The sequence below is a fragment of the Devosia equisanguinis genome, assembly GCF_900631955.1.
GTDB classification, from domain to species: Bacteria; Pseudomonadota; Alphaproteobacteria; order Rhizobiales; family Devosiaceae; genus Devosia; species Devosia equisanguinis.
This window is the reverse complement of the sequence record NZ_UZWD01000040.1, coordinates 1-88170: the sequence shown is the minus strand read 5'-3', so window position 1 is coordinate 88170 and position 88170 is coordinate 1. Positions and strand designations below refer to the sequence as shown.

The window sequence follows — 88170 nt, the reverse complement described above, 5'->3', positions numbered from 1 at the left end:
GGGCAGGGGCGAGGCGACAAATTGGGGGAGATGACATTTTCTTTTGGGGTTCATGCTCTTGGGTGTTGACACTCTTGCGACAGCCCACCATAAACCGCCCGACGAAACGCACAGCGCTTCGTTTCCTGCCCGGAAATGTGGAGGGGTGGGAGAGTGGTTAAATCCATCAGACTGTAAATCTGACGCCTTAGGCTACACTGGTTCGAATCCAGTCCCCTCCACCACCCGCCCCGGGGCATGCGTCAAACAAGGCGCCAAGGCATGAGCCGCAACAAGTTCCCCCCAAAGCCGAAATACGATCCCGATACCGGGCCGGTCTATCTCTATGGCCTGCACACGGTGCGCGCCGCGCTGGATAATCCATTGCGCATCAAGAAGGCGCTGCTGGCCACGCCCAACGGGCTCAATCGCCTCAAGGAAGGCGGCGAGATCGGCAAGGTCAAGGTCACCGAAACCACCCCCAAGGAGCTTGATCGCCTGCTTGGCGGCGAAGCCGTGCATCAGGGCGTGGCGCTGGAGGTTGATCCGGTCAGCCGCTTCGGCCTCGACGATATCGCCCAGCCCAAGCTCGTGGTGGTGCTCGACCAGCTCACCGATCCGCACAATGTCGGCGCCATCCTGCGCACCGCCTGTGCCTTCGGCGCCGATGCGGTGATCACCACAGCCCGCCATTCGCCGCGCGAGACCGGCGTCATGGCCAAGGCCGCCTCCGGCGCGCTCGATCTTGTGCCGATGATCGAGGTGCGCAATCTGGGCAATGCGCTCGAGACACTCAAGGCCCGCGGCATGACCGTGCTCGGCTTTGATTCCGAGGCCAGCGAGCAGTTGCGTCCGCGCACCGATGACCGGCCGATGGTGGTGGTGATGGGGGCCGAGGGCAAAGGCCTGCGCCAGCGCACGCGTGAGCTTTGCGACGAAATGGTGCGGCTCGACATGCCGGGCCCAATCAAGTCGCTCAATGTTTCCAATGCGGCTGCCATTGCGCTCTTCGCCGCCACAGCGGGACGCGTCTCATGAGCCAGTTCGAGCCCTTCGCCATTGCCCTGCGCCTGTCCGGCGTTACCGTCGACCAGCATGCCCTCGATACCGCCCTCAAGCAATTGAGCGTGCGTTATGAGCCCGAGGATGCCGACAACAGCTTCTATGCCCAGGTCGACGTGCCGGTGAACAATCCCGTCCGCGCCATTCTCGAGCTCGCCGATCGCTCCGGCCCGGCGCTGGCCGCCATGCTCGAGGATCGCCGCATCGGCCGCGCCGTGCTCGATATCGCCTTCGACTATCCCAGCGAAGGCGAATCCATGTCCGCCCGCCTCCCGGCCCACGCCGCCGCCGCCATAGCCACGCTCGGTGTCGATATCGAATTCTCGGTCTATCTGGTCGATGTCGAGGATGACGACGACGACGCCTGAGCGTGCCGCGGGCCGTTTCGCCCGCTGCCGAGACTCATCTCGAATATGGTATTGGTCAGGGCGCGTTGGCGCCCTGAGTTTTTATGAGGCCAGCAGGTCCAGAGCCGACCGCGCATAGGCAGCCCGCGCCGTCCGGGCGATAGCCAGCCGCGCCTCGAGTTCGGCGATTTCCTGGTCCGTTGCCTGCAGCGATGCCTTGAGCTCCATGATTCTGGCATCGTGCGGTTGCGCTTTCGGAGCTCCCGTCTGGATCGGCTTCAGCCGCGTGGCCTCGGCAATCCATTTGAGAGATATGGTCTCGTTGGCATACCAGCGCTTGGCGCGGTATTTGCGGCATTTCTCGATGCCCGCGCGTCGTCCGGCCTCGATGCTGGCCGCCGGCGCGCAGTTCTGCGCCGCCAGCCCGGCGGCGAGCAAGCGGAACAGCGGTTCGGGCATGGCCGGCTCCGCCAGGATCGCTTGGGCCGAGGCGAAGCGGTCGCCGCGGGTCATGGCCACCATGTAGTCGGTGGGCTCGCGGACCGAGGCTATGCCGAACTCGTTGATGTGAATCACCGGGCAATAGGGGGCGAGCTCGGGCAGCAGATGGTTGGGATAGGTCCTCCCGCCCCAATAGAGCTGCACGATTTCCCGGAAATGGCCGAAATCGCGGATGGCGTTGAGGTCGGCCTCCGCAAAGGGCAGGATTTCCACCTTGGGCTTGGTCGGGGTCACCGTGTCGTTGGAAACGTCGACATAGAGCGTGCCGAGCTGAAAGGCGTTCTGGAAGAACTTGCCGCGCAGATCCCCCCAGACACGCCGGAACACGCCGCCGGCGGCCATATAGTTCACATAGGCGCGGCGGCCCTCGCCGGCCAGGCCGTCGAAATGCGGCTGGCTTCTGTCGCGCACTGCGTGTTCGGCAGCGCGGGCGATTTCAAGGCATTGGCCGAGCGGGTAGGGCTTGCCCAGCTTACTCGGTTGCCGCGCCTCCATGATCGGGTCCAGCGACAGGCGAACAGCCAGGAAATAGGCTACGAGGGCAGGCAAGGCCGGCTCCAGGAAGCGCTGCGACAACTCGATCTGTAAGGGTGAGGTTACCGGTCTTGGTTCGCTGGGATAAAGCGGACGGCGCGGCGCTGGACGATCCATGACCGCCGCGGCGCCCGAACGTGCTGGAGAGAGCATTTAGTTGGTCACGTCGCCCTGTGTCGGTGTCGCTTGTGCCATGGAGTCCTGCAGGGCCCGGGCATAGGCGGCGCGCGCCGTCTGTGCAATGGCCAGGCGCATCTGCAGTCGGGCGATTTCCTGGTCGGTCACCTGCACATTGTTGATCTGTTCGCGTGCGGCAGCCGGCAGATCGGCAAGCGCGTAGCTACGGCCGTCGATAGTGATTGTTTCAGTCATGGTCCTCTTCTTTTCGCTGGGGCTTTTGGGGCCGAACTTAGGGGGATGCTGGGTCCTTGGCCATGCAAAGCCCGGTGAAAGCTGAGGAAAACACGGCGCGCGTGCCGGCGGCCGCTCATCTTCAACCGGTTTTGCGCAGATCGGTTGACGGAGCCTCTTGCATCAATCCGGCTTTGCCAGTAGACACGGCCTCGCCTGAAGGGGTTTAGCTCAGTTGGTAGAGCATCGGTCTCCAAAACCGAGGGTCGTGGGTTCGAGTCCCCCAGCCCCTGCCAGGCAATTTTCCAGACATCTGTGGTCTTGATGTGACGTCTATCTGCGCAGAACTTGGCGTGGACAGTCGCTGCTGAACTTGCCAGCTTTATGCCCTGGGTCGAATCAGGGGGGGGCGCCGGTGCAGGCCATATTGTCTTTGCCATTCGTGGCTTATCTGGCCGTCTTGTTTGCATTCGCGCTGATCTGCCTCGGCCTTGGCCTGCTGGTGATCCGCGGCATCCGCACCTATTCGCCCAACGTCACAGAGCAGGTGCCTATCGCCGCCTTTCTGGGCATGGTCTCCACCGCATGGGCACTATCGCTGGGTTTTGCAGCCTCCGATATCTGGGCCCTCAATGCCCGCGCCGACCATGTGGCCCTGTCAGAGCGCTCGGCGATCACCAGGCTGATGGGTGTGTCGGAACCCGGGGCGCTGGACCTGCCGGAGATTTATCAATCCGCGAAGGACTATGCGCACGCGGCGATGCAGTTGGAATGGATCGATGGGCATAACCGCGCCGCCAATCCAACCGTGGACAAGGCAGTGCAGTCCATCCGCCTGGCCATCATCCAGATGACGCGGGACGGCGCCAACAGTGCCTTGATCGCCAAGATCGTGCGGGACTTCGACGAGTTACAGGACGCCCGCAATGAGCGCTTGGCCATCGGGCAAAGCGTCGTTGACGAGACGAAGTGGTATCTGGTCATCAGCCTCACCATCCTCGCCACCATCAATATCGCGCTTACTCATGCCGCGGTGCCCAAGGCCGGGCGCAATGCGTTGATGCTGTTCTCGGTGGTGGTGTTCGTGAGCCTCGCCATATTGGGTCTGCATTCCGACCCGTTCCTGGGGGTCAAATTGCAGCTGAGCTCCTCCATCATCGGGGAGACGCCGATCTAGGGTTTTCAGGTTTTTGGCGGGACAGGCGCCACGATCCCCATTCCGCCCTCGGGCTCGACCCGAGTGCCCGTCGGCGAGCCACCGCTGTATTCGCGCGCATGGAGCATGGCCCTGGGGCAAGCCCGAGGGCGGCACGGTGCGGGGGAGGCAGTGTGCTGACTGGCGGCCCCCACGCGCGCGCTGCCTTAAGGGGGAGGCGCAACAGAGCCGCATCAGCCACAGCGTGAACTTATCGAGCGGATATGAAGCACGGGGAAGCTCCGCTCATGATCGAGCAGGGTTCCCTAAGCCATCGCCTGTTGAGGCCGCCTATTCGGCTGCGACCGGGACCTTGTCCTGGTGACGGGCCTTGAGCCTATTGAGCTGGTGGGCGGCGTGGGAGAGCAGGGCGGTGCGCACCTGGTCGGAGGTGACACGGCCGCAATCGGCCTTGACCTTGAGATCGAGCGCGTATTCCATGCGATTGCCCATGAAGGTTTCGCGGATTCGCACGCGAACCAGACCGCGCACCCGGTTCGGCAATGCCGCATCCGGGCCGTAGTGCATGAGCTGGCAGCCGATGACCTCAAACGACATGGCGTCCTCCGTGCCACGATTTCGTCGCATTTCAATCCAAATGCAACGCGGTCCGACACGCAAGGACTTTCCACATACTTTTGCACTTATCGTTAAGGGCGGTGGAAAAGCCTCACGCGGCGCGGCGCGCAGAATCTGGGCGAGGGCTGTTGCATTGTGCGGTCAAAGTCTCTAGATACGCCCCAATCTCCAGCCGTGCGGGATTCCTGCGCGGCCTTTGGTTTTGCACCAAAACACCCAAGAGTTGATTTGCCCATGGCCCGTCCGAACCCAGTCCAGTTTCTTCAACAGGTTCGCTCGGAAGTCAGCAAGGTCACCTGGCCGGGCCGCAGCGAAGTCGTGATCTCGACGATCATGGTTCTCGTTCTGGTTGCCTTTGCCAGCCTGTTCTTCCTGGCGGCTGACCAGATCATCTCCTGGCTTGTGTCTTTGATGCTGTCGATCCGCTAGTCGGGTCTTTTTCAGGTTTTTTGGGAGCGGCGACCCTTTCATGGCCAAGCGCTGGTATATCGTTCAGGCGTATTCGAACTTCGAGCGCAAGGTGGCGGAAGACATCCGTCAGAAGGTTGCGCAGAAGAAGCTCGACCACCTGTTTGAAGATGTGATCGTGCCGACCGAAAAGGTCGTCGAGATCCGTCGCGGCCGCAAGGTCGACACGGAGCGCAAGTTCTTTCCCGGCTATGTGCTGGTGAAGATGGACATGACCGACGAGGCGTTCCATCTGATCAAGAACACGCCCAAGGTCACCGGCTTCCTCGGTGCCGACAACAAGCCCATGCCGATTTCCGAGCGTGAGGCGATGTCGATCCTGCAGCAGGTGCAGGAGGGCGTGGATCACCCCAAGCCGTCCGTCAGCTTCGAGGTCGGCGAGAATGTCCGCGTGTCGGATGGCCCCTTCGCCAGCTTCAACGGCGTCGTCGAAGAGGTGGACGAGGAGCGTTCGCGCCTCAAGGTCGAGGTGTCGATCTTCGGTCGCCCCACTCCGGTGGAGCTCGAATACGGTCAGGTCGAAAAGATCTGATCCCAGCGTTTTTGGCGTCAGCCAAAAATCGCACCCGGCCTTTTGGTGCAAGCCAAAATGGTCCAGCGGTTTTGGCGTTAGCCTGAAATCGCAACAGAATTCCGGCGTGAGCCGGAGACTGTCGGGTTCGCCCGGCAAAACCCGTGGAAGGGGATGGCGGTCGCCAAGCCGCCTATGCACTCCGAACCACGGCCTTATCGGTCGCTTGTGACCACTGAGAGGATAAAATGGCAAAGAAAATCACTGGCTATGTCAAGCTGCAGGTGCCGGCCGGTTCGGCCACACCGTCCCCGCCGATCGGCCCCGCGCTGGGTCAGCGCGGTCTGAACATCATGGAATTCTGCAAGGCCTTCAACGCGGCTACGCAGGAAATGGAAAAGGGTTCGCCCATTCCGGTGGTGATCACCGCCTATGCGGACAAGAGCTTCACGTTCGAGATGAAGCAGCCGCCCGTCACCTACTTCATCAAGAAGGCCGTCAACCTCAAGTCCGGTTCGAAGAACCCGGGCAAGGAATCGGCCGGCACCATCACGACGGCTCAGCTGCGTGACATTGCCGAGAAGAAGATGAAGGATCTCAATGCCGACAATATCGACGCCGCCGTGTCGATGATTGCCGGTTCCGCCCGTTCCATGGGCATCCAGGTCGAGGGCTGATAACAATGGCAAAGATCGCAAAGAAGGTCGCCGCCGGCCGTGAAGGCATCGACCGCACCAAGCTCTATTCGCTTCAGGACGCCGTCAAGCTGGTGAAGTCCAAGGCTTCCGCCAAGTTCGACGAGACCGTCGAGATCGCGATGAATCTGGGCGTCGACCCGCGTCACGCCGACCAGATGGTCCGTGGCGTCGTCAACCTGCCCAACGGCACTGGCAAGACCGTCCGCGTCGCCGTGTTCGCCCGTGGCGCCAAGGCTGACGAAGCGAAGGCCGCTGGTGCTGACATCGTCGGCGCCGAAGACCTGCTCGAGACCATCCAGGGCGGCAAGCTCGATTTCGATCGCTGCATTGCCACGCCGGACATGATGCCGCTGGTTGGCCGTCTCGGTAAGATCCTGGGCCCGCGCAACCTGATGCCGAACCCCAAGGTCGGCACCGTGACCATGGACGTCAAGGGTGCTGTCGGTGCTGCCAAGGGTGGCGCTGTCGAGTACCGCGTCGAGAAGGCTGGTATCATCCATGCCGGTATCGGCAAGGTCTCGTTCTCCGAAGACGCACTGCTGGAAAACATCAAGGCGTTCACCGACGCCGTCGTGAAGTCCAAGCCGGCTGGCGCCAAGGGCACCTATGTCAAGAAGGTCGCCGTTTCCTCGACCATGGGCCCAGGCGTCCATGTCGAACCCGGCACGGCCATCTAAGCCGCATTGCTCTGAACGCAGCATGAGCCGCCCTCGGGCTTGACCCGGGGGCAATTCATGGCTAAGTGCCGCGCTCAGACTTGCCCTTGGATGCAATCCGGGGCCGCATGGTGGGTGACATCATCTCACGCACCACAAAATTCCGGGCGGTTCGCCGTCCGGTGTTTCAGCCGCGGGCTTCGGCCCAGAGTTGAAAAGTCCTGTCCGAGACTGCCGGTCGGCGTCATGCCGTTAATTCCAGATGGAGCCAGCAATAGACGGGGTGAGCACCGATCTCAGGCCGCAAGGCCCTTTCGGTTCGAACCTAAGCCAGTTGCCCCCTGGGGCACTCGGTTGGCAGGCACCTAACCGTTGTTCCCCGGTCCGATGAGGGCAGGGGGCAGCAATTGGCAATGGTCCCTGCATGCTCTCGGGCATTCTGGGCCTAGTCTAGTGGAGACTAGCATGGAAAAAGCGGAAAAGCGCGAAGTCGTAGCGTCGCTCCAGGAAGCCCTCGCGGGCGCTGGATCGATCGTCGTCGCGCAGAACGTTGGTCTTTCCGTTGCTGCGTTCACTGATCTGCGCGTGCAGGTCAAGAAGGCAGGCGGCAAGGTCAAAGTCGCCAAGAACCGCCTTGCCAAGCTCGCTCTTAAGGAAGTCGATGTCGCGGACATCTCGGGCCTGTTTACCGGCCCGACCGTGATTGCCTACGCAGAAGATCCGATCGTTGCGCCGAAAATCGCAGCGGCATTCGCCGATAAGAACCAAAAGTTCGTTATCCTCGGCGGTGCAATGGGTCCGACGGTTCTCGACGCTGCTGGCGTCAAGACCCTGGCCACTCTGCCCTCGCTCGACGAACTGCGCGCGAAGCTCGCAGGTCTGGTCAAGCAGCCGGCAACCAACATCGCTTCCATTCTCGTGCAGCCGGGCGCGGGCATTGCTCGCGTTCTCAAGGCTCACGCCGAAAAGAGCGAAGCGGCATAAGCCGTTCCGACCAAACAACCCTGTTCGAACTGAACTCAAATCTGAAAAGAGTATAAAATGGCCGATCTCGCCAAGCTCGTTGATGACCTCTCTGCCCTGACCGTTCTGGAAGCTTCCGAACTGTCCAAGATGCTCGAAGAAAAGTGGGGCGTTTCCGCCGCTGCTCCGGTTGCTGTTGCTGCCGCTGCTGGTCCGGCTGCTGCCGCCGCTGAAGAAAAGACCGAATTTGACGTGATCCTCGCCTCCTTCGGCGACAACAAGATCAACGTCATCAAGGAAGTCCGCGCCATCACCGGCCTGGGTCTCGGCGAAGCCAAGGCCCTGGTTGAAGGTGCTCCGAAGGCTGTCAAGGAAGGTGTCACCAAGGCTGAAGCCGAAGACATCAAGAAGAAGCTGGAAGACGCTGGCGCCAAGGTCGAACTCAAGTAAGTTCGTCTTTTGCCTTGAAAAATGCGAAATGGCGCTTTATGTGCCATTTCGCTTCTTCGTTTCTACGGAAGCGATTCGTCGGGCCGATTGGATGGGTCTGACGCCAATTTGCGGAAATATATGACGATTTTTGATGTCACGGGCACGTGCAAGCCTCTGATGCCTCGCTGTGGGACTGTCCTGCTGCGGGGAGTTAGCTGCTGATCACGTCGTTGTGATCTCACTCCCCGGGCTCGGGGTGGGATTTTTTGTGCCATCGGATTGAGCCCGACGACGAATAGACCGGGCATATAACCCGATATCCGACGGCTGATTGTCGGGTCTTTGGTTATCTGCCTCCGAGACAAGCGTATTGGGCCATCCTTGTGCTGCGAGCCGTGAGGTTCGGGGCAGGGGTGGTTCGAGCAATTTCAAGCAGGAGCTTTCATGGCTACCACGTTCAACGGCCGCCGCAAGGTTCGCAAGTCCTTCGGGTCCATCCGCGAAGTCACGGACATGCCCAACCTGATCGAAGTCCAAAAGGCTTCCTATGATCAGTTTCTGATGGTCAACGAGCCCAAGGGCGGTCGTTCCGATGAGGGACTGCAGTCCGTGTTCCGCTCGGTGTTCCCCATCACCGACTTCTCGAACACTGCCAGCCTCGAATTCGTGCGTTACGAATTCGAACAGCCTAAATATGACATCGAAGAGTGCCGTGCGCGCGACATCACGTTTGCTGCCCCGCTCAAGGTGACGCTGCGGCTGATCGTGTTCGAAGTGGACGAGGAAACCGGCGCCCGTTCGGTCAAGGACATCAAGGAGCAGGACGTCTATATGGGCGACATGCCCTTCATGACGTCGAATGGCACCTTCATCGTCAATGGCACCGAGCGCGTCATCGTTTCGCAGATGCACCGTTCGCCTGGCGTGTTCTTTGACCACGACAAGGGCAAGACCCATTCCTCGGGCAAGCTGCTGTTCGCTGGCCGCATCATTCCCTATCGCGGTTCCTGGCTCGATATCGAATTCGACGCCAAGGACATCGTCTATGCGCGTATCGACCGTCGCCGCAAGATTCCGGTCACCTCGCTGCTCAAGGCGCTTGGCATGGACGCCGAGGAAATCCTCGCGACCTATTACAACACCCTGCAGTACGAAAAGACCGAGAAGGGCTGGCGCGTTCCCTACGATGCCGAGAAGTGGAAGGGCGCCAAGCCGACCCACGACCTGATCGACGCCACCACTGGCGACGTCGTGCATGAGGGTGGCAAGAAGCTCTCCGCTCGCCAGGCCAAGAAGTTGGCCGAGAACGGCCTTACCCACCTCTTGGCCGTCGATGCCGACCTCTTCGGCATGTATCTGGCCGAAGACCTGGTCAACCTCAAGACCGGTGAGATCTACGCCGAAGCCGGCGACGAGATCGACGAGAAGCTGCTTACCAAGCTGGTCGATATGGGCTTTGACGAGCTGCCGCTGCTCGACATCGACCACATCACCATTGGCGCCTATATCCGCAACACGCTGGCCGTGGACAAGAATGAGAGCCGCGAAGACGCTCTGTTCGACATCTACCGCGTCATGCGTCCGGGTGAGCCGCCGACCGTCGAAACTGCCGAAGCCATGTTCCAGTCGCTGTTCTTCGACAGCGAGCGCTATGACCTGTCTGCGGTCGGCCGCGTCAAGATGAACATGCGCCTTGAGCTCGACGCTCCGGACACCATGCGCACGCTGCGCAAGGAAGACATTGTCGAAGTCGTCCGTACCTTGGTCGACCTCCGCGATGGGCGTGGCGAAATCGACGACATTGACAATCTCGGCAACCGCCGCGTTCGTTCGGTCGGCGAACTCATGGAAAACTCCTATCGCCTTGGCCTGCTCCGCATGGAGCGCGCCATCAAGGAGCGCATGAGTTCGGTCGAAATCGACACGGTGATGCCGCAGGACCTGATCAACGCCAAGCCGGCTGCTGCCGCCGTGCGCGAGTTCTTCGGCTCCTCGCAGCTGTCGCAGTTCATGGACCAGACCAATCCGCTCTCGGAAATCACCCATAAGCGTCGTCTTTCGGCGCTTGGACCTGGTGGTCTCACCCGTGAGCGTGCGGGCTTTGAAGTCCGCGACGTGCATCCGACCCATTACGGCCGTATCTGCCCGATCGAGACGCCGGAAGGCCCGAATATCGGCCTGATCAACTCGCTCTCGACCTTTGCCCGCGTCAACAAGTACGGTTTCATCGAGACTCCGTACCGCAAGATCGTCGACGGCAAGCTGACCGAGGATGTGGTCTATCTCTCCGCCATGGAAGAGGCCAAGCACTACGTCGCCCAGGCCAACGTGCAGTTCAACGCTGACGGCACGCTGAAGGACGACCTGGTCGTGGCGCGCCATGCTGGTGACAACGGCCTGACGCCCAAGGAAAATGTCGACCTGATGGACGTTTCTCCCAAGCAGATGGTGTCGGTTGCCGCCTCGCTGATCCCGTTCCTTGAAAACGACGACGCCAACCGCGCTCTGATGGGCTCGAACATGCAGCGTCAGGCCGTGCCGCTGCTGCGCGCCGAAGCTCCGTTCGTGGGCACCGGCATGGAGCCCGTCGTGGCCCGTGACTCCGGCGCCGCTATCGTGGCCAAGCGGACCGGTATCGTGGACCAGGTGGACGCGACCCGTATCGTTATTCGTGCAACGGAAGAAACCGATGCATCGAAGTCGGGCGTCGACATCTACAACCTGATGAAGTTCCAGCGTTCGAACCAGTCGACCTGTATCAACCAGCGTCCGCTGGTTGTGGTGGGTGACCACATCAATGCCGGCGACATCATTGCCGACGGCCCGTCGACGGAACTGGGCGATCTCGCTCTGGGCCGCAACGTGCTCGTCGCCTTCATGCCCTGGAACGGCTACAACTTCGAAGACTCCATCCTGCTTTCCGAGAAGATCGCGATGCAGGACGTCTTCACCTCGATCCATATCGAGGAATATGAAGTCATGGCCCGCGACACCAAGCTTGGTCCGGAAGAAATCACGCGCGACATTCCGAACGTCTCGGAAGAAGCTCTGAAGAACCTCGACGAAGCCGGTATCGTCCATATCGGTGCCGAGGTCATGCCGGGCGACATTCTGGTCGGCAAGATCACCCCCAAGGGTGAATCGCCGATGACGCCGGAAGAAAAGCTCCTCCGCGCCATCTTCGGCGAAAAGGCTTCCGACGTTCGCGACACCTCACTCCGCGTGCCCCCGGGCGATGCTGGTACTGTCGTTGAAGTGCGCGTGTTCAATCGCCACGGCATCGACAAGGACGAGCGCGCCATGGCCATCGAGCGCGAGGAAATCGAACGCCTCGCCAAGGACCGTGACGACGAACAGTCGATCCTCGACCGTAACGTCTATGCACGTCTGAAGGAAATGCTGTTCGGCAAGGCCGCGACCGCAGGCCCGAAGGGCTATGTCGTCGGCACCAAGCTCAATGACTCCATCTTCGAAGCGCAGCCGCGGTCGAAGTGGTGGCAGTTCGCGGTCGATGACGACAAGGTCATGACCGAGATGGAAGCCCTTCATGCTCAGTATGAAGAGAGCCGTCGTCTGCTCGAACAGCGTTTCATCGACAAGGTCGACAAGCTGCAGCGCGGTGACGAACTTCCGCCGGGCGTGATGAAGATGGTCAAGGTCTTCATCGCCACCAAGCGCAAGATCCAGCCGGGCGACAAGATGGCCGGCCGTCACGGCAACAAGGGCGTTGTTTCGCGTATCGTGCCGGTGGAAGACATGCCGTACCTGGAAGACGGTACGTCGGTTGACATCGTGCTCAACCCGCTGGGCGTGCCGTCGCGCATGAATGTGGGTCAGATCCTCGAGACACATCTGGGCTGGGCTTGCGCCGGCATGGGCAAGAAGATCGACCAGATGGTTCGCGCCTATCACGCTAAGGGCGATCTCAAGCCGCTGCGCGCCGAGATCAAGGAGCTGTTTGCCAATGACGAGGCCATTACCGACCTCGACGATGACGGCATGCTGCGCCTGGGCGAACACCTCTCCAAGGGTGTGCCGATCGCGACGCCTGTGTTCGATGGGGCCAAGGAAGCCGACATCGTGGTCATGCTCGAGCGGGCAGGGCTGAAGCCGTCGGGTCAGTCGACTGTCTTCGACGGCCGTACTGGTGAGCAGTTCGACCGTCAGGTGACGGTGGGCTACATCTACATGCTCAAGCTCGACCACCTGGTGGACAACAAGATCCACGCCCGTTCCATCGGTCCTTACTCGCTCGTTACCCAGCAGCCGCTGGGCGGCAAGGCGCAGTTCGGTGGCCAGCGCTTCGGCGAGATGGAGGTGTGGGCCCTCGAAGCATATGGCGCCGCCTATACGCTGCAGGAAATGCTCACCATCAAGTCAGACGACGTGGCCGGCCGTACCAAGGTCTACGAAGCCATCGTGCGTGGCGACGACACCTTCGAGGCGGGTATCCCCGAGAGCTTCAACGTTCTCGTCAAGGAAATCCGCTCGCTGGGTCTCAATGTCGAGCTGGACAATCGGGAGCTTGCGGCTCCGCAGAGCGAGGCCGAAGGCGAACTCGCTCCTCCTCAGGAAGCGGCGGAATAATCCGGCACTTCCAACCCCATTCACCTTCCGTTCAGAATGCGGTCATACTCGCGTTCTGGGCGGATAGAGGAGAGAACTGATGAATCATCATTCCCACGTCATGGACCCGTTCAACCCGGCCGTCCCCGTCCAGACTTTCGATCAGATGAAGATCTCGATCGCCAGCCCGGAAAAGATCCTTTCCTGGTCCTATGGCGAGATCAAGAAGCCCGAGACCATCAACTATCGTACGTTCAAGCCTGAGCGCGATGGTCTGTTCTGCGCGCGCATCTTTGGCCCCGTGAAGGACTACGAATGCTTGTGCGGCAAGTACAAGCGCATGAAGTTCAAGGGTGTCATCTGCGAAAAGTGCGGCGTCGAAGTCACGCTGAGCCGCGTTCGTCGTGAGCGCATGGGCCATATTGAGCTCGCCGCTCCGGTTGCTCACATCTGGTTCCTGAAGTCTTTGCCGAGCCGCATTGCCCTGCTGCTCGACATGACGCTTAAGGATATCGAGCGTATCCTTTACTTCGAAAACTATGTCGTTCTCGATCCAGGTCTTACCCCGTTCACCCAGAACGAGCTCCTGACCGAAGAGCAGTTCCTCGACGCCCAGGACGAATACGGTGCCGACACCTTCACCGCCAAGATCGGCGCTGAAGCCATTCGCGACATCCTGCTCGGGCTCGACCTCGAAAAGATCGCCGCCGATCTGCGCGTCGAAATTGCCGAGGCCACGACTGAACTTAAGCCCAAGAAGCTCGCCAAGCGCCTGAAGATCGTCGAACAGTTCATCGTATCGGGCAACAAGCCCGAATGGATGATCATGACCGTCATTCCGGTCATTCCGCCCGAGCTGCGCCCGCTGGTGCCGCTGGATGGTGGCCGCTTTGCCACGTCCGATCTCAACGACCTCTATCGTCGCGTCATCAACCGCAACAACCGCCTGAAGCGCCTGATCGAGCTCCGCGCCCCGGACATCATCATCCGCAACGAAAAGCGCATGCTGCAGGAAGCCGTTGACGCTCTGTTCGACAACGGCCGCCGTGGCCGCACCATCACCGGTGCCAACAAGCGTCCGCTGAAGTCGCTCTCCGACATGCTCAAGGGCAAGCAGGGCCGCTTCCGCCAGAACCTGCTCGGTAAGCGCGTCGACTATTCCGGTCGTTCGGTCATCACTGTGGGTCCCTACCTCAAGCTGCACCAGTGCGGCCTGCCCAAGAAGATGGCGCTCGAGCTGTTCAAGCCGTTCATCTACTCGCGCCTCGAGGCCAAGGGCTTCTCCTCAACGGTGAAGCAGGCCAAGAAGCTGGTGGAAAAGGAAAAGCCGGAAGTCTGGGATATCCTGGACGAGGTCATCCGCGAGCACCCGGTGCTGCTGAACCGCGCCCCGACGCTGCACCGTCTGGGCATCCAGGCGTTCGAGCCGATCCTGATCGAAGGCAAGGCCATCCGCCTGCACCCGCTCGTCTGCTCGGCCTTCAATGCCGACTTCGACGGTGATCAGATGGCTGTCCACGTCCCGCTGTCGCTCGAGGCGCAGCTGGAAGCCCGCGTGCTGATGATGTCGACCAACAACATCCTGCACCCGGCCAACGGCCAGCCGATCATCGTCCCCAGCCAGGACATCGTTCTGGGTCTCTACTACCTGTCGTTGATGAGCGAAGGTGAGCCGGGTGAAGGCATGGCGTTCGCGTCCTATGCCGAGCTCGAGCACGCGCTCGACAACAAGGTCGTGACCCTGCACACCAAGATCAAGGCACGCGTGCCGGCCTGGGACAAGGACGGCAACGAGATCACCGAGATCGTGGAAACGACCCCGGGCCGTATGCTCATCGGGCAGATCCTGCCCAAGAGCCCGACGGTGCCGTTCGCAACGGCGAACCAGCTGATGACCAAGAAGATGATCTCCAAGATGATCGACACGGTTTACCGTGGCTGCGGTCAGAAGGAGACCGTGATCTTCTGCGACCGCGTCATGCAGCTCGGTTTCAAGAATGCTTGTGATGCCGGCATTTCGTTCGGCAAGGACGACATGGTTATCCCGGCGTCCAAGTACACCATTGTCGAAGACACCCGTAAGCTGGTCGAGGAATTCGAGCAGCAGTACAATGACGGCCTGATCACCCAGGGCGAAAAGTACAACAAGGTCGTCGACGCCTGGGCCAAGTGCGGTGACAAGATCGCCGAAGAAATGATGAAGGGCATCGCTGCCGTTCAGTTCGACAAGGAAACGGGTCGTCAGAAGCCGATCAACTCGGTCTATATGATGAGCCATTCCGGTGCTCGTGGTTCACCGGCACAGATGAAGCAGCTCGCCGGCATGCGCGGTCTCATGGCCAAGCCGGACGGCTCGATCATCGAAACGCCGATCACCGCGAACTTCAAGGAAGGCCTCAACGTTCTCGAGTACTTCAACTCGACCCACGGTGCCCGCAAGGGTCTGGCCGATACCGCTCTGAAGACCGCAAACTCGGGTTACCTGACCCGCCGTCTCGTTGACGTGGCGCAGGACGCCATCATCATCGAGGTGGATTGCGGTACCGAACGCGGCCTCACCATGGAGCCGATCGTGGACGCAGGCCAGATCGTGGCCTCGCTCGGTCAGCGCGTTCTCGGCCGTACGACTGCCGACGACGTGTTCCACCCCTTGACGGGTGACCTGATCGCGCCGAAGGGCACTCTGCTCGAAGAAAAGCATGTCGACGTCATCGAAGAGGCTCGCATCCAGTCGATCCGCATTCGCTCGCCGCTGACCTGCGATCTCCGCCAGGGCTGCTGCGCGGCTTGCTATGGTCGCGACCTGGCTCGTGGTACCCCGGTCAATATCGGTGAAGCTGTCGGCGTTATCGCCGCGCAGTCCATCGGTGAACCCGGCACCCAGCTCACCATGCGTACCTTCCATATCGGTGGTACCGCTCAGGTGGTCGACTCCTCGTTCCTCGAAGCTGGCGCTGAAGGCACGATCGAAGTTCGCAACCCGAACCTCGCCAATGTCGAAGGTGGCAAGCAGGTCGTCATGGCCCGTAACGTTGCTCTCGTCATCCTGGATGGCGAAGGCAAGGAACGTGCGACCCACAAGGTGACCTACGGCTCCAAGCTCCTCGTCAAGGCTGGCGACACCGTTCGTCGCGGCCAGCGTCTGGCTGAATGGGATCCGTACACCCGTCCGATCCTGGCCGAAGTCGAAGGCGAGGTCCTGTTCGAGGATCTGGTCGACGGTGCTTCGGTTGCGGAAAACACCGACGAGGCCACTGGCTTCACAAAGCGCGTGGTCATCGACTGGCGCGGCAACCAGCGTGGTGAGGGCCTCAAGCCCGCACTCGCCATTGCCCGCGGCGGTGCGGTTGCCAAGGTCGAACGTGGTGGCGATGCCCGTTACCTGCTCTCCGTCGACGCGGTTATCAACGTCGAGCCGGGCGAGAAGGTCGCTCCGGGTGATATTCTCGCTCGTATCCCGCTCGAAAGCGCCAAGACCAAGGACATCACCGGCGGTCTGCCGCGTGTGGCCGAGCTGTTCGAAGCCCGTCGTCCGAAGGATCACGCCATCATCGCCGAGATCGATGGCACCATCCGCTTCGGTCGCGACTACAAGAACAAGCGCCGTGTCATCATCGAGCCGACCGAAGAGGGTGCCGATCCGGTCGAGTACTTGATCCCGAAGGGCAAGCCGTTCCACCTCCAGGAAGGCGACACCATCGAGAAGGGCGAATACATCCTGGACGGCAATCCCGCTCCGCATGACATCCTTGCCATCAAGGGCGTTGAGGAACTGGCGCGCTACCTCGTCAACGAGATCCAGGAAGTCTATCGCCTGCAGGGCGTGTTGATTAACGACAAGCACATCGAGGTGATCGTTCGCCAGATGCTGCAGAAGGTCGAGATCGTGGATCCAGGTGAGTCTGGCCTGCTCAAGGACGAGCAGCTCGACAAGCTGGACTTCGACGAGCTCAACGATGCTCTGGTGGCCGAAGGCAAGAAGCCGGCGACTGCCAACCCGGTGCTGCTCGGCATCACCAAGGCGTCGCTGCAGACCCGCTCGTTCGTGTCCGCCGCGTCGTTCCAGGAAACCACCCGCGTGCTCACCGAAGCTGCCGTTTCCGGCAAGGCCGACCTGCTCGAAGGCCTCAAGGAAAACGTCATCGTCGGCCGCCTGATCCCGGCGGGTACCGGTGCCGGCCAGACCAAGGCCAAGCAGATCGCGTCCAAGCGCGATGACCTGATCCTGGAAGAGCGCCGTCGTCAGGCCGAGACCGCCGCTATCCCGGCGCCGGCCGCCGAGTAAGCGATCTACTGATCGAGATTGGAAAAGGGGCCTCCGGGCCCCTTTTCTTTGGCGTCGATTCTGCGTTCACTCATTCATCGCTCTGGCGACAACAGTGGGAGGCGGAGCATGAAGTTCACAACAATGGTGGTTCTGGACGGCAATAATACCGGCATCGAAGTTCCATCCGAGGTGCTTGACGCGCTTGGGGGCGGCAAGCGTCCGGCGGTGGTGCTGACGGCGGGTGCGCTCACCTATCGGTCGACGGTCGGGTCAATGGGTGGTCGGGCTCTGATCCCTTTGAGTGCGGCGCGTCGAGTCGAGGCTGGGCTCGTCGGTGGTGAAACCATCGAAGTCGAGATCGCGCTCGATACAGCGCCGCGCGAGGTGCAGGTGCCTGAAGACCTTGCCCGCGAGCTGGCAATGGATGAGGGCGCGCTGGCCTTCTTCCAAAGTCTCTCCTATAGCAACCAAAACAGGCATGTGCTTTCGGTGACCGATGCGAAATCGGAGGAGACCCGCGCCAGGCGCATCGCCAAGGTGGTGGATGCTATGAAGGCACGGCAGAAGTAGCTGCGAGGGCAGGGGGCTTCCGAACGGATTTGCAAAACTCCGTCCAGTTGCAGCCGGGGGCGCTAAAATGGCCTTAGCGTCCAAACGCATGGCTGTGCCTCGGTTTTTCCACGAAAGAATCCTTGACGGAACGAGTCATCGGTTCTAAACAGCGCCTACCTAAGCGGTCGGTCGTGATTGTCACACCGGGTCCCTGCCATCTTGAGCGGGAATCCAGGACGATCAAACACACTGTCGGGTAACTAGACGACGCAAATCCTTGTGCGCATGACTGCTGCCGAAAGGCGGGTGGTCCGCTGCAACTGAGGCGCCGCCGTATCCTTGTCGGGTGCGGGCGAGCGCCGCTTTGGTTTGCTTGTGTAGACCACCGTAGCGCTCCCTGGGGCGTGAGATTGAAGTACTGGGGCTTCTCGCCAGCGAGCGGCTTCGAATTTTGGACAATGGAAAGAGCGCAATGCCCACCATTAATCAGCTGATCCGCAAGCCACGCGCCAGCAAGCCAAAGCGGAACAAAGTTCCGGCCATGGAAGCCAATCCGCAGAAGCGCGGCGTTTGTTCCCGTGTGTACACGACGACCCCGAAGAAGCCGAACTCGGCTCTGCGCAAGGTGGCCAAGGTTCGCCTGACCAACCAGCGCGAAGTGATTTCGTACATCCCGGGCGAAGGTCACAACCTTCAGGAGCACTCCGTTGTGCTCATCCGCGGCGGCCGCGTTCGCGACCTGCCGGGTGTTCGCTATCACGTGCTCCGCGGCGTCCTCGACACGCAGAGCGTGAAGGATCGCAAGCAGCGTCGTTCGAAGTACGGCGCGAAGCGTCCGAAGTAAGGAGATCGAGATATGTCCCGTCGTCACCGCGCAGAAAAACGCGACGTTATTCCTGATCCCAAGTTCGGCGATCTGGTTGTCACCAAGTTCATGAATTCCCTGATGAAGGACGGCAAGAAGTCGGCCGCTGAAGGTATCGTCTATGGCGCTTTCGACATCGTCGAAGCCAAGACCAAGCAGGACCCGATCACCGTGTTCCACGGCGCCCTGGACAATATCCGTCCGGCCGTCGAAGTGCGTTCGCGCCGCGTTGGTGGTGCAACCTACCAGGTTCCGGTCGAAGTCCGTGCTGACCGTCAGCAGGCCCTCGCCATCCGTTGGCTCATCGATTCCGCCCGCAAGCGCGGCGAGAACACCATGCGTGAACGCCTCTCCGGCGAGCTCATGGATGCGATGAATGGCCGCGGCCAGGCCGTCAAGAAACGCGAAGACACGCACCGTATGGCTGATGCCAACCGTGCCTTCTCGCACTACCGCTGGTAGTAGGAGCGCCCAATGGCACGCGAATACCCGATTAATCTCTATCGTAACTTCGGCATCATGGCCCACATCGATGCTGGCAAGACCACGACGACAGAGCGCATCCTCTACTACACCGGCAAGTCCCATAAGATCGGCGAAGTCCATGACGGCGCCGCGACCATGGACTGGATGGAGCAGGAGCAGGAACGCGGCATCACCATCACTTCGGCTGCGACCACCACCTTCTGGAAGTCGCGCGAAGGCGTGATGCACCGCTTCAACATCATCGACACTCCCGGCCACGTGGACTTCACCATCGAAGTCGAACGTTCGCTGCGCGTGCTCGACGGTGCCGTTGCGCTGCTCGACGCCAATGCGGGCGTTGAGCCGCAGACGGAGACTGTCTGGCGCCAGGCCGACAAGTACCACGTTCCGCGTCTGATCTTTGTCAACAAGATGGACAAGATCGGTGCCGACTTCTACCGCTGCGTGGAGATGGTTGGTTCGCGTCTGGGCGCCAAGGGCGTCCCGGTCCAGCTGCCGATCGGCGCTGAGAACGAGTTCAAGGGCGTCGTCGACCTGATCGAGATGAACGCTCTGGTCTGGCGCAACGAAGAGCTCGGTGCGCAGTGGGATGTCGTCGAGATTCCGGCCGACCTCAAGGAAAAGGCCGAGAAGTATCGCGAAGCCATGATCGAAGCTGCCGTCGAAATGGACGATGCAGCCATGGAAGCTTATCTTGAAGGCAACCTGCCGAACAACGACACCATTCGTCGTCTGCTCCGCAAGGGCGTCATCGAGACCAAGTTCTTCCTGATCTTCGCTGGCTCGGCCTTCAAGAACAAGGGCGTGCAGCCCCTGCTGAACGGCGTCATCGACTTCCTGCCGTCGCCCATCGACGTCCCTGCCATCCAGGGTATCGATGCCAAGACCGAAGAGCCGATTGAGCGTCATGCCGACGACAACGAGCCACTCTCGATGCTGGCCTTCAAGATCGCCAACGACCCGCATATGGGTTCGCTGACCTTCTGCCGCATCTATTCGGGTCACCTCGAAGCCGGCATCAGCCTGGAAAACACCGTGAAGGGCAAGCGCGAGCGTGTTGGCCGCATGTTCCAGATGCATGCCAATTCCCGCGAGCAGATCACGGAAGCCTTCGCAGGCGACATCGTGGCTATCGTTGGTCTCAAGGACACCACCACTGGTGACACCCTGGCGCCGACCAACTCGCAGGTTATCCTCGAGCGCATGATCTTCCCGGATCCGGTTATCGACATCTCCGTCGAGCCGAAGTCCAAGGCCGACCAGGAAAAGATGGGCCTCGCCCTCAACCGCCTGGCCGCCGAAGATCCGTCCTTCCGCGTCAAGACCGACGAAGAATCCGGCCAGACCATCATCTCGGGCATGGGTGAACTTCACCTCGACATTCTCGTCGACCGCATGCGTCGTGAGTTCAAGGTCGAAGCCAATATCGGTCAGCCGCAGGTGGCCTATCGCGAAACCATCACGCGCAAGACCGACAAGGACTACACGCACAAGAAGCAGTCCGGTGGTTCGGGTCAGTTCGCCCGTATCAAGATCACGGTCGAGCCGGGTGAAGTCGGCAAGGGTCTGCAGTTCGTCAACGCCATCGTTGGTGGCGCTGTGCCGAAGGAATACGTCCCGGGCGTTCTCAAGGGTGTCGAATCGGTCATGGGCGCAGGCCCGCTGATCGGCTTCCCGGTTGTGGACGTTAAGGTCACCCTCACCGACGGCGCCTACCACGACGTCGACTCCTCGGTCCTGGCCTTCGAAATCGCTGGTCGTGCAGGCTTCCGCGAAGCCCTGCGTGAAGCGGGCCCGAAGATCCTCGAGCCGATCATGAAGGTTGAAGTTGTCACGCCGGAAGATTACATGGGCGACGTCATCGGCGACCTCAACTCGCGTCGTGGGCAGATCCAGGGCACTGAAAGCCGTGGTGTGGTCCAGGTCGTGAATGCGTTCGTGCCGCTTGCAAACATGTTCGGTTACGTGAACTCGCTGCGCTCCATGAGCCAGGGTCGTGCACAGTACACCATGGTGTTCGATCACTACGAACAGGTTCCGCAGGCTGTCGCCGACGAAGTCCAGGCCAAATACGCCTAACAACAGCGCAAGCTACTAAACTCAACTGAATGTCGGCGATTGCGCTGACGAATTTGGAGAAAAGCGATGGCGAAGGAAAAGTTTTCCCGCAGCAAGCCGCACGTTAACATCGGCACCATCGGTCACGTTGACCATGGCAAGACCTCGCTGACCGCAGCGATCACCAAGGTTCTGGCTGAGACCGGCGGCGCCACCTTCAAGGCGTATGACCAGATCGACGCTGCTCCGGAAGAGAAGGCCCGCGGCATCACCATCAACACTGCCCACGTCGAGTACGAGACGGCCAACCGTCACTACGCTCACGTGGACTGCCCCGGCCACGCCGACTATGTGAAGAACATGATCACCGGCGCTGCCCAGATGGACGGCGGTATCCTCGTGGTGTCCGCTGCTGACGGCCCGATGCCCCAGACCCGTGAGCACATCCTGCTCGCCCGTCAGGTCGGCGTGCCGGCTCTGGTCGTGTTCCTGAACAAGGTCGACCTGGTCGACGATCCGGAACTGCTCGAGCTCGTCGAACTCGAAGTTCGCGAACTGCTGTCCTCGTACGACTTCCCTGGCGATGACATCCCGGTCGTCAAGGGTTCGGCTCTCGCCGCCCTCGAAGATCGCGATCCGAAGATCGGCCACGACGCCGTTCTCGAGCTGATGCGCAATGTCGACGAATACATCCCGCAGCCGGAACGTCCGGTCGACCAGCCCTTCCTGCTGCCGATCGAAGACGTGTTCTCGATCTCGGGTCGTGGTACCGTGGTGACCGGTCGCGTTGAGCGCGGCATCGTCAAGGTCGGCGAAGAAGTCGAAATCGTCGGCATCAAGGCCACCCAGAAGACCACCGTCACCGGCGTGGAAATGTTCCGCAAGCTGCTCGACTCGGGTGAGGCTGGCGACAACATCGGCGCTCTGATCCGTGGTATCGACCGCACCCAGGTGGAGCGCGGCCAGGTTCTCTGCAAGCCCGGTTCCGTGACCCCGCACACCGACTTCACGGCTGAGGTTTACATCCTCACCAAGGAAGAAGGTGGCCGTCACACCCCGTTTTTTGCGAACTACCGTCCGCAGTTCTACTTCCGCACCACCGACGTGACCGGTATCGTGACGCTGCCGGAAGGCACCGAAATGGTGATGCCGGGCGACAACCTGAACATCAACGTTCAGCTGATCGTGCCGATCGCTATGGAAGAAAAGCTCCGCTTCGCTATCCGTGAAGGCGGCCGTACCGTGGGTTCGGGCGTCGTCGCCAAGATCCTGAAGTAATCAATCTAAAGATATTCGCGGCGCGCGATTGAGCGCGCCGCGAACCTTTTATGTCAGGATTGTGAAGATGAACGGTCAGAATATCCGCATCCGCCTCAAGGCGTTTGACCATCGCGTACTCGACACCTCGACCCGCGAGATCGTCAATACCGCCAAGCGTACGGGTGCACAGGTTCGCGGTCCTATCCCGCTGCCGACCCGCATCGACAAATTCACCGTGAACCGCTCGCCGCATATCGATAAGAAGGCACGTGAGCAGTTCGAGATTCGGACCCACAAGCGTTTGCTTGACATTGTGGACCCGACTCCCCAAACGGTCGATGCGCTGATGAAGCTCGATCTCGCCGCCGGCGTCGACGTCGAAATCAAGCTGTAAGACGAACAAAAGTTTCCGCGCCTGCCGCAAAAAGGGTCCTCTGAAACCATGACCCGGCAGAGCGCCAAAGAGAAGGTAAAACCGATGCGTTCTGGATTGATCGCACAGAAGCTGGGTATGACCCGCATCTTCGCCGAGGACGGCTCGCACGTCCCCGTGACGGTGCTTAGCCTGCAGAATTGCCAGGTGGTGGGCCAGCGGACCGTTGACAAGGACGGTTATACAGCGCTGCAGCTCGGCGCTGGCCAGGCAAAGGCCAAGAATGTTTCCAAGGCCGAGCGTGGGCAGTATGCCGTCGCCAAGGTCGAACCCAAGCGTCACGTCGCAGAATTCCGCGTCGATGCCGAGAACCTGATCGAAGTTGGCGCCACTCTGAAGGCCGACCACTTCTCCGAAGGTCAGCTGGTCGACGTGACCGGAACATCCATCGGTAAGGGTTTTGCCGGCGGTATGAAGCGTTGGAACTTCGGTGGTCTGCGCGCCTCGCACGGTGTGTCCGTCTCCCACCGCTCGATCGGTTCGACCGGTCAGCGTCAGGATCCGGGCAAGACCTTCAAGAACAAGAAGATGCCGGGCCACATGGGCGATCGTCGCATCACCACGCAGAACGTCAAGGTCGTCAAGACCGACGTCGAGCGCGGCCTGATCCTGATCCAGGGTTCGGTTCCGGGCGCCAAGGGCGCGTGGATTATGGTCAAGGACGCCGTCAAGAAGCCGGCTCCCGCGAACGCTGCCCTGCCGGGTTCGTTCGAGGCCGCAGCTGCGGGAGAAGCGAAGTAAATGGAACTCAAGGTAACCACTCTCGACGGCAAGGCCGCCGGTACGGTCGATCTCAAGGACGATGTGTTCGGCCTTGAAGTCCGCCCGGATATCCTCCACCGCATGGTTCGCTACCAGCAGCTCAAGGCCATGGCCGGCACGCATGACGTGAAGAACCGGTCGGAAGGCGTGCGCACGGGCAAGAAGTTCGTGAAGCAGAAGGGTTCTGGCGGCGCTCGTCACGGCGATCGCAAGGCTCCGCAGTTCCGTGGTGGTGGCCGTGCATTCGGTCCGACCCCGCGCAGCCACGCCATCGACCTTCCCAAGAAGGTTCGCGTCCTGGCTCTGAAGCATGCTCTGTCGTCCAAGGCCCAGGCTGGCTCGCTGATCGTCATCGACAGCGTCGCCCAGAAGGAAGCCAAGACTGCAGCTCTGCGGACGGCATTCGGCAAGCTCGACTGGGCAAACGTGCTGATCATCGACGGCGCTGATGTCGACCAGAACTTTGCTCTGGCCGCCCGCAACATCCCGAATATCGACGTGCTGCCGATCCAGGGGATCAACGTTGTGTCGATCCTGAAGCGCGACAAGCTCGTCCTCACCAAGGCAGCGCTCGAAGCGCTCGAAGCGAGGTTCGCATGAACAAGCTTGACGCATACGACATCATTCGTAACCCCGTCGTGACGGAAAAGTCGACCATGGCTTCTGAAGCCAACCAGGTTGTCTTCGACGTTGCCATCGACGCCAACAAGACCGACATCAAGGCCGCCGTCGAGCAGCTGTTTTCGGTCAAGGTCAAGGCAGTGAACACCCTCGTCCGCAAGGGCAAGGTGAAGCGCTTCCGTGGTCGCGTCGGTGTTCGCAACGACGTCAAGAAGGCGATCGTGACCCTCGTCGACGGCCAGTCGATCGATATTTCGACCGGCCTCTAAGGGAAGAGACAGAACAAAATGGCTCTAAAGACTTACAATCCCACCTCCGAAGGCCGTCGTACCCTGATCACGACCGACCGTTCGGAACTGTGGAAGGGCGCCCCGGTCAAGGCTTTGACCGAAGGCCTCAACAAGACCGGTGGTCGTAACAACCGTGGCCGCATCACTGCCTATCACCGTGGTGGTGGTCACAAGCGCAGCTACCGCACCATCGACTTCAAGCGCGTGAAGTTCGACGCAGTCGGGACCGTAGAACGTCTCGAATACGATCCGAACCGCACCGCCTGGATCGCGCTGATCAAGTACGAAGATGGCGAGCTCGCCTATATCGTTGCGCCCCAGCGCCTGACTGCCGGCGACAAGGTCATCTCTTCGATGAACACTGTCGACGTGAAGCCGGGCAATGCCATGCCGCTCGAGCGCATGCCGGTCGGTACCATCGTGCACAACATCGAGCTCAAGCCCCGCAAGGGCGGCCAGGTCGCTCGCTCTGCCGGTGCCTATGCCCAGTATGTGGGTCGCGACCATGGTTGGGCCATTCTGCGCCTCAACTCCGGTGAGCAGCGCCGCGTGCATGGCACGTGTCTGGCGACCGTTGGTGCCGTGTCCAACCAGGACCATGCCAACACCTCGCTCGGCAAGGCCGGTCGCAACCGCTGGCTCGGCAAGAAGCCGGTCAACCGCGGCGTGACCATGAACCCGGTCGACCACCCGCATGGTGGTGGTGAAGGCCGTACCTCGGGTGGCCGTCACCCGGTGAGCCCGTGGGGCAAGCCGACCAAGGGCAAGCGTACCCGCAGCAACAAGGCAACGGACCAGTTCATCGTTCGCAGCCGTCACGTGAAGAAGGGCAGGTAAGACATGACCCGTTCGATTTGGAAGGGGCCGTTCGTCGACGGCTATCTGCTCAAGAAGGCCGAGAAGGCCCAGTCCTCTGGCCGCAGCGATGTGGTCAAGATCTGGTCCCGTCGTTCGACCATCCTGCCGCAGTTCGTCGGCATCACGTTCGGCGTGCACAATGGTCAGAAGCATGTTCCGGTGAACGTCACCGAAGACATGATCGGCCACAAGTTTGGTGAGTTCGCTCCGACCCGTACCTATTACGGGCACGCGGCCGACAAGAAGGCCAAGAGGAAGTAAGATGGGCAAGCCAAAGACTGAGCGCGCTCTCAAGGATAACGAGGCCAAGGCTGTGCTGCGCATGCTGCGCATCAGCCCTCAGAAGCTGAACCTCGTCGCGCAGTTGATCCGTGGCAAGAAGGTCGAACGTGCTCTGGCCGATCTCGAATTCAGCCACAAGCGTATCTCCGGCCAGGTGAAGAAGGTGTTGGAAAGCGCCATCGCCAACGCCGAGAACAACCATGGCCTGGACACCGACGCTCTCGTCGTCGCCGAAGCCTTCGTTGGTAATTCGCTTGTCATGAAGCGTTTCACCGCCCGCGGTCGCGGCAAGTCGGCACGTATCGAGAAGCCGTTCTCGCATCTGACGATCGTCGTCCGGCAAGTTGAGGAGGCCGCATAATGGGCCAGAAAATCAATCCGATCGGCTTCCGCCTCGGCATCAACCGCACCTGGGACAGCCGCTGGTACGCCAATAAGGGCGAATACGGCACGCTGCTGCAGGAAGACCTGAAGATCCGTACGGCTCTGATGGAAGACCTGAAGGCCGCTGCGGTTTCCAAGATCGTCATCGAGCGTCCGCACCGCAAGTGCCGCGTGTCGATCCACACTGCCCGTCCGGGCATCGTGATCGGCAAGAAGGGCGCTGACATCGACAAGATCCGCGCCAAGGTGAAGAAGTTCACCGACAGCGAAGTGCACATCAACATCGTTGAAGTGCGCAAGCCGGAAACCGATGCGACGCTGGTTGCCCAGGGCATTGCCCAGCAGCTGGAACGTCGTGTGGCATTCCGTCGCGCCATGAAGCGCGCCGTGCAGACCGCAATCCGCATGGGCGCCGGTGGTATCCGCGTCAATGTCGGTGGTCGTCTCGGTGGTGCCGACATCGCTCGTACCGAATGGTACCGCGAAGGCCGCGTGCCGCTGCACACCCTGCGTGCTGACATCGACTATGGTACCGCCGAAGCCGAAACCACTTACGGCATCATCGGTATCAAGGTCTGGATCTTCAAGGGCGAAGTCCTCGAGCATGATCCGTCGGCCCATGAACGTCGCGCTACCGAAGGTAGTGAAGGTGGTCAGCGTAGCGAGCGCGAACCGCGCCGTGAACGCGGCGACCGCGACCGCGAACGCGCATAAGAAGGTTAGTTCATTATGCTGCAACCGAAGAGAACTAAGTTCCGCAAGGCCCATAAGGGTCGCATCCATGGCCTGGCCAAGGGTGGTACCGATCTGGCTTTCGGCCAGTACGCACTCAAGGCCACCGAGCCGGAACGCGTGACTGCCCGCCAGATCGAAGCTGCCCGCCGCGCGATCACTCGCGAAATGAAGCGTCAGGGCCGCGTGTGGATCCGGATTTTCCCGGATCTGCCGGTTTCCAAGAAGCCTACCGAAGTCCGTATGGGTAAGGGTAAGGGTTCCGTCGAGTACTGGGCCGCACGCGTAAAACCGGGTCGTATCGTTTTTGAGATTGACGGGGTGCCCGAAGACGTTGCAAAGGAGGCGCTTCGCCTCGGTGCAATGAAGTTGCCGATCACCACGCGTATCATTACGCGTATTGCTGACTAAGGAACACGAGCATGAAAGCCAGTGATGTGCGGGCCAAGACCGCAGACGAACTGAAAGATCAGCTCGTCGACCTGAAGAAAGAACAGTTCAACCTGCGTTTCCAGCGCGCTACCCAGCAGTTGGAAAAGCCGGCCCGGGTCAAGGAAGTCCGTCGCGATATCGCGCGGATCAAGACGATCCTGACCCAGAAGAACGCAGCTAAGTAAGGAATAAAACCCATGCCAAAGCGCGTTTTGCAGGGGACTGTGGTCTCCGACGCCAATGACAAGACCATCGTGGTTCGCGTCGAGCGCCGTTTCACTCATCCGCTTCTGAAGAAGACCGTGCGTCGTTCCAAGAAGTACCACGCCCATGATGAAAATAATGTGGCAAAGGTCGGTCAGACCGTGTGGATCGAGGAAACCGCGCCGATCAGTAAGAACAAGCGCTGGGCGCTTGTTCCGTCTGCGTAAGAGAAACAATTCAGGTCGGCGCGCCGGATGACGGTGCAGCCGGTCCAACTAGAAGGCATCCAGTCATGATCCAGATGCAGTCCAATCTCGACGTCGCCGATAATTCCGGCGCCAAGCGAGTCATGTGCATCAAGGTGCTGGGCGGTTCGCATCGTAAATACGCCTCGGTCGGCGACATTATCGTCGTTTCGGTCAAGGACGCTATTCCGCGCGGCCGCGTTAAGAAGGGCCAGGTGATGAAGGCTGTTGTGGTTCGCACCGCAACCGACATCCGCCGGGCCGATGGCACCGTCATTCGTTTCGACAAGAACGCCGCCGTTCTTCTGAACAATCAGAAGGAGCCGATCGGCACCCGTATCTTCGGACCGGTTCCGCGCGAACTCCGCGCCAAGAACCACATGAAGATCATCTCGCTTGCCCCAGAGGTGCTGTAATGGCCGCCAAGATTAAGAAGGGCGACAAGGTCGTCGTCCTGGCCGGCAAGGACAAGGGCAAGACCGGTCAGGTCCTGTCCGTCATCCCGACCGAAACCCGCGCGATCGTCCAGGGTATCAACCTGGTCCGTCGTCACCAGAAGCAGACTGCATCACAGGACGCCGGCATCTTCACCAAGGAAGCGCCGATCCACCTGTCGAACCTGGCAGTTGCCGACGCTCAGGGCAAGCCGACCCGCGTCGGTTTCCAGATCAAGGACGGCGTGAAGTCCCGCGTCGCCAAGACCACCGGAGATCAGATCGATGGCTGAGACCGCTTACGTTCCGCGTCTCCGGACCGAATACGACCAGACGATCAAGGCGGCCCTGCGTGAGCAGTTTGCCTACAAGAACGTCATGGAATTGCCGCGCCTGGACAAGATCGTCCTGAACATCGGCGTTGGTGAAGCTGTCAACGACACCAAGAAGGTGAAGTCGGCTGCTGACGAGCTGCAGAAGATTGCGGGCCAGAAGCCCGTTATCACCCATGCGCGCAAGTCCATCGCAGGCTTCAAGGTTCGCGAGAACATGCCGCTGGGTGTCAAGGTGACCCTGCGCAAGGCCCGTATGTATGAATTCCTGGACCGCCTGGTGAACATCGCCCTGCCGCGCGTCCGCGACTTCCGTGGCCTCAACCCGAACGCCTTTGACGGCCGTGGCAACTATGCCTTCGGCATCAAGGAACACATCATCTTCCCCGAAATCAACTACGATCAGATCGATCAGGTTTGGGGCATGGACATCGTGGTTGCCACGACGGCCAAGAACGATGATGAGGCGCGTGCGCTTCTCAAGGCTTTCAACTTCCCCTTCCGCCAGTAAGCGGATAGGGAAGGGATAAAGGATCAGGATATGGCAAAGACCAGCTCCATCGAAAAGAACAAGAAGCGTGCCGCCCTGGCGAAGCAGTTTGGCGACAAGCGCGCTGCTCTCAAGGCCACCATCAAGAACCAGGAAGCGCCGATCGAAGAGCGCTTCAAGGCCAGCCTCAAGCTGGCTGAGCTGCCGCGCAACTCGGCCAAGGTCCGCATTCGCAACCGTTGCGAAGTGTCGGGTCGTCCGCGTGGTTACTATCGCAAGCTCAAGATGAGCCGTATTGCCCTGCGTCAGCTGGGCAACCTGGGTTTGATCCCGGGTCTGGTGAAGTCGAGCTGGTAAGGAGAAACTAGAGATGAGCTTTTCCGATCCCATCGGCGATATGCTGACTCGCATCCGCAACGCTCAGGAGCGTCGCAAGAATTCCGTTACGACGCCGGCGTCGACCCTTCGTGGTCGTGTGCTGGATGTTCTCCAGTCCGAGGGTTTCATCCGCGGCTATTCGGAGACCAAGTTCGAGAACGGTGCTGCCGAGTACGAAATCGAACTTAAGTATTCGGAAAATGAAGGCGTGATCCGCACCATCGAGCGCGTTTCCCGTCCCGGCCGCCGCGTCTATGCGTCGGTGAAGAATATTCCACAGGTTGCCAATGGTCTGGGTGTGTCGATCCTGTCTACGCCGAAGGGCGTGATGGCCGACCACGAAGCCAAGGCTGCCAATGTGGGTGGCGAGGTACTCTGCCGCGTCTTCTAAGCCACCCGGCTTAGAAGATCGGCAAGACGATTACTCAAGGAATCAATATGTCACGTACTGGCAAGAAACCGGTGGCCCCGGTAAATGGCGTTACGGTCACGATCAATGGTCGTGTCGTGAGCGCCAAGGGCCCGAAGGGCGAACTGAGCCTCACGCTCATGGATATCGTCAATGTAGAGCAGGGCGCCGATGGCATCGTCATCACCCCTGCCAACGACACCCGTGAGGCTCGCGCTGCCTGGGGCACCACCCGCGCGCTGATCCAGAATCTGGTCACCGGGGTGAGCGCCGGCTTCGAGAAGAAGCTCGCCATCCAGGGCGTCGGTTACCGCGCTGCAATGCAGGGCAAGGACGTCAAGCTGTCGCTGGGCTTCAGCCATGAAGTGATCTATCAGGCTCCTCAGGGTATCACCCTCGCTGTGCCCGTGCCGACTGAGATCGTCGTTACCGGCACCGATAAGCAGCAGGTCGGTCAGGTTGCGGCCGAGATCCGCAGCTGGCGTCCCCCCGAGCCCTACAAGGGCAAGGGCGTGCGTTACGCGGGCGAGCAGGTCTTCCGCAAAGAAGGCAAGAAGAAGTAAGGAGCGCCGGAAATGGCAATTTCTGCAAAGGGCGCGGAGCGCCGCAAGGCCCGTGTCCGCAAGGCGCTCAAGGCTCGTGCCTTTGGTCGTCCCCGTCTGTCGGTTTTCCGTTCGGACAAGAATATTTACGCCCAGATCATCGACGACGCATCCGGCCGTACGCTGGCTGCCGCTTCGACCCTGGACAAGGATCTGCGCACCGCTCTCAAGAGTGGTTCGAACGCCGAGGCCGCCAGTGCCGTTGGCAAGTTGATTGCCGAGCGCGGCGTCAAGGCCGGCGTGGGTGAAGTGGTCTTCGACCGTGGCGCCTATATCTATCATGGCCGTGTCAAGGCCCTTGCAGATGCTGCCCGCGAGGGCGGTCTGCAGTTCTAACCACGGCGAGGAAGAAGAATTATGAGCAGAGACGTTCAAGAGCGCGAAAGCGAGTTCGTCGATCGCCTGGTCCACATCAATCGTGTGGCCAAGGTTGTGAAGGGCGGCCGTCGCTTTGGTTTTGCCGCCCTCGTCGTTGTCGGTGACCAGAAGGGTCGCGTCGGTTTCGGTCACGGCAAGGCCCGTGAAGTTCCTGAGGCTATCCGCAAGGCAACCGAGCAGGCCAAGCGCCAGATGATCCGCGTGCCGCTTCGCGATGCCCGCACCCTTCACCACGACGTGGCCGGTCGCCACGGCGCCGGTAAGGTGATCCTGCGTGCCGCCGTTCCGGGTACCGGTATCATCGCCGGTGGTCCGATGCGCGCCGTCTTCGAGACGCTGGGCATCAACGACATCGTCGCCAAGTCCCAGGGCACGGCAAATCCCTACAACATGGTTCGCGCCACCTTCGATGCGCTCAAGCGCGTTGACAGCCCCCGTTCGGTGGCTGCCCGTCGCGGCCTCAAGGTTTCCGAACTGCAGGCTCGCCGCGGCGAGGCTGCCGTCGAAGCCTGATAGCAGGCTCGGAGAAGCATTATGGCAAAGAACAAGACGATCGTCGTCAAGCAGATCGGTTCGCCGATCCGCCGCGAAAAGAGCCAGCGCGCGACCCTTATCGGTCTCGGGCTGAACAAGATGAACAAAGAGCGCGAGCTCGTTGATACGCCGGAAGTTCGCGGCATGATCAACAAGATCCCGCACCTCGTCCGCGTCGTCGGCGAGTAAGGGAGCCAGACCAATGACCCGTTTGAACGAACTTCGTGACAATCCCGGCGCCAACAAGGTCCGCGTCCGCATCGGCCGTGGCATTGGTTCGGGTGTCGGCAAGACCGGTGGTCGCGGCGGCAAGGGCCAGACGGCCCGTGCCGGTGTCGCCATCAACGGCTTCGAAGGCGGCCAGATGCCCCTTCACATGCGTATGCCGAAGCGTGGCTTCAATGCTTGGAACCCCAAGGATTGGAACCAGGTCCGCATCGACCGCGTCCAGGCCTATATCGACAGCGGCAAGCTGGATGCCAAGGGCGTCATCGACGCTGCGGCTCTGGTTGCAGCTGGCGTGATCCGTCGTCCCAAGGACGGCGTGCGCCTGATCGGTTCGGAAGGCTTCTCGGCCAAGAAGGTTACCTTCAAGGTCGACTACGTGACCAAGGGCGCTGCCGCTGCCATCGAGGCTGCCGGCGGTAAGGTCGATCTCATCCCGGTCAAAGAGACCTGGAAGAAGACCCCCTACGCCAAGTAATTGACTCGGCAGGGCGCACGCGGTCATCCCGACCGGGTGCGCTCTTTTGGTTTGTTGCGTCTGGGTGGCACATATCCCATATATGCTCCTCCGGCGCTCCGAGCGCACCTGGCATCCTGGCCATAGGAGCGATGTAAATGGCGTCCGCAGCCGAACAGCTCGCACGTAATCTTTCTTTCTCGACCTTTTCGAAGGCGAAAGCCCTGCAGCAGCGCATCTGGTTCACACTGGGCGCGCTGCTTATTTATCGTTTGGGCACATATATCCCGCTGCCAGGCATCGATCCGGACGCGTTCCGCGCGACGTTCGAGCAGAGCCAGCAGGGTATTCTGGGCATGTTCAACATGTTCGCCGGCGGTGCCGTCGAGCGTATGGCCATTTTTGCCCTCAACCTCATTCCCTACATTACCGCGTCCATCGTGGTGCAGGTGATCGCGACGGCGTCGCCCAAGCTGGAAGCCCTCAAGAAAGAGGGTGAAGCCGGTCGTCGCAAGATGAACCAATACACCCGCTACCTGGCCGTGGTGTTCTGTGCCGTTCAGGCCTATGGCATCGCTGTCGGTCTAGAGGCGAGCCAGGGCGTGGTGCTCAATCCGGGCTGGTTCTTCCGCATTTCGACCGTGATCACCCTGGTTGGTGGCACGATGTTCCTGATGTGGCTGGGTGAGCAGATCACCGCCCGTGGTGTTGGCAACGGCATTTCGCTGATTATTTTCGCCGGTATCGTGGCAAACCTGCCGGCGACGATTGCGCAGACCCTCGAATTGGCCCGTACTGGCGCCATTCCGGGCTTTGCCGGCATCGGCATGATTGTGCTGGCACTGGTGGTGATCGCGGTGATCGTGTTCTTCGAACGCGCTCAGCGCCGCTTGCTGATCCAGTACCCGAAGCGTCAGGTCGGCAACAAGATGTTCCAGGGTGACACCTCGCATCTGCCGCTCAAGCTCAACACCTCGGGCGTGATCCCGGTGATCTTTGGCTCGTCGCTGCTGCTGCTGCCGGCAACCATCGCGCAGTTTGCGGCGCAGGGTAATGCTCCGGCATGGCTGACCACGATCACGGCCCTGCTGGGTCGCGGACAGCCGCTCTATCTGGCGCTGTTTGCCTTCTTCATCATCTTCTTCGCGTTCTTCTATACGGCCATCGTGTTCAATCCGCAGGAAACGGCGGACAATCTGAAGCGGTCTGGTGGTTTCATTCCGGGCATTCGTCCGGGTGAGCGGACGGCGCAGCACATCGATTACGTGTTGACCCGTATTACCGTGATCGGCGCGATTTACCTGACCGTGGTGGCCCTGATCCCGGAAGTGATGTTCAGCCAGCTGGCCGTGAGCCAGTTCATCGGCGGCACGTCGCTCCTGATCATGGTGACCGTGACCCTGGATACTGTCACGCAGATCCAGAGCCATCTGGTGGCCCAGCAATATGAAGGGCTGCTGAAGAAATCCCGTCTTGGAGGAGGCAAGCGTCGATGAGGTTGATCCTGTTGGGCCCGCCGGGGGCGGGGAAGGGTACACAGGCAAAAATCTTGGTGGAGGCCTATGGCATCCCCCAATTGTCCACCGGTGACATCCTTCGTGCGGCCATTGCAGCCAAGACGCCGCTGGGCGTCGAGGCCAAGGCTATCGTCGACAGGGGTGACCTGGTTTCGGACGTGATTGTCAACGGCATCGTGTCGGAGCGTCTGGACGCAGAGGATTGCAAGCCGGGTTTCATCCTGGACGGCTTTCCGCGCACCATTGCCCAGGCCGAAGCGCTTGATCGCATGCTGGCGGACAAGGGCATTGCCCTCGATGCCGTCATCGAGATCAAGGCCGAGGCTGACGAGCTGGTCAAGCGCGTCATCAATCGGGCCAAGGAATCGGGTGGGGCCCGCGCCGATGACAACGAGGAAGTGCTGCGCAAGCGCCTCGGTGTCTATTCGGAGCAGACGGCTCCCCTGGTCGCCTACTACACGACCAAGGGCCTGCTGAAGCCCGTCGACGGCATGGCGCCGGTCGGCGAGGTGACGGGCGCGATCAAGAGCGCGCTTGCAGGCTAAGTCGAGCCGGGCAGGGCTGTTGACTCTGCTTGGTCGAGTCTTTAAGGAACCGCACCAGTCTCATGGATCATTGGGCTGGATTCGGTTCCCCAATTCGTTGGGGTCGAATTCGGTCCCTTGTTGTTTAAGGGCACCCGCCGGGATGGCGCGTGCTGAATGAAGGAGAGCAGACGTGGCTCGTATTGCTGGCGTCAATATCCCGACGAACAAGCGCGTGGTTATCGCGCTGCAGTATATTCACGGGATCGGCGACAAGTTCGCTGAGGATATCTGCACCAAGGTTGGCATTCCGGCCGAACGTCGCGTGAACGAGCTGACTGACGCTGAAGTCATTCAGATCCGCGAGACCATCGACCGTGACTATGTCGTGGAAGGTGATCTTCGCCGCAATGTGGCGATGAACATCAAGCGCCTGATGGACCTTGGTAACTATCGCGGTCTTCGTCACCGCCGTGGTCTGCCGGTTCGCGGTCAGCGTACCCACACCAATGCTCGTACCCGCAAGGGTCCGGCAAAGCCGATCGCTGGCAAGAAGAAGTAATTCTGTTCCCGCCTGGCGCGGGACAGGTTTTTGACTGGATTTGGCGGGGCAGGGCTTTTCGGTGGCTCGACAGAGTTGCTGAAGGGGCTTGAACCGCTAAATCCGTGGTGGAGCTGCTGGTATTACGGCAGCGCCGATATCCTAGAGGATAAGAATGGCTAAGGCTGAAGTCGCACGCGTTCGTCGTAAAGAGCGCAAGAATATCACTTCCGGCGTCGCACATGTGAACGCCTCCTTCAACAACACCATGATCACCATCGCCGACATGCAGGGCAACACGATCTCCTGGTCGTCCTCGGGCGTGATGGGTTTCAAGGGCTCGCGTAAGTCGACCCCTTATGCCGCTCAGGTTGCGGCCGAAGATGCTGCCAAGAAGGCGCAGGAACACGGCATGAAGACCCTTGAGGTCGAAGTGCGCGGTCCTGGTTCGGGCCGTGAGTCCGCGCTGCGTGCCCTGCAGGCCGCTGGCTTCAACGTCACCTCGATCCGTGACGTCACGTCGATTCCGCACAATGGCTGCCGTCCGCGCAAGCGGCGCCGCGTCTAACAAGACCATTATACGCTCCCGGCCGATTGAATGGGTCGGGAGTCCTATTGTGTTTGCGGCGGGCGGCCTGCTTGGGGCCGCGATTTTGAAAGGACAATACCGTGACGATCCAGAGGAACTGGCAGGAACTTATCAAGCCGACCAAACTGGAGATTGTTTCGGGCAGCGACGACGCGCGAGTGGCTTCGGTTATCGCCGAGCCGCTGGAGCGCGGCTATGGTCTTACCCTGGGCAATGCCCTGCGTCGCGTGCTGCTGTCGTCGCTTCAGGGCGCGGCAGTCACCGCAATCCAGATTGACGGCATTCTGCACGAATTCTCGTCGCTTCCGGGCGTGCGCGAAGACATCACCGACCTGGTGCTGAACGTCAAGGAAATCGCCATCAAGACGGGTGGCGAAGGCCCGAAGCGTCTGACTCTGACCCGTCAGGGTCCGGGTGCCGTTACTGCCGGCGACATCAAGGTTTCCGGTGACATCGAAGTGCTCAATCCCGAGTTGGTGATCTGCCACCTCGACGATGGCGCCGAGATCAATATCGAGTTCACCGTCAATACCGGCAAGGGCTATGTCCCGGCTGACAAGAACCGTCCTGAAGACGCCCCGATCGGCTATATTCCGGTCGATGCGCTGTTCTCGCCGGTTCGCCGCGTGAGCTACAAGGTCGATGCGACCCGTGCGGGCGAAAGCCTCGACAAGGACAAGCTGACCCTGCAGGTCGAAACCAACGGCGCGATCTCGCCTGAGGATGCCGTGGCCTATGCCGCGCGCATTCTGCAGGACCAGCTGTCGGTGTTCGTGAACTTCGAAGAGCCCAGCAAGGAAAAGGCACAGGATTCCGTGCCCGAGCTGGCCTTCAACCCGGCCCTGCTCAAGAAGGTCGACGAACTGGAGCTTTCCGTCCGTTCGGCCAACTGCCTCAAGAACGACAACATCGTCTATATCGGCGACCTTATCCAGAAGACGGAAGCCGAGATGCTGCGGACCCCGAATTTTGGCCGCAAGTCGCTCAACGAAATCAAGGAAGTCCTGGCACAGATGGGGCTTCATCTCGGGATGGACGTCAACAATTGGCCGCCCGAGAATATCGATGACCTCGCCAAGCGCTACGAAGATCACTACTGATCCCGCGCTGCCAAGATTTTAGGAGACTACCATGCGCCACGCCAATCGCGGCCGCAAGTTCAGCCGAACCGCTTCTCACCGTAAGGCTATGTTTGCCAACATGTCCGCCGCGCTGATCAAGCACGAGCAGATCGTTACCACGCTTCCCAAGGCCAAGGACCTGCGTCCGATCGTCGAGAAGCTCATCACCCTGGGCAAGCGCGGGGACCTGCACGCTCGCCGCCAGGCCATCGCACAGATCCGTGACGAGGCCCAGGTTGCCAAGCTCTTCGCCGTGCTCGGCCCGCGTTATGCCGAACGGCAGGGCGGTTACATCCGCATCCTGAAGGCCGGCTTCCGCTATGGCGACAATGCCCCGCTGGCCGTGATCGAGTTCGTTGATCGTGACGTCAATGCCAAGGGCCAGGATTCGGGTCCGGTGCAGTACACCGAAGACGAAGCCGAAGCGGCGTAAGTCGACACTATCTGCGAATTTTTCAACGGCTCCGGTTTCCGGGGCCGTTTCTTTTTGTCGAGAAATATTCAGCGTTCGTTTGCGCTCTGTGGCTAATCTGTGCACGGCAGATTGTGGGGTCGCGATGTTGGGATATTGGTTATTCGGCTCTCCGAGCATTTTATCCAATTTTCGGATTGACCAGATATTGTTGGGTTTTGGGGCCTTGTTCATGGTCGTGGGGGCTGGGTTGTTTTACTTCGGCACCATCGGTGAGGACTGGCCGACGGTAAATGCCCGAATTATGTCCGTTGAAAAGAAGTGTGAGCTGACGAGCGGTGGCGGTTATCGTCAGGCCTTGAGGCGGATTACGATACCCTGTGATCATGTGGATCAGTTCTTTTCCGACAATGGATCTGATCGTTGGTCGTTGTCGGAGCGGTGCCGGGGCAAGGTGCAGCTGCTTGGGGACAAGCAAACCACTCTTGTCATATTGGATTTGCCTGGCGGAAGTTCGGGTGCTGTTGTCGGAGGAGAATTCTCGATTTTGCAAAACCCCGAGAACCCGGCTCAGACGAGACGCATCGGTGACGGCATGACGTTTAAGGTCTCTGGTGGGCTACTCATGGCGCTTGGGGCGTTTTTGCTCGCCAATGTCTTTCTATGGCTTTAGGCGATCCCGAATAGGCAGGGGGTGTGATTGAAGCGCATTCTGGTCACCGGTGCTTCGGGGTTCGTCGCAAAGCATCTCATCGGACAGCTGCTTGCCGCCGGCTATTCGGTGCGTGGTACGGTGCGGGGGCAGGGTAAGGTGCCTGGGATTTGGTCCTCGGTCGCCGATCTCGCGCCTGGCCACGGTGGGCAGCTGGAGCTGGTCGACGCCGATCTTCTTTCCGAGGCGGGTTGGTCCGCAGCCATGGCAGACGTCGATGCGGTCATGCATGTCGCCGCGACAATCGTCGCTGAGGAGCCGCGTGACCCGGCCGTGGTGGTCCGGCCTGCGGTTGAGGGGACCGAGCGAGTGCTGCGTTTTGCTCATGCCGCCGGTATCACGCGCGTCATCATGACGTCGCCGATCGCTACCGTGGGTTATGGACACGGTCACGATCGTGGCATTCGGACCTATAGCGAAGCCGATTTCACCGATCTCGATGGCATGAAACGCTCCTGGGCCTATTGCATCGGCAAGACCCGCGCCGAGCGCGCTGCCTGGGCCTTTGCCGAGGCAAATGCGATGGCGCTGACCACGATCCATCCCGGCGCCATTCTCGGGCCCGCTACCGACGCCGACACCTCCATTTCCTTGGGCATGGTCACGGGCCTGCTCGATGGTTCGACGCCGGCCATGCCCAATATTGGCTTTGCCGTCAGCGATGTGCGCGATGTGGCGGCGATGCATGTGGCGGCGCTGCAAAAGCCGGAGAGCATCGGCCAGCGCTATCTGTGCACCTCGCCTTACACGCACTTCAAAGAGGTCGCGGTCATTTTGCGGCGGGCCTATCCCGACTACCCCGTGACGCTGAAGACGGTGCCCGATTGGATCGTTCGGCTTTTAGCCTTGTCCGGCGGTCCGGTCCGTCAAATCATCAATGATGTCGGCAACGAGAAGCACTATGACGGGCGCAAGGGCGCGGCGCTGCTTGGCCGATCCTATCGCAGTCCGGAAGAGGCCATTCTTGCCGCCGCGGAAAGCGCTATCCGGCTGGGCCTGGTCAAGCGAAAGGGTGCTTGAGACTCCAGGTGTCGTAGAGTGCGTTCAGTTCGCGCGTGCTACTGGCAAATACGGTGGGTTTTCCCGAGGCTGTGGCCATGTCACGATATTTGGCCACCGAATTGCGGGTGTGCCAGAGCCAGTGCAGCATTTTCCAGTTTACGCGGTCCTCGCCACCTTCGAGCCCGCCGGCGCGTTGCCGCTGGATCAATGTGCGGATGAAATAGCGGCGATAGCGGGTGAGGAGGGTGTCGGTGACGACGATAATTCCCGTGGCGCGTTCAATGCGCTGTGGCATGAGGCGGGTATAGTTGCCGTCCATGACCCAACCATCTCCCGTGATGGCCGCGTCATGCAGGGCCTGGAAATCCGCATCCGACCGCTCCTGCCAATTGGTGTTGGGCAAATGCTTGAGCTGGTCGAGATGGATGGCTGGCACGCCGAGTTTGTCGGATAGCGCCAGGGCGAGCGTCGACTTGCCGGCATTGGTCAGGCCCAGGATCATGATCCGGTGGCCGAGCGTTGCGAGGGGAGGAATGGTCTGCATTGTAGGCTCCCGCGCTTTGAGGTGGGCGGCGTTCATAGCGCCGTATTGTCTCGGTTGGAAGACGGGGCAGGGGGTGGCACATTGCGCCGCCTTGACGCTGGCCGCGGCGCCGTCCAAGGATGCGGCATGACGGCAAGGCCAGCAACCTACAGATGACAGCTTCGCAAAGTGACTGGCTCGACCAGCCTGCGGCGCCCGCAGCCGATGAGATCCTGCTTGTCGATGTCGGAGGCTATGAAGGTCCGCTGGACCTGCTGCTCGACCTGGCGCGGCGGCAGAAGGTCGATCTCGCCTCCATCTCCGTGCTCGCCCTGGCCGAGCAATATCTGCGCTTCATCGAAACAGTGCGTGAGCGACGAATCGAGGTGGCCGCCGACTATCTGGTAATGGCTGCCTGGCTGGCCTATCTCAAGAGCCGGCTGATGGTGCCGCAGGCCCCCAGCGACGACGAGCCGAGCGGCGAGATGCTCGCCGCCATGCTGCAATTCCGCCTCAAGCGCCTCGAGGCCATGCGCGATGCTGCCGCGCAATTGGTCAACCTGCCGCGCCTTGGTCGCGACGTGCATGCGAGGGGCGCCCCCGAAGGGATCAGCATTGCCCGCCGTGCCGTGTGGGAGGCCAGCCTCTATGACCTGCTCAAGGCCTATTCCAGCCAGCGCGAGCGCGGCATTGTCGCCGAATACACGCCTTTCGTGCGCAATGTCTGGTCCCTGCAGGAGGCGCGCGACCTGCTGCAACGGCTGATCGGCGACAGCCTCGAATGGGTTTCTCTGGACACGTATCTCATTCAATATCTCGCCAAGCCCAGCGAGCGCGCCACAGTCCGGGCTTCAACCTTCGCTTCCAGCCTCGAACTGGTGCGCCAGGGGGAGATCGACATCCGCCAGACCGAAACATTTGGGCCTATCCTGATGCGCCGACGCAGAAGCGAAGCGCCATGAGCCGGATGGATGACGACGAGGGTTGCTCGGTCCGCATGCGGCAATTGCGCATTGTCGAGGCACTGCTTTTTGCGTCGGCCGAGCCGATCTCCATTTCCGATATTGCCCCCTATCTTGGGGACGGTGCGGATGTGCGGGGTATTCTGGCCGAACTCGCTGAGCATTATGCCGGGCGCGGCGTCAATCTGGTGCGCCGGGGTGATGGCTGGGCGTTCCGAACGGCACAGGACCTCGGTTTCATCCTGCGCCGCGAAGAGCAGGAGACGCGGCCACTGTCCCGCGCCGCGCTCGAAACCCTGGCGATCATCGCCTATCACCAGCCCACCACCCGCGCCGAAATCGAAGAGGTGCGCGGGGTCAGTACGGGCAAGGGTACGCTCGACCTGTTGATGGAAGCCGGCTGGGTGCGCATGCGCGGCCGCCGTCGCACGCCGGGCCGACCGGTCACCTACGGCACGACAGAGGCCTTTCTCGACCACTTCGGGCTCGAGCGGCTGGGTGATCTGCCGGGGTTGGAAGATTTGAAGGGGGCAGGGCTGTTGTCCGGACGCCTGCCGCCCGATCTGCAGATACCCTTGCCCTTCGAAGGGGCGCTGCGCGAGGATGAAGACCCGCTCGATCCTGCCGATATCGGCGATATCGAGGATGAAGACGACGAAGAAGAACAGGAAGAGCACGAGTGAGCGCACAATCGTCCATGGTGGGGGAACTGCAGAGCTGGGGCACACGCGGTACGGCGGGCGTTTCCTTCGCGGCCACACTGGCCTTCGAGAATGTCTCGGTCGATCTCGGTGAGCGGCGCGTACTCGATGGCTTCGACCTCACGCTGCGGCCCGGCGAAATCGTCTGCCTCCTGGGAGAATCGGGTTCAGGCAAATCCACCGCCTTGCGCGTCGCCGCCGGCATCCAGCCGATTTCGAGCGGCGCGGTGCGCATCAATGGCGAGGTGATGTCGGTTCCCGGTCGCACCCTGCCGCCCAATCGGCGCGGCATCGGCCTGATGTTCCAGGATTTTGCGCTGTTTCCGCATCTGACGCTGCTGCAGAACGTGTTGTTCGGCCTGCGCCGGCTCGGCAAGGATGCAGCAGTGGCTCAAGCGCGACAGGCCCTGCGTCGCGTGGGCCTCGACGGGCGGGAAAGCGACTATCCACACCAGCTTTCCGGTGGCCAGCAGCAGCGCCTTGCCTTGGCGCGCAGCGTCGCCCCGCGACCCGGCGTGCTGCTGCTCGATGAACCCTTTTCCAGCCTCGATGCAAGGCTGCGTGAAACGGTCCGCGACGAAACCCTGGCGGTTCTGCGCGAGACTCGCGCCACGAGTCTCGTCGTTACGCACGACCCCGAAGAGGCCATGGTGATGGGCGACCGTGTGGCCCTCTTGCGCAAGGGCCGCATCGTGCAGATCGGCACCGCTGCTGAAATTTATCGTCATCCTGTCGATCTGGGCGCGGCACGCTTCTTCTCCCCCCTGGGTGAAATTGACGCAGAGGTGCGGAGCGGCGCTGCGCTCACCCCGCTGGGGCCGGTGACCACCGAGGGTTATGCCGATGGCGCCAGAGTCACCGTCGCCATCCGGCCCGCAGGCGGCGCCGATATCCGAGCCTCAGGGCCCGGAACGCCGGGGCGTATCGTCAGCAAGCGGGATGCCATCGGCATCGATATCTGTGAGGTCAAGGTTGCGGGCCTCGACGTGCCGATCGGGGTGCGTCAGCCGGCGGACAGTACTTTGGCTGTGGGCCAAGACGTGTTCGTGAGCTTGAATCGGGAACACGTTCTTGTGTTTGGACGAGATTAAACCTATTTCTCGGTCTATCTATCGCGTGTAACGCGTACCAAGAGTTTCAGGGAGATCACCATGCACGCGCCATCGATTTGGGGCATCCTCGTCGTTGCAGTCGTAGTCATTCTGCTTTTCGGCCGGGGCAAGATTTCCGGCATGATGGGTGAAGTGGCGTCTGGCATCAAAGCCTTCCAGAAGGGCATGCGCGACGACGACAAGCCGGCCGAGCGGGTCACCACCACTGCCGATATCGACGCGCGCGAAGTGGACAAGAGCAAGGACGCCTGAGCGCGCCCTTCTTCGTAACCTGAACTAACGGGCGGTTCGTCGCCCATCGGAGACCACTGCGATGCTCGGCCTAGGCTGGACAGAGATGCTGGTGATCGGCGTCGTCGCGCTGATCTTCATTGGCCCCAAGGACCTGCCCGTGGTCATGGGACGCATCGGCAAGGTCATGGGGCAGATCCGGCGCATGGGCAATGAGTTCCAGCGCGAGATCAACCGCACGACAGGGCTCGATGAAGTGCGCAATCTGCGCTCGTCCATTACCGATCCGCTGAAGAAAACCGCCGACGAGATCCGGCGCGAGTTCAACGCCATGACCCCGCAGGGCCCCAAGCCCACCGGCGTGTTGAAACAATCCGATCCCGAGGTCGAAAGCGTCGTGGATGATATCCTCGACAAGGCCGGTATGCCGCCGGCCAAGAAGACCAATGACGAGATCGCCGCCGAAGCCGGTTTCAAGCCGACCAAGGTTGCTGCCGAGCCGGTAAAGGCCGCGCGCACTACGCCACCGACCTTCCAGGATACTGCAACCGCCAAGGCTGCCAGCCCGAAGCCGGCAAAGCCTGCCGATGCGCCCAAGCCCGCCCGGAGGAAAGCGGCGCCCAAGGCCGTTACCGCCGAGGCCAAGCTGGTTGAGGCAAAGTCAGTAGCCGAAAAGCCTGCTGCTGCTGTCAAGGCTGAACCCAAGCGCGCTGCGCCACGCAAGAAGGCTGTTGCTGCTGACGTGCCGCCCGCCGAGACTGTCGCCACTCCGGCCAAGACGCCGCGCGCGCCGCGCAAGAAGCCCGCTGACGCGGCCGAAAAGAGCTGATCATGGCCGACATCACGCCCAAGCTTGAAGACAAGAGCAAGATCGATTCGGAAGACGAGCTGGCCGGCAGCGAAGCGCCGCTGCTCGAGCATTTGATCGAGCTGCGCAAGCGGTTGATCAACAGCGCCATCGCTATCGTGGTGCTGATGGTGATCTGCTTCCTGCTGGCTGGAAACATCTTTGATATCCTGCTCAACCCCTATCGTTCCATCTATGCGAATCCGGGCGACATGGAGCTGATCTACACGGCTCCGCAGGAATTCTTCTTCACCCAGCTGAACCTGGCCTTCTTTGGCGCCATTTTCCTCGGCTTTCCCTATATCGCCACGCAGATCTACGGCTTCGTTGCGCCCGGCCTTTACAAGCATGAGCGCAAGGCCCTGGTGCCTTACCTGATCGCGACCCCGATCTTCTTCCTGCTCGGCGCCGCGATGGTCTATTTCGTCGTGCTGCCCATGGCGCTCAATTTCTTCGCCGGCATGCAGACTGATGAGATCAAGCTTCTGGCCAAGGTGTCAGAATATCTCGGGTTGGCCATGACGCTGATCCTGGCCTTTGGCATCTGTTTCCAGTTGCCGGTGGTGCTGACCCTGCTGGCCCAGATCGATCTCGTCAATGTCGATCAGCTCAAGAAGGGCCGCCGCTACGCTATTGTCGGCATCTTGATTGTCGCCGCCTTCATCACCCCGCCCGACCCGATCTCCCAGATCGGCCTTGCCTTGCCGATGTATGGCCTCTACGAACTGTCCATTATTTCGGTGCGCTGGGTCCAGCGGCGGCGGGAAAAGGCGCTTGCCGCCGAAGCTGCTGCGTCTGGTACATCTTCCGAATAAGAGTGTGTCACGCTGCGGCGGGGCACAGTCCATGTGCTCGCGGCGCTGGCAGGCGTGCCCCGGGCATTATCCGAAGAGCCTGCGTCCAACCAGAGGCGGGCAGGGGCCCGTGACACACAATGTTCGATATCAAGTGGATCAGAGCTAACGCCGATGCTTTCGACGCTGCCATGGGGCGGCGCAAGAATGTGTCCGTCCGGTCCTCCGATCTCTTGGCTATCGATGATCGTCGCCGGGAAATCATTTCGCGGCTGAACGAGGCGCAGGAAAAGCGGAACACGCTCTCCAAGCAGGTTGGGCAGGCCAAGGCGCAGAAGGATGAGGCCAAGGCCGCCGAGCTGATGGCCGAAGTCGCGCGCCTCAAGGAATTCATTCCATCGGGCGAAGCCGAGGAACGCGCTGTCGAAAAAGAGTTGCGCGATGTGCTCTCGGCTATTCCCAACATGGCCTTTGAGGATGTGCCGGTCGGCGACGACGAAAGCGGCAATGTCGAATATTTCGGCCCCAATGGCTCGCCGGCGACGGCTGCACAGCAGCGTCCGGCCAAGCCGAGCTTCAGCTTCGCGCCCAAGGAGCATTTCGATATCGGCGTCGCCGAAAAGAACATGGACTTCGAGGCTGCCGCAAAGCTTTCGGGCAGCCGTTTCGTGGTGCTCAAGGGTCAGATCGCCCGGCTGGAACGCGCGCTTGGCCAGTTCATGCTCGACCTGCACACCACCGAATTCGGCTTCACCGAGGTGCAGCCCCCGGTGCTGGTGCGCGACGAGGCCATGTATGGCACCGGCCAGTTGCCCAAGTTCGATGGCGACTTCTTCTTTACCGAGCATGGCGACAGCCGGCTGGCGCTGATCCCCACTGCCGAAGTGCCGATGACCAATCTGGTGCGCGAATCCATTCTCGCCGAAGAAGAACTGCCGCTGCGCTTCACCGCGCTGACCCCGTGCTTCCGTTCGGAGGCCGGTTCTGCCGGGCGCGACACCCGCGGCATGCTGCGCCAGCATCAGTTCAACAAGGTCGAGCTTGTCGCCATCACCACGCCCGAGGAAGCGGTCAACGAGCATGAGCGCATGTTGCTGGCCGCCGAGACCGTGTTGCAGCGGCTGGGTCTGCATTACCGCGTCATGACCCTGTGCACCGGGGATCTCGGCTTCGGCGCCCGCAAGACCTATGACATCGAGGTCTGGCTGCCGGGGCAGGACACCTATCGCGAGATCTCCTCGGTTTCGGTTTGTGGGGATTTCCAGGCTCGTCGCATGGAGGCACGCTATCGCCCGTCCGGCGAAAAGCAGGCGCCGCGTTATGTGCACACGCTCAACGGTTCCGGCACCGCAGTCGGCCGCTGCCTGATCGCAGTGCTTGAAAACTACCAGCAGGAAGATGGCTCGGTGGTGATACCCGAGGCGCTGCGTCCCTATATGGGTGGCCTGACTTCCATCGGCGGTCGCTGACATGTCCCTGCGCATCCTCCTCACCAATGACGATGGCGTGGATGCGCCCGGTCTTGCCGTCATGCTCGAGATCGCCCGGGCGCTCTCAGACGATGTGTGGATCGTTGCTCCGGACGGCAATCAGTCCGGGGCAGGGCATCGCTTTACTTTTGGGCGCGAATTGTCGCTCGATGAGCGCGGGCCGCGTCGCTTTGCCGTGGTCGGTGGTTCTCCCGCCGACTGCGTTGTTGCCGGCATGACCCATGTTCTGGGCGACCGGCCCGCTGATCTCGTGCTCTCCGGGGTCAATGCCGGGCAGAATCTGGGCGATATCGTCAATTGCTCTGGAACGGCGGCCGGCGCGCGCGAAGGCGTGTTGCAGGGGGCCATCGGCATCGCCATGAGCCAGTCGATGGATTTCGAGGTCAGCCACACGCCGAACTGGTCGAATGCGCGGCGCTTTGGGGCTGAGGTGGTGCAAGCCATTCTCGCGGCCAAGCTCGAGGACGACGTGTTCTTCAACGTCAATTTCCCCTTCTGCGCCGAGACCGAGGTCACCGGCCTTGCCGCCGTAGCGCATCAGCGCTTTTCGCGGTCGCCGATCCGGCATTATCCCAGCGACAATGCGGGAAAATTCTTCATGGCGATTCCCGAGACCCCAATGCCGCTCGATCCGGCCGCCGATTTCGAAGTCTTGCGTCGCGGCAATGCCATCACGGTGACACCTTTTGCCTTGCAGCAAACCCACCAGGCCGCCTTGGCGCGCCTCGGCACGATCGCTCTCAAGGGCCAGTAAAGCGGCCTTGCATGGGGAAGGGCGGCGACCGGTGAATTTTTAACCTTACCTGCCGGTGAATCTACCCCTCGCGAATTTGCTCAAATCGCATCGGCTTTAAACTCGTCTTTACCTTACCGGCCTACTCTCACAATCAGTTGTTGAGTACCTGCGTACGAGTAAGCCGATGAGTATTCGCGCGTCCCTTAGGACATCCAGAAATGCTGTCGCGATGGCGGGTCTTGTCGTCGCTGCTGTTGGACTTTCGGGCTGTACCAGCCTGGGCAGTCGCACCTTCGGCGATAGTACGGTCACCAATTCGGTGGGCCAGTCGGCGCCGGCCACGCTCAATCAGCCCATGCCGCCCAGTCTGGGGGCACAGAATTCCACCCAGGTCGCTGAGCAGCGCTTCCTGCCTCCCGCCAGTGTTGGCGGCGGTTGGAACTCTCCGCCCATGCAGACAATGGCTCCGGCTCAGCCGGGCTTTGCGCAGCCCGTTGGGGCCGCGTCTCCGATCGCGCTGGGGGCGACCACGCCCTCCGTCCAGTCCCAGGATCTTCCTGTATTGAGTCCGTCCTCCTCGGGAACCCAAGCCATGCCCGCACAGCAGACCTTTGCCCCCTCCGCCCCCGCCCCGGCGATTGCAGCGCTGGGCGCCAATGCCGCCAGTTCGTCCCTGCCGGTCAACAGCAGCGTGCCGGTGGCCGCGATGCCGAATGCCGCCACGGCGGCCGGCTACACGCACACCATCGCCGGTGGCGAGTCGCTCTACACCATCGCCCGCAAATATGATGTGACCACTCAGTCCATTGTGCAGGCCAATGGCCTGAGTTCGCCCGACAAGATCGTGGTAGGTCAGCAGATCATCATTCCGGGCCGTTCGGACCTGATCCGCACGCCCGACAAGCCGGCCGCCGCCCCTGTCACCCAGGTTGCCAACGCCGGCACGCTTGCGGCGCCGACGCCGCTGGCAAAGCCGCAGAACAATGGCGCTTCCGCGCTGCAGACCGCCGCGACACCGGCGCCGGCCACGGTGCCTGTGGCGACGCCGCAGCCCACCGCTGCTCCGACCCAGGTTGCCAATACGCCGGCTGCCGAACCGGCCATGTCGGGGAATGACAAGTTCCGCTGGCCCGCCAGCGGCCGTGTGATCGTGGATTTTGCAGCCTCGCGTGGCACCGGTATCAATATCGATGTGCCGGAAGGGTCGACCGTCAAGGCGGCTGAGAATGGCACCGTCATCTATGTCGGCTCGGGCGTCGAGGGTTACGGCAACCTCATCCTCATCCGCCACCCGAACGGCTATGTCTCTGCCTATGCCCACCTCAAGGCGATGAGTGTCGCCAAGGGCGCGGTGGTCAATCGCGGCGATGCTATCGGCACGGTCGGCATGACCGGCTCGGTCTCCAAGCCGCAGCTCCACTTCGAACTGCGCAAGGGCGCCACTCCCGTCGACCCAATGCCGCTGCTCGCCAGCTGACCTTACGACCTCCAGAATGCAAAAAGGCCGGGCGTGGTGCCCCGGCCTTTTTTGTTTTTGGTGCGTGCGAAAGAATACCCCAACCTAACCTCCCCCTGCAGAAGGGGGAGAGACTGATCGAGTGCGCTGTACTCTAAATGAAACGCCTCTGCTCCTCCCCCTCCTATAGGGGGGAGGCCGCGTGGGGGCTTCTTGCAGCGCGTTAATTTGCCCTCGCCTAGACCACTTTTCCCTCTTCGCCCGCCAGCGTCCGCACCAGCTGAATAGCCACGCGACCCGAGCGCGAGCCGCGTGTCGCCGCCCATTCGATGGCGCGGGCGCGTAGCGTTTCGGCGTCGATGGCAAGCTCATAGAAGTCGGCATAGCCGGAGACCATCTCGAGATAGGTGTCCTGGCTCGAATTGTGGAAACCCAGCCACAGCCCGAAACGGTCGGAGAGCGATACCTTTTCCTCCACCGCCTCGCCGGGATTGATCGCCGTCGATTTCTCGTTCTCGATCATGTCGCGCGGCATCAGATGACGCCGATTTGATGTGGCGTAGAACAGCACATTGTCCGGCCGCCCTTCGAGCCCACCATCGAGAATGGTCTTGAGCGATTTGTAGCTGGTTTCGCCGGCATCGAAGCTGAGATCGTCGCAGAAGATGACGAAGCGCGCCGGCAGTCCCGCGATGATGCGCATCAATGCGGGGAGCGTCTCGAGGTCCTCGCGGGCGATCTCGATCAGCACCAGCCGTTCGAACCCCTCGCGCTGCTCGATGTCGGCATGGATGGCCTTGACCAGCGAACTCTTGCCCATGCCCCGGGCGCCCCAGAGCAAGGCGTTGTTGGCGCCATGGCCGCGCGCGAACTGCTCGGTATTCTTGAGCAGGATGTCTCGCACCGACTCAATTCCGCGCAGCATGTTGAGCGGCACGCGGCTGACTTTGGGGACCGGAAGCAGGGTGCCGCTTTCGCCTTGCCAGTGATAGGCATTGGCTTCCGCCAATGAAAACCTCTCGTTCTCTTGTTCCGACAACGCCAATGTAGCGGCGATTTCCTCAAGCGCATCGGCGATCCTGGCGAGGTAATCCTTGGTCTTCACCTGTGTCGTTCTCCCGTCTGGCGCGACATTTTCGCTGTCCCGATTGGCTTTGCAATCAGCAATGCCCAACTGTATAGTCCGCGCGATTTTGGCCGGGGTGCAAGTGCACGAGACCCTAATTGCGTCCAGTGCGCTTTGACGACGATGCCCACCGGCGCGTCAATTCTCCACATGTAAGAAGAACCGATAAGGAGTCCGCCTGATGTTTGTAACGCCCGCTTTTGCGCAGGATGGTGCCGCAGCTCCGGGAGGTATGGCGGATATTTTCATCCAGCTGATGCCGATCGCGCTGCTCGTGCTGATTTTCTGGCTGCTGATTTTCCGTCCGCAGCAGAAGCGCCTCAAGGCACAGCAGGCCATGCTCGGCGCCATCCGTCGCGGCGACACCGTGGTGACCACCGGCGGCATCGTCGGCAAGGTGACCAAGGCAGTCGATGGTGAAGATCTTGAAGTCGAGGTCTCCCAGGGCGTCAAGGTCAAGGTGGTGCGCGGCATGATTGCCGATGTGCGCTCCAAGTCCGAGCCGGTCAACGATAACAAGCCGGCTTGATCCCGCTTCGGCCGGGGCCCATACCGGGCTCCGGCTTTCTGCCTTTTAGGACGCCTTTTCGATGCATCAGTCGCCGTTCCGCGTATTCATCATCCTGTTTGTCGCGATCGCGGGTATTCTCCTTGCCGCTCCAAACTTCCTGCCCAAATCGGTTCAGGATGCCCTTCCTGGCTGGCTGCCCAAGCCGGGTCTGGTGCTCGGTCTCGATTTGCAGGGCGGTTCGCACTTGCTGCTCGAAGTCAACCGGCAGGGGATCGTTACCCAGCGGCTGAGCGATGTGCGTCGTGATGCGCGCAATGTCCTGGCGACGCAGAATGGCATCGGCAACATCATCACCACCGATGTCGCCAGCAATACCATCACCATCGAGCTGACCGATCCGAACCAGAAGGCTCAGGCCGAGACCGCCATTCGCGGTCTCCAGAACACGCTGAGCAATAACATCTTCGGTGCCGGCACCGGCGTTGACGAACTGAGCTTCGGTGAAACGCCCGATGGCAAGCTGACCGTTACCCTTACGCCCGAAGGCATCACCCAGCGCATGAGCTCGCTGGTGGCGCAGTCGATGGAAGTCATCCGTTCCCGCATCGACGAACTGGGCACCACCGAACCCACCATCCAGCGCCAGGGCGATACCCGCGTCATGGTGCAGGTGCCGGGCTTTGGCGACAGCGAGCGCCTCAAGAACATCATTTCCCAGACCGCGCGCCTGACCTTCCATATGGTCTATCCCGGTCTCTCTGCCGCACAGGCCGAGGCCCAGGGCCTGCCGGTCGGCACCATGATCCTGCCTAGCCAGGATGGTGGCCGCGAACTGCTTTACGAAGATGTCGCCATCGGCGGCGAATCCCTGGTCGATGCGCAGCCGGCCTATGACCAGCAGCGCGGCATTCCCGTCGTCAGCTTCAAGTTCGACACGCGTGGCGCCATCACCTTCGGCGAGCTGACCTCGAAAAATGTCGGTCAGCGCTTCGCCATCGTCCTCGACGACACCGTCATCACCGCGCCCGTCATCCAGCAGCCGATTACCGGTGGTTCCGGCCAGATCAGCGGCAGCTTTACCACTGCCTCGGCCAATGACCTTGCCGTGCTGTTGCGTGCCGGTGCACTGCCGGCCAGCCTTGACGTGATCGAGGAACGCACGGTCGATGCCAGCCTCGGTGCCGACTCCATCCAGGCCGGCTTCACCGCCGGTGTCGTCGCCGCGGTGCTCGTTCTCGCCTTCATGGTCGCCGCCTATGGCGTCTGGGGCGTGTTCGCCAATGTCTCGCTGATCCTCAACATCATCCTGATCTTCGCCGCGCTGTCGACCCTCGGGGCGACGCTGACCCTGCCGGGTATTGCCGGTATCGTTCTGACCATCGGCATGGCGGTGGACGCCAACGTGCTGATTTACGAACGCATGCGAGAGGAACAGGCATCCGGAAAGTCGCCGCTGCAGGCGATCAATGCCGGTTTCGAGCGTGCCTGGGGCACCATCATCGACTCGCACCTGACGCAGCTTGTTGCCGCCGTGGTGCTCTATTTCATGGGCTCCGGCCCGATCCAGGGCTTTGCGGTCACACTGGGCCTCGGCATCCTGACCTCGCTCTTTACCTCCTACACGGTTACCTCCTACCAGGTGAACCTCTGGTACAAGCGCGTTCGTCCCAAGAAGCTCAAGATCCAGCATTTCCGCTTCATTCCCGACGGCACCAAGATCCCGTTCATGAAGATTTCGCGCGTCGTCATCGCGCTGTCGATCATCATGACGCTGGTTTCCCTCGGCTCCGCCTTCACCAAGGGCTTCAATCTGGGCATCGACTTTGTCGGTGGCACCGCCATCGAAGTGCAGCATGTTGGCGGTCCGGCCGATGTCGGCCAGGTCCGCGAGCGGCTGAGCGGGTTGTCGCTGGGCGAAATCCAGGTGCAGGGCTTTGGAACGCCGCAAGACGTTCTTGTTCGCGTGCAGGCGCAGGAGGGCGGCCAGTCGGCTGACCAGGCAGCGGTGCAGCAGGTGCAGCAAGCCTTGGCCTCGGACAATTACGAGGTGCGCCGCGTCGAGGCTGTGAGCGGTACCGTGTCGGGTGAACTCGCCTGGACCGGCACCATCGCCGTGATCATCGCGCTGGTCTGTATCCTCATCTACATCTGGTTCCGCTTCGAGTGGCAGTTCGCGCTGGCCGCCGTGACGACGACCTCGCACGACTTGATCATGACGATCGGCCTGTTCTCGTTGACTGGAATGGAGTTCAACCTCAGTTCCATCGCTGCGGTGCTGACGCTGGTCGGTATCTCGCTCAACGAAACCGTGGTGGTCTCCGACCGTATTCGTGAAAATCTGCGCAAACACCGCAAGATGCCACTGCCTGATCTGATCGATCTTTCGATCAACCAGACGATCGTGCGTACGTCCTTGACGCAGTTCACACTGCTTCTGGCGCTGCTGCCGCTGGTGTTCTTCGGCGGCGAGGCGCTCCGCAGCTTCACCATCGCCATGACCTTCGGTTCGCTGGTCGGCATGTATTCGTCGGTCATCATCAACGGTCCCATCCTCATCAATTTCGGCCTCAAGCAGAAATCTGAAGAGGAAGAGCAGGCCCAAACCGACAAGAAGAAAAAGCCCATGGATGGCGCCTCGGTCTAGCGCCGAGCCGTCCTGTCTGGACGGCTGCTGTCGTCTCCCCCGCTGCTCGTCGCTCCCGGGTCTGAACTGAGAGCGCTTGCGATGCCAACCGCGAAAACAGAACCCTCGGGCCAGGCCCGGGGGTGACGCGCGGCGTGAGTTTGCTTACGAGGTGAAGTCAAATGCACGTTGATCCTGACCAATCCCCGTCCTTCGGCAAATTTCCCCAACAGGTGGGCATTGACGCCTATGGCAATGGCGGCTTTCGCTTTGCCGACATGTCGCACAAGGGCTCGCTGCTCTGCCTGCCGACCGGCATGATCGCCTGGCCTGTGCATTCCGCCGCCGCGTTGACGCTGGACGCGTTGCAGCCGGTTCTCGATCAGGCCGATGACATCAACGTGCTGCTGATTGGTCTCGGAACCGACATCGTCGCCATCGACCCCACCATTCGAGCTGCTTTGCGCGAGCGCGGCATTATTGTTGAAGCCACCCAGACCGGTGGCGCCATTCGCACCTATAATGTGCTGCTGGCGGAAGACCGCGCGGTGGCCGCCGCTTTGATCGCGGTCGAAAAGGCGCGCTGATGCCCACCAGCCACGATTTCGCGCTGGATGCCCTGCGTCAGTCCGACCACGACCGCTATCTCGCCGCGCTCGTTCTGCCCGCCGAGGCGCGGCCGCATGTCGCCGCCATCCTGGCTTTCGCTGCTGATGTCGCCGCCATTCGTGAACGGGTGTCCGGCCCGCAGCCAGGCGAAATCCGGCTGCAATGGTGGAATGATGCGCTGAGCGGGCAGGGGCATGGCGAAGTCAGGCAAAATCCGCTCGCCGATGCGCTGCTCGATACCATGGCGCGCTACAAATTGCCCGCAGGCACACTGCAGCGCCTGATCGGCGCACGTCGGTTCGATCTTTATGACGACCCCATGCCCGACCTCGAGAGTTTCGAGGGCTATGCCGGTGAAACCGCTTCGACCCTGTTGCAGCTTTCCGCCATGATCCTCAATGGCGGCGAGCCGGTGGAGCCGGGCGATGCGGCTGGCCATCTCGGCGTCGCTCAGGCCATGGTCGGTCATCTGCGTGCCTTCGGCTATATCGCGGCCCAAGGGCGCATCATGCTGCCCTGGTCCATTCTCGCCGCCAATGGCGTGCAGGAAGGCGAAGTATTCTCCGGCCTGGAGAGCGAGGGCCTGCATGCCGCCCTGAGCCAGATTGCCGAACTGGCCGAAGAGCATCTGCAGAAGGCCCGGATCGCCATTGCGGCGCTATCGCCCAAATTGCGGCCTGCCTTTGCCGGGATCGTCATTACCGAGCGGCAGCTGGCCCGCTGGAAGGCGGAGGGCAGGGCCTTCATGCCGCCGCCGGGCGATGCCGACTGGCGCAAGATCGCCGGCCTGTTCTGGTGGACTTTGCGCCAGCGCTGAGGCTGCTGACACATCCTGTCGGTAGCCTTGCTTATCCCGGCTTGACCGAATCCTTATCGTTCTGGTTATGTTCCTGAACCTGTCTCCAGCGGTGAGTTGACTTGCAGCATGGGGGTGGGGAGCATATCTGTGTGACTTCGCCAGCCGTCTGTCCCGCGGCGCGAGCAATTGGACCAAATATGACCGAAAAGCCGAGCCTCAACCGCGAAATCGTCGTGCGCGGTGCCCGTGAGCACAATCTCAAAGGCATCGACGTCAGATTGCCGCGCGACAGCCTGATCGTGATGACGGGGCTTTCCGGCTCGGGCAAGTCTTCGCTCGCCTTCGACACCATCTATGCCGAGGGTCAGCGCCGCTATGTGGAGTCGCTCTCTGCCTATGCGCGCCAGTTTCTCGAAATGATGCAGAAGCCTGATGTCGAGCACATCGAAGGCCTCTCGCCCGCCATTTCCATCGAGCAGAAGACGACCAGCCGCAATCCGCGCTCCACCGTGGGTACTGTCACCGAAATCTACGACTATCTGCGCCTGCTTTATGCGCGCGTCGGCATTCCCTATTCGCCGGCCACCGGCCTGCCGATCGAAAGCCAGACCGTGTCGCAAATGGTGGATCGCACCCTGGGGCTGCCGGAGGGCACACGGCTCTATCTGCTGGCCCCCATCGCGCGCGGCCGCAAGGGCGAGTTCAAGAAGGAACTGGCCGACCTGATGCGCAAGGGCTTCCAGCGCGTCAAGATCGATGGCGAATATCACGAGATCGAAGACGCTCCGGCGCTCGACAAGAAGTACAAGCATGACATTGAGGTGGTGGTCGACCGCCTCGTCGTGTCTCCCGACATTTCCGGTCGCCTCGCCGAAAGCTTCGAAACCGCGCTGAAGCTTGCCGAGGGTATCGCCCTGGTCGAATTTGCCGATGAACAGAACGAGGATGGCACGCCGCGCCAGATCACCTTCTCGGAAAAGTTCGCCTGTCCGGTCTCCGGCTTCACCATTGCCGAAATCGAACCGCGGCTGTTCTCGTTCAACAATCCGTTCGGCGCCTGCCCGGTCTGTGATGGTCTCGGCACCGAGCAGAAGATCGACCCTGACCAGATCGTGCCCGATCCTACGCTCTCGCTGCGTGACGGCGCCATCCTGCCCTGGTCCAAGACCAGCGCTCCATACTACCAGCAGACCCTCTCGGCTGTGGTGAAGTATTACGGTGCTTCGACCGGCACCGCCTGGAACCAGCTACCCTTCGAGGTGCAACACGCCGTGCTCTACGGCACCGACAAGACCAAGATCGACTTCGTCTATGACGATGGCCTGCGCCAGTACAAGACCTCAAAGGTCTTTGAAGGCGTCATCGGCAACCTTGAGCGCCGCTACAAGGAAACCGAAAGCGCCGGCATGCGCGAAGAGATCGAAAAATACATGTCGGCCAAACCCTGCGTGGCCTGCGGTGGCTATCGCCTCAAGCCGGAATCGCTCGCAGTCAAGATCGATGGTCTCCATATCGGCCAGGTCACCGAGATGTCGATCCGCAATGCCAGTACGTGGTTCAACGAGCTCTCGGCCAAGCTCAACGCCACCCAGAGCCAGATCGGCGAGCGCATCCTCAAGGAAATCCGCGAGCGGCTGAAGTTCCTCAACGACGTGGGCCTTGAATACCTGTCCATGTCGCGCAATTCCGGCACGCTCTCGGGTGGCGAAAGCCAGCGCATTCGCTTGGCCAGCCAGATCGGTTCGGGCCTCACCGGCGTGCTTTATGTGCTCGACGAGCCTTCCATCGGCCTGCATCAGCGCGACAATTCCCGCCTGCTCGAAACGCTGCAGCGCCTGCGTGACCTCGGCAATACTGTCATCGTCGTCGAGCACGACGAGGACGCGATCCTCACCGCCGATTATGTGCTCGATATCGGCCCGGGCGCCGGCGTCAATGGCGGTAATATCGTTGCCGAGGGCACGCCGCAGGATATTCTCAATCACCCGGACTCGCTCACCGGCAAATATCTCTCCGGTCGCATGGGTATTCCGGTGCCGGCCGAACGGCGCGAAGGCAAGAAGGGCAAGGCGCTCTCCATCAAGGGCGCGACGGGTAACAATCTGAAAAATGTCTCGGTCGATGTGCCGCTCGGCCTGTTCGTCGCTATTACCGGCGTCAGCGGCGGCGGCAAGTCGACGCTGATGATCGACACCATGTACCAGGCCATCGCCCGCCGTCTGAACGGCGCGCGCGTCGTGCCGGCGCCACATGAATCGCTCACCGGCCTCGAATTCCTCGACAAGGTCATCGATATCGACCAGTCGCCGATTGGCCGCACGCCGCGCTCCAATCCGGCCACCTATACCGGCGCCTTCACCCCGCTACGCGAGTGGTTTGCCGGCCTGCCGGAAGCCAAGACGCGCGGCTATGGGCCGGGTCGCTTCTCCTTCAACGTCAAGGGCGGCCGCTGCGAAAAATGCGAGGGCGATGGCGTCCTCAAGATCGAAATGCACTTCCTGCCCGACGTTTACGTCACCTGCGATGTCTGCAAGGGCAAGCGCTACAATCGCGAGACGCTGGAAGTCCAGTTCAAGGGCAAGTCGATCTCCGACGTGCTCGACATGACCATCGACGAAGGCGTCGAGTTCTTCTCGGCCGTGCCGGTCATCCGCGACAAGTTCGCCACGCTGCAGCGCGTCGGCCTTGGCTATGTCAAGGTCGGGCAACCGGCCACCACCCTATCGGGCGGCGAGGCGCAGCGCGTCAAACTCTCCAAGGAACTCAGCAAACGGGCTACCGGGCGCACGCTCTACATGCTGGACGAGCCGACCACGGGCCTGCATTTCCACGACGTGGCCAAGCTGCTCGAGGTGCTGCATGAGTTGGTCGAGGGCGGCAATACCGTGGTCGTCATCGAGCACAATCTCGAAGTCATCAAGACCGCCGATTGGATCATCGATCTCGGTCCCGAAGGCGGCGATGGCGGCGGCGAGATCGTGGCGATCGGCACGCCCGAAGAGGTCGCCGCTAATCCGCGCTCGCATACCGGCACCTATCTCAAGGAAGTCATGGACCGCCGCCCGCACTTTGCGACCCGCGCGGCGGAGTAGGGGTGTCCGCCGAGGCCTGAACTTGCTTCGGCAATAGCGGGGCCTTCCCTCACGAACGCCTTTCGTCACCCTCGGGCTTGACCCGAGGGGTCTGCACTTGTGCGCAGCCTGGACATTCAACCTGACCTTTCGCTCACCTCGGCCAAACCACCACCGTTTGCGTCACTCTGATGAAAACTGCCATGCGCAGAACGCATGTTGCGCTTGACGTATACGGCATAGCGCCGCTGGCCAAATCGGCTCATCTTGCCATCGTGCTGCAATAGCCATCAGGGAATAGACCCATGTTTGTACGTGCTGTCTGGCGGATCAAGCGTCTCGTCGACATCAAGCAGACGTTGCGGGAAATGGACGTTCCCTCGACGCGAGACGCCGATATGCTTGGCATTTCGGGCCCGGACTTCTCCAGAATGACCCGGTCTCTGTTCGATCGCTGATCGCTAAACTTTCCAAACGAGCCAATGGCCGCTGGATCGCCATCCAGCGGCCATTGCTTTGCCACGAGCCTTAACCGAAGCTGAACGGCCATCCTTAATGGCCTGCATTTCATGCATGGCTCGATTGACCAATCTCCATCTGCTCAGTTTCTGCGGCTCGGCCTATATCTCTTCTCGTAAACGAAAGGAGACTTCCAATGGACATCCGCAAGACTTTCAAGAAGTGGGCCGCTTATCAGCAGACCGTGCGTGAACTTGCTGCCCTCGACAACCGTCAGCTGAACGATCTGGGCATCTCGCGCACCGATATCAATCGCATCGCCCGCGATCATGCCAACACCCTCTAATATTGTTGGCTGCACTTCACTGATCCGAACGCTCGCCTCTCTCTGAGACGCGGGCGTTTTTCTTTTTGGGCGACGACGGTTCGCCGCCACCGATCTTCGTTGCGCTGCGACGTGGCCCTTGGTATCTCGCTGGCCATGTCGAACGAACCCATTCATATCATCGGCGGCGGGCTGGCCGGCTCGGAAGCCGCCTGGCAGGCCGCGGAAGCTGGCGCCACCGTCATTGTCCACGAGATGCGCGGCGTCAAAGGCACGGACGCACACCAGACCGACGATTTCGCCGAACTCGTCTGCTCCAACAGTTTCCGCTCGGACGATCACGAGCAGAACGCCGTGGGCCTGCTGCACGAGGAAATGCGGCGCTGCAATTCCCTGATCATGCGCGCAGCAGACCAGCACAAGCTGCCCGCCGGCGGCGCGCTGGCGGTAGATCGCCACGGCTTCTCCGCCGCCGTGACCGCAGCTATCGCGGCCCATCCCAACATCACTATCGTGCGCGAAGAGATCGCCGGCTGGCCGCCAGAGGCCTGGAAGCACGTGATCATCGCCACCGGTCCGCTGACGTCTCCAGCGCTGGCCGAGGCCGTGCTGGAAAAGACCGGCGAGGATTCGTTGGCCTTCTTCGACGCTATTGCGCCCATTGTCCATTATGACAGCATCGATCACGACATCGCCTGGAAGCAGTCGCGATACGACAAGGTCGGCCCCGGGGGTACCGGCGCCGATTATCTCAACCTGCCGATGGACAAGGACCAGTACTATGCCTTCGTCGAGGCGCTGAAGACGGCGCCGCTGCACGAGTTCAAGGACTGGGAAAAGGTGCCCTATTTCGATGGCTGCCTGCCCATCGAGGTCATGGCCGAGCGCGGCCCCGAAACCCTCCGCCACGGACCGATGAAGCCGGTTGGGCTCACCAATCCGCGTAATCCCACGGTAAAGCCCTATGCCATCGTGCAACTACGGCAGGACAATGCGCTGGGCACCTTGTGGAACATGGTCGGCTTCCAGACCAAGATGCGCTACGGCATCCAGGCCGAGATCTTCCGCATGATCCCCGGGCTCGAAAACGCGCAATTCGCGCGGCTGGGCGGCTTGCACCGCAACACGTTCATCAACTCTCCCAAGGTCTTGTCCGCCGATCTTCGCCTCAAGATCGATCCGCGCATTCGCTTTGCCGGACAGGTGACCGGGGTCGAGGGTTATGTGGAGAGCGCCGCCTGCGGGTTGATCACCGGCCGGCTGACCGCCTCCGATGCGCTGGGGGCCACCATGGCGCTGCCGCCCGTCACCACGGCACTGGGCGCGCTCATCGGCCATATTACCGGTGGGCATCTCGAGGCCGAAAGCTATAGCGGCGCCCGCAGCTTCCAGCCGATGAACGTCAATTTCGGCCTCTTCCCGGAAGTGACCATCACCAAGCCGGAAGGCGTCAAGCGCTGGCGCGGCCCGGAAAAGACCATTGCCAAGCGTCGCGCCATCACCAGCCGCGCACTGGACGATCTCAAGGCCTGGGCATGAGCGCCGCGGCGCTCGAAGCCTATCTGCATGCCAATATCCCGCTGACACGCGCCATGGCCGTGTCGGCGGTCTCAGCCCACGCCGAGAGCGTGACGCTTTCGGCGCCGCTCGATCCCAATATCAATGTCCATGGCACCGCCTTTGGTGGCAGCGTCTCGACGCTGGGCGTGCTCGCCGCCTGGTCGGTGGTGCATCTGCGGCTCGAAGCCGAAGCCGTGGATGCGCAATTGGTGATCCACAGGAACGAAACCGAGTTTCTGGCGCCGATCACCGGCCGCTTCGAGGCCTTTGCCCGTATCGAGCCTCAGGCCTGGACCGATTTCCGCACCGTGTTCGACCGGCGCGGCAAGGCCCGGTTGAGCGTCGTGGCTGAATTGCTGTTCGAGGGTAGGGTGGCCGCCCGCATGATCGGCGAATTCGTCGCCCTCCGCGACCGCAGCTAGGCTCCGGATTCTTTCCACGCACCGTCCGCTGTCGGATTTGTTCCGAGGGTGCGCTAGAGTGTTTCACGTTCTGGTTGATGCGGCCCCATCGCCCCCTCCCCCTTGCGGGCTTTGACCTGTCCCGAAGGGCAAATCTCTCCAGCGGAGAGATTTGAAGTGAAGAGGCCGGGGTGGGGGGCGTTTAGCGAGCCCCTGATGGACCCCCTCAATCCCTCCCCTCAAGGGGGAGGGAGGCGAAGGTGCCCAGAGTCCATCTCAGTATGAAATGATCTAGCGCCCATCCCAAACACCAATGACGCCACAAACATCGTTGCGGCGCCAAATTTTTCAGCAATTTCAGGGAGAAAGAAAATGGCTCCGCGAGCTGGACTCGAACCAGCGACCATTCGATTAACAGTCGAACGCTCTACCAACTGAGCTATCGCGGAACACTTTCGTGCGCCTTCTTGTCGAAGGCGAGGTCCGTGTACCTAATCTGATCCGGCTTGCCAAGCCCCCAATGTGCAAGCCTGTGAATAACTTGTCATTTTGCGGCGTCGCGGGCGCGTCGACCGAGGAAAATCAGCTCCTCCAGCGTGTTGCAATTGGCAAAGGGATTTTCGCCGCTGCTGTCGCTCCACTCGACCGGGGCGGCGCCAAGGGCAGCCAGCAGGCTTTTGGGGCCATTTGGTCGCGAATCCATGGGCAGCGCTCTGAGATGATTCCGCACTTCTGCAATTCGGAAGGCGGCATTGGTCGGGTAATCGGTGCCATTCCAGCGCGCGAAGGCGGCCGTGTGTCCAGCGGCGAGCGGTTCTGTCAGGCGCGCGACGTAGTTTTCCGGCAGGAAGGGGGTGTCCACAGCCGCCACGATCAACACAGATTGCTCGTCGACCTCCTCGCCGAGATAATCCAGCGCTGCGTAAATCCCCGCCATCGGGCCGGAGCGGGTCGGTAGCGCATCTGGCAAGGGGATGGCGCCATCAAGTGCGAGATGCTGCTCCTGGGCGATGGACACCAGAATAGGTGTCTCCAGCGCAGAGAAGCGAGCAGCGACGCGCTCGATCAGCCTGATGCCACCGATCCTGAGATCGGCCTTGCGGACATGGCCCAGCCGTTCGCCCTGGCCACCGGCCAGAATCAGGCCGTATCGCCTCACGGCCGGGGTGCCCAGCGCAGCATCAGCAGCAGCACGATGCCGCCCACCAGCCCCCAGAACGGGGCGCCGATGCCCATAATGGTGATGCCCGAAGCCGTGGCGACAAAGGTCAGGATCGCTGGCAGGCGCTGCTCTTCATTGGCCAAGGCGGCCGCTAGCGACGACGCAAGGCTGGAGAGCAAAGCAAGGCCGGCCACCGCCTGGATCAGGATTGGCGGTGCGGCGGCGACGAAGGCGGCGGCAAGGCTCGCAGCCGGCGCCAGTATGCCATAGGCCACACCAGCAGCAATCGGAGCGGGCCAGCGCTTGTTGCGGTCCGGATGCGCCTCGGGGCCGGCGCAGATGGCGGCAGTGATGGCGGCCAGATTGGCGGGAATGCCGCCGAAAAAGCCGATAATACCGCTGGCCATGCCGGTGATAACGAAAATCGGCGCCGGCTGGATGGGAAAATCATTGGCCTTCATCACCGCGATTCCAGGCAGGTTTTGCGAGGCCATGGTGACGACGTAAAGCGGCAGCGAGATGCGAATGATGGCGTCGAGACTGAATGTCGGCATGACCGGCACGAGGCTGGGCCAGGCGCCGTCCAGCGCGCCCGGTGGCAAATGTGTGGTCGTGGCGAGCACCACAATGGTCACCAGCACCGCGATCGGCACGGCATAGCGGCGGGCGAAGGCGAAGCCCAGCATCCAGGCGACGAGAATCGGTAGCGCCAGGGTCGGCACTTCCGACACCGCCTTGATCGGCGCCAGGCATAGCGTCAGCAGGATGCCTGCGAGCATGGCATTGGCCAGTGCCTGGGGAATGGCGGCCACGGCGCGGGCCAGTGGCTTGATCAGCCCGGTGAGCACGATAAGCAGCGCCGTGACCAGGAACGCCCCAGCAACGGCCGCGAAGCCGCCCTCGGGCGGCGCGGCCAAAGTCAGCAAGAATGCCGCGCCCGGCGTCGACCAAGCGAAGCTGATTGGTACGCGGACCCGCGCCGCCACCACGATATTGAGCACCGCCATGGCCAGGCATACGGCGAACAGGCCCGACCCCGCCTGTTGCGGTGTGGCGCCGGCCGCGCTCAGTGCCGCCAGCACCAGCGTGAAGGTGCTGGCATAGCCGACAGCCGCCGCCAGTGTGCCGGCCACGATAGGCTGGACCAGATCGCGCTTTTCCATAGCGGCCTGCGGCTCGGTCATGGCGATTCCCCCGTTTGAACCTCGGCCAAGCTAGTCGCTTGGACTATTCCGGCAAAGTGTCGATCTGGACCTGCACCCGATTGGCGGAAAATCGCGTCACGCCATATTCCACCGGTCGTCCCGCGAGATCGACATTGATGGCATCGAGGCACAGCACAGGCGTCATGCGGGCGAGGCGCAGGTGATGCATTTCATGCGCGTCGGGCAAGCGAGCGGTAATGCTGGTTGATTTGCGCTGATAGTCGGCGACGCCCAGGCGTTCGAGCATCTGGGTGATGCGGCCTGTTGCGGTATGAACCTCGAACAGGGTTGGGAAGCGCAGCAGCGAAAAATGATGCGCACCCAGGCTGATCGGCTGGCCGTCGGCCATGCCCAGAGATTCGATCAGCGCGACGGGCGATCCCGGTTCCACTGCCAGCGCCTCGGCCATGGCGCTATCGGCCGGAATGGTGGCCGTTCGGATCAATGTTCCGGATGGGGTCTTGGCCTGGCGCGCCACGATTTCGGAAAAACGGGTGCGGGCCGACAGCGGATAGTCGACGATATCCTCCTGCACGAAAGTGCCGCGTCCCTGTTCGATGCGCACCAGCCCGCGGTCCTGCAAGGAGGCGATGGCGCGCCGGATCGTGTGGCGATTTACCGCGAAGCGCTCCGCCAGCTGCAACTCGGTCGGCAGTTGCGCGCCGGCTGGCATTATGCCGGTTTCGATCTCCTGGGCGACGCTGTCGGCGATCCCTTGCCATAGCGATGTGCCGGGACGATGCATGCTCATGGGTGTTTGCTGGCTCTTATTCTAGGGTTGTGTGTCATCGCTGCGTCATGCTTTCTTGCCATAAGCGACGGGAAAGCGGGTCGACCCTAACCTGTCGACATTGAAACGTCTAGACGTATAGATGAATAGGTCTATGGATGACGACGACAGCTCACGACATAGCCGATCGGCAGCGCTGGATGGCCATACTTGCCCGCGCCAGCAGCGCCGAGCTTGAGGCCGCCTGGGACAGCCTGGCCGCTCCACCCGCCTATCAGGTGCTGCGCAAGCCCGAGATTGGCCTCGCCATGGTGCGGGGGCGGGCAGGGGGCACTGGCAATCCCTTCAACCTGGGTGAAATGACCGTCACCCGCTGCGCTATTCGCCTCGACAGCGGCGTCACCGGCCATTGCTATGCCGCAGGCCGCGACCGGAAAAAGGTCGAACTGGCCGCCGTCTTCGATGCGCTGCTGCAAGCCGATCCGGCCGCACCATTCCTCAACGAGCTTATCGATACCCTTGCCGCCCGACAGGCGGCCGACCGCGACCGCACCAGCCGCAAGGCTGCCGCGACCAAGGTCGAGTTCTTCACCATGGTGCGCGGAGAGAACCCGAAATGAGCGTGACCGATCTGCCGGCGCTGCAGCCGGGATTTGCCGATGCCGTGTTCGAAGGGCAGGCCAGTTTCCGCGCCTTGCTTGATGCCATGTCCTATCCCGGCCGAATTCAGGCTCTGGGCGTCGCTCTCAACCCGCCCACGCCGCTCGATCCGGCCATGGCGGCTCTGGCGCTCACAGTGCTCGATTTCGACACCCCGGTCTGGCTCGATCCGCTGGCCGCCGCCACCACCGACTGGCTGCGCTTTCATGCCGGCAGCCCGGTGGTCACAGACCCCGGCCGCGCCCAATTCGCGTTGATTGCTGACGCCGCCAACATGCCCCCGCTCGATGCCTTCGCCATCGGCGAGGATCAGTATCCGGATCGCTCGGCCACCCTGTTTATCCAGGTGTCGGCGCTGGGCAGCGGCCAGCGCACGCGCTGGACCGGGCCGGGCATCAATGGCGCCATCGAGGTATGGATCGACGGCCTGCCCGCAGCCTTCTGGCAGCAATTCCAGCTCAATGCCGAACTCTTCCCGCTCGGCGTCGATGTCGTCTTCGTCTCAGGCCGCGACATTGTCGGCCTGCCGCGCAGCATCAGGGTGGAGGTCTAGCCATGTATGTCGCCGTAAAGGGTGGCGAACGCGCCATTCTCAACTCGCACGAGCTGATCGCCGAGACCCGCCGCGGTGATCCCGCCGTGCCCGAACTCACCACCGACCAGATCGCCAACCAGCTTGGTCTCGCGGTGGACCGCGTCATGGCCGAAGGGTCGATCTGTGATCGCGACCTCGCGGCGCTGGCCATCAAGCAGGCACAGGGCGATCTGGTCGAAGCCATTTTCCTGCTCCGCGCCTACCGCACCACATTGCCGCGCCTCGCCGTCACCCAGCCCATCGACACCGCCGACATGCTGGTGCGCCGCCGTGTCTCCGCTGCCTATAAGGACATTCCGGGTGGTCAGGTGCTGGGCCCGACCTATGACTATACCCATCGCCTGCTCGACTTCGCGCTGATGGCCGAAGGGAATGTGCCTGAGGCGCCGATGGGTGAAACGGCACTGGATGCGGGCATGCCGCATGTCGCCGACATCCTCGATCATGAAGGCCTGATCGAACAGGAAATCCCGGACGATGACGCCCCCGAGCCCTTCGATCTCACTCGCGAACCCATGAGCTTTCCCGCCGGCCGCGACCAGCGCCTGCAGAACCTGGCGCGGGGTGATGAGGGCTATGTGCTGGCGCTTGCCTATTCGACCCAGCGCGGTTTCGGCAACAACCACCCCTTTGCCGGGGAGATCCGCATGGGCGATGTCCGTGTCGAGATCGTGCCTGAGGAATTGGGTTTTGCCCTCGATATCGGCGATATCACCGTGTCCGAGTGCCACATGATCAACCAGTTCCAGGGCTCGGCCGAAAAGGCGCCGCAGTTCACTCGCGGCTATGGCCTGTCCTTCGGCCATAACGAGCGCAAGGTCATGGCCATGTCCATGGTCGACCGCGCCCTACGCGCCAAGGAGTTGGGCGAGATCGTCCGCTATCCGGCCCAGGATGAGGAATTCGTCCTCTACCATGCCGACAATGTCGAGGCGGCCGGCTTCGTCTCGCACCTCAAGCTGCCGCACTATGTCGATTTCCAGGGCGAACTGGGCCTGTTGCGCAAGCTGCGCGACGAGCATGACCAGCGCCAGCTCAAGGAGGCTGCCGAATGAGCGCCGCCATGCACCAGCCGCCCCAATGGAACACGGCCTACAATTTTGCCTATCTCGACGAACAGACCAAGCGGATGATCCGCCGCGCCATCCTGAAAGCCATCGCCGTACCCGGCTATCAGGTGCCCTTTGGCGGCCGCGAAATGCCACTGGCCTATGGATGGGGTACGGGCGGCATCCAGGTCACGGCCAGCATTCTGGGGCCCGATGACACGCTGAAGGTCATCGACCAGGGCGCTGACGACACCACCAATGCCGTCTCCATCCGTCGCTTTTTCGAGCGCGTGGCCGGTATTGCCACCACCGAGGCGACCGAAGACGCCGATATCATCCAGACCCGCCACCGCGTTCCCGAGCGCGGTCTCCAGGAAGGCCAGGTCATCGTCTACCAGGTGCCCTTGCCCGAGCCCTTGCGCAAGCTCGAGCCGCGCGAAACCGAAACGCGGAAAATGCACGGCTATGCCGAATATGGCATCAAGCATGTGCAGCTCTACGAGGACATTGCCCGCTACGGCCACATCGCCACCACCTATGACTACCCGGTGCTGGTCAACGAGCGCTATCTCATGGCCCCGTCGCCCATTCCCAAATTCGACAATCCCAAGATGCACCATATGAAGGCGCTGCAATTGTTCGGCGCCGGGCGCGAAAAGCGCATTTATGCCGTGCCGCCCTATACAAATGTGCGCAGCCTCGATTTCGAGGATCACCCCTTTACCGTGCAGAGCTGGGACCAGTGCTGCGCCCTTTGCGGTGCCGAAAACTCCTATCTCGACGAGGTCATTCTCGATGACCGCGGTGGCAAGATGTTCGTCTGCTCGGACACCCACTATTGCGGTGAGCGCCGCGTCGCCGGCCATGTCGGGCCCCTGGGCGTCGCCAATGCGGAGGCGGAACAATGAGCGCGGCAATGTCCCTTTCGTCCTTCAATGAGCGCCGCCCGCTGCTGCGCGTCGAAAATGTCGGCAAAAGCTACGGCAAGACCATTGGCTGCCGCGATGTCAGCTTTACCCTCTATCCCGGCGAGGTCATCGGCATTGTCGGGGAATCCGGCTCCGGCAAATCGACGCTGCTCAACCTGCTCTCGGCGCAGCTGACGCCCGATAGCGGCCGCGTCGATTACGACATGGAAGGGCAGGGGCTGCGCAATATCTATGATCTGTCCGAGCCCGAACGCCGTCGCCTCGTGCGCACCGATTGGGGCATCGTGCATCAGAACCCGCGCGATGGGCTACGCATGGACGTTTCTGCCGGCGGCAATGTCGGCGAGCGGCTGATGGCGGTGGGCCAGCGCCACTATGGCAATATCCGCGCCGAGGGGCTCGATTGGCTGTCCAAGGTCGAGCTCGATGCCTCTCGAGTCGATCATCTGCCCAAGACTTTCTCCGGCGGCATGCAGCAGCGCCTGCAGATCGCCCGCAATCTGGTCACCCGGCCGCGCCTCGTCTTCATGGACGAACCCACCGGCGGTCTCGACGTCTCGGTGCAGGCGCGCCTGCTCGATCTATTGCGCGGCCTGGTGCGCGAGCTGGGCATTGCCGCCATCGTCGTCACCCATGACCTGGCCGTGGTACGGCTCCTCGCCGACCGGTTGATGGTGATGTGGAAGGGCAATGTGGTTGAGGAAGGTCTAACCGACCAGGTGCTGGACGATCCGCATCACCCCTACACGCAGCTGCTTGTTTCTTCCGTCCTGCAGGTTTGACCCGGCACTGCCCCGAACACCCTTCTCCCCTTGCGGGAGAAGGTGCCCCAAGGGGGACGGATGAAGGGGCCACCTTCCAGACTTCCGTCAAGGAAACCTAAAATGACCATGATGATTTCCGTTTCCGGCCTCAGCAAGGATTTCGTGCTGCACACCCAGGGCGGCGTGCGCATTCCGGTATTTGCCGGGCTCGATCTCGATGTCCATGCCGGCGAGTGCGTGTGCCTGCATGGTCCCTCCGGCGCCGGCAAGTCGACGCTGCTGCGCTCGCTCTATGCCAATTACAAGCCCAGCGCCGGCCATGTGCGGGTGCTGCATGACGGCGGCATGGTGGATCTCACCAGCGCTGAACCCTGGCAGGTGGTCGAGGTGCGCCGCCGCTCGGTGGGCTATGTCAGCCAGTTCCTCAGCGTCATTCCGCGCGTTCCGGCATTGGAGGTGGTGGCCGAGCCGGCCCGCCTCCTGGGTGCCGATGCCGAAACTGCCCGCGACCGCGCGCGTGAGCTGCTGCGCCGCCTCAACATCCCCGAACGCCTCTGGGCCGTGGCCCCGGCCACCTTTTCCGGCGGCGAACAGCAGCGCGTCAACATCGCCCGCGGCTTCATCGCCAACTATCCGATCATGCTGCTCGACGAGCCTACGGCCTCGCTCGATGCCGGCAATCGGCAGGTTGTGGTCGAGCTGATCGGTGAGGCCAAGGCACGCGGCGCCGCCATTGTCGGCATATTCCACGATGCCGAAGTGCGCGCTGCCGTCGCCGACCGTCTGTTCGAAGTCAATTCTTTCCAGAGGAGCGCCGCATGAGCCGCTTCAGCATCGCCAATGCCCGCATCGTCACCCGCGACGCCGTCGTCGATGGCACACTTGCGATAGAGGGTTCCGACATTACCCGGCTGGACGAGGGCCAGGCAGCGCCTGCCGATGCGCTGGATTTCGAAGGCGATTTCCTCTTGCCCGGTTTTGTCGAGCTGCACACCGACAATCTCGAAAAACACCTGCAGCCGCGTCCCGGCGTCATGTGGCCATCCAGCATGGCGGCCGTGCTCTCCCACGATGTGCAGGTGGTCGGCGCTGGGATCACCACCGTGTTCGACGCCGTTTCGGTGGGCGAATATTCCGCCGCCAGCGCCAGGCGGAAGATGATCGCCTCGACTGTAGAAACCCTCTCGGACACCTCCGTCCGTGCCGTCATGCGCGCCGAGCATTTCCTGCATCTGCGCTGCGAACTGGCCGATCCGGCGGTCCTCGATATCTATCAGCCGCTTGCCGGCAATGAATATGTGCGGCTGGTCTCGCTCATGGACCACACACCCGGCCAGCGCCAATGGCACGACCTCGACAAGTGGCGCCAGTTCAACCGCGACAAGAAATGGACCGATGACGAGTTCAACGCCATGGTCAGCGAGCGCCGGGAGTCGCAGGCGCGCCATGCCGCGTTCCACCGCCGCTCGGTGGTGGCGCTGGCCCAGCATCATGGCACCGTGCTGGCCAGCCATGATGACACGACGCGCGAACATGTCGAAGAAGCCGCCGAGATCGGCATCGCCATCTCCGAATTCCCCACCACGCTCGGCGCTGCCGGCCACGCCCACAAGCGAGGCATGAAAGTGGTCATGGGGGCGCCCAATGTGGTGCGCAACGGCTCCCATTCGGGCAATGTCTCGGCCCAGGAGCTGGCGCGCCACGGCTTTCTCGACGCGCTCTCCTCGGATTATGTGCCGGCCAGCCTCATGCAAGCCATTTTCCACCTCAACGCCCACGACCAGATCGCGCTGCCCGAAGCCGTGGCCATGGTCTCCGCCACCCCCGCCGCCATGGTTGGGCTCGATGACCGCGGCAGCATAGCTCCAGGCAAACGCGCCGACTTCAGCCGCGTACGCCTGGTCAACGACACCCCAGTCGTCCTCGGCGTCTGGCGCGCCGGCCAACGCGTGAGCTGATTCCGGGTTTAACTAAGATGGGTGGCCAATATTTTGCAGATAATTTCGAAGTAGGTGTGTCCAGTCGCGCCCTAAGTCTTGTCTGCTATACCGCTCCTGCTGCGTCAGCCTGGGCAGATAACTCCGCCGCTCTGCGTCCAATCCGGGTGGTTGTTTTTTTCATAAGGCTCAGCAAGCCCCTTCATCTGACTGCTATCAAATGAAGGGCGAGCAGTAGGCATGCTTGGGGGCCTTGCTTGCTACTTAGGTGGCAGCGGTTTCACGATGAACACCGCGTTAACGCGGCAGTGCAAACACTCGCAAATTCAATAATTTGCGCTAAATGCGTCGTGGTTATGTTCGCCTCTGGCTGCAGAATGCAGTTTTTGAGGGATTTGAGTATGCTCACTATTAAGACGTTCAATGGCTTCGCGCTGGATTTCGACAATCCGAATGCCATGGAGCCCGGCCGGCCGATGTACAATGTGGTCGTCACTGGAACGTCGGCCATTGTGCCCATGAGTTCAGGCGGACGTTTTGAACTGTACGGGACCGATTTCACTTATGACCCGATCGCCATGCACGCGACCGGCAATGTCAACAAGATCCTGTATTTCCGCAACGACGTGCTGATGGCAGAAGCCAGCAACGCCAATATCGATGCTGCAACTGTCTTCAATCTGGCCAAAATGCCTTATGGTGGTGGTCAAGTGTTGAACTACCTGTTGCAGGGGTCCGACCGTTTCGAGCTGGGATCCGGCAACGACAATGTCTGGAACAGTGCTGGCGCCGATTATATCGATGGCGGCGAGGGTTATGACAGCGTCCGCTATTTCGACAGCAAGTCCGGCTACACGCTGACGCGCGACAGCGACGGCATCGTTTATGTCAAGAACGCCGCTGGTGTAGTCGATACGCTGAAGAATATCGAGCGCATCGATTTTGGCGACGGCAGCATCACGACCGACCAGATTGCCCAGCCAGCCAATCCCGGCGGCCTCTTGCTTGGCGGCGATGGCTCCACCATCGAGGGCAAGGGCACCCTTGATACGGTGACTTATAGCGCTGCCAAGGGGAACTATTCATTCGCCCGCAATGGCGACAGCATCACGGTCTCCGACAGCAATGGCGTCGCCAACGTCCTGGTCAATGTCGAGCGCCTGAGCTTTTCCGATGGCGTTCTGGCCCTCGATATCGATGGCAATGCCGGCATGGCCTATCGCCTTTACCAGGCTGCTCTCGAGCGTACTCCCGACAATGACGGCCTCAAATATTGGATCGGTCGTCTCGATTCCGGCGACACGAATCTTGCCGCCCTGGCCGACAGCTTCATCAACTCGCCCGAGTTCAAGTCGACCTATGGCGACGAGCGAAGCGTCTCCAACAGCAAGTTCGTCGAACTGCTCTACACCCATACGCTCGGCCGCAACTATGACCAGGACGGCTACAATTATTGGGTTAGCAAGCTCAACGGCAACGAAACCAACCGCCGCGATCTCCTGGCTTTCTTTTCGGAGAGCAATGAGAACAAGGCGCAGGTTCATGACGCCATCAGCGACGGCATCTGGCTCACCTAATTTTTGATAGACCGAGCGCCTCGCGGCGCCATTGGCGCCCCGGACAGGATCCGGGGCGCTTTCAGTTTGGTCTTCAGCCTGAATATTTACCGACGAATGCCTCAGCGCTCAGCCGGCGCATATCCGGCAGCCTTTCGCCTAAAGTGTCATGATCCCAATCCCACCAGGCCAGTGCATCCATGCGTGCTGCCAGGTCTTCGGGAAAACGGCGTTTGATCGGCCGGGCAGGGACCCCGACGACGATGGTATAGGGCGCCACGTCTTTGGTCACCACAGCCGATGAGCCGACCACGGCGCCGTTGCCGATGCTCACGCCTGGCATGATCACCGCACCATGGCCGATCCACACATCGTGCCCGATGCGCACCGCATTGCTGCGCCGCCAGTCGAAGAACGCCGCATCATCGCCGAGGTCAAAGCCATATAGCGCCGAGCGCTAGGTGAAATGGTGCTGGCTGGCGCGCCAGGTGGCGTGGTTGCCGGGATTGATCCGCACGAATGCGGCGATGGAACAGAACTTGCCGATATCGGCGTAAATCGCAGAGGCATCATGCACGATATAGCTGTAGTCGCCGAAGCGGGTTTCGCTCATCTCGGTGCGGGCGCCGATCTCGGTATATCGCCCCAGCTGGCAATCGCGAATGGTGGCGTTGGGATCGATCAGCGGCTCTGATGCCATCTGCTTTTTTGGCATTGCGCTTCTCCTGGGCAGTCTTGCCCCCATAGCGCAATCCGATGACAGTTCTGCGTGGCCCAAACGAAAGGGCCACCGCACGGCATGCGGTGGCCCCAGGTTTGTCCAGGCGATCGCCGGGTTTAAGCGAACAGCGTGTCCTCGGCCGTACCGATCAGGCGGACATGGTCAACCGTAACGGTGCCGGCCTCATCGGAAACCGCGAAGCTGGTGGCGATGTCCAGGCGATTGATGCCGGCCTCGATACGACCCATCCAGTAGCTGGCGCCGCTTTCGTCGGCGCTGCGACCCAGAATATGGGTGTAGAGCAGGTCGATAAAGGCAGAGTTGGAAAGGCTTGCGCTGAGGCCGGAGAACTCGTCGCTCGCGGAGAACGAGGCGGCGATGTCGTCGACCCCGGCACCCTCAGCGGCGCGTCCGATCCAATAAGCCAAACCGTCGAAATCCGCGGCGCGGCCCAGCACAAGGTCGTAAAGCCGGGCCACCTGCGCCTCGACTGCGCTCGCCGTCAGCACCAGCACATCGGCGGGATTATTGGCGAATGAGAAGAACTGAACATTGCTCGCGGTGATCAGGTCGCCGGAGTCCTTATGCGTGAGCTGCACAGTGGCGCTCCCAGCGTCGAGTGCATATTGCGCCGACGTGTCGGACAGTACGATGCGATCGAATCCGGCACCGCCATTGATGGTGCCGGTGCTGGTCACCACCACGGTGTCGTTGCCGCGGCCCATATTGGCGAAACCACCCGCGCTGGACAGCGTAACGAGGTCGGCGCCGTCACCGGCAAACACCGCGCCCACCTTGGTATCCGCCGTGATAGTCACATCAACGCCGGCAATGTTTGCTGCGCCGGTCGCCAGATTGACCACAACTGCATCCGAGATGGCCGCCAGGTTCAGCGTATGGTTGCCGGTGCTGTTGGCCAGCGTGGTGCGCGCGGCATCGGTCCCCGCCACCGTGGCGAAGTCGTTGGTATAAATATAGGTGCGGTCGGCGCTGGCGTTGGAGCCATAGGCCCGCAGCTCGAAACCCTGCAGGCTGCCGACATTGCCCAGCTTTTCGTCGGTGACCACCACGGTCCATGTCCCGCCACTGGTCTCGCCCATGAACTCGTTGCTGGTAAGCGTGTGGATCAGCTTTGTGGGATCGAAGGTGCCCGGTCCGTCGCCCATAATGGCCTTCGTGATTTCGGTGACGCGGCCGTCGCTGGGGCGATAGAGCAGGGTGGATTCTGTGCCGTTCGGTGAAATGAGGGTGAGCGTCAGGTCCCCGATTTCCTCGTGGACGAGGCTGAGATCGAGCTCCATGGTCTCGATGCTGACGCCATCGGCCAATTCGAAGGTGAACTGAATGGCGCCGCCATCGGGAATAGCGACGTTATCGAGGGAAAGGTCGGTGCCGACATAGACTTCGTTGCTATAGACGCTTTGCTTGGTCCAGGTTTCGGCAAGGCGTACTGCCGCGGTCGCATCGACCATGCCGAAGCCATAGTTGTAATTGCTGAGCAGCCCGCCGCCATTGTGGTTCGTGGCTCCATTGACCATCCAGGCGGGTTCCTCCGGATCGATATGGCGCGCCGAATAGGCCAGGATTTCCTTGACGTCACGATAGCCCAGGAGGGGATTGGCCTCCAGCATCAGCGCCACGATGCCAGATACCACCGGCGTCGCGAAGGAGGTGCCGGACGATGTGTAGTCGTCGCCAGGACCGTATCCGTCCGGTCCCCTGATATCGGTCGAGGTCACATTGGTGCCTGGGGCGGACACCAGCACGGCGGCGCCCGGCGTGGTGTATCCATAGTCATCGCCCGGCTCCGAATAGGTGCCATCGTGGTCAACCGAGCCAACGGTGATGATGAAACGCGAATTCTGCAGGCTGTCGGTGTTCACGTCGGCGAATGGCGACTGGCCGGTCCAGGTAAACCCATGTTCGGCGAATATGCGCGAATAGGAATAGCTGTTGCCTGCTGCAAAAAGAATATTCAGGCCCAGTCCATCACGTCCGGTCGAAACGGCATGGGTGAGATTGTCCAGCAGGCTGGGGTCGTTGTGGAACGTGGCAACGAAGGGGATGGTGTATCCCCAGCTGTTGTTCATGACGTCGAAGCCGGCGTCGGCCGCGCGGCTGAAGGCTGTCGAGGATTCATTGGTGCCGAAATTGGCATAGGCGGTGAATTTCGCGCCAAAGGCCACACCGATGACCCCGGTGCCCGAGCCATCCGCGGCGATCAGTCCGGAGACGAATGTGCCATGCGCTTCATAGGGCTTAACGTGAAGATATGATCCATCCGTGGTCCCGGTGGTGTATTCATAGCTCAGTTCCGGCAGGTAGTTGCCGATCAGGTCGGGGTGGCCGGTGTCGATGCCGCTGTCGAAGACGACGACCTTGACGCCGTTGCCGGTATAGTCTTCCCAGACCGGCAGGACGTTGATGTCGATTCCAGCCGTACCCCCGGTCTGGCCCTGGTTCGACAAATGCCACTGGTCCGGTCGAAGCGAAAAATCTGCCGGCAACTTCGTCATGAAAATAACCCCCTGATAGCGCGCGAAAAATGCGTCGGGGAGAACCTATGCCAGGCTTTGTAAACAAGCTCTGGACATGGCTGCAGGTTTTTGCGGCGAGTTGACGATTGTGAACGCGGCCGTGTCGGCGTCAGCCATGCAGAGAGAGCGGCCGTGGCCGCTCTCCCTTTTGCTTGAAAAGACTAGAGGTACCAGAGGGGCTGCTCTGGTGTGTCCCCGATCAATGCACTGGTCTCGTCGCTTGCCGCAAAGGACAATACGATATCCTCGCGATGCACGCCGCGGCCCAGTTCGGCCAGCCAGTAGTTCATGCCATCGGTATCCGGTGCGCGGTGGAAGGCCTGTTCGTAGAGCGCCACCAGGAACTGCTCGTTGGTTCCGCCATCGGGGCCCGGCAACCGACCGAACTCGTCCGACGCGAGGAAGGAGCGGGTGATGTCGACAAGGCTGGTATTGCCTGCGAGCTTGCTGACCCAATAGTCGAGCCCGCCCTGATCCGCAGGACGACCGAATATGGTTTGGTAGAGCTTGTAGAGCGTCCCCTGGTCCCCCGACAGGTCGATCGTGGTGTATGAGACAGTGCCGTTCTGGAACACGATATGCTCGATACTGTCGAGCGTGTCGGTACCTTCGGGGCCCGAGACAACCAGCTGGCCGAGGCTGTTGCGGTGGATTTGCACCGTCTCGAACGTGCCCTCGTAGAGAGCCTTGTCGTAACCGGCGCCACCCGATAGGAAATCATCACCCGGGCCACCAAACAGCGTGTCATTGCCATCGTCACCGAACAGGCGATCATTGCCGCCGACCGAGCCGATGGTGTCGTCGCCGGCACCGCCATGCAGTTCGTCGTCGTCTGCACCGAGCACGATATATTGGCTGCCGCCATCGGCGAAGACCGTCTGCGAGCCCGCACCACCGGTGATCGTGGCATTGCCGACCACCACGGCGAACGAGACATTGTCGAACTGCAGCACCGCGCCGGGAGGCAGTCCCTTCGTGTCGACAATCAGCATCGTCTGTGTCGAGCCGTTGCCCACAGCGCCGGAGATGATGATCGGGCTCGACAGGGCATCCACCCCCGGTGCGACAGTCGGCACGATTGTCTGGACGATCACGGGGGTGCCGGTGGGCAGGTTGGAGAGGTATTGCTGGCCACCAGCCAAAAGTGTCGGATCGACTGAGGTGCCGCCTTGTGATCCCAGCTGCGCGGTGAATTGCGTTGTCGAGCTGGTGCTGGTGGTTGGCGTAACCGTCCCCGATACAGTCAGCCCGACACCGGGGGGAACGTCGACAGACAGCACCGTGCCGCCATTGCTGCCAGTCACCAGCGGAATCTTGACAGGCGTCGTCGTGCTCCCGGAAATGACGGGGATCGTCACCACATGGGTTTTGGACCCGTCCGGCTGCGTCGTGGTCGATGTCGTGACCGTGACGCCCCCGATTGTCTCCGTTTCGGTAGTCTGTGTCGGCTGCGTCGGGGTGACCGGCGCTGCTGTAACCGTCATCGCAAAGGTCTGACCGTGGATCGCGAGCGAATTGTCTTCGCCGCCATCGGCAAGCGAGAATGCAAATTGCTGCTGCCCAGCGCTGCTGCCGGCCATATAGGTCAGCCGCCCCTGGTTCACGTCGTCCTGGGTGAAGGTGTCGTTTGCCTGCAGCACCGTGTTGCCCAGCCGAAGCTGGCCGCCGGTCGGAAGGCTGCCGATCGTATAGGTCAGCCCAGAGGGCAGATCGTCGGCATCGGCGGCAGTGAGCATCGCTGCAGTGATCGTGAGCGTCGCGCCAGCGGTTACCGACGCGCCTGCATTGACCGTGAGCGTTGGAGCGTCATTGCGGCCGGTGACTGTGACACTGGCCGACGATGTCGATGTATTTCCGGCGCTGTCAGTGATGGTGAAGTCAACCGACGTTAGTGCCGTGTCGCCGGATGCCAGGCCGACGAAAGCGGTCTGCGGATCAAAACTCAGCGTGCCGTCTGCCTGCAGCACGAAGCTGCCGCCATTGCTGCCGGCGACGGCATTGCCTACAGCCACCGCATGGCCACCCACGGCCTGGACGGCAATCGCCCCCGTGTCATTGCTGAGCACATTGAGCAGGACTGCTACGCCGTTGCGCAAGTCCAGGCTTGCCGTGTCGGCAACCGCCGTCGGCGGTGTCGTGTCGATTGTGACGGTGCTCGTCTGGCTGACGAAGCTGTTGTCCACGGCGTCGAAATACTCGGCATGAACGGTATGGTTACCTTCGGCCATGGTCACTGTCGTGATTGACCAAGAACCACCGACTACGGTGCCCGTTCCCAGGGCAAGATGGTTGGCGTCGAACAGCTTGACCGTCGCGCCGTCTTCACCGGTGCCGGTAAATGTCAGCGCTGTGCTGGCGGTGATCCCATCGGCACTGGAGAGGCCAGTGTCGGATGCGGCGGCCAGGGTCGGTGCCGATCCCGTCGGGCGGACGCTGTCGATAAGGTCATCGGTATTGGCAAGAGCGGTCGTATAGGCGTCCGATACGTTTCCTGCCGCGTCGCGGAGCTGGATCGAGACCGGAATGTCCTGGTTGGCCGCGATGGACGGGTGGCCCTCCGCCACGGTGTAAATAGCGGTGTAGATGCCGCCGCCAAGGTCCGTAAAGCTGGTGAGGGCCTGTCCATTGACCGAGCCGGCCTGCAGCGACAATCCAGCTTCACCTGCATTTATGGTGACGAGCAGAGTGCTGCCGATACCGAGCGGCGCATCTGGAGCGGAAATCGACGTAATGACGGGTTTCACGTCATCGCCCACGGTAACCGTAAAGGCCTTTTCCAGGAACAGACCGTCGGCATCGATTGTTTTCAGCCGCACATTATAGGTGCCTGCCTCAAGCGCCGAGACGGCGCGCAATTCGTTGCCGACAATGGTGAAACGGCCATTTTGCCCATCGCCGGCGCCCGCAACCAATTCATAGGTGAAGGTGTCACCGCTGTCGGGATCCGTCGTCAAGAGCGTGGCGACCGTCGCATTCGCGCCGGAGCTACTCTGGTTTGTGGACAGGGCGCTCAGTGCAAGGTTGGTCGGCTTCTCGTTTACGTCATTGAGCGTAATCGTCACGGTGCCCGTCGCATCGACTATGGTGTCGCCATCTTCGTCGTCAACGCCGACGAGGAGGCTGAAGGCGGCATTGTGCTCGAAATCGAGCTTGCTGCTGTCCGCCACCGTGATCGCTCCGGTCGCCGCGTTGATCGCGAACGCGCCGCTCTCGTTGCCGGAGATGATGGAATATGTCAGGCCATTATTGTCGCCGAAGGCCACGAGCGTAACCACTGGCGTGCCAGCCGTGGCGTTTTCATTAATGCTGGCCTGTATGGACGGCAGAACCGGCTTTACGTCAGCAACTGACAACGACAATTGCGCGGTTTTTGTTGCGCTTCCGTCACCAGTAGACACCGACAGCGTCACCGGGCCAGTATAGTTTGCGGTGGGGGCGAAGCTCAACGATGCCAGGGCTGCATTGATGTTTGCCAGGGAGCCGGAAAAGCTCAGCGTACCGTCGAAACCGTTCGGGTCAGAAAAACTCAACCCTGCCGTTGTTGAAAGAGCGAGGGCCCCGTGGTTGACGTTGAGGGTAACGGTTTGTGCGTCTCCATCCACGTCCGCTATCGAAATGCCGCTGAGCGCCACCGAGGAATTTTCCAGGATGGATGGTGCAGACGGCAGGTTGATGGTGGGGGCGGAGTTGACGCCCGTCACCGCGATGGACGCCGTGCCGACATCGGTCAGGCCAGTTGAATCGGCAATGGTGTACTGAAACGATGTGGTGCGGGTGACGCCGCGGGCAAGGTCGGTAAAGTCGCCGTCTTCGCGGAACTGCAGCTGGCCGCTGCTGCTGACCTTGATCTGGCCGCCCCCCTGCAAGTCGATCCACTGATTGGGATTGAGGTTCACACCATTGATCTTGGTCACTGTCGAAATGTCGACAATCCCGAAATTGCCGAGATTATCGAGGTCGGTGTCATTGGCCAGAATGTTTGCCCCTGACAGGGTCTGGCCCACATTGATGGCGAAGCTGTCGTCGACGGCCACCGGGGCGTCGTCCAGCATGTTGTCATAGAACACCGTCTGGTTGATCACCGTGCCGGGCTGGAAGCCGAGCAGGAACCAGTTCAACTCCAACACCTTGGTCGAGGCGGTGTAGGTCGGCGCATAAACGGTATTCACGCCGTTCATCTGCCCCGCCATTTCGACCGTGCCAGGGGCGGCTCCCGTGGGCGCCAGGTTCTCGATCTTGATCTTGATGCCCGTCGGCTGCGCCTGGCCGCTGAACTGGGCAAAGACCTGATTGCCGGAAATGTCGACCTTCAACCAGCCGTCGAGCAGGCCGTTGGGGCCCTGCACCGGCTCGATGGTGCCGTTGCCATCGGTATCCGAGAGGATGCGGGAGGAGAAATACTGGTTCAGCTCGATTCCAGATCCCACCGTCACCGAATTGACCGTGATCGGCACGGTGGTTTCAAACCACCCTTGCAGTTCAAGCGAAATCTTGACCTGAATACCTTCAAGGCTGGCCGACATGTCCGTAATTCTCCCTACGAGTAATTACGGATTATCATTGCCCGAATCAGAAGTCAGTGGGGCGGCCTGGTAACATTTCGCTAACCATTGAGTTTCGTTAACGGCCAAGGTCTCGAGGGCGAGTTTCGGCACTGCCCTCAGGCCCCTCTACCCCGATTTTCTCCGCTACAGGTGAAAGTCGCCTGCCGATTCCGGTTGGTAGATCACCCGGTCGATGCGGATGCGTCGTGTGCGCTCCGACACCGTCCAGTCAATGGCGTCGCCTTCCTGGTAACCGAGCAGGGCGGCGCCGATTTCGGAGAGGACGGACAGCTTGCCAGCGCGGTCGTCGGCCTCGTGCGGATAGACCAGCGCCACTTCCAGAGCTTCGTCGTCGAGGTGCAGCAACACCCTGGAATTCATCGTCACCACGTCTGGCGCGACTTCTTTAGGCTCGACGACAATCGCGCGTTCGATTTCATGCTCGAGGTCGGCAATCACCGCACCTTGTTCGCAGGCAATTAGGTCTTCGAGCCGCTCTTTGTCCATTTCGGTTATAAAGATGTCGCCTGTATCGGCAAGCGCGCCGCTGCGCAGCAGCTGCCGGTAGCGGCCGGCCGTCAACGACAGGGATTGCAGCGTCGGCGTCTCGTGGTGGAGCGCAAAGCCGCACCGCTCGAACGCCTTGAGCGAACCGATATTGTCGGGGTGGATCCTGGCGATGACGGTGCGCGCGCGCATGTCGAGAAAGGCCAGCTTCAGCCCCTCGCGAATGCTGCTGGCGCCCAGGCTGCGGCCCCAATTGTCGTGGTCGCCGATAACCAGCACGATCTCGCAATCCCCACCGGTCTTGACCAGGCGCACGAAGCCCACCGGACGATCGTTTCGGTCATAGGTCATGAAGAAGCGGCCGCCCTGGTTGAACAGATGCGTCAGGATCGGCAATTGGGTCCGGTCTATGGCCTCGGCGATGAAGCGCGAGACGCTGCGTGAATCGCTGAGATAGCGGGTGACCCGCTCATCCTCCAGCCAGTCCATCAGGATCAGGGCATGCGTGCGGGTGATTTCCGGACGCAACGAAACAAAAGGCTTGCTCATCTTCGCCACCTTGGTCGCTCAAATGAAAGCCTGTCACGGCATTGCCATGCTGGTTCTTTCGGCTCGGCGCGCGACGCGCCAAACCTCTCCATAGCAAGAAGTCGCCGGATAAGGCCAGGGAAGGGATGCGGGCAGGGGACATATGGGAAGAAATGTCTCCCACCTCTCCAATCCTCTTGCATCTTTCGCGCCTGCCCCCTAGAAACCGCCCTCGTGAGGCCGCGTGGCGGAGTGGTTACGCAGCGGATTGCAAATCCGTGTATTCCGGTTCGATTCCGGACGCGGCCTCCATTCAGTTTTCCCATATCGTTGATCGTATCGTTCCGGCGGCGCCATGGCCCGCGTCCATTTGGCGCGGCTGGTTGGAACAACCGGCGGGTTCGCGGGTTGGCTAGGGGTAAACAGGGAGACTTTGCCCATGGCCAGACCCACCAAAGACAGCGTCAATGACAGCACTCCGGCGCCGCTGGAAACCGGGGAAGGTGAGCAAAAGGACGACAATATCGACGATCTTGGCCACCGGCCGGATGGAAAGACCCAGGACCAGCCCGTCGACAACCACGCGCCGGCCGACAAGCCAAAAAAATCGGTTGGCCCGTAGCAGGTTTTCCCCAGCGCGGCATTTTTATGGCCCGGTGAGGCGGTCACGGGCTTGTGTCGGACAAGCGTGATGGATATTCACGTCCAGCATATGCCCTTGGCTGTGAATGGACCAGATCGCAAATGGTGGATTATGCCCGCGCCCGGCGCGCCATGGTGGACAGCCAGTTGAGCACCAGCGGCGTCTATGATCGCCGCCTGCTTTCGGCGATGGGTCGCCTGCCGCGTGAGATGTTCGTGCCCGAACCGCGCAAAGCCATCGCCTATATCGATGAACCGCATCTGATGCGGGAAGGGTCGGGACGTTTCCTGGCCGCACCGGCTGTCTTTGCACGCCTGGTGGAACTGGCTGACATCGGTGAGCAGGACGAGGTGCTCGATCTGGGCGCCGGCAGCGGCTATTCGACCGCAGTGCTGGCCTGTCTTTCGGCGCATGTGCTGGGGCTGGAGGCCGATGCAGCGCTGGTGGACGAGGCCAATGCGCGTCTGGCAGCCCTGGGTCTTGATACGGCGCGGGTGGTGTTTGGCGACGAACACAGCCTCAATGCCGAAATGTTCGATGTCATCATCGTCGAAGGGGCTTTGCCCGATGCGCCCGCCGATCTCATAGCGCGGCTGCGACCCGGAGGGAGGCTGGTCGCACTGATCCGACAGGGCGGCGTTGGCGTAGCAACCGTTTATCTGAACGGCGTCGACGGAGTCACGGCTCGTACAGAATTCAATGCTAGTCTGCATGATCTGCGCCCCGCTGCGGCGGGCGAGCGCTTCGTTTTTTGAGATTCTCTTGGTCTGTTGCCGTGGCGACACGGTGAAAGATGAAGAACAGGTTAATGATTGTCAGGGATTGCCTGGGTCCGTTGTAAACCCCATGTGCCGGGCGGTATGTGTCTTGGGGTCTGGAGGCCGTTGATGAAGTTTCAGAGCGTATTTGGGGCGAGCGTGCTCGCCATCGCGCTGTCCTGGGGTGGTGCGGGTGCCGCTTCGGCCCAGTCCATTTCCGATGCGCTGACGGCGGCCTACCAGCATGCGCCGGACCTGCAGGCGGCTCTGCTCAACGCCAAGGCCTCGGCTGAAAATATCGTGCAGGCCCAGTCGCGCAAGCTGCCGACCATCGGCGCTTCCATCGGCGGCAACCAGAACTATTCGCTCAATGGCGGCAACTGGTCGCGCGGCAGCACGCTGACCGCCGGGATCAGCTACAACCAAACCATTTTCGATAATTTCCAGACCGAGGCGCAGATCGAAGCGGCTCGTGCCGGCGCGGAAGCTGCCGAATACCAGATCCGCAATGCCGAGCAGAACGTGCTGCTCAATGTCATTCAGGCCTATATGGCGGTGCTGAGCGGCCGGCAATTGGTGGCGCTGCGCGAGGAAAATATCCAGTTCTTCCAGGCGCAGCTGCAGTCGGCGCGCGACCGTCTCGATGTCGGCGAGGGTACGCGTATCGACGTGGCTCAGGCCGAGGCGCGTCTGGCCCAGGGCCAGGCGGCATTGCGTGCCGCCACCAGCAACCTCGAAGTCAGCCAGGCAACCTTCCAGCGCTATGTTGGCGCCCGGCCGCAGGGCCTGGGCACGGCGCATAATTTCGGCAAGCTGATCCCGGCTTCCCTCGACACCGCAATTGCAGAGGCCGAGGTCGGGCATCCGGCCATCCTCATGGCCAAGGCCGCTATTCGGGCCGCCCAGGCCAGCACCGATGCAGCCCAGGCGGCCTTCGGTCCCACGGCCTCGGTCACTGGGCAGGTCGGCACGCGCTGGACCGGTCCATCCGGCAATCCCCAGGCTGACGGCATCAGCGCCTCGGTTGGCTTCCAGATCACCGTACCGATCTATGCTGGCGGCGCCATCGGCTCCAGCGTGCGCAAGGCCAATCTCAACCAGATCAAGTCTGAAGTCGACGCCATGTCGGCCTATGACCAGATCCGCGAGGCGGTTATCTCCGCCTGGGCCGGCATCCAGAGCGCCGATGCGCAGAGCCAGGCGGCGCAGGCCGCCGTTACCGCCAGCACCACGGTGCTCGATGGCGTGATCCAGGAACGCGATCTGGGCACCCGCACCACGCTCGACGTGCTCAATGCCCAGGCCGAGCTGACCAGCGCCCGCGAGGCAGTGATCAACGCTGCCAACAATAAGGTGGTGGCCACCTTCTCGCTGCTCGCCGCCATGGGGCGCCTGACCGCTGCCGATCTCGGTCTGCCGGTCACCATCAAGACGGCCGTTCCCTATACGCAGACTGTTCAGGACGTGTGGCAGGAGCTGCGCACCGTCCAAGACTGACGCTTTCTAACCTATTTCGCGTATCCCTTGTGGCCAGGCTCGTCCTGGCCACAAGTTTTTGTGGGAGAAGTCCGACTTGCCCTGATGTGGCGATTCCACAGCGGCGACCCAGAAGGTAAGGTGTTATTTACGAATCAGGGCGAAGCCAGTTGCGGGGTTGTCGCTACTATCGGGTCATGAGTAAGAGGCACTGATGAACAAGCCGGCACCCAAAGAACCGTCCATGGACGAGATTCTGTCCTCCATTCGGCAGATCATCGCGGACGACGATGCGGCCGCTGTGCCTCGCCGCCCTGCGGCCCTGCATGCCGCCCCGCCGATGGAAGCCGCGCCCGCCCGTCTCGTCAGCGACAATGCCGATCGCGACCTCTCAGATATGCTCGACGATATCGAGCCGCTGGCTTTGTCGCCTGCCCAGATCGTCGAGGACGAGGACGACGAGGTTGGTGGCTTCAGTTTCGACTCCCTGCTTGCCGACACGGAAGGAGACGTGGCCGAGGAGCCGAGCGCCGCTCTGGTCGAAGCAGAGGATATCACCTTCGAGCCCGCGGAAGAGCTGCCTTCATTCGATCCGCCAGCGATGAATTTCGACCCGGAGCCGGAGTTTTCGCCCGAACCCGAGCCGGTCGTTGCCTTCGCGCCGCCGCCCATGCCAGAGCCCGAGCCGGCCCCGATGGCTGCGGCGCAGCCCAAGGCCAGTCTTGCCGAAGTGGCGCCCTTGCCCGATCCGACATTGACCAGCGACATGGCCAATGAACTGCTGGAGCCGGCCACCAAGGCGGCGGTGCGCAGTTCGATTGGCAAGCTCAATGCGCTGGGCATTGGCAATCCCGGCCTCACCATCGAGGCCATGATGCGCGAAATGCTGCGCCCCATGCTCAAGGAATGGCTGGACGAGAACCTGCCATCCGTGGTCGAGCGCATGGTGGAAAAGGAAATCTCCCGCATTTCCCGCGGTGAGTAAGGTTTCGGGGTTGCGTCGCTGTTGACCCCGTCCACCGCATTTGCTTGAAGTCTGCCAACCTTTTTTCGACCCGCCACGGTCTCTCCGGGCGGGTCGCTGCTGTTGCGAGTGACGTGATGCTTGAAAAGACCTATGAACCCGCCGCCGTCGAAAAGCGCATTTTCGACGCCTGGATCGCTGCCGACGCCTTCAAGGCCGGGGCAGGGGCCAAGCCCGGCGCGGAGCCCTTCACCATCGTCATTCCGCCGCCCAATGTGACCGGGTCGCTGCATATCGGCCACGCGCTCAACAACACCGTTCAGGACATTCTCGTCCGCTTCAACCGCATGCTGAAGAAGGACGTGCTCTGGCAGCCCGGCATGGACCATGCCGGCATCGCCACCCAGATGATTGTCGAGCGTCAGCTGATGGAGCGCCAGCAGCCGGGCCGTCGTGAAATGGGCCGCCAGAAATTCGTCGAACGCGTCTGGGAGTGGAAGGGCGAGAGCGGCGGCACGATCATGAATCAATTGAAGCGCTTGGGCGCTTCTGCCGATTTTTCGCGTGAACGTTTCACCATGGGCGCAGCAGGCGAGCCGGACGACCAGATGGTCCGTGCCGTCATCAAGGTGTTCGTCGAGCTGCACAAGCGCGGTCTGATCTATCGCGCCAAGCGCCTGGTGAACTGGCATCCGGGCCTCGAAACCGCCATCTCCGACCTCGAAGTGGAGAACATCGAGGTCAAGGGCCATATGTGGCACCTGCGCTATCCGCTGGCCGATGGCGTGACCTACGAGTTCCCCGTCAAGGACGAAGAGGGCAACGTCACCGGCACCGAGACGCGCGACTACATCATCGTCGCTACCACCCGCCCGGAAACCATGCTGGGCGACGTCGCCGTCGCCGTGCATCCGGAAGACGAGCGCTATGCCGGTCTTGTCGGCAAGTTCATCGAGCTGCCGCTGGTTGGTCGCCGTATTCCCGTTGTTGCCGATGAGTATGCCGACCCGACCCTGGGCACCGGCGCGGTGAAGATTACCCCGGCGCATGATTTCAACGACTTTGAAGTCGGCGTCCGCGCCGGCGTCGAGCCGATCAATGTCTTCACCACCCGCGGCGCCATCATCGATGCCGATTTCGTGCCCGCAAAATATCGCGGCATGGACCGGTTCGACGCCCGCAAGGCTATCGTTGCCGATCTCAGCGCGCTGGCCGAAGAAAACCCGACGCGCGGCCTCGATCACATCGAAGACAAGAAGATCATGGTGCCGCATGACGAGAAGAGCAAACTCGTCGTCATCGAGCCCTTCCTGACCGACCAGTGGTGGGTCAAGGCCGATGTGCTGGCCCAGCCGGCGCTGGCTTCGGTGCGCGAAGGCCGCACCAAGTTCGTGCCGCAACAATACGAAAACACCTATTTCGCCTGGCTCGAAAACATCAAGCCCTGGTGCATTTCGCGCCAGCTCTGGTGGGGCCACCAGATTCCGGCCTGGTATGGTCCCGATGGCGAAGCCTTTGTCGCCTCCGACGAGGCCGAGGCTCTGGCCGCAGCCGAAAAGCACTATGGCAAGCCGGTGGAGCTCACCCGCGATCCCGACGTGCTCGACACCTGGTTCTCCTCCGCCCTCTGGCCGTTCTCGACCCTGGGCTGGCCGGACGAGACGGCCGAGCTCAAGCGCTATTACCCGACCAGCGTGTTGGTCACCGGTTTCGACATCATCTTCTTCTGGGTCGCCCGCATGATGATGATGGGCCTCGAATTCCTCGACGAGGAACCGTTCCACACCGTCTACATGCATGCTCTGGTCCGCGACGAGAAGGGCCAGAAGATGAGCAAGACCAAGGGGAACGTCATCGATCCCCTCAAACTCATCGACGAATATGGCGCCGATGCCACCCGCTTCACGCTTGCCGCCATGGCCGCGCAGGGGCGTGACCTCAAGCTCGCCATTTCGCGCGTCGAGGGCTATCGCAACTTCGTCACCAAGATCTGGAACGCCGCACGCTTCCTCGAGATGAACGAGTGCCGCCGCGTCGAGGGTTATGATCCCAAGGCCAACACGCTGCCGCTCAATCGCTGGATTGTCGGCGCCACCGCCCGTGGCCTGGCCGCCGTGCGCGCCGGCATCGAGGACTACAAGTTCAACGAAGCCGCCAATAGCGCCTATGATTTCGTCTGGGGCACGTTCTGCGACTGGTATGTGGAGTTCGCCAAGCCCGTCTTCATGGGCGAGGACGAGGCCGCCAAGGCCGAGACCCGCGCCACAGCCGCCTGGGCGCTCGACCAGATCCTGGTCATGCTGCACCCGATGATGCCCTTCGTCACCGAAGAGCTCTGGGAAAAGACCGGGGAATTCGGCCCCAGGCGCGAGAACCTGCTCGTGCTCACCGAATGGCCCGATCTCTCCGGCCTCGAAGATGCGGCCGCGGATGCGGAACTGGCCTGGCTGATCGATGTCATTTCCAATGTCCGCTCGGTGCGCGCCGAGATGAACGTTCCGGCTAGCGCCAAGCTGCAGCTGGTGGTCACAGGGGCAGGGGAGGAGACCCTGCGTCGCCTCGTTGCCGGCACCTCGCTGATTTCTCGTCTGGCGCGCCTCGAAGAGATCACGCCCAGCAATGACGTGCCCGGCGAGTCCGCCCAGTTCGTGGTGGGCGAAGCCACCTATGCGCTGCCGCTGGCCGGCGTTATCGACATCGCCGTCGAAAAGGCCCGCCTCGAAAAGGAAGTCGGAAAACTCGACGGCGAAATCGCCCAGATCGACAAGAAACTCGGCAATGAGCAATTCGTCGCCAAGGCGCCCGAAGAGGTGATCGAAGAGCAAAAGGCCCGCCGCGACGCCGCCCTCGAGCGCCGCAGCAAAATCCGCGAAGCACTCCAGCGCTTGAGCTGATCAAACGGCCCGGCAGCAATGCCGGGCCTTTTTTGTAAGTCCTAAATCCGCCCTCCAATCGCATGCAGCCCGGCATAAACCCCGCCCGCCGCCATCAGCGCCTCATGGGTGCCGTCCTCGACGATTCCCTCCTCCGTCAGCACAAGGATGCGGTCGGCATGCCTTATGGTGGAGAGCCGGTGGGCGATCACCAGCATGGTGCGCCCCTTGGCCAGCTCAAGCAGCGCCGCCTGCACCGCTCGCTCGCTTTCATTGTCGAGCGCGCTGGTGGCTTCATCGAAGATCAGAATGGGCGGGTTTTTGAGGAAGGCGCGGGCGATGGTCAGCCTTTGCTTCTGCCCGCCCGACAGCTTCACTCCGCGCTGGCCGATATCAGTGCCATAGCCGTCCGGTAGGCCCATGATGAAATCATGCGCATTGGCGGCGCGGGCGGCGGCCACGATCTCGTCTTCGGTGGCGTCCGGACGGCCATAGCGCAGGTTGTCGGCCACCGAGCCGGCAAAGAGATAGACGTCCTGCTGTACCAGCCCGACCTGCCGCCGCAGGCTGGCCAGGCTTAAACCCCGCACATCCACCCCCTCTACGCTGATGCTGCCGCCCTGCACGTCATAGAAGCGCGGGATGAGGCTGCAGAGCGTGGTCTTGCCCACGCCCGAAGGGCCCACCAGCGCCACGAATTGCCCTGGCATGATGTCGAAGGTCAGCCGGTCGAACACCGGCCGCGCCGCGCCCTCATAGCCAAAGCGCACATCCTTGAAACTGATGGCCCCGCGTACCGGCTCCAGGGTAATCGCGCCGGGCCGATCGACAATATCGGGCTCGATCTCGAGCAACTCCATGGCCCTCGTGAAGCCGGTAAAACCCTCCTGCCAGAGGCGGATGAAGTTATCGAGCCGCTTGATGGGATCGAGAAACACTCCGATGCACAGCAGCAGCGTCAGCAGATCGCCGGCCGACAGGTTGGCGGTCAGGATGCGGTGCGCCCCGAGCACAATCACCACGATGGTGACCAGCTGCCCAAAGCCGTCCATGCCGCTCCAGAGCAGGGCCTCACTGCGATAGCCGTCCTCGCGACTCCGCACGAAGCGCTGGTTTTCTACGTCGAACCGACCCAGTTCCGCCGCCTCGGTGCCGAAGGATTGCACCACGCGAATGCCGCCCAGCGCATCCTCAACCTGCTCGTTCACCCCGGCAATGCGCTCCTTGCTGCGGGTCATCGCCAGCCTCATGCGATTGTTGAAATGCAGCGCATAAGCGATTGCTAAAGGCAGGAGAGCCAGGATCGCCAGCGCGACGATTGGATCGATAAGCGCGATGATGGTCAGGGCACCGATAAACTTCAGCACCGCGATGGTGAGGTCTTCGGGTCCGTGGTGGAACAGCTCGCCCAGCCACAACGAGTCATTGCTGATGCGGCTCATCAGCTGGCCGGTGCGCTGCCTGTCATAGAAGGTGAATGAGAGTTTTTGGCAGTGCTCGAACAGGTCGCGTCGCACCTGTGCCTCGATCTTGGCGCCCATGGCATGGCCGCGATAATCGACGAAATAGGTCGCAACCGCCTGCACGATGAACACAGCGACCATAGACGCGCCTATGGCCAGCAGCTGCCAGGTGGCGTCAGGCGCGTCCTGCAGATGCTGTAGCTGCGAGACGATGGAATTGGCCAGCAAGGGCAGGGTGATGGCCGTGCCAGCCACCAGCACGGCAGCCGAAAGCACTGCTGCCAGCAGTTTTATGTGCGGCCGATAATAGCCCAGGAAGCGGGCAAAGCGTGTGGGTTTGCGCGCAGCGTGCTGCGGCGCTTCGGTCGATCCGAAAAAGCGGAGGAAAAGCGGGTTACGGCGTCGGTTGGCTGGCCGCGCTCCCCGGGAACAAGTCCGATGCATGAGAGATCATGTCCGATTGGAAATGGGAAAGGGTCGTGCTGGACATGATCTTTTTCATTTCGGTCTCCCGGTCGCGCATCGCGATAACGCCGCAACTATCGCCAGCGAGGAGAGTGTGGGCAATCGCGGATCCGTGATTGGACGGGGAAACCGGTGTGGCTGTGACGATTCGGCAACATGGATGGTGAATCCGGTTTCAGCGGCGAGACGGCAAGGAATTGGCGATGTTTGTCGCCACAATCTCATCTTAAACGAGACGCCAAGGCATTCGGGGGCGGGTGCTGGCGACGATGATGGGGTGCCATGTTCGGGCCCTTGGTCTGTCGTGCTCTGCTCCCTTTGCCACGGAATGGGCGGGACTCCGCCGGATTATGGTGAGCATGTGCGTGACCTTGCGTTTTTGACTGCAGAGCGGACCCCGGCCCGATGGGCGGCATTCGCAAAGCGCGCGCTTGTGATGGGCATGGCTGAAATGCTGTCACAATGCCGGTTTACCCAAAATTCATACTTTGCTTTTTCCGCGCGGTTTTGCGGTGCAAGCTTGATACGAGAAATTCCGGGCATGGCCACAGGCCTGCCCACGGCAGTTCTGGAAGGCCCAGCTGCCGATCTGTCATCTGCCCAGCTTCCGGCGGGCAAAAGGAGAATCATGCGGACCATACGGGAACACTCCCTGGCTTCCGCTGCGGCTGGCTTCGCCCTTGCCTTTTTGGCAGCGGTGATCCCCGCCCAGGCCCAGACGGCAGCCGATGCCGCGCTCGATCTGGCAAATATGCTGGACGGCGCTGGCGGCGGTGTGTCGGGCGATGCTTATATTTCGGCGCTCGAAAACGCCGCCGAGGCCGGGCAGCCGCTCGCTCTCTGGCAGCTTGGCACCATGTATGAAAACGGCGAAGGCGTGGACAAGGACCCGGCGCGCGCCTTCGGCTATTTCGCCCAGATCGCCAATCAGCATGCCGATGCGGCGCCCAAGGGCGTCGAGGCTGATATCGTCGCCCAGTCTTTCGTCAAGGTCGGCGACTATTACCGCGAAGGCGTGCCCGATGCTGGCATTCCCGCGGATATCGATCGCTCGCATGCGCTGCTGCTGCATGCCGCCACCTATTTCGGCGATGCCGATGCCCAATATCGCGTTGGGCTACTCTATACCGAAGAAGGCGGGCTTGGCGTCAACGCCATTCAGAGCGCCCGCTGGTTCTCGCTGGCTGCCCGCAAGGGCCATTGCCTGGCCCAGGCCCGTCTCGGCGACATGCTGTTCAATGGCGTGCAGGGCATCGAGGCGCAGCCGGTGGAAGGGCTGATGTGGCTCAACCTCTCCCATATTCGCTGCCAGGGCACGGTGGATCAGGCACAGGTCGATGACCTCCTCAACCGCGCCAGCTCCATAGCGCTTCCCGAAGACCGCACCAACGCCGCGGCCCTCGCCGAATCCATCGCGCCGCAGTTCGCCAATTTCTGAGGGGCGGTGGCGCAGCGTGCTGTCCTCCGGGGTGTTCCCTACCTTTCGCCCACCCACCAGCCGTCACCCTCCCCACCGGCCGTCACCCTCGGGCCTGACC

Annotated in this window: 90 protein-coding genes, 4 tRNA genes and 1 pseudogene; 80 read left to right on the top strand and 15 right to left on the bottom strand. The window is 61.5% G+C overall.

The features are described from left to right. Positions 1 to 139 precede the first annotated feature (139 nt). The 3 genes from DEVEQU_RS17065 to DEVEQU_RS17055 all read left to right on the top strand — a co-directional run bounded on the left by DEVEQU_RS17065 (position 140) and on the right by DEVEQU_RS17055 (position 1409). A tRNA-Tyr gene (locus tag DEVEQU_RS17065) sits at positions 140 to 224 on the top strand. A gap of 37 nt (positions 225 to 261) precedes the next feature. After that, the gene (rlmB, locus tag DEVEQU_RS17060) at positions 262 to 1017 is read left to right on the top strand and encodes a 23S rRNA (guanosine(2251)-2'-O)-methyltransferase RlmB (protein ID WP_223214279.1); all 756 of its coding nucleotides are present in this window, start codon (positions 262 to 264) and stop codon (positions 1015 to 1017) included. Continuing rightward, positions 1014 to 1409 (top strand): hypothetical protein, encoded by a 396-nt coding sequence (locus tag DEVEQU_RS17055; RefSeq protein WP_126151803.1) that lies wholly within the window; start codon positions 1014 to 1016, stop codon positions 1407 to 1409. Before rlmB ends, DEVEQU_RS17055 begins: the two co-directional genes overlap by 4 nt. An 81-nt stretch (positions 1410 to 1490) precedes the next feature. On the opposite strand, the gene DEVEQU_RS17050 is transcribed toward DEVEQU_RS17055, so the two are convergent. After that, a complete protein-coding gene (locus DEVEQU_RS17050; protein WP_126151802.1) occupies positions 1491 to 2438 on the bottom strand; it encodes a hypothetical protein in 948 nt (315 codons plus the stop codon). A 138-nt stretch (positions 2439 to 2576) separates the two neighbouring features. Beyond that, positions 2577 to 2795, bottom strand: coding sequence for a DUF6447 family protein (locus tag DEVEQU_RS17045; RefSeq protein ID WP_126151801.1), 219 nt, complete (start codon positions 2793 to 2795; stop codon positions 2577 to 2579). A 199-nt stretch (positions 2796 to 2994) separates the two neighbouring features. Between DEVEQU_RS17045 and DEVEQU_RS17040 the strand changes: the two genes are divergently transcribed. Next, a tRNA-Trp gene (locus tag DEVEQU_RS17040) sits at positions 2995 to 3070 on the top strand. Positions 3071 to 3201: 131 nt separating this feature from the next. Beyond that, positions 3202 to 3951 carry a bestrophin-like domain gene (locus tag DEVEQU_RS17035; RefSeq protein WP_126151800.1) on the top strand — a complete coding sequence of 250 codons (750 nt, stop codon included), beginning with the start codon at positions 3202 to 3204 and terminating at the stop codon, positions 3949 to 3951. A gap of 309 nt (positions 3952 to 4260) precedes the next feature. Here DEVEQU_RS17035 and DEVEQU_RS17030 read toward each other — a convergent pair whose 3' ends face one another. After that, positions 4261 to 4527, bottom strand: a complete 267-nt coding sequence (locus DEVEQU_RS17030) for a hypothetical protein (protein ID WP_126151799.1) — start codon at positions 4525 to 4527, stop codon at positions 4261 to 4263. A gap of 255 nt (positions 4528 to 4782) precedes the next feature. On the opposite strand from DEVEQU_RS17030, the gene secE reads away from it, so the two are divergent. The 42 genes from secE to DEVEQU_RS16820 all read left to right on the top strand — a co-directional run bounded on the left by secE (position 4783) and on the right by DEVEQU_RS16820 (position 38248). After that, positions 4783 to 4977 (top strand): preprotein translocase subunit SecE, encoded by a 195-nt coding sequence (gene secE, locus DEVEQU_RS17025; RefSeq protein WP_126151798.1) that lies wholly within the window; start codon positions 4783 to 4785, stop codon positions 4975 to 4977. Positions 4978 to 5017: 40 nt separating this feature from the next. Continuing rightward, the gene (gene nusG, locus DEVEQU_RS17020) at positions 5018 to 5548 is read left to right on the top strand and encodes a transcription termination/antitermination protein NusG (protein WP_126151797.1); all 531 of its coding nucleotides are present in this window, start codon (positions 5018 to 5020) and stop codon (positions 5546 to 5548) included. 227 nt (positions 5549 to 5775) lie between these two features. Further along, complete coding sequence (gene rplK / locus DEVEQU_RS17015; protein WP_126151796.1) at positions 5776 to 6204, top strand: 50S ribosomal protein L11; 429 nt, start codon at positions 5776 to 5778, stop codon at positions 6202 to 6204. A gap of 5 nt (positions 6205 to 6209) precedes the next feature. Then, a complete protein-coding gene (gene rplA, locus DEVEQU_RS17010) occupies positions 6210 to 6902 on the top strand; it encodes a 50S ribosomal protein L1 (protein WP_126151795.1) in 693 nt (230 codons plus the stop codon). Positions 6903 to 7346: 444 nt separating this feature from the next. Continuing rightward, positions 7347 to 7865: a 50S ribosomal protein L10 gene (gene rplJ / locus DEVEQU_RS17005; protein ID WP_126151794.1), complete on the top strand. Its 519-nt coding sequence runs from the start codon at positions 7347 to 7349 to the stop codon at positions 7863 to 7865. A 57-nt stretch (positions 7866 to 7922) separates the two neighbouring features. Next, positions 7923 to 8294 (top strand): 50S ribosomal protein L7/L12, encoded by a 372-nt coding sequence (gene rplL, locus DEVEQU_RS17000; protein ID WP_126151793.1) that lies wholly within the window; start codon positions 7923 to 7925, stop codon positions 8292 to 8294. Positions 8295 to 8720: 426 nt separating this feature from the next. Continuing rightward, positions 8721 to 12863, top strand: coding sequence for a DNA-directed RNA polymerase subunit beta (rpoB, locus tag DEVEQU_RS16995; protein ID WP_126151792.1), 4143 nt, complete (start codon positions 8721 to 8723; stop codon positions 12861 to 12863). Positions 12864 to 12942: 79 nt separating this feature from the next. Further along, entirely contained in the window at positions 12943 to 17127 is a 4185-nt protein-coding gene (gene rpoC, locus DEVEQU_RS16990; RefSeq protein WP_126151791.1) for a DNA-directed RNA polymerase subunit beta', read from the top strand. 108 nt (positions 17128 to 17235) lie between these two features. Continuing rightward, entirely contained in the window at positions 17236 to 17679 is a 444-nt protein-coding gene (locus DEVEQU_RS16985; protein ID WP_126151790.1) for a YdeI/OmpD-associated family protein, read from the top strand. Positions 17680 to 18133: 454 nt separating this feature from the next. After that, positions 18134 to 18505 carry a 30S ribosomal protein S12 gene (gene rpsL, locus DEVEQU_RS16980; protein ID WP_035080811.1) on the top strand — a complete coding sequence of 124 codons (372 nt, stop codon included), beginning with the start codon at positions 18134 to 18136 and terminating at the stop codon, positions 18503 to 18505. Between the two features lie 12 nt (positions 18506 to 18517). Next, entirely contained in the window at positions 18518 to 18988 is a 471-nt protein-coding gene (gene rpsG, locus DEVEQU_RS16975) for a 30S ribosomal protein S7 (RefSeq protein ID WP_126151789.1), read from the top strand. Between the two features lie 12 nt (positions 18989 to 19000). Beyond that, positions 19001 to 21091, top strand: a complete 2091-nt coding sequence (gene fusA, locus DEVEQU_RS16970; RefSeq protein WP_126151788.1) for an elongation factor G — start codon at positions 19001 to 19003, stop codon at positions 21089 to 21091. A gap of 66 nt (positions 21092 to 21157) precedes the next feature. Next, complete coding sequence (gene tuf, locus DEVEQU_RS16965; RefSeq protein WP_126151787.1) at positions 21158 to 22348, top strand: elongation factor Tu; 1191 nt, start codon at positions 21158 to 21160, stop codon at positions 22346 to 22348. A 67-nt stretch (positions 22349 to 22415) separates the two neighbouring features. Then, the gene (gene rpsJ / locus DEVEQU_RS16960) at positions 22416 to 22724 is read left to right on the top strand and encodes a 30S ribosomal protein S10 (RefSeq protein WP_035080820.1); all 309 of its coding nucleotides are present in this window, start codon (positions 22416 to 22418) and stop codon (positions 22722 to 22724) included. 84 nt (positions 22725 to 22808) lie between these two features. Further along, on the top strand, positions 22809 to 23504 hold the full coding sequence (gene rplC / locus DEVEQU_RS16955; protein WP_126151809.1) for a 50S ribosomal protein L3: 696 nt from the start codon (positions 22809 to 22811) through the stop codon (positions 23502 to 23504). Then, positions 23505 to 24125: a 50S ribosomal protein L4 gene (rplD, locus tag DEVEQU_RS16950; RefSeq protein ID WP_126151786.1), complete on the top strand. Its 621-nt coding sequence runs from the start codon at positions 23505 to 23507 to the stop codon at positions 24123 to 24125. Further along, on the top strand, positions 24122 to 24415 hold the full coding sequence (locus tag DEVEQU_RS16945) for a 50S ribosomal protein L23 (protein WP_126151785.1): 294 nt from the start codon (positions 24122 to 24124) through the stop codon (positions 24413 to 24415). The genes rplD and DEVEQU_RS16945 overlap by 4 nt, the downstream gene beginning before the upstream one ends. A gap of 18 nt (positions 24416 to 24433) precedes the next feature. Beyond that, positions 24434 to 25273, top strand: a complete 840-nt coding sequence (rplB, locus tag DEVEQU_RS16940) for a 50S ribosomal protein L2 (protein ID WP_126151784.1) — start codon at positions 24434 to 24436, stop codon at positions 25271 to 25273. 3 nt (positions 25274 to 25276) lie between these two features. Beyond that, a complete protein-coding gene (rpsS, locus tag DEVEQU_RS16935; protein WP_126151783.1) occupies positions 25277 to 25555 on the top strand; it encodes a 30S ribosomal protein S19 in 279 nt (92 codons plus the stop codon). A 1-nt stretch (position 25556) separates the two neighbouring features. Next, positions 25557 to 25937, top strand: coding sequence for a 50S ribosomal protein L22 (rplV, locus tag DEVEQU_RS16930; protein WP_126151782.1), 381 nt, complete (start codon positions 25557 to 25559; stop codon positions 25935 to 25937). Further along, complete coding sequence (gene rpsC, locus DEVEQU_RS16925; protein WP_126151781.1) at positions 25937 to 26674, top strand: 30S ribosomal protein S3; 738 nt, start codon at positions 25937 to 25939, stop codon at positions 26672 to 26674. The genes rplV and rpsC overlap by 1 nt, the downstream gene beginning before the upstream one ends. A 15-nt stretch (positions 26675 to 26689) precedes the next feature. Then, entirely contained in the window at positions 26690 to 27103 is a 414-nt protein-coding gene (rplP, locus tag DEVEQU_RS16920) for a 50S ribosomal protein L16 (RefSeq protein WP_126151780.1), read from the top strand. Between the two features lie 11 nt (positions 27104 to 27114). Continuing rightward, positions 27115 to 27309: a 50S ribosomal protein L29 gene (rpmC, locus tag DEVEQU_RS16915; protein ID WP_046104452.1), complete on the top strand. Its 195-nt coding sequence runs from the start codon at positions 27115 to 27117 to the stop codon at positions 27307 to 27309. 12 nt (positions 27310 to 27321) lie between these two features. After that, positions 27322 to 27555 (top strand): 30S ribosomal protein S17, encoded by a 234-nt coding sequence (gene rpsQ / locus DEVEQU_RS16910; RefSeq protein ID WP_046104451.1) that lies wholly within the window; start codon positions 27322 to 27324, stop codon positions 27553 to 27555. A gap of 65 nt (positions 27556 to 27620) precedes the next feature. Next, positions 27621 to 27989, top strand: a complete 369-nt coding sequence (gene rplN / locus DEVEQU_RS16905) for a 50S ribosomal protein L14 (protein WP_126151779.1) — start codon at positions 27621 to 27623, stop codon at positions 27987 to 27989. Next, on the top strand, positions 27989 to 28300 hold the full coding sequence (rplX, locus tag DEVEQU_RS16900; protein ID WP_126151778.1) for a 50S ribosomal protein L24: 312 nt from the start codon (positions 27989 to 27991) through the stop codon (positions 28298 to 28300). The genes rplN and rplX overlap by 1 nt, the downstream gene beginning before the upstream one ends. After that, positions 28293 to 28850, top strand: coding sequence for a 50S ribosomal protein L5 (gene rplE / locus DEVEQU_RS16895; RefSeq protein ID WP_126151777.1), 558 nt, complete (start codon positions 28293 to 28295; stop codon positions 28848 to 28850). The genes rplX and rplE overlap by 8 nt, the downstream gene beginning before the upstream one ends. A gap of 30 nt (positions 28851 to 28880) precedes the next feature. Next, positions 28881 to 29186 (top strand): 30S ribosomal protein S14, encoded by a 306-nt coding sequence (rpsN, locus tag DEVEQU_RS16890; protein WP_126151776.1) that lies wholly within the window; start codon positions 28881 to 28883, stop codon positions 29184 to 29186. Between the two features lie 13 nt (positions 29187 to 29199). Further along, positions 29200 to 29598 carry a 30S ribosomal protein S8 gene (rpsH, locus tag DEVEQU_RS16885; RefSeq protein WP_126151775.1) on the top strand — a complete coding sequence of 133 codons (399 nt, stop codon included), beginning with the start codon at positions 29200 to 29202 and terminating at the stop codon, positions 29596 to 29598. A gap of 47 nt (positions 29599 to 29645) precedes the next feature. Beyond that, complete coding sequence (gene rplF, locus DEVEQU_RS16880) at positions 29646 to 30179, top strand: 50S ribosomal protein L6 (protein WP_126151774.1); 534 nt, start codon at positions 29646 to 29648, stop codon at positions 30177 to 30179. A 12-nt stretch (positions 30180 to 30191) separates the two neighbouring features. Then, complete coding sequence (gene rplR, locus DEVEQU_RS16875) at positions 30192 to 30554, top strand: 50S ribosomal protein L18 (RefSeq protein ID WP_126151773.1); 363 nt, start codon at positions 30192 to 30194, stop codon at positions 30552 to 30554. Positions 30555 to 30575: 21 nt separating this feature from the next. Beyond that, the gene (rpsE, locus tag DEVEQU_RS16870) at positions 30576 to 31109 is read left to right on the top strand and encodes a 30S ribosomal protein S5 (RefSeq protein ID WP_126151772.1); all 534 of its coding nucleotides are present in this window, start codon (positions 30576 to 30578) and stop codon (positions 31107 to 31109) included. Between the two features lie 21 nt (positions 31110 to 31130). Then, positions 31131 to 31319 (top strand): 50S ribosomal protein L30, encoded by a 189-nt coding sequence (rpmD, locus tag DEVEQU_RS16865; RefSeq protein WP_126151771.1) that lies wholly within the window; start codon positions 31131 to 31133, stop codon positions 31317 to 31319. A gap of 13 nt (positions 31320 to 31332) precedes the next feature. Next, positions 31333 to 31833: a 50S ribosomal protein L15 gene (rplO, locus tag DEVEQU_RS16860; protein ID WP_126151770.1), complete on the top strand. Its 501-nt coding sequence runs from the start codon at positions 31333 to 31335 to the stop codon at positions 31831 to 31833. Between the two features lie 137 nt (positions 31834 to 31970). Further along, positions 31971 to 33308: a preprotein translocase subunit SecY gene (secY, locus tag DEVEQU_RS16855; RefSeq protein WP_126151769.1), complete on the top strand. Its 1338-nt coding sequence runs from the start codon at positions 31971 to 31973 to the stop codon at positions 33306 to 33308. Then, positions 33305 to 33874 (top strand): adenylate kinase, encoded by a 570-nt coding sequence (locus DEVEQU_RS16850; protein ID WP_126151768.1) that lies wholly within the window; start codon positions 33305 to 33307, stop codon positions 33872 to 33874. Before secY ends, DEVEQU_RS16850 begins: the two co-directional genes overlap by 4 nt. Positions 33875 to 34046: 172 nt before the next feature. Then, positions 34047 to 34415 carry a 30S ribosomal protein S13 gene (gene rpsM / locus DEVEQU_RS16845; protein ID WP_126151767.1) on the top strand — a complete coding sequence of 123 codons (369 nt, stop codon included), beginning with the start codon at positions 34047 to 34049 and terminating at the stop codon, positions 34413 to 34415. A gap of 154 nt (positions 34416 to 34569) precedes the next feature. Further along, entirely contained in the window at positions 34570 to 34962 is a 393-nt protein-coding gene (gene rpsK, locus DEVEQU_RS16840) for a 30S ribosomal protein S11 (protein ID WP_086469598.1), read from the top strand. 101 nt (positions 34963 to 35063) lie between these two features. Beyond that, complete coding sequence (locus tag DEVEQU_RS16835) at positions 35064 to 36083, top strand: DNA-directed RNA polymerase subunit alpha (protein WP_126151766.1); 1020 nt, start codon at positions 35064 to 35066, stop codon at positions 36081 to 36083. A 31-nt stretch (positions 36084 to 36114) separates the two neighbouring features. Continuing rightward, positions 36115 to 36537 (top strand): 50S ribosomal protein L17, encoded by a 423-nt coding sequence (gene rplQ / locus DEVEQU_RS16830; protein WP_126151765.1) that lies wholly within the window; start codon positions 36115 to 36117, stop codon positions 36535 to 36537. A 124-nt stretch (positions 36538 to 36661) separates the two neighbouring features. Then, positions 36662 to 37189 carry a hypothetical protein gene (locus tag DEVEQU_RS16825; protein ID WP_126151764.1) on the top strand — a complete coding sequence of 176 codons (528 nt, stop codon included), beginning with the start codon at positions 36662 to 36664 and terminating at the stop codon, positions 37187 to 37189. A gap of 27 nt (positions 37190 to 37216) precedes the next feature. Beyond that, positions 37217 to 38248, top strand: a complete 1032-nt coding sequence (locus DEVEQU_RS16820) for an NAD-dependent epimerase/dehydratase family protein (protein ID WP_126151763.1) — start codon at positions 37217 to 37219, stop codon at positions 38246 to 38248. Here the strand turns inward: DEVEQU_RS16820 and DEVEQU_RS16815 are convergent. Continuing rightward, positions 38229 to 38774, bottom strand: coding sequence for a P-loop NTPase family protein (locus DEVEQU_RS16815; protein WP_223214278.1), 546 nt, complete (start codon positions 38772 to 38774; stop codon positions 38229 to 38231). The genes DEVEQU_RS16820 and DEVEQU_RS16815 overlap by 20 nt on opposite strands. A gap of 152 nt (positions 38775 to 38926) precedes the next feature. Here DEVEQU_RS16815 and DEVEQU_RS16810 point away from each other — a divergent pair, with 152 nt between their 5' ends. The 9 genes from DEVEQU_RS16810 to DEVEQU_RS16770 all read left to right on the top strand — a co-directional run bounded on the left by DEVEQU_RS16810 (position 38927) and on the right by DEVEQU_RS16770 (position 47103). Next, positions 38927 to 39715, top strand: coding sequence for a segregation and condensation protein A (locus tag DEVEQU_RS16810; RefSeq protein WP_206437875.1), 789 nt, complete (start codon positions 38927 to 38929; stop codon positions 39713 to 39715). Then, complete coding sequence (gene scpB / locus DEVEQU_RS16805; protein ID WP_126151761.1) at positions 39712 to 40398, top strand: SMC-Scp complex subunit ScpB; 687 nt, start codon at positions 39712 to 39714, stop codon at positions 40396 to 40398. The genes DEVEQU_RS16810 and scpB overlap by 4 nt, the downstream gene beginning before the upstream one ends. After that, a complete protein-coding gene (locus tag DEVEQU_RS16800; protein ID WP_223214277.1) occupies positions 40395 to 41507 on the top strand; it encodes an ABC transporter ATP-binding protein in 1113 nt (370 codons plus the stop codon). The genes scpB and DEVEQU_RS16800 overlap by 4 nt, the downstream gene beginning before the upstream one ends. 60 nt (positions 41508 to 41567) lie before the next feature. Next, the gene (locus DEVEQU_RS16795) at positions 41568 to 41780 is read left to right on the top strand and encodes a twin-arginine translocase TatA/TatE family subunit (protein ID WP_126151760.1); all 213 of its coding nucleotides are present in this window, start codon (positions 41568 to 41570) and stop codon (positions 41778 to 41780) included. A gap of 61 nt (positions 41781 to 41841) precedes the next feature. Further along, a complete protein-coding gene (gene tatB / locus DEVEQU_RS16790) occupies positions 41842 to 42588 on the top strand; it encodes a Sec-independent protein translocase protein TatB (protein ID WP_126151759.1) in 747 nt (248 codons plus the stop codon). A 2-nt stretch (positions 42589 to 42590) separates the two neighbouring features. Beyond that, complete coding sequence (tatC, locus tag DEVEQU_RS16785) at positions 42591 to 43421, top strand: twin-arginine translocase subunit TatC (RefSeq protein WP_126151758.1); 831 nt, start codon at positions 42591 to 42593, stop codon at positions 43419 to 43421. 119 nt (positions 43422 to 43540) lie between these two features. After that, a complete protein-coding gene (serS, locus tag DEVEQU_RS16780) occupies positions 43541 to 44869 on the top strand; it encodes a serine--tRNA ligase (RefSeq protein WP_126151757.1) in 1329 nt (442 codons plus the stop codon). A gap of 1 nt (position 44870) precedes the next feature. After that, positions 44871 to 45644, top strand: coding sequence for a 5'/3'-nucleotidase SurE (gene surE / locus DEVEQU_RS16775; protein WP_126151756.1), 774 nt, complete (start codon positions 44871 to 44873; stop codon positions 45642 to 45644). Between the two features lie 211 nt (positions 45645 to 45855). Next, positions 45856 to 47103 carry a M23 family metallopeptidase gene (locus DEVEQU_RS16770; RefSeq protein WP_164550465.1) on the top strand — a complete coding sequence of 416 codons (1248 nt, stop codon included), beginning with the start codon at positions 45856 to 45858 and terminating at the stop codon, positions 47101 to 47103. Positions 47104 to 47320: 217 nt separating this feature from the next. On the opposite strand, the gene DEVEQU_RS16765 is transcribed toward DEVEQU_RS16770, so the two are convergent. After that, a complete protein-coding gene (locus DEVEQU_RS16765) occupies positions 47321 to 48187 on the bottom strand; it encodes an ATP-binding protein (protein ID WP_126151754.1) in 867 nt (288 codons plus the stop codon). Between the two features lie 202 nt (positions 48188 to 48389). Here DEVEQU_RS16765 and yajC point away from each other — a divergent pair, with 202 nt between their 5' ends. The 9 genes from yajC to DEVEQU_RS16725 all read left to right on the top strand — a co-directional run bounded on the left by yajC (position 48390) and on the right by DEVEQU_RS16725 (position 58587). Further along, positions 48390 to 48737, top strand: coding sequence for a preprotein translocase subunit YajC (gene yajC, locus DEVEQU_RS16760; protein ID WP_126151753.1), 348 nt, complete (start codon positions 48390 to 48392; stop codon positions 48735 to 48737). Positions 48738 to 48798: 61 nt separating this feature from the next. Further along, the gene (secD, locus tag DEVEQU_RS16755) at positions 48799 to 51363 is read left to right on the top strand and encodes a protein translocase subunit SecD (RefSeq protein ID WP_126151752.1); all 2565 of its coding nucleotides are present in this window, start codon (positions 48799 to 48801) and stop codon (positions 51361 to 51363) included. Positions 51364 to 51524: 161 nt separating this feature from the next. Continuing rightward, on the top strand, positions 51525 to 51929 hold the full coding sequence (locus DEVEQU_RS16750) for an Mth938-like domain-containing protein (RefSeq protein ID WP_126151751.1): 405 nt from the start codon (positions 51525 to 51527) through the stop codon (positions 51927 to 51929). Continuing rightward, the gene (locus DEVEQU_RS16745) at positions 51929 to 52768 is read left to right on the top strand and encodes a phytoene/squalene synthase family protein (RefSeq protein WP_126151750.1); all 840 of its coding nucleotides are present in this window, start codon (positions 51929 to 51931) and stop codon (positions 52766 to 52768) included. The genes DEVEQU_RS16750 and DEVEQU_RS16745 overlap by 1 nt, the downstream gene beginning before the upstream one ends. Before the next feature lie 179 nt (positions 52769 to 52947). Next, complete coding sequence (uvrA, locus tag DEVEQU_RS16740) at positions 52948 to 55842, top strand: excinuclease ABC subunit UvrA (RefSeq protein WP_126151749.1); 2895 nt, start codon at positions 52948 to 52950, stop codon at positions 55840 to 55842. A 284-nt stretch (positions 55843 to 56126) separates the two neighbouring features. Next, a complete protein-coding gene (locus DEVEQU_RS19965) occupies positions 56127 to 56279 on the top strand; it encodes a hypothetical protein (RefSeq protein ID WP_164550464.1) in 153 nt (50 codons plus the stop codon). A 197-nt stretch (positions 56280 to 56476) separates the two neighbouring features. Beyond that, positions 56477 to 56626 (top strand): DUF1127 domain-containing protein, encoded by a 150-nt coding sequence (locus tag DEVEQU_RS16735; protein WP_126151748.1) that lies wholly within the window; start codon positions 56477 to 56479, stop codon positions 56624 to 56626. Positions 56627 to 56761: 135 nt separating this feature from the next. Then, positions 56762 to 58144: a methylenetetrahydrofolate--tRNA-(uracil(54)-C(5))-methyltransferase (FADH(2)-oxidizing) TrmFO gene (gene trmFO / locus DEVEQU_RS16730; RefSeq protein WP_126151806.1), complete on the top strand. Its 1383-nt coding sequence runs from the start codon at positions 56762 to 56764 to the stop codon at positions 58142 to 58144. Beyond that, entirely contained in the window at positions 58141 to 58587 is a 447-nt protein-coding gene (locus DEVEQU_RS16725) for a YiiD C-terminal domain-containing protein (protein ID WP_126151747.1), read from the top strand. The genes trmFO and DEVEQU_RS16725 overlap by 4 nt, the downstream gene beginning before the upstream one ends. 352 nt (positions 58588 to 58939) lie before the next feature. Here DEVEQU_RS16725 and DEVEQU_RS16720 read toward each other — a convergent pair. The 4 genes from DEVEQU_RS16720 to phnF all read right to left on the bottom strand — a co-directional run bounded on the left by DEVEQU_RS16720 (position 58940) and on the right by phnF (position 61684). Beyond that, positions 58940 to 59015: transfer RNA gene (locus tag DEVEQU_RS16720), tRNA-Asn, on the bottom strand. Between the two features lie 95 nt (positions 59016 to 59110). Beyond that, on the bottom strand, positions 59111 to 59725 hold the full coding sequence (gene mobA, locus DEVEQU_RS16715) for a molybdenum cofactor guanylyltransferase (RefSeq protein ID WP_164550463.1): 615 nt from the start codon (positions 59723 to 59725) through the stop codon (positions 59111 to 59113). Further along, positions 59722 to 60912 (bottom strand): benzoate/H(+) symporter BenE family transporter, encoded by a 1191-nt coding sequence (locus tag DEVEQU_RS16710; RefSeq protein ID WP_223214276.1) that lies wholly within the window; start codon positions 60910 to 60912, stop codon positions 59722 to 59724. The genes mobA and DEVEQU_RS16710 overlap by 4 nt, the downstream gene beginning before the upstream one ends. Before the next feature lie 43 nt (positions 60913 to 60955). Then, on the bottom strand, positions 60956 to 61684 hold the full coding sequence (gene phnF, locus DEVEQU_RS16705; RefSeq protein WP_126151745.1) for a phosphonate metabolism transcriptional regulator PhnF: 729 nt from the start codon (positions 61682 to 61684) through the stop codon (positions 60956 to 60958). 137 nt (positions 61685 to 61821) lie between these two features. Here phnF and phnG point away from each other — a divergent pair, with 137 nt between their 5' ends. The 8 genes from phnG to DEVEQU_RS16665 all read left to right on the top strand — a co-directional run bounded on the left by phnG (position 61822) and on the right by DEVEQU_RS16665 (position 69174). Further along, the gene (phnG, locus tag DEVEQU_RS16700) at positions 61822 to 62283 is read left to right on the top strand and encodes a phosphonate C-P lyase system protein PhnG (protein ID WP_126151744.1); all 462 of its coding nucleotides are present in this window, start codon (positions 61822 to 61824) and stop codon (positions 62281 to 62283) included. Then, entirely contained in the window at positions 62280 to 62876 is a 597-nt protein-coding gene (gene phnH / locus DEVEQU_RS16695; protein ID WP_126151743.1) for a phosphonate C-P lyase system protein PhnH, read from the top strand. Before phnG ends, phnH begins: the two co-directional genes overlap by 4 nt. A 2-nt stretch (positions 62877 to 62878) precedes the next feature. Continuing rightward, on the top strand, positions 62879 to 63973 hold the full coding sequence (locus DEVEQU_RS16690) for a carbon-phosphorus lyase complex subunit PhnI (protein ID WP_126151742.1): 1095 nt from the start codon (positions 62879 to 62881) through the stop codon (positions 63971 to 63973). Beyond that, entirely contained in the window at positions 63970 to 64875 is a 906-nt protein-coding gene (locus tag DEVEQU_RS16685) for an alpha-D-ribose 1-methylphosphonate 5-phosphate C-P-lyase PhnJ (protein WP_126151741.1), read from the top strand. Before DEVEQU_RS16690 ends, DEVEQU_RS16685 begins: the two co-directional genes overlap by 4 nt. A gap of 8 nt (positions 64876 to 64883) precedes the next feature. Continuing rightward, positions 64884 to 65678, top strand: a complete 795-nt coding sequence (gene phnK / locus DEVEQU_RS16680) for a phosphonate C-P lyase system protein PhnK (protein ID WP_223214275.1) — start codon at positions 64884 to 64886, stop codon at positions 65676 to 65678. A 102-nt stretch (positions 65679 to 65780) separates the two neighbouring features. Beyond that, a complete protein-coding gene (gene phnL / locus DEVEQU_RS16675; protein ID WP_126151739.1) occupies positions 65781 to 66482 on the top strand; it encodes a phosphonate C-P lyase system protein PhnL in 702 nt (233 codons plus the stop codon). After that, on the top strand, positions 66479 to 67618 hold the full coding sequence (locus DEVEQU_RS16670) for an alpha-D-ribose 1-methylphosphonate 5-triphosphate diphosphatase (RefSeq protein WP_126151738.1): 1140 nt from the start codon (positions 66479 to 66481) through the stop codon (positions 67616 to 67618). The genes phnL and DEVEQU_RS16670 overlap by 4 nt, the downstream gene beginning before the upstream one ends. Before the next feature lie 380 nt (positions 67619 to 67998). Then, positions 67999 to 69174, top strand: coding sequence for a DUF4214 domain-containing protein (locus tag DEVEQU_RS16665; protein ID WP_164550462.1), 1176 nt, complete (start codon positions 67999 to 68001; stop codon positions 69172 to 69174). A 201-nt stretch (positions 69175 to 69375) separates the two neighbouring features. Here DEVEQU_RS16665 and DEVEQU_RS20330 read toward each other — a convergent pair. From DEVEQU_RS20330 to DEVEQU_RS16645, 5 genes and pseudogenes are all read right to left on the bottom strand, one after another. Further along, a pseudogene (locus DEVEQU_RS20330) lies at positions 69376 to 69535 on the bottom strand (DapH/DapD/GlmU-related protein); the annotation flags it as partial. Positions 69536 to 69610: 75 nt separating this feature from the next. Beyond that, complete coding sequence (locus tag DEVEQU_RS20325; protein ID WP_164550460.1) at positions 69611 to 69868, bottom strand: LbetaH domain-containing protein; 258 nt, start codon at positions 69866 to 69868, stop codon at positions 69611 to 69613. Between the two features lie 122 nt (positions 69869 to 69990). Then, the gene (locus tag DEVEQU_RS16655) at positions 69991 to 72390 is read right to left on the bottom strand and encodes a S8 family serine peptidase (protein WP_126151736.1); all 2400 of its coding nucleotides are present in this window, start codon (positions 72388 to 72390) and stop codon (positions 69991 to 69993) included. Positions 72391 to 72572: 182 nt separating this feature from the next. Next, positions 72573 to 76934 carry a DUF4214 domain-containing protein gene (locus DEVEQU_RS16650; protein WP_126151735.1) on the bottom strand — a complete coding sequence of 1454 codons (4362 nt, stop codon included), beginning with the start codon at positions 76932 to 76934 and terminating at the stop codon, positions 72573 to 72575. Between the two features lie 165 nt (positions 76935 to 77099). Beyond that, positions 77100 to 78011, bottom strand: coding sequence for a bifunctional GNAT family N-acetyltransferase/nucleoside diphosphate kinase regulator (locus tag DEVEQU_RS16645; protein WP_126151734.1), 912 nt, complete (start codon positions 78009 to 78011; stop codon positions 77100 to 77102). Between the two features lie 217 nt (positions 78012 to 78228). Here DEVEQU_RS16645 and DEVEQU_RS16640 point away from each other — a divergent pair. The 6 genes from DEVEQU_RS16640 (at position 78229) to DEVEQU_RS16615 (ending at position 84725) form a co-directional block, all read left to right on the top strand. Next, positions 78229 to 78302 (top strand) — tRNA-Cys (locus tag DEVEQU_RS16640). Between the two features lie 127 nt (positions 78303 to 78429). After that, the gene (locus DEVEQU_RS16635) at positions 78430 to 78612 is read left to right on the top strand and encodes a hypothetical protein (RefSeq protein ID WP_126151733.1); all 183 of its coding nucleotides are present in this window, start codon (positions 78430 to 78432) and stop codon (positions 78610 to 78612) included. 122 nt (positions 78613 to 78734) lie between these two features. Beyond that, positions 78735 to 79388, top strand: coding sequence for a protein-L-isoaspartate O-methyltransferase family protein (locus DEVEQU_RS16630; RefSeq protein WP_126151732.1), 654 nt, complete (start codon positions 78735 to 78737; stop codon positions 79386 to 79388). A 132-nt stretch (positions 79389 to 79520) separates the two neighbouring features. Beyond that, on the top strand, positions 79521 to 80888 hold the full coding sequence (locus DEVEQU_RS16625) for a TolC family outer membrane protein (protein WP_164550459.1): 1368 nt from the start codon (positions 79521 to 79523) through the stop codon (positions 80886 to 80888). Positions 80889 to 81081: 193 nt separating this feature from the next. Further along, entirely contained in the window at positions 81082 to 81852 is a 771-nt protein-coding gene (locus tag DEVEQU_RS16620; protein WP_126151730.1) for a DUF2497 domain-containing protein, read from the top strand. A 116-nt stretch (positions 81853 to 81968) separates the two neighbouring features. After that, positions 81969 to 84725 (top strand): valine--tRNA ligase, encoded by a 2757-nt coding sequence (locus tag DEVEQU_RS16615; protein WP_126151729.1) that lies wholly within the window; start codon positions 81969 to 81971, stop codon positions 84723 to 84725. A 41-nt stretch (positions 84726 to 84766) separates the two neighbouring features. Here DEVEQU_RS16615 and DEVEQU_RS16610 read toward each other — a convergent pair whose 3' ends face one another. Then, positions 84767 to 86611: an ABC transporter ATP-binding protein gene (locus tag DEVEQU_RS16610; protein ID WP_126151728.1), complete on the bottom strand. Its 1845-nt coding sequence runs from the start codon at positions 86609 to 86611 to the stop codon at positions 84767 to 84769. Positions 86612 to 87260: 649 nt separating this feature from the next. On the opposite strand from DEVEQU_RS16610, the gene DEVEQU_RS19950 reads away from it, so the two are divergent. After that, positions 87261 to 88070 carry a tetratricopeptide repeat protein gene (locus DEVEQU_RS19950; RefSeq protein ID WP_164550458.1) on the top strand — a complete coding sequence of 270 codons (810 nt, stop codon included), beginning with the start codon at positions 87261 to 87263 and terminating at the stop codon, positions 88068 to 88070. Positions 88071 to 88170: the final 100 nt, after the last annotated feature.

Bases quoted from the DNA above. Each gene is read 5' to 3' on its own strand.
- rlmB (WP_223214279.1), top strand. From the start codon at position 262: ATGAGCCGCAACAAGTTCCCCCCAAAGCCGAAATACGATCCCGATACC.
- DEVEQU_RS17055 (WP_126151803.1), top strand. From the start codon at position 1,014: ATGAGCCAGTTCGAGCCCTTCGCCATTGCCCTGCGCCTGTCCGGCGTT.
- DEVEQU_RS17045 (WP_126151801.1), bottom strand. From the start codon at position 2,795: ATGACTGAAACAATCACTATCGACGGCCGTAGCTACGCGCTTGCCGAT.
- DEVEQU_RS17030 (WP_126151799.1), bottom strand. From the start codon at position 4,527: ATGTCGTTTGAGGTCATCGGCTGCCAGCTCATGCACTACGGCCCGGAT.
- secE (WP_126151798.1), top strand. From the start codon at position 4,783: ATGGCCCGTCCGAACCCAGTCCAGTTTCTTCAACAGGTTCGCTCGGAA.
- nusG (WP_126151797.1), top strand. From the start codon at position 5,018: ATGGCCAAGCGCTGGTATATCGTTCAGGCGTATTCGAACTTCGAGCGC.
- rplK (WP_126151796.1), top strand. From the start codon at position 5,776: ATGGCAAAGAAAATCACTGGCTATGTCAAGCTGCAGGTGCCGGCCGGT.
- rplA (WP_126151795.1), top strand. From the start codon at position 6,210: ATGGCAAAGATCGCAAAGAAGGTCGCCGCCGGCCGTGAAGGCATCGAC.
- rplJ (WP_126151794.1), top strand. From the start codon at position 7,347: ATGGAAAAAGCGGAAAAGCGCGAAGTCGTAGCGTCGCTCCAGGAAGCC.
- rplL (WP_126151793.1), top strand. From the start codon at position 7,923: ATGGCCGATCTCGCCAAGCTCGTTGATGACCTCTCTGCCCTGACCGTT.
- rpoB (WP_126151792.1), top strand. From the start codon at position 8,721: ATGGCTACCACGTTCAACGGCCGCCGCAAGGTTCGCAAGTCCTTCGGG.
- rpoC (WP_126151791.1), top strand. From the start codon at position 12,943: ATGAATCATCATTCCCACGTCATGGACCCGTTCAACCCGGCCGTCCCC.
- DEVEQU_RS16985 (WP_126151790.1), top strand. From the start codon at position 17,236: ATGAAGTTCACAACAATGGTGGTTCTGGACGGCAATAATACCGGCATC.
- rpsL (WP_035080811.1), top strand. From the start codon at position 18,134: ATGCCCACCATTAATCAGCTGATCCGCAAGCCACGCGCCAGCAAGCCA.
- rpsG (WP_126151789.1), top strand. From the start codon at position 18,518: ATGTCCCGTCGTCACCGCGCAGAAAAACGCGACGTTATTCCTGATCCC.
- fusA (WP_126151788.1), top strand. From the start codon at position 19,001: ATGGCACGCGAATACCCGATTAATCTCTATCGTAACTTCGGCATCATG.
- tuf (WP_126151787.1), top strand. From the start codon at position 21,158: ATGGCGAAGGAAAAGTTTTCCCGCAGCAAGCCGCACGTTAACATCGGC.
- rpsJ (WP_035080820.1), top strand. From the start codon at position 22,416: ATGAACGGTCAGAATATCCGCATCCGCCTCAAGGCGTTTGACCATCGC.
- rplC (WP_126151809.1), top strand. From the start codon at position 22,809: ATGCGTTCTGGATTGATCGCACAGAAGCTGGGTATGACCCGCATCTTC.
- rplD (WP_126151786.1), top strand. From the start codon at position 23,505: ATGGAACTCAAGGTAACCACTCTCGACGGCAAGGCCGCCGGTACGGTC.
- DEVEQU_RS16945 (WP_126151785.1), top strand. From the start codon at position 24,122: ATGAACAAGCTTGACGCATACGACATCATTCGTAACCCCGTCGTGACG.
- rplB (WP_126151784.1), top strand. From the start codon at position 24,434: ATGGCTCTAAAGACTTACAATCCCACCTCCGAAGGCCGTCGTACCCTG.
- rpsS (WP_126151783.1), top strand. From the start codon at position 25,277: ATGACCCGTTCGATTTGGAAGGGGCCGTTCGTCGACGGCTATCTGCTC.
- rplV (WP_126151782.1), top strand. From the start codon at position 25,557: ATGGGCAAGCCAAAGACTGAGCGCGCTCTCAAGGATAACGAGGCCAAG.
- rpsC (WP_126151781.1), top strand. From the start codon at position 25,937: ATGGGCCAGAAAATCAATCCGATCGGCTTCCGCCTCGGCATCAACCGC.
- rplP (WP_126151780.1), top strand. From the start codon at position 26,690: ATGCTGCAACCGAAGAGAACTAAGTTCCGCAAGGCCCATAAGGGTCGC.
- rpmC (WP_046104452.1), top strand. From the start codon at position 27,115: ATGAAAGCCAGTGATGTGCGGGCCAAGACCGCAGACGAACTGAAAGAT.
- rpsQ (WP_046104451.1), top strand. From the start codon at position 27,322: ATGCCAAAGCGCGTTTTGCAGGGGACTGTGGTCTCCGACGCCAATGAC.
- rplN (WP_126151779.1), top strand. From the start codon at position 27,621: ATGATCCAGATGCAGTCCAATCTCGACGTCGCCGATAATTCCGGCGCC.
- rplX (WP_126151778.1), top strand. From the start codon at position 27,989: ATGGCCGCCAAGATTAAGAAGGGCGACAAGGTCGTCGTCCTGGCCGGC.
- rplE (WP_126151777.1), top strand. From the start codon at position 28,293: ATGGCTGAGACCGCTTACGTTCCGCGTCTCCGGACCGAATACGACCAG.
- rpsN (WP_126151776.1), top strand. From the start codon at position 28,881: ATGGCAAAGACCAGCTCCATCGAAAAGAACAAGAAGCGTGCCGCCCTG.
- rpsH (WP_126151775.1), top strand. From the start codon at position 29,200: ATGAGCTTTTCCGATCCCATCGGCGATATGCTGACTCGCATCCGCAAC.
- rplF (WP_126151774.1), top strand. From the start codon at position 29,646: ATGTCACGTACTGGCAAGAAACCGGTGGCCCCGGTAAATGGCGTTACG.
- rplR (WP_126151773.1), top strand. From the start codon at position 30,192: ATGGCAATTTCTGCAAAGGGCGCGGAGCGCCGCAAGGCCCGTGTCCGC.
- rpsE (WP_126151772.1), top strand. From the start codon at position 30,576: ATGAGCAGAGACGTTCAAGAGCGCGAAAGCGAGTTCGTCGATCGCCTG.
- rpmD (WP_126151771.1), top strand. From the start codon at position 31,131: ATGGCAAAGAACAAGACGATCGTCGTCAAGCAGATCGGTTCGCCGATC.
- rplO (WP_126151770.1), top strand. From the start codon at position 31,333: ATGACCCGTTTGAACGAACTTCGTGACAATCCCGGCGCCAACAAGGTC.
- secY (WP_126151769.1), top strand. From the start codon at position 31,971: ATGGCGTCCGCAGCCGAACAGCTCGCACGTAATCTTTCTTTCTCGACC.
- DEVEQU_RS16850 (WP_126151768.1), top strand. From the start codon at position 33,305: ATGAGGTTGATCCTGTTGGGCCCGCCGGGGGCGGGGAAGGGTACACAG.
- rpsK (WP_086469598.1), top strand. From the start codon at position 34,570: ATGGCTAAGGCTGAAGTCGCACGCGTTCGTCGTAAAGAGCGCAAGAAT.
- rplQ (WP_126151765.1), top strand. From the start codon at position 36,115: ATGCGCCACGCCAATCGCGGCCGCAAGTTCAGCCGAACCGCTTCTCAC.
- DEVEQU_RS16825 (WP_126151764.1), top strand. From the start codon at position 36,662: ATGTTGGGATATTGGTTATTCGGCTCTCCGAGCATTTTATCCAATTTT.
- DEVEQU_RS16815 (WP_223214278.1), bottom strand. From the start codon at position 38,774: ATGCAGACCATTCCTCCCCTCGCAACGCTCGGCCACCGGATCATGATC.
- DEVEQU_RS16810 (WP_206437875.1), top strand. From the start codon at position 38,927: ATGACAGCTTCGCAAAGTGACTGGCTCGACCAGCCTGCGGCGCCCGCA.
- scpB (WP_126151761.1), top strand. From the start codon at position 39,712: ATGAGCCGGATGGATGACGACGAGGGTTGCTCGGTCCGCATGCGGCAA.
- DEVEQU_RS16795 (WP_126151760.1), top strand. From the start codon at position 41,568: ATGCACGCGCCATCGATTTGGGGCATCCTCGTCGTTGCAGTCGTAGTC.
- tatB (WP_126151759.1), top strand. From the start codon at position 41,842: ATGCTCGGCCTAGGCTGGACAGAGATGCTGGTGATCGGCGTCGTCGCG.
- tatC (WP_126151758.1), top strand. From the start codon at position 42,591: ATGGCCGACATCACGCCCAAGCTTGAAGACAAGAGCAAGATCGATTCG.
- serS (WP_126151757.1), top strand. From the start codon at position 43,541: ATGTTCGATATCAAGTGGATCAGAGCTAACGCCGATGCTTTCGACGCT.
- surE (WP_126151756.1), top strand. From the start codon at position 44,871: ATGTCCCTGCGCATCCTCCTCACCAATGACGATGGCGTGGATGCGCCC.
- DEVEQU_RS16770 (WP_164550465.1), top strand. From the start codon at position 45,856: ATGGCGGGTCTTGTCGTCGCTGCTGTTGGACTTTCGGGCTGTACCAGC.
- yajC (WP_126151753.1), top strand. From the start codon at position 48,390: ATGTTTGTAACGCCCGCTTTTGCGCAGGATGGTGCCGCAGCTCCGGGA.
- secD (WP_126151752.1), top strand. From the start codon at position 48,799: ATGCATCAGTCGCCGTTCCGCGTATTCATCATCCTGTTTGTCGCGATC.
- DEVEQU_RS16750 (WP_126151751.1), top strand. From the start codon at position 51,525: ATGCACGTTGATCCTGACCAATCCCCGTCCTTCGGCAAATTTCCCCAA.
- DEVEQU_RS16745 (WP_126151750.1), top strand. From the start codon at position 51,929: ATGCCCACCAGCCACGATTTCGCGCTGGATGCCCTGCGTCAGTCCGAC.
- uvrA (WP_126151749.1), top strand. From the start codon at position 52,948: ATGACCGAAAAGCCGAGCCTCAACCGCGAAATCGTCGTGCGCGGTGCC.
- DEVEQU_RS19965 (WP_164550464.1), top strand. From the start codon at position 56,127: ATGTTTGTACGTGCTGTCTGGCGGATCAAGCGTCTCGTCGACATCAAG.
- DEVEQU_RS16735 (WP_126151748.1), top strand. From the start codon at position 56,477: ATGGACATCCGCAAGACTTTCAAGAAGTGGGCCGCTTATCAGCAGACC.
- trmFO (WP_126151806.1), top strand. From the start codon at position 56,762: ATGTCGAACGAACCCATTCATATCATCGGCGGCGGGCTGGCCGGCTCG.
- DEVEQU_RS16725 (WP_126151747.1), top strand. From the start codon at position 58,141: ATGAGCGCCGCGGCGCTCGAAGCCTATCTGCATGCCAATATCCCGCTG.
- DEVEQU_RS16710 (WP_223214276.1), bottom strand. From the start codon at position 60,912: ATGACCGAGCCGCAGGCCGCTATGGAAAAGCGCGATCTGGTCCAGCCT.
- phnF (WP_126151745.1), bottom strand. From the start codon at position 61,684: ATGAGCATGCATCGTCCCGGCACATCGCTATGGCAAGGGATCGCCGAC.
- phnG (WP_126151744.1), top strand. From the start codon at position 61,822: ATGACGACGACAGCTCACGACATAGCCGATCGGCAGCGCTGGATGGCC.
- phnH (WP_126151743.1), top strand. From the start codon at position 62,280: ATGAGCGTGACCGATCTGCCGGCGCTGCAGCCGGGATTTGCCGATGCC.
- DEVEQU_RS16690 (WP_126151742.1), top strand. From the start codon at position 62,879: ATGTATGTCGCCGTAAAGGGTGGCGAACGCGCCATTCTCAACTCGCAC.
- DEVEQU_RS16685 (WP_126151741.1), top strand. From the start codon at position 63,970: ATGAGCGCCGCCATGCACCAGCCGCCCCAATGGAACACGGCCTACAAT.
- phnK (WP_223214275.1), top strand. From the start codon at position 64,884: ATGTCCCTTTCGTCCTTCAATGAGCGCCGCCCGCTGCTGCGCGTCGAA.
- phnL (WP_126151739.1), top strand. From the start codon at position 65,781: ATGACCATGATGATTTCCGTTTCCGGCCTCAGCAAGGATTTCGTGCTG.
- DEVEQU_RS16670 (WP_126151738.1), top strand. From the start codon at position 66,479: ATGAGCCGCTTCAGCATCGCCAATGCCCGCATCGTCACCCGCGACGCC.
- DEVEQU_RS16665 (WP_164550462.1), top strand. From the start codon at position 67,999: ATGCTCACTATTAAGACGTTCAATGGCTTCGCGCTGGATTTCGACAAT.
- DEVEQU_RS20325 (WP_164550460.1), bottom strand. From the start codon at position 69,868: ATGCCAAAAAAGCAGATGGCATCAGAGCCGCTGATCGATCCCAACGCC.
- DEVEQU_RS16655 (WP_126151736.1), bottom strand. From the start codon at position 72,390: ATGACGAAGTTGCCGGCAGATTTTTCGCTTCGACCGGACCAGTGGCAT.
- DEVEQU_RS16650 (WP_126151735.1), bottom strand. From the start codon at position 76,934: ATGTCGGCCAGCCTTGAAGGTATTCAGGTCAAGATTTCGCTTGAACTG.
- DEVEQU_RS16645 (WP_126151734.1), bottom strand. From the start codon at position 78,011: ATGAGCAAGCCTTTTGTTTCGTTGCGTCCGGAAATCACCCGCACGCAT.
- DEVEQU_RS16635 (WP_126151733.1), top strand. From the start codon at position 78,430: ATGGCCAGACCCACCAAAGACAGCGTCAATGACAGCACTCCGGCGCCG.
- DEVEQU_RS16630 (WP_126151732.1), top strand. From the start codon at position 78,735: ATGGTGGATTATGCCCGCGCCCGGCGCGCCATGGTGGACAGCCAGTTG.
- DEVEQU_RS16625 (WP_164550459.1), top strand. From the start codon at position 79,521: ATGAAGTTTCAGAGCGTATTTGGGGCGAGCGTGCTCGCCATCGCGCTG.
- DEVEQU_RS16620 (WP_126151730.1), top strand. From the start codon at position 81,082: ATGAACAAGCCGGCACCCAAAGAACCGTCCATGGACGAGATTCTGTCC.
- DEVEQU_RS16615 (WP_126151729.1), top strand. From the start codon at position 81,969: ATGCTTGAAAAGACCTATGAACCCGCCGCCGTCGAAAAGCGCATTTTC.
- DEVEQU_RS16610 (WP_126151728.1), bottom strand. From the start codon at position 86,611: ATGCATCGGACTTGTTCCCGGGGAGCGCGGCCAGCCAACCGACGCCGT.
- DEVEQU_RS19950 (WP_164550458.1), top strand. From the start codon at position 87,261: ATGCGGACCATACGGGAACACTCCCTGGCTTCCGCTGCGGCTGGCTTC.